This window comes from Bacillus sp. FJAT-47783, assembly GCF_022808615.1.
GTDB lineage: Bacteria > Bacillota > Bacilli > Bacillales > Aeribacillaceae > Bacillus_BZ.
In genome coordinates this window covers 1-115,343 of record NZ_JAKZKS010000001.1, presented here as the reverse complement: position 1 = coordinate 115,343, position 115,343 = coordinate 1, and the positions used below count along the sequence as shown (strand labels likewise).

Genomic DNA, 115,343 nt, shown 5'->3' with positions numbered 1-115,343 from the left:
GCATCAATTAAGAGGTCGCGTCGGTCGCGGTGATGAGCAGTCATATTGTATTTTACTTGCTGACCCTAAATCTGAAACAGGTCAAGAACGAATGAAAATTATGACTGAAACAAATGATGGTTTTGTTTTATCTGAAAAAGATTTAGAATTACGAGGGCCTGGGGATTTTTTTGGAAAGAAGCAAAGCGGAGTGCCTGAATTTAAAGTGGCAGACATGGTACATGACTACAGAGCTCTTGAAGTTGCTAGAAACGATGCGGCGCTACTTGTTCACTCTAAGTCGTTTTGGGAATCAGCGGAATATGCACCGCTCAGGGCGTATTTAATGGATAGCGGAATTATGAATGGGGAAAAATTAGATTAAAGACCGAACAAATGAGTTCGGTCTTTGTTAATCATACGAGAGTTTATTCACCGATTTCGACTATTCTGACCTCTGAATAAAATTGTGTTAGCAATTTTGTACAGTAAAACATTCTTGCAATCTCGCACTTGAAACTATATACTACTATTAGTACCTAGTCATAATAGTAGTCCGGACGGTGTAAAGAATGAGAAGAAATAAGAAGGAACGGCAACAATTATTAAAAGAAACGATAGAAGAAACTCCGTTTATAACCGATGAAGAGTTAGCGGAGAAATTTAATGTGAGCATTCAAACAATACGGTTAGATCGTTTAGAGTTATCGATCCCTGAATTACGTGAACGTATTAAACATGTAGCGGAACAAAATTTACAGGACGAAGTCAAGTCACTTCCAATTGACGAAGTGATTGGGGAAATCATTGATCTCGAGCTTGATTTCTCTGCTATTTCCATTTTCGAAGTAAAAAAAGAACACGTTTTTAGACGAAATCAAATCGCACGAGGACATCATTTATTTGCCCAAGCAAATTCTCTCTGCGTTGCACTCATCGATGACGAGCTCGCCTTAACGCGAAAGTCAACCATTCGTTTTACACGACCAGTTAAGGTGAATGAACGTGTTGTTGCAAAAGCAAAGGTGAAACAAATTGACCATAAAAGTGGTCGCACATATGTTGAAGTCAACAGTTATGTAGGACAAGAGCTCGTCTTTTCAGGTGAATTTGAAATGTATCGCTCGAAAAATCAACCGAAAAAGGAAGGGTATGGAAATGAGACTAGCAATTGATGCGATGGGAGGAGACCATGCTCCTCATGCCATTGTTCAAGGTGCCATAACAGCATTGGAACATTTCCAAGATATTGAAATTGAATTAATCGGAAATGAACAAGAAATCAAACCATTAGTAAAACAAGAAACAAATCGTTTGCAAATCATACATACAGAAGAAAAGATTGAAGCAACAGATGAACCTGTTCGAGCGGTGCGTCGGAAGAAAAATGCATCGATGGTTATAATGGCAAATCGAGTGAAAGAGGGAATCGCAGATGCTTGTATTTCCGCTGGAAATACTGGCGCATTAATGACAGCAGGATTATTTGTTGTCGGTCGCATTGACGGTATTGAACGGCCCGCGTTAGCTCCAACATTTCCTACAATTGATGGGAAAGGTTTTATTATGTTAGATGTTGGTGCAAACGCAGATGCAAAACCCAATCACTTGTATCAATATGCGGTGATGGGATCGATTTATTCTGAAAAAGTAAGAGGTATTCAAAACCCTAGAATAGGGCTACTGAATGTAGGGACAGAAGAGAAAAAAGGAAATGAGCTAACGAAACAAGCTTTCGGCTTATTGAAAAGTTCGGAGTTAAACTTTGTCGGTAATGTTGAAGCTCGTGATTTACTTGAAGGTGTTTGTGATGTCGTCGTGACAGATGGTTTCACTGGAAATGTAGCGTTAAAAGCAATTGAAGGGACGGCATTATCGATATTTTCTATGTTAAAAGCGACGTTAACGAGTTCATTTACGTCAAAACTTGCAGCATTGGTATTAAAGCCGCAATTAAAAAATTTAAAAAAACAAATGGACTACTCAGAATATGGTGGCGCTTGTTTATTCGGCTTAAAAGCTCCTGTTATTAAAGCGCACGGATCATCAGATGAACGTGCTGTTTTTAATGCTATTCGTCAGGCACGTGAAATGGTGATAAACGAGGTATCAAATAAAATACATGATGCCATTTCAAAAGAGGGAAAGGAGTATGGACATGAGTAAAATTGCATTTCTTTTTCCAGGTCAAGGCTCGCAACAAGTTGGGATGGGGAAAGATTTTTATGATGAAGTAGAAGTTGCAAAAGCCGTTATGGATGAAGCGGACAGTACCCTCCAAATGAATTTAACGAACATTATGTTTGAAGGGCCGCAAGAAACGTTAACATTAACGTATAATGCACAGCCAGCTTTATTAACAGCAAGTATCGCGATGTTAGAAAAGTTTAAAGAATCAGGAATTACAGCTAATTTTGTTGCCGGTCATAGTTTAGGGGAATATAGTGCATTAGTCGCAGCGGGTGTTCTTTCTTTTAAAGATGCAGTATATGCCGTCAGAAAACGTGGACAATTAATGGAAAAAGCTGTTCCAGCAGGAAAAGGTGCGATGGCAGCTGTTTTAGGTATGGATACAGAATCTTTACAATCGGTAACGGATGAGGTAACGAAAGAAGGGTTTCTCGTTCAATTAGCGAACTTAAACTGTCCTGGACAAATTGTCATTTCTGGCACGAAGGAAGGGGTAGAAAAAGCTTCTGTTCTTGCAAAAGAAAACGGGGCAAAACGGGTCATTCCTTTAGATGTAAGCGGGCCTTTCCATTCTGATTTAATGAAGCCTGCAGCGAATGAACTAAAACAAGTACTTGATAACTTGGAAATGAAAGATGCGAACATTCCAGTAATCGCAAACGTCACAGCACAACCTATTTCAAAAGGTGCTGAAATAAAAGAAAAATTAGTGGAACAACTGTATTCTCCTGTACGGTTTGAACAATCTGTGCAAACGATGTTGGATGCTGGTGTTACGACATTTATCGAAATTGGTCCTGGAAAAGTGCTATCAGGATTAGTGAAAAAAGTGAACCGCCGTGTTAAGACGTATAATGTTTATGATTTATCATCTTTACATGACGTAGTAGAGAAGTTAAAGGAGGAACAGTAATGCTTACGGGAAAAGTAGCCCTTGTGACAGGTGCCTCTCGCGGGATTGGACGGGCAATCGCATTAGATTTAGCGAAAAATGGTGCACATGTCGTGGTGAACTATGCAGGAAATGAAGCGAAAGCAAACGAAGTGGTAAAGGAAATTCAAGCACTTGGTCGTGAATCATTTGCAATGAAAGCAGATGTTTCAAATCAAGAAGAAGTAACAAAAATGATAAAAGAAGTGTTAAATCGTTTTAATCAATTGGATATACTCGTTAATAACGCAGGTGTAACGAAAGATAATTTAATTATGCGTATGAAAGAATCAGAATGGGATGACGTTATTAATATTAATTTAAAAGGGGTTTTTAACTGTACAAAAGCTGTAACGCGTCAAATGATGAAGCAGCGTCAAGGTCGCATTATAAACGTTGCTTCCATTGTTGGGGTCAGCGGAAATGCTGGTCAAGCAAACTATGTAGCGGCAAAAGCTGGTGTGATCGGGCTAACGAAAACGACAGCGAAAGAGCTTGCGAGCCGCAATATTACTGTAAATGCGATTGCACCAGGTTTCATTACAACAGATATGACAGATAAGCTTGATCAAAATGTGAAAGAGGACATGCTAAAGCAAATTCCTTTAGCTCGCTTCGGTGAAGCGGAGGATGTTGCCAATGTTGTAACTTTTTTAGCTTCTGAAAAGAGCGGATATATGACTGGCCAAACGCTTCATATTGATGGCGGAATGGTGATGTAAATAATCCGTAAAGAGGTAAAGATTTCTCTAGTCATTTAAGAGTAAATCCTCTATAATACTTGAGGGGAGGTGAAGTGAAGATGGCAGAAGTATTAGAGCGCGTAACGAAAATCATCGTTGATCGTCTTGGTGTTGATGAATCTGAAGTGAAGTTAGAGTCTTCTTTTAAAGATGATCTTGGTGCTGATTCCCTAGACGTAGTTGAACTTGTTATGGAACTTGAAGATGAGTTTGACATGGAAATTTCAGATGAAGATGCAGAAAAAATTGCAACAGTTGGTGACGCTGTTAACTACATAAAAAGCCAAGCGTAATACGGTTTTTTTACAACGAGTCCCGTTTTTCAACGGGGCTTTCCCTGTTCTATCGATTTTTTTGAATGGAATGATTTATACTAAGTGTAATTGTACGTATTGATGGAGGTCACGTATGCCAAATAGAATGAACGCTAGAGCAAAAAAAACATTTATGAAAAAAGCACAAGAATTCCGAGACTTTCAAAAGAATATTGGCATCACGTTTACGAATGACAAGCTCCTTTATCAGGCTTTTACACATTCATCTTATGTGAATGAGCATCGTAAAAAACCTTATGAAGACAATGAGCGGTTAGAATTTTTAGGAGATGCCGTTCTTGAACTTACCGTTTCTCAATATTTATATGAAATGTACCCAACAATGAGTGAAGGAGATTTAACAAAGCTTCGAGCTGCGATCGTTTGTGAGCCTTCTCTTGTTTCTTTTGCCAATGAATTATCATTTGGAAAGCTTGTTTTACTCGGTAAAGGGGAAGAGTTAACCGGAGGGCGGCAGCGTCCGGCATTATTAGCAGACGTATTTGAAGCGTTTATCGGAGCACTCTACTTGGATCAAGGTCTTCAAGTCGTTGTGAAGTTTTTGGAAAAGATTGTTTTTCCGAAAATTAATGATGGTGCTTTTTCTCATGTGATGGATTTCAAAAGTAAGTTACAAGAGCTTATTCAACGAGATGTTAAAGGGATGCTCGAATATAAAATATTAGAGGAGAAGGGCCCAGCACATAACCGGGAGTTTGTGGCGACAGTATCATTAAATGGAGAAGTGTTAGGGACTGGAATTGGAAGGTCGAAGAAAGAAGCGGAGCAGCATGCTGCAGAACAAGCGTTACAAAAGCTAAACCCCATTTCAAAATGAGTAAGCCATTTCCGGCAAGACCGGGGATGGCTACATTGCTATTTTCACATGTTCAAAATATTCAACAAACGAAACCTGTTCCAAAGTAATTCGATAAAATTTCGATTATGATAAAATAGGGAAGACTTTTATATAAGGGGGATCACGATGTTCCTCAAACGACTAGACATCGTAGGATTTAAATCATTTGCAGATCGAGTAGCCGTTGATTTTTCCGGCGGAGTGACAGCGGTTGTTGGACCGAACGGAAGCGGAAAAAGTAATATTACGGATGCAATCCGCTGGGTGTTAGGAGAACAATCAGCGAAATCTCTTCGCGGTGCGAAAATGGAGGATATTATTTTCGCAGGAAGTGACACGCGCAAAAGTGTAAACATGGCTGAAGTGACACTAACCCTTGATAATGAAGATCATTTTTTACCAATTGATTATCAAGAAGTGAGTGTGACAAGAAGGGTATTTCGTTCAGGAGAAAGTGAGTTTTTTATTAATAAACAAGCCTGTCGCTTAAAAGACATTGTCGACTTATTTATGGATTCTGGCCTTGGGAAAGAGGCATTTTCTATCATCAGCCAAGGGAAAGTCGAGGAAATATTAAGTAGTAAAGCAGAAGATCGCAGAAGTATTTTTGAAGAAGCTGCTGGTGTTTTAAAATATAAAACAAGGAAAAAGAAAGCCGAAGGGAAGCTACTTGAAACAGAAGAAAATTTAAATCGTGTCGAGGACATTTTACATGAACTCGAAAGCCAAGTAGAACCTTTAAAAATACAAGCTTCCATTGCAAAAGAATATTTGGAGCAAAAGGAAGAACTAGAACAAATTGAAGTAGCCCTTATTGTTCATGAAATTGAAGAGCTTTATGAAAAATGGGAAAAACAATCGAAAATGGTTGAGGAATTAAAAGAGCGTGAACTTACAGTCACAACATCTGTTCAAAAAAAAGAAGCGTCTATTGAACAATTACGGGATCAAATAACAGCGCTTGATGAGTCTATTAATGATTTACAGCAAGTTTTACTATTGGCTAGCGAAGAGCTTGAGAAATTAGAAGGGCGAAAAGAAGTGCTAAAAGAGCGTAAAAAGAATGCTACATACAACCAGTCTCAGCTTGAGTCGATGATCAAACATATTTCCTCGACACTAGAAGAGCTTAGCCATCAATATGAAAAGCATGTGAATCAGCTCGAAAAATACGAGGTGGTTGTAAAGGAAGTGAAGTCTTCATTATTGGAGAAAGAACAAGCCTATTTGAATTTAAATGAAAATATTGAAGAAGAAATCGAAACCTTAAAAAATGAGTATTTCGATTTATTAAATGAACAGGCACAAGCTCGTAATGAAATCCAATATATTGAAGGGCAAATGAAGCAGCATAAGATGAAAATGGAACGCTTAATGACGGCTAACGAAAAGTTTTTGGAAGGCCGTCGTACGATTGAAGAGCAGAAACATAAGCTTGAAGCGAAACTCTCTTTCGCCCAAAAAGAGTTGGATGAACAAGTTGTAGCATATCGAGAAGCGCAAAAACAAGTAGAACTGAACAAAGCAGCTTATGAAAAGAAAGAGTCGAGCCTTTATCAAGCGTATCAATATTTACAACAGACGAGATCGCGTAAAGAAATGCTTGAAGCGATGCAAGAGGATTACACTGGATTCTTTCAAGGTGTCCGAGAAGTGTTAAAAGCCCGTAACGAAATTCCTGGTATTCATGGTGCTGTAGCGGAGCTTATTCATATGGCTAGAAATTATGAAACGGCCATTGAAATTGCCTTAGGATCAGCCTTGCAGCATGTCGTTGTCAATGATGAAGCGAGCGCGCGAAAAGCGATTGCTTTTTTAAAACAAAATAAATTTGGGCGCGCAACATTTTTGCCATTATCTGTTATGAACCGAAGAGCAATCTCCCAAGCAGATCGGATGATTGTACAAAATCATCCAGCCTTTATCGGGATTGCCTCAGAGCTCGTATCATTTGATGAACAATATCGTCCGATTATCGAGAACCTTCTTGGTACCGTGATTGTTACGAAAGATTTAAAGGGAGCAAACGATTTAGCGAAACAACTGCGCCATCGTTTACGACTTGTAACATTAGAAGGGGATGTTGTCAACCCGGGTGGCTCTATGACAGGTGGTGCCACGAAAACGAAAGGAAATTCTTTATTAAGCCGTAAAGGTGAATTAGAGACGATTCAAGAAAAGCTTGGAGAAATGGAAAGAAAAACGGAAGCGCTTGAGACAGATGTAAAACAGTTAAAGGCGACGATACAACAACAAGAGCGTTTCGCAGAGGAGCTACGAGAAAAAGGAGCCGAGTTGCGCTTAAAAGAACAATCTTTTCGAAGCGAGTGGCGTGAAATTGAGTTAAAAGAAAAAAATATAAATGACCAACTCGCATTGTATGATACGGAAAAAGAATCTTTCCTTCAAGAAGAATCACAATACAAAGATCGAATTCGGATATTAAATAATCGGTTAAAGACGATTGACGAGGCGATTAAACAGTTGGACGGAAAAATTGCGGAACTCGTCTCATTGAAAAATACACAACAAGCATCTAAACATGAACTTCAAGAAAAAATAACAGAACTGAAAGTCGAATTAGCAAGTAAAGAAGAAGCTTATAAAAATGAGAAGGATACGGTGGAGAGAATTCGTAAAGAAAAAGAAGCAAATGAACAAAAACTTTACGAAGCGAAAGAAGATTTATCCATTTTATCGAATGAAATGTCGAACAATGTTTCAGGGGAAGAGCAGTTAGAAGAAGCTGCGAAACGAAAGCTCCAAGATAAAAACAAAACGATTGAACTCATTCACGCAAGAAGAGAACAAAGAATGAAGATGCAAGAGAGTCTTGAGACGGAAGAGCTCGAATTAAAAGAATTAAAACGAATGCAAAAGCAATTAATAGACTCGCTAAAAGATGAGGAAGTGAAGGTTAATCGTTTAGATGTGGAGCTGGATAATCGATTACATCGGCTCCGTGAAGAATATAAGCTGACATATGAAGCGGCAAAGATAGAGTACCCTCTACACATATGTGCAGAGGAAGCAACGAAAAAAGTAAAATTGATAAAACGTTCCATCGATGAATTAGGTACAGTAAATATTGGTGCGATTGATGAATACGAACGGATCTCTGAACGATATAAGTTTTTATGCGAACAGCGCAATGATTTAACAGAAGCGAAGGAGACATTATTTAACGTCATTTCTGAAATGGATGAAGTAATGAAAAAAAGATTCCAATCAACGTTTACTCAAATTCGTTCCGAGTTTGAAACAGTCTTTCAAGTGTTGTTTGGAGGCGGACGAGCTGACTTGAAACTAACAGACCCGACCGATTTATTAAACACAGGGGTCGATATTGTTGCACAGCCTCCCGGAAAGAAGTTGCAAAATTTAGGATTGTTATCAGGTGGAGAGCGAGCTTTAACCGCAATCGCTTTACTATTTTCCATTTTAAAAGTTAGACCTGTACCATTTTGTGTGCTAGATGAGGTAGAAGCAGCCCTTGATGAAGCAAACGTTCAACGATTTGCAAAATATTTAAGACGGTTTAGTAAGGAAACGCAATTTATTGTCATTACACATCGGAAAGGTACAATGGAAGAGGCGGATGTCTTATACGGGGTGACGATGCAAGAATCCGGTGTATCGAAGCTTGTATCGGTTAAAATCGAAGACTCCAAACAGTATATGAAATCATCGTGAAAGGAAGGAAACGAATGAGTTTTTTTAAAAAGTTAAAAGAAAAAATTTCGACGCAAACAGATTCCGTTACGCAAAAGTTTAAAGAAGGACTTTCAAAGACAAGAAATTCGTTTTCTGAGCGTGTAAATGATATTGTTGCACGTTACCGTAAAGTTGATGAGGACTTTTTTGAAGAGCTAGAAGAAGTGTTAATTACCGCCGATGTTGGTGTGGAAACGGTCATGGAATTAATTGATGAATTAAAGATGGAAGTGAAACGCCGTAATATTCAAGACCCAAAACAAGTTCGTAGCATTATTTCTGAAAAGCTCGTTGATATTTATCAAGGTGATGATGGTGCCTCAAGCGAGCTAAATATCGAAGAGGGCCGATTAAACGTTGTCTTATTTGTCGGTGTAAACGGTGTTGGAAAAACGACGACAATCGGGAAGCTTTCTCATAAATTTAAAAGCGAAGGAAAGTCTGTTTTACTTGCTGCTGGTGATACGTTCCGTGCGGGTGCTATCGAACAGTTAGAAGTATGGGGAGAACGAGTCGGTGTTGATGTCATTAAACAATCTGCTGGCAGCGACCCTGCTGCCGTTATGTTCGACGCAATTCAAGCGGCTAAGGCGCGTAATTGTGATGTATTATTATGTGATACTGCTGGACGATTGCAAAATAAAGTGAACTTAATGAAAGAGCTAGAAAAAGTAAAACGAGTTATTGAACGGGAAATTCCAGGCGCGCCACATGAGGTTATTCTCGTCTTAGATGCAACAACAGGACAAAATGCAATGAATCAAGCAAAGCAATTTTCAGATGCAACAAACGTAACCGGAATCGCCCTAACGAAATTAGATGGAACCGCAAAAGGTGGCATCGTCTTAGCCATCCGAAACGAATTAAACATTCCAGTAAAACTCGTCGGGCTTGGAGAAAAAATGGATGACCTCCAACCATTCGATGCGGAACAATATGTATATGGTCTATTTGCAGATTTAGTTGAAGAAGAAGCCTAATGCTTCTTCTTTTTTTAATAGTAAGAAAGTATAAAATTCATAGTTTTTAGTGTCTAGCGAAAGCCACCGAGCTCTATACGTCGTAAAAACTTTTTTACCCAAGGGTGTGCAAGGCGCATTCGCTTTTCTTATATGTTAAGAAAAAAACTTGACATCATCTGTTCGTTTCGCTAAACTAATATCTTGTAAAGGCATTTCACTTAACATAGGGAGGGATAGTGATGATGCTCGAAAAAACAACGAGAATGAATTACTTACTTGACTTTTACCAATCGTTGTTAACCCCAAAGCAAAAAAGCTATATGTCTCTTTATTATCTTGATGATTTCTCCCTTGGTGAAATTGCTGAAGAATTTGAAGTAAGTCGTCAAGCTGTTTATGACAACATAAAACGAACAGAAGCGATGCTTGAAGAGTATGAAGAAAAGCTCGGCTTGTTAAAGAAGTTTCAAGAGCGGAAGAAAATTATTGAACAACTAAAACAGCTTTCAAAAACAGTAAGCGATACTGAGGAATTAAGGATTCTTATACAAGCTCTTGAGAAATTGGATTAGGAGGCGGCAATTTTATGGCATTTGAAGGGTTAGCCGACCGACTGCAAAGTACGATATCAAAAATCCGCGGCAAAGGAAAAGTAACAGAAGCTGATGTAAAAGAAATGATGCGTGAAGTACGTCTTGCGTTACTGGAAGCCGATGTGAACTTTAAAGTTGTAAAAGATTTTATTAAAAAAGTAAGTGAACGAGCTGTTGGTCAAGAAGTAATGAAAAGCTTGACTCCTGGTCAGCAAGTCATTAAAGTCGTAAAAGAAGAACTAACGGAACTAATGGGCGGAGAACAAAGTCAAATTGCCGTTAGTCAGCGCCCGCCAACGGTCATCATGATGGTTGGATTGCAAGGTGCGGGAAAAACAACGACAACAGGAAAGCTTGCCAATCTTTTGCGGAAAAAATATAATCGAAAACCATTATTAGTGGCAGCAGATATTTATCGTCCAGCAGCGATTAAACAGCTTGAAACACTCGGAAAGCAGCTGAATATGCCTGTTTTTTCACTTGGCGATCAAGTGAGCCCAGTTGAAATTGCAAAACAAGCGATTGCTCACGCCAAAGAAGAACACCATGACTATGTGTTAATTGATACGGCTGGTCGACTGCATATCGATGAAGCACTAATGGACGAATTGGAGCAAGTAAAAGAATTTACGAAACCGGATGAAATTTTTCTAGTCGTAGATGCGATGACAGGTCAAGATGCTGTGAATGTCGCGAAAAGCTTCCATGAACAGCTTGGAGTAACAGGTGTTGTTTTAACGAAATTAGACGGTGATACGCGCGGTGGTGCTGCGCTTTCCATTCGTGCTGTTACGGGAACACCTATTAAATTTGCTGGTATGGGCGAAAAGCTCGATGCTCTTGAACCATTCCATCCAGAAAGGATGGCTTCTCGAATTTTAGGAATGGGAGATGTGCTTACACTCATTGAAAAAGCACAAGCTTCTGTTGATCAAGAGAAGGCGAAAGAGTTAGAAGAAAAAATGCGGACGATGTCCTTCACATTCGATGATTTCCTTGATCAATTAGGACAAGTTCGCAACATGGGTCCGCTTGACGAGCTCATCACGATGCTCCCTGGTGCGAATAAGATGAAGGGGCTCAAAAATCTTCAAGTCGATGAAAAGCAAATTAGCCATGTTGAAGCTATTATTCGCTCCATGACAAAAGAAGAAAAAACAAATCCAGAAATTATGAATGCGAGTCGTAAAAAACGAGTTGCGAAAGGAAGCGGAACTTCCGTTCAAGAAGTAAACCGTTTACTTAAACAGTTTGATGAAATGAAAAAAATGATGAAGCAAATGACAAATATGTCAAAGGGAAAGCGCAAAGGCGGATTTAAATTCCCTTTTATGTAACATTTTCATTCTGTTAAGAAAAAACACTTTACAAACGATTTTAAGACTGATAATATACTATCTTGTTGAAAATATTTCGGAGGTGCTAGTAAAATGGCAGTAAAAATTCGTTTAAAACGTATGGGAGCAAAAAAATCTCCTTTCTATCGTATCGTAGTAGCTGATTCTCGTTCACCACGTGATGGACGTTTCATTGAAACAGTTGGAACTTACAACCCAGTTAGTGAGCCAGCTGAAGTGAAAATTGACGAGGACTTAGCTCTTAAATGGTTACAAAATGGTGCAAAACCATCTGATACAGTTCGTAACCTTTTCTCGAAACAAGGCATTATGGAAAAATTCCATAACGCGAAAAACAGCAAGTAATGAACGTGGTGCAAATGGAAGAATTAATTTCAACCATTGCAAAAGCGCTTGTGGACTTTCCTGATGACGTGTCTGTCGATCGCAGAGAGAAAGAAAACGAAATCGTTTTTACACTCCACGTTCATAAAGAAGATGTTGGAAAAGTGATTGGAAAGCAAGGAAGAATTGCAAAAGCGATTCGAACGGTCGTGTATGCAGCAGGTAATCACTCGACAAAGCGTGTTTTTTTAGAAATTAATGATTAAAAAGGTGAGGGATATAAACCTCGCCTTTTTTCGTAATGTGAGAAAAAGTGGTTTGGAATTTTTTTGTACGATAAAATAAGAATAAAAAGTTCTCTCCTTAAAAAGTGGAAAGGACTGCCTGACAGGGGGAAGGTTATGAAAATTCTTCACCAAGTAACAGTCAAGCAAATTTTAACGGAAACGAGTAAGGAAAAGCTCATGCAGCAATTTACTAGACAGAAGGATCAACTGCAAAGGGAATGTGATCAACTATATTTTCAATTAAAAAAAGTGAAAGCAAACCACCTATTAACATCTCAATATCGGAAAGAAATCGAGAGACGGAAAGAAAAAATTAAAACGACAGAGTTCCAAATTGAACAATTACATATTCTTCCGCTTGGGAGTGAATTAAAGGAAAAAGAATTAAATGGCATTATTGACATAAATATTGGTGACAATTGGGAAGAATTAATGAAAGAAAAAACAATCGTCATTAAAGATGGAATCGTATTAGAAATTCGCTGAGGTGATGATAGATGAGTGAAAAATGGTTTAATGTCGGAAAAATAGTAAACACTCACGGTATTCGTGGTGAAGTGCGTGTCATTTCGAAAACGGATTTCCCTGAAGAGCGCTATCAGCCGGGGAATTTGCTATTTGTGTTTAAAGAAGGGCAGGATCCGGTTGAGGTTGTCGTTAAGACGAGACGTCCACATAAAAATTTTGATTTATTGACATTTGAAGGGTATGAATCGATAAATGAGGTGGAACCGTTTAAAGGATCGCTATTAAAAATTCCCGAAAGTCAATTAGGAGTGTTGGATGAGGGGGAATTTTACTTTCATGAAATCATTGGCTGTCATGTGTTCGCAGAAGATGGTGTTGAAATCGGAACGGTGAAAGAAATTTTAACACCAGGTGCAAATGACGTTTGGGTTGTTAAACGGAAAGGCAAAAAAGATGCCCTTATCCCATTTATTGACGAAGTTGTCAAACAGATTGATGTATCGAATAAAAAGATTACCATTTCACTAATGGAAGGACTTTTAGACGAATGAAAATAGATGTTTTAACATTATTTCCGAATATGTTTCACGGTGTCTTAAATGAGTCAATTTTAAAAAAAGCCCAAGAAAAAAAGGCCGTCACAATTGACGTCATTAATTTTCGTTCCTATTCGGTAAACAAGCATCAAACAGTTGATGATTATCCATATGGCGGTGGAGCAGGAATGGTATTAACACCGCAACCTATTTATGACGCTGTTGATGATTTAAAAGAAAAACATCATACAAAAAATCCAAGAATTATTCTCGTATGCCCTCAAGGTGAAACATACAATCAAAAAAAAGCAGAAGAATTAGCAAAAGAAGAGCATCTTATCTTTATTTGTGGACATTACGAAGGCTATGACGAGCGCATTCGCCATCTTGTAACAGATGAAATATCTATGGGGGATTTTGTTTTAACAGGTGGAGAATTAGCAGCCATGACGATTATTGATAGTGTCGTTCGCTTATTACCTGGTGTACTAGGAAAAGAAGAATCACACATAGAAGATTCCTTTTCTACGGGTTTACTTGAACATCCTCATTTCACACGTCCTCGCGAATTTCGAGGAATGAAAGTGCCAGACGTATTGTTAAGTGGAAATCATCAAAAAATAGCCGAATGGCGACAGAAAGAGTCTCTCCGCCGGACATGGATGAGAAGGCCTGATTTATTTGAGAAATACCCTCTTACAGATCAACAAAGTAAATGGTTAGAAGAGATAAAAAAAGAGAAATAATATATTGCTTCAATGACTTGAATATGATATGATGTTTTTTGTGACTAAGACGGTTTCGTTTTAGTTTGATAACGATGTTCCGCTGCAAAAACGTGCATGAGCATCTGTTGGAAGGAGTTGAATTCGATGCAAAAATTAATCGAAGAAATCACTAAAGAACAACTACGCACTGATTTACCTGAGTTCCGTCCTGGAGATACTGTACGCGTACACGTTAAAGTTATCGAGGGTACTCGTGAGCGTATTCAGGTGTTTGAAGGTGTTGTTATTAAGCGTCGTGGTGGTGGAATTAGCGAAACATTTACTGTCCGTAAAGTATCTTACGGTGTTGGTGTTGAGCGTACATTCCCATTGCACACACCGAAAATTGCGAAAATCGAAGTTGTTCGCCGTGGTAAGGTACGTCGTGCGAAACTTTACTACTTACGTAACCTACGCGGAAAAGCAGCTCGTATTAAAGAAAGATAATCAAACATTTGAAACAAACAAAAAGGAGCTTGTTTTGGCAAGCTCCTTTTTCTATAATTGATGAAATGAACGTGTGTTTATATTACAATAATAAAAGACAAATGATAAGTATGAAGGTGTGTGAAGAGGATGGCAAAGAAAAAAAATGAACTGGTTGAATGGATAAAAGCTCTCGCCATTGCGATTGTATTAGCAATTGTTATTCGCTCCTTTTTCTTTGCGCCAATTGTCGTTGACGGACAATCGATGATGCCAACACTAAATCATCAAGACCGGATGATCGTTAATAAAATTGGCACAAAAATTGCTGATATTAAACGATTTGATATTGTCGTGTTTCATGCAACAGAAGAGAAGGATTACATAAAACGAGTCATCGGCTTACCGGGCGATCATATTGAATATAAAGATGATACGCTTTTTATCAACGGCAAACCTTATGAAGAGCCGTATTTAGAGCAATATAAAAAAGAAATTATTGATGGACCGTTAACAGAGCCATTTAAATTGGAAAATTTAGATGTGATGAACGGTCAATCAACGGTTCCAGAGGGCGAGATTTTTGTGATGGGTGATAATCGCAGATATAGTAAAGATTCACGTCATATCGGGACAGTGCCGATTGAAGAAGTGATGGGGAAAACGAACTTTGTATATTGGCCGTTAGAAGAAGTAGGAATTGTAGAGTAATATGAAGTAGGTGATGCAGTTGACGATTCAATGGTTTCCAGGCCATATGGCGAAAGCTAGAAGAGAAGTAACAGAGAAATTAAAATTAATTGATATTGTGTTTGAGCTTGTGGATGCAAGAATTCCTCTCTCATCTCGGAATCCGATGATTGATGAAATTATTTCGAATAAGCCGCGTATCGTCTTATTAAATAAAGCTGATATGGCAGATGAAAACGTAACGAAAAATTGGCTCCGTTATTTTGAGCAACATCATGTCCACGCCATCGCGATTGATGCCCAAAAAGGGGAAGGATTAAAACAGATTACGGACTTAAGTAAACAATTACTTCACGATAAATTTCAGAAAATGCGAGAAAAAGGAATCAATCCTCGTGCCATTCGCGCTTTAATTGTTGGTATTCCAAATGTAGGAAAATCAACATTGATTAATCGCTTAGCAAAAAAAAATATTGCGAAAACGGGTGACCGGCCAGGGATTACAAAGGCACAAAGTTGGATTAAAGTTGGGAAAGAACTAGAGCTTTTAGATACACCAGGAATTTTATGGCCGAAATTTGAAGACCAACAAGTTGGCCAGAAACTAGCCGCAACTGGCGCCATTAAAGATGAAATATTGAATTTGCAAGATATAGCTGTTTTCGTCTTAAAGCACTTAATGACATACTATCCAGAACGATTACAGGAACGGTACGGTTTTGAGTCATTCTCAGAGGATATTGTCGACATCTTTGACCATATTGGGAAGAGAAGAGGCTGTTTAATGGGCGGAGGTCTCATTGACTATGATAAAACAGCAGAGCTTATCATTCGCGAATTACGCACGATGAAGCTTGGTCGAATAAGCTTTGAAAATCCTGATGAAAATAAAGATTCGCTGTCATAGCGGGTCTTTATTTTTTCATAAATGAACCGATATAGTAGGAGAGGAATCTTTTATGAATAAACTGACAGCAAAAGAAATTGCTCTAAAATTAGAACATATTATAGATCCAAACGACCCATTTATAAAGCATTGTCAAAACGATGAGCGAAAAAACGTTCAACAGCTCGTAAAAAAGTGGATCAATGCTTATGAGAAGGAAAAAGCATTAAAAGAAGAATTTGAAAGAATGTGTACATATGAAAACGAATTAAGATCAAATGGGTACGAATATATTGCGGGTATTGATGAAGTTGGTAGGGGTCCGTTAGCTGGCCCTGTTGTCGCCGCAGCCGTCATTTTACGCGAAGACTTTTATTTGCTAGGGCTAACAGATTCAAAAAAGTTAACAGAAGAGAAAAGAGAATATTATTATGACAAAATTATAGAAAAAGCTCTAGATGTTGGAATTGGTTTTGTGTCAGCTGAAGAAGTGGATACAATTAATATTTATGAAGCAACGAAATTAGCGATGCAAAAAGCGTTACAAAGCTTAACGAAAGTAGCACCTGAATACTTACTCATTGACGCAATGAAGCTTCCGATCCCATTACCGCAACAATCTATTATAAAAGGGGATGCAAATAGTATTTCCATTGCAGCGAGCTCAGTCGTAGCGAAGGTAACGCGAGATCGTTACATGAAAAAGCTTGGGGAAAAATATCCACAGTATGGATTTGAACAACACATGGGATACGGAACGAAACAGCACTTAGAAGCAATTACTAAATACGGTGTTATATGCGAACATCGTAAATCGTTTGCGCCAATCAAATCGTTACGACTAGAATGTTAAGGTGATCCAAATGAACCCACTTACATCGATAAGCCAACTGTCTTTTGTAAGCCAACAAGGATTAAAAGCAGTAAATGCTCTTAAACTTGCAGATGGAGAGCTTGTAATGGGGCGTATTTTAAAGTTTTTACCGAATCAATACGCACTCGTACAAATTGGCTCAGAAACGCTTACAGCGAAGCTTGAAACGTCTGTTGAAGCGTTAAAGTCCTATTGGTTTCAAGCAGTTGTCACGAGTCAAGGATTGACATTAAAAGTTGTGTCAAAACAAGAAAAAGAAAAGAAAGCATTACATGAACAACTTTTGTCATACAACCGTTTGCCGATTACGAAAATTTCAACATTATTTGTAAAAAAACTGATAAAAGAACAAATTCCTTTTACGAGTGGGCAGCTAAAAGAAAGTGTACAGTGGCTACAAAACAATGTAAACGAAATGAACGTCACATTTATCGAACAATCCATTGATACGATTCTTTTGATTTTAAAGCGGAAATGGCCTGTTTCTGATGGAATCATTCAGACGTTATTAGCTAGCAAACAACCAACATTAACGAACAAATTAGTTGAGTTATCAAATCTTTTAAAAGGTGAAAACCATTTATCGCAAACGAGTCAACAGCTCGATCATCGTCTACAAATTTTTTTAAACAACCGAGAAAAGGAAAATTTCTCACCACTACAATACGTTCAAAAAATGGATCAAGCTACGTCTCAAAAGGAATTGCCTCAATTTTTCAAACAAATGATTTTGCTATTAGGGCTCTCTTATGAGAACTTAGTGAAAAAAGGAAGTTATGAAGCTGTTCAAAAAGCGGCATTGGAATCATTAAAACCGTTACTAATAAAAGGAGGAAATGAAGAGAAACATCCGGTATTAAGAGCGAAAATGAGAGAAGTGCTTTATCAATTAAATGCGCAAACTCTTTTATCAATGGACCAGGGACCTATTCAACATTTATTTCTACAGTTTCCGCTCGCTCTTGAGAAAATCGTCACAGAATGGACGTTACAATTTTATGGGAAGAAACAGAAAAATGGGATGATTGACCCGAATTATTGCCGAATCGTTTTCGATTTGCATTTACAACATTTACAAGAACTATTAATAGATTTATACATACAAAACAAAGTTGTAAAAATAAATATGTATAATAATTATTTATCGAAAAAAGAAGTTCACCCTTTTATCAGCACTCTTCAAGACGCATTAAAAAATTTAGGTTTTCAATTATCTAGCGTATCTGTAGAAAAAATGAATCGTGAAGTCGTTAATGACCGATTCCAACAAATGATGAAGCATGAAGTATACGAAAAGGTGGACGTGAAAATATGAGAGAAAAAGCTATTGCTTTAAAATACGATGAACATGAAGATGATGCTCCGAGAGTGATTGCTAAAGGGGAAGGCGAAATGGCTCATTCGATTTTAGAAAGGGCTAAGCTCTGTAACGTGCCAATCCAAAAGGACGCATCGCTTGTAGAATTGTTAAGCGAGGTCGATGTAAATGAAAAAATTCCAGAAGAATTATATGAGGTTATCGCTGAAGTTTTTGCTTTTATTTATCAATTAGATCAAAATTTGAAACGATAGAACATTATTTTAAAATAATATAAACTTTCACTCCAATTGGATTATTTTACGTTTGTTTCATTTATTTATAGAAATATGAGCTAGTTTTTTTCTAGAATGGTAGACAATAGCCAAACTATTTTATAAAATGAAAGCGCAGTCTGTTTTCTCTGACAAAAAAATTGGTCAGAAAACTTTAATTTTTCGTACATACGATAGGAGGATGGGATATGAATATCCATGAGTACCAAGGTAAAGAAATCCTCAGAAAATATGGGGTAGCGGTTCCGAATGGGAAGGTTGCGTTTACAGTTGATGAGGCTGTAGAAGCAGCAAAAGAACTAGGAACTGATGTAGTCGTAGTCAAAGCCCAAATCCATGCGGGCGGCCGTGGAAAAGCTGGTGGGGTAAAAGTAGCAAAAGGTTTAGATGAAGTTCGCGAGTATGCGAATGAAATTTTAGGAAAAACGCTCGTTACACACCAAACAGGCCCGGAAGGAAAAGAAGTAAAACGTTTACTAATTGAAGAAGGCTGCGATATTAAAAAAGAATATTATATTGGGTTCGTTTTGGACCGTGCGACTTCTCGTGTTGTGTTAATGGCTTCTGAAGAAGGTGGAACAGAAATTGAAGAAGTAGCGGAAAAAACACCTGAAAAAATCTTTAAAGAGTACATCGACCCTGCTGTAGGCTTACAAGGATACCAAGCGCGTAGAATTGCCTTTAATATTAACATCCCTAAAGAGCTTGTTGGACAAGCTGTCAAGTTTATGATGGGACTATATCAAGTTTTTGTAGAAAAAGATTGTTCCATTGCGGAAATTAACCCTCTTGTTGTAACGGGAGACGGAAAAGTAATGGCGCTTGATGCGAAGCTAAACTTCGATGGAAACGCTTTATTCCGTCAAAAAGATGTTTTAGAGTATCGCGATTTAGATGAAGAAGATCCGAAAGAAATCGAAGCATCTAAATACGATTTAAGCTATATTTCGTTAGATGGAAACATCGGTTGTATGGTAAACGGTGCCGGTCTTGCGATGGCAACGATGGACATTATTAAATATTACGGTGGAGAACCTGCTAACTTCTTAGATGTTGGGGGCGGTGCCACTGCAGAAAAAGTAACCGAAGCATTTAAAATCATTTTATCAGATCAAAATGTAAAGGGAATTTTCGTCAACATCTTTGGTGGAATCATGAAATGTGATGTTATTGCTGAAGGTGTTGTAGAAGCGACAAAGCAAGTTGGCTTAACCATTCCGCTTGTAGTACGTTTAGAAGGTACAAATGTAGATTTAGGTAAAAAGATTTTAGATGAGTCTGGTTTAAATATTACTTCTGCAGAATCAATGGCTGATGGTGCTCAAAAAATCGTTTCTTTAGTAAAGTAAGAAAGGCAGGGGACAAAGATGAGTGTATTTATTAATAAAGATACAAAAGTAATCGTACAAGGGATTACAGGTTCAACAGCCCTATTCCATACAAAGCAAATGCTTGAGTACGGAACAAAAATCGTTGGTGGTGTGACACCAGGTAAAGGTGGTACAGAAGTTGAAGGTGTGCCGGTATTCAATACAGTAGAAGATGCTGTAAAGGAAACGGGCGCAAATGCATCTGTTATTTATGTACCAGCTCCGTTTGCTGCGGATGCCATTATGGAAGCAGTAGATGCGGAATTAGATATCGTTATTTGTATTACAGAGCATATTCCAGTTATGGATATGGTAAAAGTGAAGCGTTATATGGAAGGGAAGAAAACGCGCCTCGTTGGACCAAACTGTCCAGGTGTCATTACGCCAGAAGAATGTAAAATTGGTATTATGCCTGGTTACATCCATACAAAAGGTCATGTAGGGGTAGTATCACGTTCTGGGACATTGACGTATGAAGCGGTACATCAATTATCTCAAGCTGGAATTGGTCAATCTACAGCGGTTGGTATTGGTGGAGACCCTGTAAATGGAACGAATTTCATCGACGTTTTAAAAGCATTCAATGAGGATCCTGAAACATATGCTGTGATCATGATTGGTGAAATCGGCGGTACGGCAGAAGAAGAGGCGGCAGAATGGATTAAAGAAAATATGACAAAGCCAGTAGTTGGCTTTATTGGCGGTCAAACTGCACCTCCAGGAAAACGTATGGGCCATGCTGGTGCCATTATTTCTGGTGGTAAAGGTACAGCAGCTGAAAAAATTAAAACAATGAACGAGTGTGGAATTAAAGTAGCAGATACACCTTCGGTTATGGGTGAAACACTTATTTCCGTTCTGAAAGAAAAAGGTCTTTACGAAGCATGTAAAACTCATTAATCATCTCACGTAGGGATAGCCGTTTGGCTATTCCTACCACAATTTTAAGACAAAGTGTGGTCATGATCTTGCCTATTTATAGACAAGGGAGGGAATACCGATCGGTCGTTTCGAAAGTCTGCTTAAGCTTGTCCATTGTCCGAGCATTTCTAATCGAAGAATATTAAAATTTCTGCATTTTGACTCGACTCTACAGTTTTTAAACACGGTTTCCACAGCGGAACTATCTTCAATGACTTCATTCTCTCAATCGAAAGCTGCTTCTTTCCTCCATCATTTTCATTCGATTAACGCAATTCGACTTGTTGAATCCTATCAAAAAGAAAATATCTCTGTTCTCACACTATTTGACGAGAAGTATCCGACATATTTAAAACATATTTCACAACCTCCTGTCGTATTGTTTTGTAAAGGTGATACGAACCTTCTTCAAAACAAGAAGAATCTAAGCGTAGTTGGTACGAGGAAGCCGAGTTCTTACGGGTTGCAAGTCGTTGAAAAAATACTAAAGCCGTTAACACCTGATTGGGTAATTGTAAGTGGATTAGCAAAAGGAATTGATGGAAAAGCTCATAAAGTAGCAGTTGAAAACAAGGGAAGGACAATTGCCGTTATTGCAGGTGGGTTTCACCACATTTATCCTCGGGAACATATTTCATTGGCATCAGAAATCGCAAAAAATCATTTACTACTATCCGTTCATCCACCTAATACGCGGCCGCAAAAATGGATGTTTCCTGAACGTAATCAACTCATTAGCGGACTTAGTTTAGGAACTCTTGTCGTGCAAGCGGCTAAACAAAGCGGTTCACTTATTACGGCTCAATATGCGCTTGACGAAGGGCGAGAAGTGTTTACGGTTCCATGTCAACTTTTTGATGAGCGCTTTATTGGGAATGTAGATTTAATGAAAGATGGGGCTACCGTCATCTTTTCACCTGAAGATATCGAAAGGTTCTTACAACCGATGTTGAAATAATTTGTGAAAAAAGAATGAATTTTTTTTATTGTGGCTATAACATGATGTAATATGTTCACGAATGTTTTCGATAAAATGAAGGACTTTTCGTGAACATATCGAAAAGAAAGTAAGAAAGCATATACAATAAGTTCAACATTAAGTTTGACAAAAGAGATTGGAATATTTAATAATAGTGGGGATTTATTTCATAAAACGCTTGTATCTATTTCAAACTTAATATAAACTTTTGCATGCGCTTATTGCATGCTTTTAAAGAATACAATAGAGAGAGAATACCTCTTAAGGAGGAAAATGCATGTCGGACTATTTAGTCATTGTAGAATCACCTGCAAAAGCAAAAACAATTGAACGCTACTTAGGCAAAAAGTATAGAGTAAAGGCTTCAATGGGGCATGTTCGGGATTTACCGAAAAGCCAGATGGGGGTAAATGTTGACGATAATTTTACACCAAAATATATTACCATCCGTGGAAAAGGACCTGTCTTAAAAGAGCTAAAAAGTGCCGCGAAAAAAGCGAAAAAAATATATCTCGCAGCCGACCCGGACCGAGAAGGAGAAGCAATTGCTTGGCATTTAGCTCATAGTTTAGACATTGATATACAATCAGATTGTCGCGTAGTATTTAATGAAATAACAAAAGATGCGATTAAGGAATCCTTTAAACATCCACGAGCGATTAATATGGACCTAGTTGATGCCCAACAAGCTCGTCGTATTCTCGACCGATTAGTTGGTTACAACATTAGCCCATTATTATGGAAAAAAGTAAAAAAAGGCTTGAGTGCTGGTCGTGTTCAATCCGTTGCCGTTCGTTTAATCATTGAACGAGAAAAGGAGATCAATGATTTTAAACCAGAAGAGTATTGGACAATTGAAGCTGAATTTCTAAAAGGAAAAGAAGTATTCGAAGCGCAGTTTTACGGAATAAACGGACAAAAAATGGAGCTCAAAACAGAAGAGGAAGTTCAAAAGTTGTTAAAGCAAATGGAAGGGAATCAGTTTACAGTCGCAAAAGTAACAAAAAAAGAGCGAAAACGAAACCCTTCACCACCTTTTACGACATCCTCTTTGCAACAGGAAGCAGCCAGAAAGTTGAATTTTCGGGCAAAAAAGACGATGATGATTGCCCAGCAATTATATGAAGGAATTGAGTTAGGAAAAGAAGGAACGGTCGGTTTAATTACGTACATGAGAACGGACTCAACCCGCATTTCGAATACGGCAAAGCAAGAGGCTTCACAATTTATTGAGGAAAAATACGGGAAAGAATATTTGGCAACGAGTAATAAAGAATCGAAAAAAGCCGGAAATGTACAAGATGCCCATGAAGCGATTCGGCCAACGTCAGCGTTTCGCAATCCAAGCGATTTAAAGGAATACTTAAGTCGTGACCAGCTTCGACTATATAAGCTCATATGGGAGCGATTTATCGCTAGTCAAATGGCTCAGGCTGTTATGGATACAATGAGCGTTGATTTAGTGAATAATGGCTTGACATTTCGAGCAAATGGTTCAAAAATAAAATTTCCGGGCTTTATGAAAGTTTATGTAGAAGGTCAAGATGATAAAGTGGAAGAGAAGAATCGACTTTTGCCTAATCTAAAAGAGGAAGACACGGTATTAACAAAAGATATCCAACCTGAACAGCACTTTACACAACCGCCTCCACGTTACACAGAAGCACGGTTAGTAAGGACGCTTGAGGAGCTCGGGATTGGCAGGCCGTCAACATTTGCTCCAACGCTCGATACGATTCAAAAACGTGGGTATGTTGCATTAGAAAATAAACGGTTCGTTCCGACGGAATTAGGTGAAATTGTCGATGAACTGATGAGAGAATTTTTCCCGGAAATTTTAAATGTTGAATTCACCGCAAAAATGGAACATGACTTAGACGAAGTGGAAGAAGGAAAAGTAAACTGGGTAAATATTATTGATGAATTTTATAACGATTTTGTCAAAAGACTTGAAAGAGCCGAAAATGAAATGAAAGAAGTCGAAATAAAAGATGAATTGGCAGGTGTTGATTGCGAAGAATGTGGCAGTCCAATGGTTTACAAAATGGGCCGTTACGGGAAATTTATGGCTTGTTCAAATTTCCCAGATTGCCGAAACACAAAGCCAATCGTGAAAGAAATTGGTGTTCAATGCCCAAAATGTGAAAAAGGGAATATTGTCGAACGCAAATCGAAAAAACGAAGGGTGTTTTATGGATGTGATCAGTATCCTGATTGTGATTTTCTTTCATGGGATAAGCCGATTGCTAGAAAGTGTCCTAAATGTGAAGCACTCCTTATCGAAAAGCGTTTGAAAAAAGGTGTTCAAGTGCAATGTGTTCAATGTGATTATAAAGAAGAACCACAACAGTAATTGATTGGTGAGCAAGAACAGCTCACCTTCTTTTGCGTTATATTCAGCGTGAAACTTTTTCCAACAGGAGAAATGGAGGATCAACAATGTCAGAACAACTAGTAAAAGTAATTGGTGCAGGGCTAGCTGGAAGTGAAGCTGCATGGCAATTAGCAAAGCGAGGAATAAACGTTCATCTTTATGAAATGCGACCGGTAAAGCAAACGCCTGCCCATCACACAGATAAATTTGCAGAACTCGTATGCAGCAACTCTTTACGTGCGAATCATTTAACGAATGCTGTTGGAGTATTGAAGGAAGAAATGAGGAAGCTTGACTCTGTAATTATTTCATCTGCAGACGATTGTTCTGTTCCAGCAGGTGGGGCTTTAGCCGTTGATCGCCATGAATTTGCTGAGAAAGTAACAGAGCGTGTAAAAGGCCACCCGAACGTTACTGTATTTCATGAAGAGATTACAGAAATACCTGAAGGTCCGACGATTATTGCGACAGGACCGCTAACATCTGAAGCTCTTTCAAGACAATTACGCTCATTAACTGGTGAAGAGTATTTATATTTTTACGATGCAGCAGCGCCGATCATTGAAAAGGATAGCATTGATTTGGACAAAGTTTATTTAAAATCTCGTTATGATAAAGGGGAGGCAGCCTATTTAAATTGTCCAATGACAGAAGAAGAGTTCAATCGTTTTTACGATGCCCTCATCAGCGCTGAAACCGTTCCATTAAAAGAATTTGAAAAGGAAATCTTCTTCGAAGGGTGCATGCCTATTGAAGTCATGGCGAAACGCGGGAAGAAAACGATGTTATTTGGTCCGTTAAAACCAGTCGGTTTGGAAGATCCGAAAACGGGAAAACGACCATTTGCTGTTGTCCAGCTTCGTCAAGACGATGCAGCAGGGACATTGTATAATATTGTCGGCTTTCAAACGCATTTAAAGTGGGGTCCACAAAAGGAAATTATTCGCATGATTCCGGGTTTAGAAAACGCAGAAATCGTTCGTTACGGTGTCATGCACCGCAATACGTTCATAAACTCGCCGAATTTGTTAAAGAGAACGTATCAATTTAAAGGACGAGACGACTTGTTTTTTGCCGGTCAAATGACTGGTGTTGAAGGATATGTTGAATCGGCTGCATCCGGTTTAGTTGCTGGTATTAATGCAGCACGCCTTGTATTAGAGAAGGAATTAATTGAATTTCCACAAGAAACAGCGATTGGGAGTATGGCTTATTATATTACTTCGACGAATTCGAAAAATTTCCAGCCAATGAATGCAAATTTTGGCCTATTTAAACCGTTACCAGTTAAAATTAAAAACAAGCAAGAACGAAATGAACAATACGCAAGCCGAGCGTTAGAGACAATTCAAAAAATTTCGAATGAAATATAAATATTCATTGCATGGGCTTTTAAATTGTGGTACCATTTAAAAGCCTTTGCGAGGTGTTGTCAATGAGAAATGTTAAAAAATATTTAAATTTATTCATTGAATATTTACAAATTGAGAAAAATTATTCAAAATATACAATTGTGAATTATGTCCATGATATTGAAGAGTTTATCTTGTTTTTGCAAGAGGAGGGTATTCACGGACTAAATGACGTTTCATACAGTGATATCCGTATCTTTTTAACGAAGTTACACGAAAAGAATTTTTCTAGAAAGTCAATATCACGGAAAATTTCGAGCTTGCGTAGCTTTTACAAATTTCTTTTACGTGAAAAATGGGTAGAAGAAAATCCTTTTACACTCGTATCAATGCCGAAAAAGGAACAGAAAGTTCCCGAAATTCTATATGAAAGGGAGCTTGAAAAGCTATTTTCCATTTCAAATACTCTAAAGCCGCTCGGCCAACGTGATCAAGCATTAATCGAATTATTATATGCAACAGGAATTCGCGTCAGTGAATGCTGTCAAATTACGTTGTCAGAGATAGACTTAGACCTTGACACGGTATTAGTACATGGGAAAGGTAGTAAACAACGATACGTACCGTTTGGCAGCTATGCACATGACGCAATTGAAAAATACATTCAAGCAGGGCGTCAAACGTTAGTAGGAAAGCTTCCGGTAAATGAGCAGCATTCCTATTTATTTGTCAATCACCGTGGGAAACCGTTAACACCACAAGGCGTTCGTTATGTCATAAATGAGCTATTAAAAAGATGTGCTCTAACGATACGTATTAGTCCACATACATTTCGACATACATTTGCCACTCATTTATTAAATGAAGGAGCAGATATGCGCAGTGTACAAGAGCTATTAGGACATCAACACCTTTCATCAACACAAGTATATACGCATGTTACGAAAGAGCATTTGCGAAAAATTTATACGTCCTATCATCCGCGTGCATAGCGGCTGGGGAAATTAAGGGAGGCGCAGTCATGTCACAATTTCATGCGACAACCATTTTTGCTGTTCACCATAAAGGGCAATGTGCGATGGCTGGAGATGGTCAAGTTACATTTGGAAATGCTGTTGTGATGAAACATACAGCTCGGAAAGTTCGTCAATTATTTAACGGACAAGTGCTAGCAGGATTTGCTGGATCTGTTGCAGATGCGTTTACGTTATTTGAAATGTTTGAAGCAAAGCTTGAAGAATATAACGGAAACCTCCAGCGTGCGGCTGTTGAACTTGCGAAACAGTGGCGAAGTGATAAAGTATTACGAAGGCTTGAAGCTATGTTAATCGTCATGAATCGTGAACATTTACTACTCGTATCGGGTACCGGTGAAGTCATTGAACCAGACGATGGAATTTTAGCAATCGGTTCTGGCGGAAACTATGCGTTATCAGCAGGAAGAGCATTAAAGCGATTTGCAGGAGAGCATTTATCTGCGAAGGAAATCGCGCAGTCAGCACTTAAAATTGCCGGTGAAATTTGTGTATATACGAATGAGAATATTATTGTAGAAGAACTTTGATGAAAGGGGCCATTCTTAATGGGTAAAGAGCTAACACCGAGGCAAATTGTTGATCATTTAGACCGATTTATCGTTGGTCAAAAGGACGCGAAAAAGGCGGTTGCTGTCGCACTTAGAAATCGTTACCGCCGCATGTTATTGCAAGAAAGCATCCGTGAAGAAGTAGTTCCGAAAAACATTTTATTGATTGGTCCAACTGGAGTCGGTAAGACGGAGATTGCCCGAAGAATCGCTAAGCTTGTCGGAGCACCTTTTGTAAAAGTCGAAGCGACAAAATTTACAGAAGTAGGTTATGTCGGTCGTGATGTCGAGTCGATGGTACGTGACTTAGTTGAAACGGCTGTTCGAATTGTAAAAGAAGAAAAAATGCAGGAAGTGAAGGTACAAGCAGAAGAAAATGCGAATAAGCGGATTGTCGAATTGCTTGTACCGAGTAAGAAAAAGAATCAATCATACAAAAATCCATTTGAGATGCTATTTGGAGGAAACACCTCTCAAGATGTTCAGTCAACAACATCACAAGATGAAGTCAACATTGAACAAAAGAGAAGAGAAGTAGCTTGGAAGCTTGCTTCAGGGGAGCTGGAAAATGATGTCATTACGGTAGAGGTTGAGGAACAACAACCTTCGATGTTTGATATGCTACAAGGCTCCGGCATCGAGCAAATGGGTATCAACATGCAAGATGCACTCTCAAGTTTTATGCCGAAAAAGAAAAAGCGGAGAAAATTAAAAGTGAAAGACGCCCGTAAAGTGTTGATTAACGAAGAGGCACAAAAGCTTATTGATATGGATGAAGTAACGCAAATATCCATTGAACGTGCGGAACAATCCGGCATCATTTTTATAGATGAAATTGACAAAATTGCTAAATCGAATCAAGGTGGTGCTTCTGCAGACGTTTCGAGAGAAGGTGTGCAACGCGACATTTTACCAATTGTTGAAGGATCAACGGTCGTGACGAAGTATGGGTCCGTTAAAACAGACCATATTTTATTCATCGGAGCAGGGGCTTTTCATATGGCAAAACCTTCTGATTTAATTCCAGAGTTACAAGGACGATTTCCGATCCGAGTTGAGTTAAAAAAACTGACAGTCGAAGACTTCGTACGTATCCTTGTCGAGCCAAGTAATGCAATATTAAAGCAATATATAGCTTTATTGGAAACAGAAGGTATACAATTAGAATTTTCTGACGATGCTATTCGTAAGATAGCAGAAGTAGCCTTCCAAGTGAATCAAGATACTGATAATATTGGGGCAAGACGTCTTCATACCATTTTAGAAAAGCTATTAGAAGATTTATTATTTGAGGCATCTGACATTACACTTGAAAAAATTGAGATTACGCCTCAATATGTAGAAGGAAAGTTGAACAAAATTGCTCAAAATAAAGATTTAAGTCAATTTATCTTATAAAAAATGACAAAACAGCTATGAATAAACCATTACATAATTTAGGAGGACAAAACAATGGCTTTATTAGAAAAAACACGAAAAATTAATGCAATGCTACAAAGTGCAGCTGGTAAACAAGTGAATTTTAAGGAAATGGCAGAAACGTTAAGTGAAGTAATTGAAGCGAATATTTTTGTCGTAAGCCGACGTGGAAAATTATTAGGTTTTGGAATTAATAAACAAATTGAAAATGAACGCATGAAAAAAATGTTAGAAGACCGCCAATTTCCAGAAGAATATACAAAGAATTTATTTAACATTACAGAAACATCTTCAAACCTAGATGTTTACAGCGAATATACAGCATTCCCAGTTGAAAACCGAGAGCTTTTTAAAACTGGTTATACAACAATTGTTCCAATTAATGGTGGCGGTGAGCGTTTAGGCACGCTTATTGTTGCACGTTTAGCAGATAAATTTAACGATGATGATCTCATTTTAGCTGAATACGGTGCAACCGTTGTTGGTATGGAAATTTTACGGGAAAAAGCGGAAGAAATTGAAGAGGAAGCTCGTAGCAAAGCAGTTGTGCAAATGGCTATCAGCTCGTTGTCATACAGTGAGTTAGAAGCAATTGAGCATATTTTCGAAGAATTAGATGGACATGAAGGATTATTAGTTGCAAGTAAAATTGCTGATCGCGTAGGTATCACGCGTTCTGTTATCGTTAACGCACTTCGTAAATTAGAAAGTGCAGGTGTAATCGAATCTCGATCATTAGGAATGAAAGGGACATACATTAAAGTATTGAACGATAAGTTTTTAGTGGAATTAGAAAAATTAAAAAACCATTAATCATTTCTGTACACCATTTTTACAAATATGAAAAAGGGTTGAAATCAACTTTCGATTTCAACCCTTTTTCAAATTTAAAACAGAGTCAATGATCCGTTTTTTGCTTCAATATCAAGGAGTCACAATTAGGATAAATCAACATTTTTCAACGCAGGAAAAAGTAAGATAAAAAAGTTTTAGGAATTAAGTCCTATATGAAAAATGAACTAATTTTACGATGAATTTTAACAAAAGGTTCATAGACTTTATCTCTAATCTTCTTTAAAATAAGGATAGACTTAACAATATTCGACAATTATATTATTCGTTCTACAACATTATCTTTTTGGGGGTAAAGATGAATATTTTTTCTAGTACCATTAGTCATATCGAACAAGGGATTGATTATGCTTCGAATAAGCAAAAAGTCACATCTCACAATATTGCAAATGTCGAAACTCCTGGATATAAAGCGAAAAATGTTAGTTTTAAAGAAACGCTTAAAAGTGAAATGAAAAGATTTGAAGCGTATCGAACGCAAGAAAAACATATTCCGTTTTCTTCCCTAGATCATAGCAACTCATTTAACGTATATACAAGAAATGATGCCTCCTATATGTCGAATGGAAATAGTGTTGATATCGATCAAGAGATGGCGGAAATGGCCCAAAACCAAATCTATTATGATGCATTAGTTGATAGATTAAGTGGGAAATTCAATTCATTAAAAACGGTTATAAAAGGTGGTCGAGCATAATGGGGATTTTTCAATCGCTGAACATTACAAGTTCTGGTTTAACGACCCAGCGACTTCGAATGGATGTCATTTCCTCTAATATCGCGAATATGGATACGACAAGAGCTGAAGATAACGGAGAGTCATGGGAGCCTTATAAACGGAAAATGGTCGTAACAGCACCCGAAAACCAAAAATTTTCCAGTTATTTAAAAAGTGCAATGAAACCTACTACTAACATTGGGAGTGGAGTGAAAGTGACAAAAATCACAGAAGATACATCACCATTTAAGTTAGTATATAACCCAATGCATCCAGATGCAGACGATAATGGGTATGTGAAGTACCCGAACGTAGATCCTTTAAAAGAAATGGTTGATTTAATGAGTAGTACACGAGCCTATGAGGCGAATGTTACAGCGTTCAATGCTTCAAAAGGGATGCTAATGAAAGCTTTAGAACTTGGAAAGTAATGAGAGCGAGGAAAATGAATCATGATGAATGGAGTAGCACAAGTTCAACCAGCAATACATACTTCTTTTACGGCAAACCAGCCAATAGCAAAGCCTAAAACATCCTTTTCAACGATATTAAAACAAACACTTAACACCGTAAATGACGCACAATTAAATGCTGATAATATGACGAACGACTTCGTTTCAGGAAAACCGGTTGAATTACATAATGTGATGATTGCTTCTGAAAAAGCGAACATTTTGTTACATACAACGATTGAAGTTCGGAATAAAGCGGTAGAAGCTTACCAAGAAATGATGAGAATGCAAGTTTAAGACTTTACATCCATTCATCGAATGGATTCGTCTTATCGGAGGATTTAATAATGAATGAAAAAATGAAAGAAATATTGACGAGCATGAAGTCATTTTGGGACAGACGGTCTCGTGTGCAAAAAGGAGCGATAATCGGCTCGATTGTTGCTGCTTTCGCCATTATTATTACGATATCCGTCTTCATGATGTCTTCGAATATGGTTCCACTATATACGAATCTATCGTTACAAGAGGCAGGAAAAATAAAAGAAACACTTGATGCAAGAGCGATCCAATCCGAAATACGAGACAATGGTCAAACAATTTTAGTACCAGAAGAGGTTGCTGACAGTTTAAAAGTTGAACTAGCAGCTGAGGGTATTCCAGATAGTGGGAATATTGATTATTCCTTTTTCGGTCAAAACGCGGGATTTGGTATGACAGATAACGAGTTTAATATGATGAAGCTTGATGCGACGCAAACAGAACTTGCCAATTTAATCAAAGGCATCGATGGTATTCAAGATGCAAAAGTTATGATCAATTTACCGCAAGAGTCCGTCTTTGTTGGTGAAGTGACAAAAGAAGCGTCTGCCTCAATTGTGTTAAATGTACAACCAGGATATGAGCTTGATCAAAATAAAGTAAATGCGTTATATCATCTTGTATCGAAAAGCATCCCGAATCTTCCTACTAACAATATCGTCATTATGGATCAAAACTTTAGTTATTTTGACCTAGAAAATGAAAACAGTCCATTGAATTCGAATGTTGTTTCCCAATTACAGTTACAAAAGGAGATTGAACAAGAAATTAGAAGAGACGTTCAAAAACTTCTCGGAACGATGATTGGTCAAGATAAAGTCGTTGTATCGGTTACGACAGATATCGATTTTACGCAAGAAAATCGTGAAGAAAGCATTGTCGAACCTGTTGATGAGGATAACAATGAAGGCATCGCTATAAGTGTTGAACGAATTACAGAAGCTTATACAGGAGATGGAGCAAACGCTGGTGGAATTAGTGGAACGGGTAATACAGATACCGTGACCATTCAAGAAGCTGGTGGAGACGGTTCTGGGGAATATGAACGAATTGAAGAACGAGTCAATCATGAAGTCAATCGGATTAAAAAAGAGATTGTTGAAAGTCCGTATAAAATCCGTGATATTGGAATTCAAGTGATGGTGGAGCCACCTAAACGAGATGATCCAACGTCACTTGCTCAAGAACAAGTAGATGATATTGAACAAATTTTATCGACAATCGTTCGTACGAGCATGTATAAAGGTACGAATGAAGAGCCGTTAACAAATGAACAAATAGAAGATAAGATTGTTGTTTCCGTACAGCCGTTTAGTGGCAAAGCGACATTTGAACAAGAAGCAGCGACATTTGCAATCCCAATTTGGGTATACGTCGTTTTAGGTGGCGCAGTAATCGTCATCATGCTCCTTATCTTCCTGCTCGTAAGAAATCGCAGAAAACAAGTAGAATTCGTAGAAGGAGAACCTTTGCAAGAGGAAGAGCAAGTGGAAGTCCGAAATATTTTCGAAGAGCGGGAAGAGTCGATTGATAAAACAACAGTAACACGGAAACAAATTGAAGAGATGGCGAAAGAAAAACCTGATGAATTCGCGAAACTTTTACGCACTTGGCTCTATGAAGATTAGGGGGAGATTAGAATGAAAAAATTAACAGGTCGGCAGAAAGCTGCCGTCTTACTCATCTCCTTAGGACCTGATGTCGCGGCAAATGTATATAAGCATCTATCAGAAGAGGAAATTGAAAAACTAACGCTTGAAATATCAAGTGTTAGAAAAGTAGAAGCCGAGAAAAAAGAAGAAATAATGGCAGAATTTCATGAAATTGCGCTAGCGCAAGATTACATATCCCAAGGTGGCATTCAGTATGCAAGACATGTTTTAGAAAAGGCGCTAGGAGAAGATAAAGCAGACAGTATTATTCATCGATTAACGTCATCTTTACAAGTGAGACCGTTTGATTTTGCACGTAAAGCGGAGCCTACACAAATATTGAATTTTATTCAAAATGAACATCCGCAAACGATTGCGCTAATATTATCTTATTTAGATGCCTCACAAGCGGGCCAAATTTTATCTGCTTTGCCACAAGAAATGCAAGCAGATATTGCAAAAAGAATCGCTGTGATGGAAAGAACGTCCCCTGAAGTGATCAGTGAAGTTGAACAAGTTTTAGAAAAGAAATTATCATCAACCGTTACGCAAGATTATAGTGAAACAGGCGGTATTGAAACGGTCGTTGAAGTATTAAACGGTGTTGATCGTTCGACAGAAAAAACGATTATCGAGGCACTTGAAATACAAGATCCAGATTTAGCTGAGGAAATTAAAAAACGGATGTTCGTATTTGAAGATATCGTTACATTGGATAATCGCGCAATTCAACGTGTTATTCGTGATGCGGATAATGAAGATTTAAAACTATCCTTGAAGGTTGCTTCAGATGAAGTGAAAGAAGTGCTGTTTAAAAATATGTCTTCTCGTATGGTTGAAGCATTTAAAGAAGAGATGGAATTTATGGGGCCTGTGCGCTTGCGTGATGTAGAAGAAGCGCAAACGAAAATTGTTTCAGTCATTCGTCGACTAGAGGATGCTGGTGAAATTGTCATTGCAAGAGGCGGGGGAGATGATTTAATTGTCTAGTGTTCTGAAACGCTCATACTCCATGACGAATCAAGAACCTATTAAGCTAGTACTTAAAGCTCTTGAAGTACAAAAACATGATCAACAAGAAAAAGAACAGACGAACGATAAGAACGATTTGAAAAAGGCTAAAGAAGAAGCGGAGACGATCTTAAAAAAAGCATATGAAGAACGAGCATCTTGTCTAGCTGAAATTGACGAACTTAGAAACAATTGGCAAAAAGAACGCGAAGCATTTATTCAAGAAGCTCAAAAAATAGGCTATGATGAGGGGTTTCATGCAGGGGAAAAAGCTGGATTTCAAGCATATGAAGCAGCGATTAAAAAAGTGGAACACATCATGGAAGTAGCCAAGACAGACTATGTGAAGAAAATTGAATCGGCAGAAGAACAAATAGTATTGCTTGCGATGAAGGCTGCCGAAAAAATAGTGAAAACAACGCTAGCAGAGGAACCGAAAAAGTTTCAATCCATTGTCAAAGCTGTGATTGAAGAAGTGAAAGACTATCCGGAAGTGAAAATATTTGTGCATCCAGAACAATACGAGTTCATTCTTTTTCATAAGGAAGAGTTTGAACAACTTTTTACAAAAGTAGTGGATTTATTCATTATTCCAGATGCCAAACTAAAACCTTTTAGTGTCCATGTTGAATCGACCTCTGGAAAGATCGATGCAAGCATAGAGACCCAAATTGAACAATTGAAAAATAAACTGCTTGATTTTATGAAAGAAGGATAATGGCCATGAACTATCAAAGCCTCCTTACTAAAATCGATTCCATTAATGCGTATAAACGTTATGGGAAAATTCATAAAGTGGTAGGATTAACAGTTGAATCAATTGGTCCTGAATGTTCAATAGGAGACCTCTGTTTTATTCATGTTGGAGATAACATGAAAATTCCAGCAGAAGTTGTTGGGTTTAAGGGCGAACATATATTAATGATGCCCTTTACATCGATTCAACGTGTGGCTCCTGGAAGCATTGTTGAAGCAACTGGAGAGCCTTTAAAAATTAAAGCTGGGATGAATTTAATTGGCCATGTTGTTGATGCATTAGGATGTCCATTGAATGGTTCAAAACTTCCGAATGGTTTAACATCTGTTCAAAGTGAAAATGACCCACCAAATCCGTTAACAAAGCCGCCCATTCAGGAAACGATTTCGGTTGGCGTCAAAGCAATTGATGGCTTTTTAACAATCGGAAATGGGCAACGGGTTGGGATATTTGCAGGTAGCGGGGTAGGAAAAAGTACGTTGCTCGGAATGATAGCAAAGAATACAACAGCAGATGTGAATGTGATCGCCTTAATCGGTGAACGTGGAAGAGAAGTTCGTGAGTTTATAGAAAGAGATCTTGGGGAAGAAGGGTTGCAGAAAACGGTTGTCATCGCTGCGACATCCGATCAACCGGCACTTATGCGAATTAAAGCGGCATATACGGCTACGGCTATTGCCGAATATTTTCGGGATAAAGGGCTTAATGTAATGTTTATGATGGATTCGGTTACTCGTGTTGCGATGGCACAACGTGAGGTTGGACTTGCTGTAGGCGAACCACCTACGACAAAAGGTTATCCGCCTTCAGTTTTTGCCATCCTCCCCAAATTATTAGAGCGGACAGGTACAAATGAACACGGTGCTATTACCGCCTTCTATACGGTACTTGTTGATGGAGACGATTTAAATGAACCGATTGCAGATACTGTTCGAGGAATATTAGACGGTCACATCGTATTGGACCGAAACCTTGCGAACAAAGGACAATATCCAGCGATCAATATTTTAAAAAGTGTCAGCCGGATTATGAACCAAATCGTATCAAATCAACATAAACATGCGGCTAATGAACTGCGAAATATTTTATCTACATATATGGAAGCAGAAGATTTAATCAATATCGGCGCCTACAAGCGAGGTTCATCAATTGAAATCGATCGCGCGATTCGTTTATATCCGAGAATTCTTTCTTTTTTAAAGCAAACAGTAGATGATAAACATTCGTTTGACCAAACCGTCACAGAGCTTCTACAACTTATCGAAAAAGGTGATGGATCATGACCTACCAATATCGTCTTCAAAAAGTAATGGACATTAAAGAAAATGAAAAGAAAAAAACAGTTTCTGAATATGAACAATCTGTACAAGAATTCGAACGAGTAGCGGAAAAGCTTTACGAATGTTTGAAGAAAAAAGAAGAATTAGAAAAAACGAAAGCAGAAAAGCTACATCAAGGCCTTGCTGTTCAAGAAATGCGCCATTTTCAACAATTTGTAACAAATTTAGAAAAGACAATCGACCACTACCAAAAGCTTGTCATATTAACAAGAGATCGAATGAATGAGAAGCAAGCTTTATTAATGGAAAAAAACATGGAAGTAAAAAAATATGAAAAAATGCAACAAAAAGATTTTGAACAATATCTTTATACACAAAAAAGTGATGAGAATAAAGAGCTCGATCAACTATCCATTATGACATATTCGTATCGAGGAATTTAGGTGACATAGATGACAAAAGAAGATAAATCTTTTACAAAGTTCCAATGGTTCATTGTCATAATCATTTCCATACTTGTAACGGTAGTATTTATCTATTATATGTTAACGATCGTTGGAATCGACCCATTAAAAAAAGTAAGAGAAACAGCAAGTAGCACACCGCTTCTTTCCAACGTAGTAAAGGAAGAAAAAGAAAACAATGAACAGTTAGAGAATCCTGACAAACTACAACAGTTAGAGAAAGAAAATAAAAACTTAACGAAAACAGTAGATGAACAAAATGAAATGATTCAAGCACTCGAAAAGGACATTGAAATAAAAGAAAAAGAAGTACAAAAGCTTTCCCAAGAGTTAAAGTCATTACATTCACAACGAGATTCTAATAATGAAGAAGAGAACGAGCCTAATGTTGATATGGCATCTATATACAGCAAAATGAATCCATCGAAAGCTAGTGAATCCATTGTTCTATTGTCAAATGAAGAAGCCGTTGAGATTCTTCTTTCTTTAAAGCAAGATACCGTTGCCAAAATATTAGAAAAGATGGAGCCAAAGGATCGTGCGAAGTATACGAAATTATTAAATGAAGTGAACTAGAAGGAGGTGAAGCGATGATGAAAGCATTAAACCTTTTTCCTTTATTGAGTCCGTCACATATAAAAAATATTGAACAAGGAAAACGAAATGAATCGAATTTTCACCACCTTTTGAAATCGTTAAACGAGAACGGTATAAAACAGCATGAAACCGAACAGTTTCAAGATGTATTCGTACATACGTTGACAACCTTTTTAAAGCTGACAGAAGAGGTTAAAAAACTAGCTCTTGCGAGTGAAGAAGACGAAAATTCGATTGATAGGTTATCAATGGAAACAATGGAAATGAGGATGATTTTACAACCTTTAATGAATGAAATTCACGAAGAATGGAAGAATCACGGTTTACCAGTGGGGATAGAGAAGAATCAACTTATCGAAAAATGGCTTCAATCTTTTGAAGCGAATAAATCGTTTGCAAGTGTAGGCGAAACGACGAAACCAATATTATCACTTGACAACCTTATACAAATGAATGAAGGGGTGCAAGATGGGAGAGAAAAAGGTTTTGCCCACACATTGAACGTTAAACAAGCGAGTGCGTTAATTGAACGAGTGTTGGCGTATATTGACCAGGTTAATAAAAGTGATAGGACAATTCATGAACAAAATATGGGGAAGCTTATAGATTTCCGTCATGTGGTAGAACGATTGCTTGAAGAAAAACATATTCCAAAGCTTATAAAAACCATTCAAAACGGAGTCTATCATCCTGTTGAAAAATTAGAAAAAGCGTTACTTGCAAATGCACAAAATATAAATGTCAAGGAACAGAGTCAACGTGACCCGGATAAAATGGATCCTCGTGAAAAAAATGTTGACCATTTAAGTCAATCATTATTTCCAAATCGACGAATGAAAGGTGAGGGAATTTCAATTGGAGAATGGTTATTAACTTTAACGACGCTTAAAGACAATGGAGCGAGTCCAAGTACACCAAGTACACAACAAGAGTTCGTTCAAAAGTTTTTAGATATTATGAAATTAAGCAAACATTTTAAAACAATTGATGGGAAACAAACTATGACGATTCGATTAAACCCAGAACATTTAGGTACATTAACCGTCAAACTTACGGTTGAAAGTAACGAATCCGTTGCCAAAATCATCGCTTCAACACAATCGGCAAAGGAATTGTTAGAGCATAGTATCCATCAATTAAAGCAGGCACTCCCTAATACAGAAATCGAAATCAATCGATTTGAATTGTTGGAAGAGCAGCAGATGTCGTTATTTAGAGAACATCAAGATGAGAATTCCCAACATCAAGAGCGAAAACAGAAAGATGAAAAACAAGAAGAACGAACGGAATCATTTCAAGAGAAATTGAATGAACAATTAAATTTTATCGTTTAGGAGTTTGAATATGAACATGAAGTCGATTGACTCTCATTTACTACTATCAAATAAAGTTCAAGAGCAAAAACAACCATCTTCTTCATTAGGTAAAGACGACTTTTTAAAAATATTAATAACACAACTTCAGCATCAAGATCCATTAAAGCCGATGGAAGACCGTGAATTCATTTCACAAATGGCGAATTTTTCGTCTCTTGAACAGATGACCAATATGAATGAAACATTCATGACCTTTATTCAACAGCAAAACAAGCGATCGATTATTCAATATTCCGAATTAATCGGCAAAGAAGTGTTTTATAAAGATGAGGAAGGAAAAGAGCATTCCGCAACTGTCCAATCAGTCCGCTTTAATGGGGAGGAAGTATTAGTACAGGTAGAAAATGAAAGCGAAATTCCGGTAACGAACATTTATAAAATTAGTCAAATTGCACAATAATCTGTCCATGGTTATGAAAATATTTATTTGAGGAGAGGATTTACATGCTTCGTTCCTTATATTCTGGTATTAGTGGGATGAAAAACTTCCAATTAAAACTTGACGTCATCGGTAATAACATTGCGAATGTAGGTACATATGGATACAAAAAAAGTAGAATTACATTTAAAGAATTAGTCAACCAACAAATCTCTGGAGCAAGTGCTGCATCAGGTGGACTAGGGGGGGTTAACCCTAAACAAGTCGGATTAGGCTCGAACGTCGGTACAATCGATACAATCCATACGTCAGGTGCAACGCAAACGACAGCACGAACGTTGGATTTAGCGATTACAGGTGATGGCTTTTTCCCTGTCGCAACCATACGAGACTTTAGTCGAGTGAATATCGATTCAGGAGGGAAAATTGGCAATAACATAATAAGCGGAAACATTAATAACGCAGCTGATTTAGCTTATACACGAGCAGGGAACTTTTATTTAGACGATCGTGGCTATTTAGTAACAGGTGATGGGATGTATGTTGTAGGTGAAACGGGTGAAAAATCGATTCCAACTGATGATGGAATTAAAAAAGCTAACGATGCGTTAACAGCTATCGCTTCCTTTAATTCTCCGTATGAAAATATATTTGAATCGCTAAAGGAAATATACAAGAAAGCAAATGATGTAAAAGGCGCTTTTGAAGCATACAACGAATCCGTAAAAATTTGGACAGATGGAGGTAGTCCAGCTAAAGGCCCTCTATATGATGCGATGAATAGTGCTCATCAAGCGCTGCAGACGATGTATGCGGAATTTCATAGCAATGTAACGAATGCTCAAACAGGCTTTGATACGATTGCAACGGACTTTGCCAACTCTTTAGCAGTGTTAAACAATTCGATTGATACGTTTAACGGCACACAACCGGTAACGGATATTATGACGAAAATCACAAGTGCGGTATCGACGATTAGTGGTTCGTACCCAGATGCATCTACAATTAAAGCTGGAACACCAGCTAGTTCGACGCAATTAGATGCAATGAACCAATTACTAAATAATCTCGAAAGCTATTCGGTTGATTTAAATAATGTTGCCCAAACCGTCATTCAGTATGAAGAGGCTGCTGAAAGTTTAAAAGAACCATCTTGGTCAAGTTCGTTAAGTGGTGAAGCCGGGCTTATCCAAATTCCTTTATCTGCTAAAAGCTTCAGTATTGGACCAGATGGAACCGTTACATTTGTTAATAAAACTGGTGAGTTGAATGTAGCAGGACAATTACGCCTTGCGAACTTCCCAAATGCAGGTGGATTAGAGAAAATCGGAGGGAATTTATTTAAAGAGTCTTCAAATTCAGGCTCTATCGATCGAAATGGAAATGGCATACAATTAGATGAATTATATGCACCAGGTACGGAAGGAACTGGCTCCATTACATCCGGTGCACTAGAAATGTCAAACGTTGATTTATCTGAAGAATTTACCGAAATGATCGTAGCTCAACGAGGATTTCAATCAAACACGAAAATTATTACAACATCTGATGAAATTTTACAAGAATTAATGAGTTTAAAACGATAACTGGCGGTGACGCTATATGATTACGTTAACGAAATTAAATGGGGAAACCTTTTTATTGAATGTCTTATTAGTTGAACGCATTGAGTTTTTACCGGATACGACCATTACGTTAACAAACGGGAAAAAATATGTAGTCAAGGATTCAAAAAATGAAGTAGTTGAGAAAATTATCCGATTCTATAAGGAGATTGGCTTAACCTCTTCCGTAAACATGATGGAAGGGAATGAAGAGATTGAATAAAAAACTATTGACCGTATTATTCATTATCGTGACCTCCATTTCTATCATAGGGATGACAGCACTCGCCGTTGTGAACAACAATTTAAAAAAAGGAAATGAACAAAATGAAAAAACGATTGACGAAATCGTTGATGCGACAGTGGAAGTCCCTGAAATAACAACGAATGTAGCGAGCGGAAACATTGTCCAACTATCGATGCGTTTGGAAACAAATGATAAAAAGGCAAAAGAGGAATTGGAAAAACGTGAATTTCAAGTGAAAGATATCGTCATTTCGGTTCTTGCGAATATGGAGGCAAAGGAACTGGAAGGTGAGAATGGAATGAACCTCTTAAAAGAAAAAGTGAAAAATAACGTCAATCAGCTCATGCAAGAGGGTGAGGTTAAAGAGATTTACATAACCTCCTTTATCCTTCAATAATGATTCAAACTATGGATGAGGAGGTGAGAGGACATGTCGACAAATGAAGTACTAAGTCAAAGTGAAATCGATGCGTTATTATCAGCATTATCAACTGGTGAAATGGATGCTGACGAACTTAAAAAGGAAGAGGAAGCGAAGAAAATAAAAGTTTACGATTTCAAGCGTGCCTTACGTTTTTCAAAAGATCAAATTCGAAGTTTAACGAGAATTCATGAAAATTTTGCCCGCTTGTTAACAACTTTTTTTTCAGCGCAATTACGAACGTATATACAAATTTCTGTAGCTTCTGCCGATCAAATTCCATACGGAGAGTTCATTCGCTCCATTCCGAAGATGACCATTTTAAATGTCTTTGAAATAGAGCCACTTGGTGGACGTGTATTAATGGAAGTTAATCCGAATATTGCTTATGCGATGATGGATCGAGTGATGGGTGGTATCGGGGTTTCGATGAATAAAATAGAAAGTTTAACCGAAATTGAAACGCGCATCATTTCAACTATTTTTGAAAAATCGCTTGATAACTATCGAGAAGCATGGAATACCATTATCGATATCGATCCGGTTATGCAAGACTTTGAAATTAATCCGCAATTTTTACAATTAGTATCGCCAAATGAAACGGTTGTGGTCATTTCATTAAATGCACAAATAGGCGAGTCGAGTGGGATGATTAACCTCTGTTTACCACATGTTGTGTTAGAGCCAATCATTCCGAAACTGTCTGCTCACTATTGGATGCAATCAGAACGAAAAGAACCGGAAGAGCTTGAAACGAAGGCGATTCAAAAGCAAATTAAACAGGCAAACGTTCCAATAAATGCGGAGTTAGGACACTCCCAATTAACGATTCATGATTTTCTAGAACTACAAGTGGGAGATACTATTCGTTTAGAGCAAACGGTCTCCGATCTATTAACCATTAAAGTTGGTGGTGTTCCGAAGTTTCTTGGGCAGCCAGGGAAGGTTAATAATCGCTTGGCAGTCCAAATACTTGATGTGATTAATCGAGGTGATGACGAAGATGAATTCTAACATGCTGTCGCAGGATGAAATTGATGCACTATTAAACGGCGGGGGACTATCGAATGATCCGGTAGAAACGACTGAAAATAATATTCATGATTTATTTTCGGAAATGGAACAAGATGCAATTGGAGAAATAGGGAATATTTCATTTGGAAGTTCCGCGACGGCGTTATCAACATTATTAAACCAAAAAGTACAAATTACAACTCCAACGGTCTCATTAGTGAATAAAAAGGAGCTAAAGGATGAATTTCCGCACCCATCTGTTTCCATTCAAGTCCACTATACAGAAGGGTTTACAGGCAGTAACATCCTCGTTATTAAACAAAGTGACGCTTCTATTATTGCGGATTTAATGATAGGGGGAGATGGCTCTAATCCAACAGATTTAGGTGAAATCCAATTAAGTGCGGTACAAGAAGCGATGAATCAAATGATGGGTTCAGCCGCTACATCTATGTCGACCGTATTTCAAAAAAAAGTAGATATATCACCACCAGCTATTGAACTGTTAGATGTTCAAAAAGGAGAAGGGACAAATACTATTCCAGATGAAGAACTATTTTTGAAAGTTTCGTTCCGACTCACGGTTGGACATTTAATAGATTCGCAGATTATGCAACTATTACCGATTGATTTTGCTCGCGAATTAATTAAGGAACTTATGAATTCTTCTAATGAGGAAAGCGCTTCTGCACAAGACACTATTCAAGTAGAAGAACCCCCTCAACTTAGCAAGAAAGAAAACCGAGTCGAAATGATAGAACCGTCTACTCAAGCACAACATCAACGAAAAGAGCAAGTTCAAATGAATGCTAAACCTGTCGAGTTCGCAACATTTAATACACCGCCTAAAAGTACGGAAGTCCAAAATTTAGACATGCTCCTTGATATCCCTTTAACCGTAACGGTTGAATTAGGGCGAACGAAACGATCTATTCAAAACATCCTAGAATTATCTACTGGATCCATTATTGAATTGGATAAGCTAGCTGGGGAGCCTGTTGATATTTTAATAAACAATAAAAAAGTGGCAAAAGGTGAAGTCGTCGTTATCGATGAAAATTTCGGTGTTCGTGTAACGGATATATTAAGCCAGACAGAGCGCTTAAACAAAATTCATAAATCGTATTAAGAGGAGTGAGGAGATTATGGCAAATAAAATTTTAATTGTAGACGATGCAGCTTTTATGCGAATGATGATTAAAGATATTTTAACAAAAAATGGTTACGAGGTTGTGGCAGAAGCTCAAGACGGAGCACAAGCGATTGAGAAATATAAAGAGCATCAACCGGATTTAGTGACAATGGATATTACGATGCCGGAAATGGATGGGATTACGGCGTTAAAAGAAATTCGCAAAATCAACCCGAACGCAAAAGTTATTATGTGTTCTGCAATGGGTCAACAAGCGATGGTTATCGATGCGATTCAAGCTGGTGCTAAAGACTTTATCGTCAAACCATTCCAAGCTGATCGCGTGTTAGAAGCGATTAGCAAAACGCTAGGAGCATAAGGGGATTAATCATTGAAAAAAGTGTTAGTTTTATACTTCTTCTTTTTCTCCATTTTTACGATTCATTTTCTGTTCCCTGTTTCCTTTGTAGAAGCAGGAGCAGAAAACGAAACGGTTAAAAGCTTTTATAGTAAAGAAGAAAATGATGAGGAAGTTAGCTTGAATGAACAAAAAAGTCAAACAGAAGCACCAGCTTCCGTGAATGTTTCATTTTTAGAATTTCTAAAAATGATTGTAGCACTCGCGCTTGTATTAGCTCTTATTTATTTTCTATTACGGTTTGTGAAACAAAAAAATCGGCATGCACTCGGTTCAAAATATATACAAAATCTAGGTGGAACGAGCTTAGGTCAAAACCGGTCCATCCAACTTGTAAAAGTAGGTGATCGTTTATTTGTTTTAGGTGTTGGAGATACCATTCAACTCTTGAAAGAAATTGATAATAAAGATGAAATTGAAGCGATTGTAGCGGATAATGTGGAAAAAACAATCTCTCCAATTGAAACGAATCTTAGCAAACTGTGGAAACAGGCAGTACGAAATAAATCAAGTGAGTCTTTTAAGAAAGAGTTGGAGTCTATATTAAATAAAAGGTCTGGGCAATTGAAGTTGTTAAGTAAGAAGGGACAAAAGCATCATGAATGAGTTTATTGAACTGTTCAATCAAAGTGATCCAAATCATGTTTCGACAACCATTCAACTACTGTTATTATTAACCGTTCTATCTTTAGCGCCAAGCATACTTATTTTATTTACTTGCTTTACGCGGATCATCATTGTCCTTTCCTTTGTCCGTACTTCGCTTGCAACGCAATCGATGCCACCAAACCAAGTATTGATTGGTCTGGCATTATTTCTTACATTCTTTATCATGGGACCGACGTTTCAAGAAGTTCATCAAGAAGCGTTACAACCATTATTTAATGAAGAAATCAACATTGAAGAAGCATATGAGCGTGCTGAACAGCCTTTTCGTGAGTTTATGAGTAAGCATACTAGGCAAAAAGACTTATCGCTTTTTTTACAATATGCCGATATACAACCGGAGTCTCTTGAGGAAGTACCGATGTCTGCACTCGTTCCAGCTTTTGCAATTAGCGAAATTAAAACCGCTTTTCAAATCGGCTTTTTACTTTTTATTCCATTCCTAGTGATTGATATGGTGGTTGCGAGTATTCTCATGTCGATGGGGATGATGATGCTCCCGCCTGTTATGATTTCACTTCCTTTTAAAATTTTATTATTCGTATTAGTTGACGGTTGGTATCTTGTCATTAAGTCATTACTACAAAGTTTTTAGAGAAGGGGAACATGATGAGTTCTGAAATGGTTTTATCTATAGCAGAAAAAGCAGTATATACGACGTTAATCGTCTGTGGGCCGATATTGCTATTGGCGTTGATTGTTGGATTAATCGTTAGTATCTTTCAAGCAACGACTCAAATTCAAGAACAAACACTTGCGTTTGTTCCAAAGATCATCGCTGTCCTTGTTGGTTTAATCGTTTTCGGGCCATGGATGTTGTCAGTGATGTTATCGTATACACATGAATTATTAAGCAATCTTCATCAGTTTGTTGGTTAAAGATGGAATCGTTATTCGTACATTACCCTGCTTTTCTGCTCATCGTAACGAGAATTGCTTCTTTTATGGTGACGATTCCTCTATTCTCCTATCGGACGATTCCGAATCAACTGAAGATAGGAATAGCTTTTTATTTAGCTTTCATTATGACGATGACATTAGATCTTCCAACGATTCCATTGAATGAACAGTTTCTTTTATTACTGATGAAAGAAGCGATGATTGGATTATTGATTGGATTAGCGGCCTATATTATTTTTTCTGCAATACAAATTGCTGGAAGTTTTATTGACTTTCAAATGGGTTTTGCCATCGCGAGTGTGATTGATCCACAAACCGGTGTTCAAAGTCCTCTCATCGGACAGCTATTTAACGTGATGGCTATGCTCTTTTTGCTTAGTACAAATGCTCATCATTTATTAATAGAAGGCATGTTAAATAGTTTTCTTTTTGTTCCAATTGACCACCTTACTCAATTGTTTCATACAGGTGAAATGATTCAAGTGATGATAAAAAGCTTTAATTCGATGTTTATCATTGCTTTTCAAATGGCCTTCCCAATTGTCGGTGCATTATTTCTTGTTGATGTTGCACTCGGTATTATTGCCCGAACGGTTCCACAACTAAATGTATTTGTTGTCGGATTACCGATAAAAATTGGGGTCAGCTTTTTGATGATCTTACTCGTATTTAGTGCAATTTTTTTCGTCATGCAAGAATTAATTGAATATATGATTGAATTTACAAATACTTTGTTGCAATTGTTAGGTGAGTCAAATTGAGCCGTTTACGTTTAGATTTACAGTTTTTTTCTGGGGAAAAGACAGAAAAAGCGACGCCAAGAAAAAAACAAGAAGCAAGGAAAAAAGGACAAGTTGCAAAAAGTGCAGACATAAATACAGCTATTACCTTATTTCTCATGTTTTTATCTTTGCTGTTTTTTGGGAAGTTTCTTTTACAAAATATGCTGTCTTTATTCAAAACAACTTTTGAAGACTATTTGTTTATGAATGTATCGGAAGAAAATGTACATATGTTGTTCCAAACATTTATGTTAAAATCTGTTAAAATGATCGCGCCGCTATTTCTTACCGCGATGATAGCAGGGCTCGTAAGCAACTATGTACAAGTAGGATTTGTTTTTTCTACAGAACCTTTAAAAATGAAATTGGATAAAATCAATCCGATTCAAGGGTTTAAACGAATTTATTCCATACGAGCAATTGTTGAATTAGTAAAATCTATTTTGAAAATTACGTTCGTTGGAACCGTAACCTTTCTCGTTTTGTTTTTTCATTTTGAAGAATTGCTTACCCTACCGCAAATGTCTGTACAGGATGCTTTTCTTTTTATTGCAAAGTTGACGGTTCAAATGGGACTATTCGCCTCAGGGGCACTTCTTTTCATTGCCGTGTTGGATTATTTATATCAAAAATATGACTTTGAAAAAAACCTTCGAATGTCAAAACAAGATATTAAAGATGAACATAAAAAAACGGAAGGGGATCCGTTAATTAAATCCCGAATGAAACAAAAACAAAGGGAAATCGCGATGCGGAGAATGATGGAAGAGGTTCCTAAAGCCGATGTTGTCATAACGAACCCAACTCATTTTGCCATCGCCATTAAATATGATGAAGAGCAAATGGATGCGCCATTTGTTGTGGCGAAGGGGTGCGACTTTTTAGCACAAAAAATAAAAGAAGTAGCAAAAGCAAATGATGTTGTAACGGTTGAAAACAAACCGTTAGCACGTGCGTTATATGATCAAACGTCCATTGGTGAAGCGATTCCTGAACAGTTTTTTAAAGCGGTAGCCGAAATCATCGCTTACGTATATCGATTAAAGCATAAAGTGTAATCATTGTTAGGAGAGAAAAAACATATGCAAGCAAGAGATTTATCCGTATTAATAAGTGTCATCTTAATCATCGCCATGTTAATTATCCCTTTTCCATCTTGGATGCTAAGCATTTTCATTATCATCAATATTTCTCTTGCATTGTTAGTCCTCCTTACATCGATGAATATGCAAGAACCGCTACAGTTTTCTATTTTTCCATCACTATTATTATTGCTCACGTTGTTTCGATTAGGACTGAACGTGTCAACAACACGATCCATCCTTTCGAAGGGAGAAGCTGGGAAAGTTGTAGAAACGTTCGGTACATTCGTTGTCGGTGGTAATGTAATTGTCGGGTTTGTCGTATTTTTAATTTTAATTATTATTCAATTTGTCGTCATTACGAAAGGTTCTGAACGTGTTTCGGAAGTGGCCGCTCGCTTCACACTCGATGCGATGCCCGGAAAACAGATGAGTATTGATGCGGATTTAAACGCTGGAATTATTACAGACGAAGAAGCGAAAAAGCGCCGAGAAAAAGTTGCACAAGAAGCAGACTTTTATGGGGCAATGGACGGAGCAAGTAAGTTTGTAAAGGGAGACGCCATTGCCGGCATTGTGATTGTCTTAATCAATATTATTTTCGGTATTGTTATCGGTATGTTACAACAAGATCTTGGGTTACAAGAAGCGGCATCCCGTTATACGTTATTAACCGTTGGGGACGGCATCGTCAGCCAAATTCCAGCGTTATTAATATCAACGGCAACGGGTATTGTTGTCACAAGAGCTGCATCTGATGGGAATTTAGGAAGCGATATTACTAAACAGCTTTTTGCCTATCCGAATATGTTATTTGTCGCAGCTGGTACGATTTTTTTATTAGGGGTTGTAACACCTATTGGCCCGCTATTAACCGCACCGATCGCGATTCTGTTAGGCGTATTAGGATATATGTTTAGAAAAACGCAACAGGCGGAATTAGTTGTTACAGAAGAGGTAGAAGTAGAAGAACCAATACAAGATATAAAGAGCCCAGAGCAAATCATGAATTTAATTGATTTTGATCCAATTGAATTTGAGTTCGGTTACGGGCTTATCCCGCTGGCTGATGCGAATCAAGGTGGGGACTTACTCGACCGAATTGTCATGATTCGGAGGCAGCTCGCCATTGAATTAGGAATGGTCATTCCAGTTGTACGAATTCGAGATAATATTCAACTTGAGCCCAATGAATATCGATTAAAAATTAAAGGGAATGAAGTGGCTAAGGGTGAGCTTCTTCTCGATCACTATTTAGCTTTAGGCCCGGGGATTGACGATGATACGATTGAAGGGATACATACGAAAGAGCCGTCCTTCGGGTTACCCGCTAAATGGATTAGTGAGGCAGCGAAGGACGAAGCAGAGATCTTTGGTTATACTGTAGTCGATCCCCCGTCTGTTGTATCCACACATATGACGGAAATTTTAAAGAAATATGCACATGAATTATTAGGACGGCATGAGACGAAACAATTAGTCGATCATTTAAAAGAATCAAATCCGATTGTTGTCGAAGAAGTAACACCAAATCCACTATCAATTGGAGATATTCAAAAAGTGCTTGCGAAGTTATTAAAAGAAAAAGTGTCGATTCGCAACTTACCGGTAATTTTTGAAACGTTAGCGGATTATGGAAAGTTATCAACAGATCCTGATTTATTAACGGAATATGTAAGGCAAGCATTAGCTAAACAAATTACAAGTCAGTATACAAAAGAAGGAGAACCTTTAAAAGTGGTTACGCTATCTGGACAGATCGAAAAGCTCATTGCTGAGGGGGTCCATCAAACAGAGCATGGGAATTATTTGTCGTTAGAACCCGGGCAGTCTCAAGCTATCATTGAATCGATCGCAACCAATATTGAGCAGCTATCGATGCAGGACGTGTCGCCGATATTGTTATGCTCACCAGCTGTTCGAATGTATGTAAGGCAACTAATTGAACGATACTTACCGGATATACCAGTACTTTCCTATAATGAACTTGAAGCAAATGTGGAAGTTCAAAGCATCGGGGTGGTGAACACGTAATGAAAATCAAAAAGTATAAAGCCCCTTCCTTACAGGAGGCGATGAAGCATATTCGCCAAGAACTTGGGCATGATGCTGTCATTTTAAATTCAAAAGTCGTTTATTCAGGTGGGTTTTTCGGTTTATTTCAGAAAAAAAACATTGAAGTCATTGCAGGTGTTGATTCGGACGTTCATAAGCGTTCACGAGTAGAACCTTTCGTTGAAAAGAAAAAGCAAATAAAAGAACTAGAACACCGTCAAAAAGATTCTTTTGCCAATTCTGAAAAGCTTTCAATCTATAAAGAGATGGAACAAATTAAACAACTTGTCGAAAGCCTACATAAAAGTGATAAAAAGGTTTATCCAACAGAATTATTACCGTTTGCTGAGCAATTGAAAAGTAAAGGGATTGAATCGAATGCTCGATCTCGTTTGATGATGGCATTGCTTGAAGCATATTTTGTCAACGGGAAGAAGTTGACAAAAGAGGAGCATTTGGACGTTCTCAAAAATGAACTGCATAAAATGCTCGAACCGATTTCTTTTCATGGCATTACGAGAACGAAAAAATATATTAATGTGATTGGGCCTACAGGAGTAGGGAAAACGACAACATTAGCAAAATTAGCAGCCGAAATCAAAATCAAACATAAAAAAAGCATCGCTTTTATCACGACGGATACGTATCGAATTGCAGCAATTGAACAATTAAAGACATATGCCACTATATTAAACGCACCAGTAGAGGTTTGTTACAATGCCAATGACTTTTTAAAAGCAAAAACAAAACTAAATGCCTACGATGTCGTATTTATCGACACGGCTGGTCGTAATTTTATGGAAATGCAGTATGTAAAGGATTTGCAAGAGATCATTGATTTCAAACACGATATGGAAACATTTCTTGTCTTTTCACTTACATCAAAATATGAGGATATGGTTGCGATTTATGAACAATTCAAGGTGATTCCAATTCATCAATTTATCTTTACAAAATACGATGAAACCTCATCACATGGTGCAATGTTCAACCTCGTTTTGAAAACGAACATCGGGTGTGGATATATTACAGATGGACAAGATGTACCAGACGATATTCATGAAATGAATACAAAAAAATTTGGTGAATGGGTATTGAGGTAATGGTTATGGATCAAGCGGAACAATTGCGCTTACAGTTACAACAATCTTATAAAAAACACGCGAAAACGATTGCGGTTATAAGTGGTAAAGGTGGCGTTGGAAAATCGAATGTTGTCCTCAATTTATCTTTAAGTTTAGCGAAACGATCAAAAAAAGTTTTGCTTATTGATTCTGATATCGGCATGGCCAATATCGATTTGTTGCTCGGTAAGTCTTCTTCTTACTCGATTGTCGATATGCTTGATGATCAACTGCCATACGAAGAAATTGTAAAGGTTGGCCCTTATCACCTTTCTTATATGTCAGGGGGAACATCGCTCTCAAAACTAGTTGAGCTTGAAGAAGAGACATTTCGCTTTTTTGTACGCGAATTAGAAAAAATGGTAAGCGAACATGACTATATCCTCTTTGATATGGGGGCGGGAATTAACGAAATAACAATGAAGTTTTTAATGGCGGTTGATGAAATTGTTGTCATAACAACGCCGGAGCCGACAGCTATTATGGATGCTTATGCTGCTATGAAACTTGTTTTTGCGAAAATGCCTGAAAAACGTGTAAACCTTGTCGTAAATCGTTGTCAAAAACGCTCAGATGGGGAAAGGGCATGGAAAAGAATGTATGAGGTCGCTCGCAACTTTTTACAAGAAGAAATTCACTTACTAGGTTATTTGCCAGATGATCACCATGTTCAACTATCTGTTATGGATCAAACACCTTTTTTCATAAAATACCCTTCTTCTCCCATAACAAAAGCGATTGAATCGATATCAGACAACATTTTAGGGGAGGTAGAAGTTGAAAAAGGATTTGTACATAGACTAAAAAAAATATTTTTGAAAGGCTGATGCTTATTGCAAAAAAACCATCATGGACACGTATTAGTAGGCATAGGCACATCAACAGGGGGGCCGCGTGCACTAAAGCATGTGATTCCTCATTTACAAAAACATGCCTCTTATTTTATTGTCCAACATATGCCAAAAGGGTTTACCCAATCCCTGGCAGAGCGTCTAAATGTTATGTCACAACTTGAAGTGAAAGAGGCTGAACATGGAGAAATTGTTCGAAAAGGAGTTGTTTATATTGCTCCTGGAGGATTGCATATGAAAGTCGTCCAAAATGGATTAGATCTTCAAATTGAAATCATTAACGATGACGCTGAAAGTTATCGCCCATCCGTTGATGTATTATTTGAATCGATGAGCAAATTAAAAGATTACGAGAAAATTGCCGTCATTATGACGGGGATGGGATCAGATGGGACAATCGGATTGAAAAAACTTAAGGCATCAAGTGATGTTACGACAATTGCCCAATCTGAACAAAGCTCAATCATTTTTGGGATGCCGAAATCAGCGATTGAAGCTAATACAATAGATTATATCGTCGACTTAAAAGAGATTCCGCACACGATCCAACGCTTCATTTGAATAAGAGAAGGAGTGTATCTCAAATGGAAATGAACCAATATTTAGAGATTTTTTTAGAGGAAAGTAATGAACATTTACAAGCCTGTAATGATAAGCTTCTAGAGTTAGAACAAAATCCTGAAGACCTCCTAATCATCAATGAAATATTTCGCTCTGCTCACACATTAAAAGGGATGAGTGCGACAATGGGATATGAAGATTTAGCCAACTTAACTCATAAAATGGAAAATGTATTAGATGCCTTACGAAATGAAACATTATCGGTTACGCCTGAAATTGTCGATGTCCTGTTTTTAGCGCTGGAAAGTTTAGAGGAAATGGTCGATATCATTGCAGCTGGTGGAGATGGAAAAAAAGATGTGTCGGAAATAGTAAATACATTGGAAATGATCGAAAAGGGTGAACGTGATCAAGAAAATCCTTCTACTATTAACGAACAAACAATCGATCAAGCGTTTGATGAATATGAGCGTACAATTATACAACAATCAATAGAACAAGGATATCGTGTATATGAGGTAATTGTCACTTTAAGGGAAGATTGTCTACTAAAAGCTGCGCGAGCGTTCATGGTATTTGAATTATTAGAAAAGGACGGGGAAATTTTGAAATCAAATCCGTCCGTTGAAATGCTTGAGGAAGAAAACTTTCAACATCAATTCAACATCGTCTACATTACAAAAGAAGAAATAGATGATGTGAGTATGAAAATTTTAAAAGTTTCCGAAATAGATAATGTGAATGTACAACCTATTCATATTGAAGATTCTGAAGTATCTGAAATGGAAACAGCACAGAAATATATTGCTCCTGCAAAAGAAGTTGCTGCTGCAAAAGAAAATGAAAAAGTAACGAATCAGCAAAAACAATGTGTGAATGAGAAAAAAATGGCTAAACCGACAAAATCTACAACGAAAACGATTCGTGTAAACATTGATCGGCTAGATGTCTTAATGAACTTATTTGAAGAGTTAGTCATTGATAAAGGACGATTAGAACAAATATCAAAAGATTTAAATCACCCAGAATTAAAAGAAACAGTTGAAAAAATGTCGAGAGTTTCGAGCGATTTACAAAACATTATATTAAACATGCGAATGATCCCGATCGAAACCGTGTTCAATCGTTTTCCTAAAATGGTAAGACAGTTAGCCCGTGACTTAAATAAAAAGGTTCAACTCCAAATCATTGGAGCAGAAACAGAACTTGACCGAACCGTTATTGATGAAATTGGTGACCCGCTCGTTCATTTGATTCGAAATGCGCTTGACCATGGGATTGAAACACCAGAAATACGGGTGAAAAACGGGAAAAATGAAGAAGGGACATTAACATTACGTGCGTATCATAGCGGGAATCATGTGTTCATTGAAATACAGGATGATGGTGCGGGAATTAATCAAAAGAAAGTGTTACAAAAAGCGATTGAGCGGGAAGTCATTTCAACGGAAATGGCTGAATCGTTATCGAAAGAAGAAGCATACCAATTAATCCTTTCATCTGGATTTTCCACCGCTGACCAAATATCGGACATTTCGGGTCGTGGAGTAGGCCTTGATGTCGTGAAAAATACAATTGAATCATTAGGCGGTAGAATAAGCATTGAATCTTCCGAAGGGATGGGGACGTTATTTTTAATCCAATTACCGCTGACATTATCAATTATTTCTGTCATGCTCGTTGAAGTTGGAGCCGAAAAGTATGGAATTCCGATTTCTTCAATTATTGAATCGCTCGTCATTAATGAAAAAGCAATTTTACATACACACAATTATAAAGTTATAGACTATCGTGGAAACATCGTTCCACTTGTTTTTTTACGTGAGTTATTTGATGTGCGAGAAGAACATGATGCTGATCATTTTTCCGTTGTCATCGTGAAAAAAGGTGAAAAAATGGCTGGTATTGTCGTAGATTCCTTTATTGGTCAACAAGAAATCGTTTTGAAGTCGTTAGGACAATATTTATCCAATGTATTTGCTATCTCCGGTGCTACGATTTTAGGGGATGGGCAAGTCGCTCTGATCATTGATTGTAATGCATTAATCAAATAGCTGACCTTATTAAAGGAGAGAAGAATGATGCAAACAGCTGTTCAAGAATTAAAAATTATCGTCTTTCAATTACAAGAAAAAGAGTATGGGATATTCGTTCAAGATGTAAAGTCTATCGAGAAAGTCGTTCATATAACACGTGTACCTGGTACCCCGGCGTATATAAAAGGGGTTATCAATTTGCGGGGAGTTGTCACACCTCTCATTGATTTAAGAACTCGATTCGATATTGAAGAAGAAAAAATAGATGATCAAACACGTGTCATTGTTTCTTCCAAAAATAATATAGATGTTGGTTTAGTCGTCGATTCTGCACATGATGTCATCGATATAACGGAAGATCAAATTGAACCGACGCCAGAAGTAGTCGGAGGTGTTGAGTTAAGCTATATAAAAGGTGTAACCAAAATCGGAAAACGATTAATTATGATACTAGATTTAGACAAAGTATTACAGGAGCAAAACACATGAGCTTTTTATTAAATATTTCTTCAGAGAAACTTGATGCGTTAAAGGAAGTAGGAAATATTGGCGCAGGAAATGCCGCCACCGCACTTTCGCATATTTTACAAAAGAAAATTTATATGAATGTGCCGGATGCAAAGGTTGGTTCTTTCGAAGAAATTATCGATCTCATCGGTTCTGAAAAAGAAGTCGTAGCTTTGTATTTACGGCTAGATGGGGATATTTCAGGTTCCATGTTTTTTATTATGTCAGTTCAAAACGCTTCGGAATATTTAAATGTGTTAGTAGGTACGACCAATATATGTTCAGATTATGAAATGACGGAAATAGAATCTTCTGCATTAAAAGAATTAGGAAATATTTTAATTGGCTCGTATGTTTCAGCCTTATCAGATTTAACAAATTTATATATTTATCAATCTGTTCCATACTTATCCGTTGATATGTTTGGAGCCATTATTAGCCATGGTTTATTTGAACTTTCTCCTGTTAGTGATCAAGCTTTAATTATTGATACTGTGATCAAAGATCATGAACAACATGACCACGACTTCTTAAAAGGTCACATTTTCTTTTTACCGAACCATGAGGCATACGAGAAAATCTTTAAGAAGTTAGAGGTTTAAAAAATGAATCAACGATCAACCATAGTCAAAGTAGGAATTGCTGATCTAAACTTCGTTACTGCCCCATCAACGATCCGAACGTCAGGACTTGGGTCTTGTGTCGGGGTCATTATTTATCACGAGAAGAAAAAAATGGCAGGCTTAGCTCATATTATGCTTCCAAACTCGACATTAGCCAAATCAGAAACCGTTAATGAAGCGAAGTATGCGGATACAGCTATAAGTAAACTTATTCATCATTTTTTGGCAATGGGCATTCCAAGTTGCTCATTGAAGGCAAAAATGGCGGGAGGATCACAAATGTTTTCTTTTCGTTCTACATCAGACATTATGCGTATAGGGCCTAGAAATGTAGCGTCCGTTAAGGATGAATTGAAAAAACACGGAATTCCGATCATAAGTGAAGACGTTGGAGGAAATAGTGGTAGAACGATAGAATTTAATCCGGAAACATGCAAATTATACATCCGGACTGTAAATAAAGGAGTAAAAGAAATTTAAAGGATACGGGAAATGAAGTTTCACTTTATTGAGGAGGTTTTAGGATGGCCCAAGTGACATTAAGTGATGAGAAACAATATTGGGATAAATGGACCCAGTGCCGAGATAAAGAAGCTTGTAACATGCTCATCAAAAAATATATGCCGTTAGTACGCTACCACGTTGGGCGCATTTCAGTCAGTTTACCAAAAAATGTGGATAAAGATGATTTGTTAAGTTTAGGAATGGTGGGATTGTACGATGCATTGGAAAAGTATGATCCTAATCGAGACTTAAAATTTGATACATATGCGACATTCCGTATTCGTGGTGCCATATTAGATGGATTGCGAAAAGAAGATTGGTTACCGAGAAGTTCGCGGGAAAAGGCGAAAAAGATTGAGGCGGCAATTGAACGACTTGAACAGCGCTATTTACGCAATGTTACAGCAGAAGAAATTGCAAGCGATGTTGGATTGTCAATAGAAGAAGTCGTTCAAACGGTCAATGAAAATTTCTTTTCCAATGTATTATCAATCGACGAGCAATTACAAGACAAAGAAGACGGTGACAATATCAATATCGTGATTAAAGACGAGAGAACGAAGTCACCAGAAGATATGCTTCTTCAAGAAGAATTGTTTGAACAATTGTCACACCTTATTTCCGAATTAAGTGAAAAAGAACAATTTGTCATTAGTTTATTTTATAAGGAAGAGTTAACATTAACGGAGATTGGACAAATTTTAGGGCTATCCACTTCAAGAATTTCGCAAATTCACTCGCGCGCGTTAGCAAAATTAAAGTCTGTATTAGAAAAAATTGTTTCATAAAAGTAGGGAATAAATAATGAATATTCTATTGTTTGTCGTAAGTTTTATCCTTCATATCGTAACGATTTACGGATTGGTTGTTTTATATGTCAAGTATCAATCTGTTAAACAGCTTGAACAATCACAAAAACAGCTTCTTCAACAAACAGAAGAAGCTCTTTCGCTTTTTTTATTGGAAGTGAAGGATGAAAACGAAAAGTTTTTGCAATCGATGGAAGAAAGGATCGATAATAATATCAAACAAGATGACAAAATAAAAGTGGAAGAAACACCGTTCATATATAGTAAACAAAAAGAAGAATCTCATCACGAACAAGTGAAAAATCATAAAGCAACAGAGATTCCGGAGCATTTACAATCATTATTACAAAAAAAAGATGAAGATGTTCTTGAAATGAATCATAAACAAGATGATGATTCAAACGATCTTGATGGGGATATTCAAAAACAGGTGATGGACCTCAAAAAAATAGGGTATACAATTGAAGAAATTGCCCAACAATTAAAGGTAGGAAAGACGGAAATCGAACTTTTTATTAAATTTCAAGAAAATCAATGATTTCCTGCTTGATTGCCAGAGATCGTTATGATATATTTGTTTCTGGTGTTAATACACACGTCCGAAGATTTAAGCATTGGTGCTACGGATGTAGTCTTGTTTAAAGATGAAACGGGCGGAGGAACAAAAACCATAGGAGGAAAACAAAATGTCAGTCATTTCAATGAAGCAATTACTTGAAGCTGGTGTACATTTCGGTCACCAAACTCGCCGTTGGAATCCAAAAATGAAGAAATATATCTTCACAGAGCGTAACGGCATTTACATCATCGACTTACAAAAGACGGTGAAAAAAGTTGAAGAAGCTTACCAATTTGCTAAAGAATTAGCTGCAAACGGTGGAACTATTCTTTTTGTTGGTACGAAAAAGCAAGCACAAGAGTCTGTTAAAGAAGAGGCAACACGTGCAGGTATGTACTACATCAACCAACGTTGGTTAGGTGGTACATTAACAAACTTCGAAACAATCCAAAAACGTATTCAACGTTTAAAAGACATCCGTAAAATGGAAGAGGATGGAACGTTCGAAGTACTTCCTAAGAAAGAAGTTGTTCAGCTTAACAAAGAATTAGAGCGCCTAGAAAAATTCTTAGGCGGCATTAAAGATATGAAGCAACTTCCAGATGCGCTTTTCGTCATCGACCCTCGTAAAGAGCGTATTGCAGTTGCTGAAGCACGTAAATTAAACATCCCAATCATCGGTATCGTTGATACGAACTGTGATCCAGATGAAATTGATTACGTGATCCCTGCAAACGACGATGCAATTCGCGCAGTAAAACTTTTAACTTCTAAAATTGCTGATGCTATTTTAGAAGCTAAACAAGGTGAAGAAACAACTACAACTGCTTAATTGAGCAAAAAGGTGATAAGAGGGGATATAAGCCTTTTATCACCTTTTTTTAACCAAATGCATCATATACATACACGTATATTAAAGGAGGAACTATTATGGCAATCACTGCACAAATGGTAAAAGAACTTCGTGAAAAAACTGGCGCAGGTATGATGGATTGTAAAAAAGCGTTAACAGAAACAAACGGTGATATGGAAAAAGCGATTGACTTCCTTCGTGAAAAAGGGATCGCAAAAGCTGCGAAAAAAGCGGACCGTATCGCTGCAGAAGGTGCGGCACTCATTAAAACAGAAGGAAACAATGCTGTAATTATCGAAGTAAACTCAGAAACAGACTTCGTTGCGAAAAACGATGCTTTCAAGGAATTATTAAATGATTTAGCTGCACATCTTTTAGCGAAAAAACCAGCTAACGTTGAAGAAGCATTAGCATCTACAATGGAAAACGGCTCTGTTGTTCAAGACTTTATTAATACGGCTATTGCAAAAATTGGTGAAAAAATTACGCTTCGTCGCTTTGAAATTGTTGAAAAAACGGATAATGATGCATTCGGTGCATACTTACACATGGGTGGACGTATCGGCGTTTTAACAATTTTAGAAGGTACAAACGATGAAGAAGTAGCAAAAGATGTAGCGATGCATGTGGCTGCGGTGAACCCGCGTTATATCGATCGCGATGCCGTTCCTCAAGAAGAAGTGGATCATGAGCGTGAAGTTCTAAAACAGCAAGCACTTAACGAAGGCAAGCCAGAAAAGATTGTTGAAAAAATGGTCGAAGGTCGCTTAGGAAAATTCTTTGAAGAGATTTGCTTACTTGACCAAAATTTCGTTAAAAATCCTGATGAAAAAGTACGCAACTATGTTAAAGCAAAAGGCGCTACTGTAAAAACGTTCGTACGTTACGAAGTTGGAGAAGGAATCGAAAAACGTCAAGACAACTTCGCAGAAGAAGTAATGAACCAAGTGAAAAAATAATATCGTTAGATTGATATATCTACAGTAGACAAATAACAGAGTGCATTTTCTGTTCTGTTGATGTTACGATGTAGGACGCTTAAAGGTGTTGTAAACTCCCTTTAAGCAATCATAAAGGGAACACGAAAAGGTGTTCCCTCTTTTTCGAAGTTAATAACGTTCGTTGTCTACCAATACTCTAGTAGGCAGCCATGAAGCTTGGAGGTATTTATGGAAACGCCAAAGTATAAACGTATTGTGTTAAAATTAAGTGGGGAAGCTTTAGCTGGCGAGCAAGGATTTGGCATCAATCCATCCGTTATTCAATCGATTGCCAAACAAGTAAAAGAAATTGCAGAGCTTGGCGTCGAAGTTGCTGTAGTTGTTGGTGGCGGAAACATTTGGCGCGGAAAAATCGGCAGTGAAATGGGGATGGATCGTGCGACAGCCGACTATATGGGAATGCTTGCGACGGTTATGAACTCTTTAGCCCTTCAAGATAGCTTAGAAACATTAGGTATTCAAACACGTGTGCAAACATCTATTGAAATGCGCCAAGTAGCAGAGCCTTACATAAGAAGAAAAGCCATTCGTCATCTTGAGAAAAAACGTGTCGTTATTTTTGCAGCAGGTACTGGAAATCCATATTTCTCAACGGACACGACAGCAGCATTGCGTGCCGCAGAAATTGAAGCAGACGTTATATTAATGGCGAAAAATAATGTAGATGGTGTGTATAATGCAGACCCTAGAAAAGACGAAAATGCAGTGAAATATGAAGAACTTTCCTACTTAGATGTTTTAAAAGAAGGATTAGCAGTCATGGATTCAACAGCTTCGTCTTTATGTATGGACAACAATATCCCATTAATCGTATTTTCGATTATGGAAGAAGGAAATATTAAACGCACCGTTTTAGGTGAAAATATTGGAACAATCGTAAGGGGGAAATAACGATATGTCAAAACAAGTATTAGATCAATCGAAAGAAAAAATGGAAAAAGCAGTAAGTTCACTAAAACGTGAATTAGCAAGCATTCGCGCAGGGCGTGCAAGTGCCGCACTTTTAGATAAAGTACAAGTAGATTACTATGGCGTTCCTACCCCAGTAAATCAATTAGCTTCCATTTCTGTACCTGAAGCGCGCCTACTTGTTATTCAGCCATATGACAAATCGTCATTAGGTGATGTAGAAAAAGCAATCTTAAAAGCAGATCTTGGGTTAACACCGACAAGCGATGGTACGGTTATCCGTATTTCGATCCCAGCATTAACGGAAGAACGTCGTAAAGAATTAGTGAAAACGGTAAGAAAGTATTCTGAAGACGCAAAAGTAGCTGTACGAAACATTCGTCGCGATGCAAATGATGAGTTGAAAAAACTTGAAAAAGACGGGGAAATTACAGAAGATGAACTTCGCAGCTATCAAGACGATGTCCAAAAGCTTACGGATACTTATGTAAGCAAAGTTGATGAGACAACAAAAGAGAAAGAAAAAGAAATCATGGAAGTTTAATCCGTTTCTATGTAAAATAGAAATGTGCCAAAACCCTCTTCACCGTACAGGGGGTTTTTTTGTTAACTTAGTTGCCAAGGTATAATAGATACGAGGCATCACTACTTGGCTACATTTTCTCTTTGGAGGATTCATATGTTTAATTTTATAAAAAAGTGGACAAACTCCGAACAACCTAATCATTTATTAACGGTTGAAAACATTAAGCAACATGAAGTCCCTAAACATGTGGCCATTATCATGGATGGAAATGGACGTTGGGCCAAAAAACGCTCCTTACCACGAATGGTCGGTCATCATGAAGGAATGAAGGTTGTTAGACGTATAACGAAATTAGCAAATGAAATAGGTGTGAATGCTCTTACACTGTATGCATTTTCAACAGAAAATTGGAAACGTCCAAAAACGGAAGTCGATTTTTTAATGAAGTTGCCGGAACAATTTTTAAGTACATTTTTGCCGGAACTAGTAGAAGAAAATGTTCAAGTTCGCGTTATCGGCGATATGTCAAAACTACCTGACCATACGATGAAGGCTGTGACGAAAGCAATTGAAGATACGAAGCATAACACGGGAATGATCTTGAATTTTGCCTTGAATTACGGTAGTCGAGCGGAAATATTACAAACGGTTCACCAAATTGCCAAAAGCTATAAAGAAGGCACGATTTCACTAGAAGATATTAATGAAGAGTATTTTTCGAATCAATTAATGACAAGTTCACTAGACGATCCTGATTTATTAATTCGTACAAGCGGTGAATTAAGACTAAGTAACTTTTTATTATGGCAGCTCGCTTATACTGAATTTTGGTTTACGGAAGTCTTATGGCCGGACTTTGACGAAGAACAATTTCTATTAGCAATACACGATTATCAACAAAGAGGTCGCAGGTTCGGCGGCGTTTAGAAGGTGATGAAGATGAAAACACGTATCATTACGGCAGTCGTAGCGGCAGCATTATTCATCCCGATTGTATTTGTAGGGGGAATTCCGTTTACGATTCTAATTTATTTAATGGCTTCAATCGGTTTATTTGAACTATTACGGATGAAGAAAATTGCTTTGTTTTCTGTTCCAGGGTTCGTAAGTCTATTCATTTTATGGGTTTTGTTGTTTCCAACACGTTATATTGAGCTGTTAAATGAAATAAATATAAGTAAAGTAGGTACAGTTTTTTTAGCTGTCATGTTTTTTTTAACGTATACGGTTATAACAAAAAATAAGTTTACATTTGATGATGTTGGCTTTACGATTGTCGCAACACTTTATGTTGGTGTAGGTTTTTATTTTTTTATTGAAACGAGAGATTTACAGCTTGAATATATCTTTTTTGCCTTATTGCTCGTATGGGCAACGGATTCAGGCGCTTATTTTATCGGAAGATCGTTTGGGAAAAAGAAGCTTTGGCCAGAGATTAGCCCGAATAAAACGATCGAAGGCTTTTTCGGAGGGGTTTTCTCTGCGATTGTGATTGCGCTTATTTTTCAACTCGTGACAAATGTCTTGCCGTCTTATGGTCATGTTATTTTTATTGCTATATTCGTTTCCATGTTCGGCCAAATGGGGGATTTAGTAGAATCTGCTCTTAAACGCCATTACCACGTAAAAGACTCCGGTACGATTCTTCCTGGGCATGGTGGCATTTTAGATCGGTTTGATAGTTTATTATTTGTGTTACCGATTTTATACTTTTTATTAAGCATTACACTTTAATGGTTTGTAGCGATTGGGAGTGACGTAGTGAAATATATTAGTTTACTTGGTGCAACAGGTTCGATTGGACAGCAAACACTAGATGTGATTAGAAAAAATAGAGAAAAGTTTCAACTTGTCTCCATGTCGTTCGGTCGAAATATTGAGTTAGGATTAAAGGCCATTATCGAATTTGAACCTGAATTTGTAGCGGTTGGGTCAAAAGAAGTATATGACAGAATACGAAATGAAGTTCCAAACAAGGTAATGATAAAATATGGAGAAGAAGCATTAATTGAAGCGGCATGTTATGAAAAATCAGATTTACTCGTAAATGCGGTTATTGGGAGCGTAGGACTTCTTCCAACTTTACATGCAATTGAAGCGAAAAAGGATATCGCGATTGCCAATAAAGAAACTTTAGTAACGGCAGGACATCTTGTTACACAACATGCCGAAAAACATCAAGTTAAGCTTCTACCTGTAGATAGTGAGCATTCGGCTATTTTCCAATGTTTACAAGGCGAACAGCATAAAAATATTGAACGACTTCATTTAACCGCTTCAGGTGGAAGTTTCCGAGATAAAACGAGAGAACAACTAAAAGGTGTGACAATAGAACAAGCATTAAACCACCCGAACTGGTCGATGGGGGCAAAAATAACCATCGACTCGGCAACGATGATGAACAAAGGTCTTGAAGTCATTGAAGCACATTGGTTATTTCAAATCGATTATGAAAACATTCATGTTTTATTACATAAGGAAAGTATCATTCATTCGATGGTAGAGTTCCATGATGGGAGCATCATCGCACAACTAGGGACACCGGATATGAGAGTTCCGATTCAATATGCTCTTACATACCCAGATCGCTTCTTGCTTCAAACCGAACGATTAAATTTAGCGCAAATTGGGAAACTTCATTTCCAAGAAGTCAATTTTGACAGGTTCCGTTGCTTACATTTTGCCTATGAATCAGGTAAAATGGGTGGTACAATGCCAACGGTGTTAAATGCAGCAAATGAAGAAGCGGTACAGGCATTTTTAAATGGAGCGATTTCCTTCTTAACCATTGAAGATTTCATTGAACAAGCGTTAACTAAACATCAAATGATACAGAATCCATCATTAGAAGAAATTTTGCATGTTGATAAAGAAACAAGAAAGTTTGTTCAATTATTAATTCCATAAAGGTGGTTTTGCTTGTGAATACAATCATTGCTTTTATCCTCATTTTTGGGGCTCTCGTTTTTTTTCACGAATTAGGGCATTTAATTTTTGCAAAGCGAGCTGGAATTTTATGTCGTGAATTTGCTATTGGCTTTGGTCCAAAAGTATTTTCTAAAAAAATAAATGAAACGGTATATACGATTCGGCTATTACCAATTGGCGGTTTCGTTCGGATGGCCGGAGAAGATCCGGAAATGATTGAAGTCAAGCCTGGTTATCACGTAGGTCTCCTTTTTAATAATGAAGGAGAAGTAGAAAAAATTATTATCAACAATAAAGACCGATATCCAGATGCGAAAATTGTTGAAGTTGAAGAAGCTGACATCGAACATGATATGTATATTTCAGGTTATGAGCAAGGTGGACAGGAGCGACTCGAGCGATTTGATATTAGTTCAACAGCTTATTTTGTCGTTGATAATGAAGAAGTGCAAATTGCTCCATATAACCGACAATTTGCATCGAAATCACTCGGTCAGAGGACGTTGGCGATTATTGCTGGACCTTTAATGAATTTCGTATTAGCGTTTGTCGTTTTATTTGCACTTGGATTTATACAAGGTGCACCCATTAATGAGCCTGTATTAGGAGAATTGACTCCGGATGGTTCAGCTATTGAAGCGGGTTTACAAAAAGGGGATGTTGTAAAGTCCATCGCTGGTCAATCTGTCGATGATTGGGAAAGTGTTGTGAAAATCATTCGTGCAAACCCCGAAAATGAATTGCCGATTGTGATTGAACGGGATGGAGAAACATTACAATTAAATGTAACACCTGAGGAGAAAAAAGTAGGCGAAGAAACAATGGGGCTTATCGGCGTATATAGCCCGGTAGAAAAAACATTTTTCGGCTCATTAAAATTTGGGGCTGTTGAAACGTTTCGGTGGACAAAGGAAATTATCGTTAGCTTAGGAAAGCTTATAACCGGACAATTTTCCATTGAGATGCTTTCCGGACCTGTCGGCATTTACGACATGACAGATAAAATCGCTCAAACGGGTATAACGAATTTATTGAATTGGACGGCATTATTAAGTATTAACTTAGGAATTATGAACTTACTTCCGATTCCGGCTCTCGATGGTGGAAGACTGCTTTTCTTTGCCATTGAGGCTGTGAGAGGAAAGCCGATCGACAGACAAAAGGAAGGAATTGTCCATTTTATCGGTTTTGCCTTGTTAATGTTATTAATGCTTGTTGTTACATGGAACGATATTCAAAGATTCTTCTTTTAAATAGGAAATGTTCTTGTTTCCATAGAATATGAAGTAGGAAAAATGGAATTTTTCTTTACAACCTCACCTCGAGAATGACGATGATTCTTGGAGTGATGAACGCTGTTTGAAACGAACAGCAATGAAACGTTCTATACGAGTCCTATTCAATAAATCTTTCTTAAAACGGTTAAGTAGAAAACGAGGTGCAAAATATGAAACAGAGTATGTCATTTATTCCAACTTTGCGTGAAACTCCTGCTGATGCAGAGGTGAAAAGCCACCAATTATTATTGCGCGCTGGTTTTATTCGCCAAACAGCGAGTGGTGTATATAGCTATTTACCACTTGCAACGAAGGTGTTGAAAAAAATTGAAAACATTGTTCGTGAAGAAATGAATCGTGCGGGTGGTGTTGAGCTTGTTATGCCTGCACTTCAACAAGCAGAGCTTTGGGAAGAATCAGGGCGCTGGCATTCTTACGGTCCAGAATTAATGCGAATACATGACAGACATCATCGCGAATTTGCTTTAGGACCAACACATGAAGAAGTGATTACGAGTTTAGTTCGAGATGATATAAAGTCTTATAAACGCTTACCGGTTACGTTATATCAAATACAAACAAAATTTCGTGATGAAAAACGCCCACGATTTGGATTGCTTCGCGGCCGCGAGTTCATTATGAAAGATGCCTATTCGTTCCATTCTTCAAAAGAGAGTTTAGATGAAGCGTATGAAAAAATTAAAGAAGCTTATAGCAATATTTTTACACGTTGTGAATTAAACTTCCGAGCCGTTATTGCCGATTCCGGTGCAATGGGTGGTAAGGACACACATGAATTCATGGTGTTATCGGAAATTGGGGAAGATACAATTGCTTATTCCGATTCATCAGATTTTGCAGCAAATATTGAAATGGCGCCTGTCGTAATGGAATATGAAAAATTAGACGAACCATTGCGGGAATTAGAACGGGTAGAAACACGAAATGAAAAAACGATTGACCAAGTAGCCAATTTCCTACAAGTAGATCGTGCGAAATGTATTAAATCATTACTATTTAAAGTTGATGATCAGTTCGTCTTAGCACTTGTACGCGGAGATCATGAAGTGAATGACGTTAAGTTGAAAAATGTGTATAATGCGTCAATTGTAGAATTGGCGACTGAAGAAGAAACGATCGAAGTGACAGGTTGCAAGCCAGGATTTGTCGGTCCTATCCATTTACGAACAAATGTTGACATTATCGCTGACCATGCCGTTAAAGCTATTGTAAACGGAGTATGCGGAGCGAATGAAGAGCATCACCATTACATTCATGTCAATGTTGACCGTGATTTTACGGTAAAAGAATTTGCTGACCTTCGTTTTATTCAAGAAGGAGATCCATCTCCAGATGGAAAGGGAACGATTCAATTTGCTAAAGGCATTGAAGTTGGACATGTTTTTAAACTAGGAACGCGTTATAGTGAAGCGATGAAAGCAAACTATTTGGACGAAAATGGGAAAGCACAACCGATGATTATGGGGTGCTACGGGGTTGGTGTTTCTCGAACACTAGCTGCAGTTGTTGAACAGCATCATGATGAGAAAGGAATCGTATGGCCAGCTTCCATTGCACCATTCGACGTCCACCTCTTGCTCATGAACACGAAAAACGATGAGCAACGCGAGCTAGCTGATCGTTTATATGAAGAGCTAAAAAACGATGGCTTTGACACCCTTTACGATGATCGAGCTGAGCGTGCCGGCGTAAAATTTGCTGATGCTGACTTATTAGGGATGCCAGTTCGTGTTGTGGTTGGGAAAAAAGCTTCAGAAGGAATGGTTGAAGTAAAAGTAAGAAAAACGGGTGAGAGCTTTGAAGTAGCGGTTTCAGAGTTGAAAGAAACGATCGGAAAATTAATACAATAATAGGAAACGAATGTATATGTATTGGGACATAGAACGGATTCGTCTTTCATGTTATCATAAAAAAGGTACCTCAAACTTGAGGTACCTTCAATTTGTATAAAAAGAATGTATGATCTTAAAAGAAGTTCATTTGTTCAAAAAGAGCAAGTTTAGGCGCAACAATCTCTAAAATGTTCACATTTGGAGAGAGGGGAATTTATGTTATGGAACAATTACAGACAGAACAAAAGGAACGATTTCGACTCCTGCTCCAGCAAATTGGTTTAACAACGGATGAAATCGCACCTTATTTTCAAGACGGTGCGATCAAAAAATTAACGGTTCATAAACAGAGAAAATCATGGCATTTTCAATTTGTTCTTCAACAAATTTTACCATATGATGTGTTTCAGTTATTTAAGGGACGATTAATAAAGGCTTTTTCTCACATTGCTAATGTTCATTTTTCTTTTCAAGTCGCAAATTCCGAGGCAGATGAATCACTCATTCAAGCATATTGGCCTCTTTGTATACAAGAAATAGACGGGATTTCGCCACCGATATTGTCCTTATTATCAAACCAAACACCTTCTGTAGCCGGATTGAAATTAATTGTAAGTACGAGAAATGATACGGAATCACAAGCTATTAAGAAAAAATATGGCTCACTCATTCGCGATATATATGAATCGTATGGCTTCCCTTCTTTTCAAATCGATACGGAAATTAACGTTTCAGATGAGGAAATTCGAAAGTTCAGGGAGCAAAAACGGAAAGAAGATGAAGAAAGGGTCGTTCAGGCGATTACGGAAATGGAAAAATGTGAAAAAGCGAAAGATGAAGAGATTGAACAACCATCTGGTCCGCTAACGATCGGCTATCCAATTAAACCGGAAGAAGAAATTCGAACGTTAAATAGCATAATTGAAGAAGAAAGAAGAGTAGTTGTACAAGGCTACGTCTTTGATGTGGAAACGAGAGAATTGAAGAGTGGAAGAACGCTATGCACGTTCAAAATAACCGATTATACGAATTCCATTCTTATTAAAATGTTTGCAAGAGATAAAGAGGATGCCGTCTTACTTGGATCTATTAAAAAAGGTATGTGGTTAAAAGTTCGAGGGAGCATTCAAAATGATACGTTCGTACGTGATCTAGTTATGATTGCGAACGATATCAATGAAATCAAAGCGAATGTACGAGAAGATACAGCGCAAGAAGGGGAAAAGAGGGTCGAATTACATGCCCACTCTCCAATGAGTCAGATGGATGCAGTGACGTCTATTTCTAGATTAATTGAACAAGCAAAGAAATGGGGTCATGAGGCGATAGCCTTGACTGACCATGCTGTCGTTCAATCGTTCCCAGAGGCGTATTCGGCAAGTAAAAAACATGACATTAAAATGATTTATGGAGTAGAAGCAAATATTGTCGATGATGGTGTTCGTATCGCCTACAACGAGAAAAATCTATCATTAGAAGATGCAACATACGTCGTTTTTGATGTTGAGACAACCGGTTTGTCTGCTGTATACGACACGATTATTGAACTTGCGGCTGTCAAAATTCGAAACGGTGAAATCATTGACCGATTTGAGTCATTTGCCAATCCGCACGAACCATTATCGGCAACGACGATTGAACTGACGGGGATTACAGATGATATGGTAAAAAATGCACCAGATGTTGAGGTCGTCTTACGGAATTTTAAAGAATGGGCGGAAGACAGTATTTTCGTTGCCCATAATGCAAGCTTTGATATGGGGTTTTTAAATGTAGGGTATAAACGTTTATTAGGAGAAAAAAAGGCTAATAATGGCGTCATTGATACGTTAGAACTTGGGCGTTCTTTATACCCGGAATTTAAAAACCACCGATTAAATACATTATGTAAGAAATTTGATATTGAATTAACTCAGCATCACCGTGCGATATATGATGCTGAAGCAACAGGGTATTTATTAATTAAAATGCTTAAAGACGTAAAAGAGCACGGAGTAACGTTTCATGATGAAATGAATTACAAACTTGGTGATGCCAAAGCCTACAAACGTTCGCGTCCGTCCCACGCCATTTTACTTGCTAAAAACGAAGTCGGACTGAAAAATTTATTTAAGCTCGTTTCCTTATCTCATATTGAATATTTTTACCGTGTACCAAGAATTCCTCGCTCAATTTTAAATAAATACCGTGAAGGAATTTTGATCGGTTCAGCGTGCGATAAAGGAGAAGTTTTTGAAGGAATGATGCAAAAGTCCCCGGATGAAGTGGAAGAAATCGCAGCCTTTTATGATTATTTAGAAATTCATCCACCGGAAGTATACAATCATCTCATTGAGCTTGAGCTTGTAAAAAATGAAGCGGCATTAAGAGATATTCTTAAAAATATCGTCAAGCTAGGCGAAAAGTTGCAGATTCCTGTCGTTGCAACAGGAAACGTACATTATTTAAATAAAGAAGATAAAATTTATCGTAAAATTTTAATTTCTTCACAAGGTGGTGCGAATCCATTAAATCGCCATTCATTACCAGATGTTCATTTTCGAACAACGGATGAAATGCTTCATTGTTTTCAATTTTTAGGTGAAGAGAAAGCGAAGGAAGTCGTTGTTCAAAACTCTCAATACATTGCTTCTTTAATCGGTGATGTAAAACCGATTAAAGATGACTTATATACACCGAAAATCGAAGGGGCCGAAGAGGAAATTCGGCAAATGAGTTACAATCGTGCAAAAAGTATTTATGGTGATCCATTGCCAGAAATTGTGGAAGCCCGTCTTGAGAAAGAATTAAAAAGTATTATTGGTCATGGGTTTGCCGTTATTTATTTAATTTCTCATAAGCTTGTTAAAAAGTCTCTAGATGATGGCTACTTAGTTGGTTCTCGTGGTTCCGTCGGTTCTTCCTTCGTTGCGACAATGACAGAAATTACGGAAGTAAACCCGCTGCCGCCACATTACGTTTGTCCAGATTGTAAACATTCTAAGTTTTTCAATGATGGCTCCGTCGGCTCAGGATATGATTTACCTGATGAACAATGCCCGAATTGTGGAGCAATGTATAATAAAGATGGACATGATATTCCATTTGAGACGTTCTTAGGGTTTAAAGGAGATAAAGTACCTGATATCGATTTAAACTTCTCAGGAGACTACCAGCCACGAGCCCATAACTATACGAAAGTATTATTCGGTGAAGATAATGTATATCGTGCTGGGACAATCGGTACGGTTGCTGAAAAGACAGCGTTTGGTTACGTACGAGGCTACGCAAATGATCATAACATTCATATGCGCGGTGCGGAAGTCGATCGTCTCGTTCAAGGATGTACGGGGGTAAAGCGAACAAGTGGACAGCACCCTGGAGGAATTATTGTTGTCCCGGATTATATGGATATTTATGATTTCTCACCTATTCAATATCCAGCAGACGATACAAGTGCGGAGTGGAAAACAACCCATTTTGACTTCCATTCAATTCATGACAATTTGTTAAAATTAGATATATTAGGACACGATGACCCGACCGTTATTCGTATGCTTCAAGATTTAAGTGGAATTGATCCGAAAACGATTCCGACAGATGATCCTGAAGTGATGAAAATCTTTAGCGGTACCGATTCATTAGGTGTAACAGAAGAGCAAATCATGTGTAAAACAGGGACGCTTGGAATTCCTGAATTCGGTACCCGATTCGTAAGGCAAATGCTTGAAGATACACGACCGACAACGTTCTCTGAACTCGTGCAAATTTCAGGGCTGTCCCACGGTACAGATGTTTGGCTCGGAAATGCTCAAGAGCTCATTCAAGATGGTACATGTACGTTAAGTGAAGTAATCGGCTGTCGTGACGATATTATGGTCTATTTAATCTATCAAGGACTTGAACCTTCTCTTGCCTTTAAAATTATGGAGTTTGTTCGTAAAGGAAAAGGGCTTACCCCAGAGTGGGAAGAGGAAATGAGGAAAAACGGTGTACCAGATTGGTATATTGATTCTTGTAAAAAAATAAAATACATGTTCCCGAAAGCCCATGCTACAGCTTACGTATTAATGGCTGTGCGAATTGCTTACTTTAAAGTACATTTCCCGCTTTTATATTATGCAACTTATTTTACCGTTCGTGCCGATGATTTTGATATCGAGACAATGATTAAAGGGTCTACGGCAATTCGAGCCAAAATCGAAGAAATTAATGCGAAGGGTTTAGAAGCTTCGCCGAAAGAAAAGAGTTTGTTAACAGTACTTGAAATGTCACTTGAAATGTGTGAGCGCGGCTTTTCATTCCAAAAAGTAGATTTGTATCGCTCAAGTGCAGCGGAATTTATTATTGATGGGGATTCACTTATCCCGCCATTTAACTCCATCCCTGGATTAGGAACGAACGCTGCGTTAAATATCGTGAAAGCTCGTGAAGAAGGCGAATTTTTATCGAAACAAGATTTGCGTGAACGAAGCCGCATTTCTAAAACCATTCTTGAATATTTAGATAATCACGGCTGTTTAACTTCATTACCGGAAGAGAACCAGCTATCTTTGTTCTAATATCAAACTTTATATCATTTTGATATGGTTTTCTGGGATTAATGGAGTCTTCAGTGTCCAGTTTCAGGCGAGATGTAAAGAGGGTCCTCCAGAAGGTGAAAAGCAACCTTCTAGCCGGCTGGTTGTCGCGGAGCTAGGATGGCGACATTGCGACGTTGCTTAACAGAGCGGGCAACAGTTAGTCGCAATTGAGGCTCTTTGTGCTTTTCGTATAATTTGCAATCAAACTATAGTTATGGTATAGTCAATATGGAAATGCTAACGGGTAACGGGAAAAGAGTGGGGAAACCCACTCTTTCCTATTGAGTAAACATTTTTGTAAGGAATTTTGAGTGTATCGCCTTAAATCCTTCGAACTTATACATACTCCCTGCTCCCTGAGGCAGGGATTTTCAACACTATTAAGGTCTCGGAATATGAGGAGGAAAAGGATGAGTAAACGTATTACAGACATTGTTCGAGAGCTTGTAACCCCAATTGTAGAAGAAATGAAACTAGAATTAGTCGATATTGAGTATGTGAAAGAAGGAAAAAATTACTTTTTACGAGTGTTTATTGACTCTGAAACAGGTGTCGACATTGAAGAATGTGGACAGCTTAGTGAACGACTAGGAGAAAAATTAGATGAGCTTGATCCGATTCCATATAATTATTTTCTGGAAGTTTCATCACCAGGTGCGGAGCGACCTTTAAAAAATGCTCGTGACTTTGAAAAATCAATCGGAAAAAATGTAGCGATCAAAACATACGAACCGATTGATGGTGAAAAGCAATTTGAAGGGGAATTAACAAGCTTTGACGGTACGCATGTCACATTGAACATAAAAATTAAAACAAGAATAAAAGAAGTGACAATACCTTATGAAAAAATAGCAAAAGCTAGGTTAGCTGTTTCGTTCAACTTTTAACTATATTTGCACTTTAAGGGGGAAAACCATTCAATGAGCAGTGAATTATTAGATGCCCTAACCATATTGGAAAAAGAAAAGGGCATAGGGAAAGAAGTCATTATTGAAGCGATTGAAGCAGCGTTAATCTCTGCTTATAAGCGCAACTTTAATCAAGCCCAAAATGTCCGTGTTGATTTTAATCGCGAAACAGGTTCAATGCGTGTTTTTGCGAGAAAAGAGGTCGTGGAAGAAGTGTTTGACCCACGTTTAGAAATTTCTTTAGACGAGGCAAAGACCATCAATCCGAACTATGAGCTTGAAGATACGGTCGAAATTGAAGTGACACCACGTGACTTTGGACGCATTGCTGCTCAAACAGCGAAGCAAGTTGTTACACAGCGTGTACGCGAAGCAGAGCGCGGGATCATTTATTCAGAATTCATTGATCGTGAAGAAGATATTATGACCGGGATCGTTCAACGAATCGACTCTAAGTTTATTTATGTGAGCCTTGGAAAAATTGAGGCACTTTTGCCAGTTAGTGAGCAAATGCCACATGAAACGTATCAACCACATGATCGCATTAAAGTGTATATTACAAAGGTTGAAAAAACAACGAAAGGTCCTCAAATCTTTGTCTCTCGTACGCATCCTGGTTTGCTCAAACGTTTGTTTGAAATTGAAGTTCCTGAAATATACGATGGTACAGTTGAAATTAAATCTGTCGCTCGGGAAGCGGGTGACCGCTCGAAAATTTCCGTTTACTCAGACAATCCAGAAGTAGATCCAGTCGGATCATGTGTAGGACCAAAAGGACAACGTGTGCAAACGATTGTGAACGAATTAAAAGGTGAAAAAATTGATATCGTTCGTTGGTCAAAAGACCCAGTCGAATTTGTAGCAAATGCGTTAAGTCCTTCAAAAGTGCTAGATGTCATTGTCGATGAAGAAGAAAAAGCAACAACGGTTATCGTACCTGATTATCAATTATCTCTTGCTATTGGTAAACGTGGTCAAAATGCCCGGTTAGCAGCGAAATTAACAAATTGGAAAATTGATATTAAAAGTGAATCTGATGCGAGAGAAGCAGGTTTGTTCCCTCGTGAAGAGAACGACATTCCGCTATTCGAAGATCGAACGGAAGAAGACGACGAATAGAGGTGGTTTACATGACAAAGGCAAAAAAAGTCCCTTTGCGAAAATGTGTCGCAACCGGTGAAATGAAACCGAAAAAAGAGCTTGTACGAGTGGTCCGATCTAAAGAAGGCGACGTTTCCATCGATTTGACGGGCAAAAAGAACGGTCGCGGTGCTTATCTAACGTTAGAGAAAGAATGTATCTTAAAAGCTCAAAAGAAAAATATTTTAGCAAACCATTTAAAAGCAGACGTTCCTCAATCCGTTTATGAAGAGCTTATTGAGCTCGCTGATAAAAAGAGGGATTCTTAGATGAAACAATCGAACTGGACGCAATTTTTAGGGTTGGCTAATCGAGCTCAAAAAGTGATTTCAGGGGAAGATCTCGTCATAAAAGAAGTGAGAAATGCACGAGCAAAGTTAGTTCTTCTCTCTCAAGATGCATCCGATAATACGAATAAAAAAGTGACAGATAAATGTCAGTACTACAACGTCCCTGTAGTATTTGTAGACGACCGCTACACGCTTGGAAAAGCGATTGGAAAGGACAGTCGAGTAGTTGTAGCCGTTACAGATGAAGGATTTGCAACGAAATTACGTACAATGCTCGAATAAATTTTGTGGGGGTGAACGCATGGCTAAAATGAGAGTATATGAATATGCCAAACAAAAAAATATTTCTAGTAAAGAAGTGATTCAAACATTAAAGAATATGAACGTTGACGTTTCAAACCATATGTCAATGATTGATGATGCAGTTGTTGAACGCCTAAATAAACAATTGTACTCATCTAATTCAAAGGAAACAAAAATCGAAAAGACCGAAAAAAAACAACGAAATAATGGGGAGAATATGACAAATACATCGACAAAAAACAAAAATAAACAAGATCATAAATCAGTAAATAAAAACAACAAAAAGAATAAACAAAATAAGAAAAACAATAAACAAATGCATGCGCCAAAAACAGCACCGAAGAAAGAGCTTCCTGAAAAAATTACGTTTACAGAATCGTTAACAGTTGGGGAGTTGGCTGAAAAGTTAGGAAAAGAGCCTTCTGAAATTATTAAAAAATTAATGATGCTAGGCGTTATGGCAACAATTAACCAAGAATTAGACAAAGATACGATTGAATTAATTGCTTCTGAATACGGTGTTGAAGTAGAAGAAGAAATCATTTTTGATGTAACGGAGTTTGAAAAATATGAAGTGGAGGACGATGAAGAAAATTTAACAATCCGTCCACCAATTGTCACAATCATGGGGCATGTTGACCACGGTAAAACGACATTGCTTGACTCCATTCGTAAAACGAAAGTTGCTCATGGTGAAGCAGGTGGCATTACGCAGCATATTGGTGCTTACCAAGTAGAAGTAAACGACAAAAAAATCACTTTTTTAGATACACCAGGACACGCAGCGTTCACAACGATGCGTGCACGCGGCGCACAAGTAACCGATATTACGATTTTAGTTGTGGCTTCTGATGATGGAGTGATGCCGCAAACGATTGAAGCGATTAACCACGCTAAGGCTGCGGAAGTTCCAATTATTGTCGCGGTAAACAAAATGGATAAACCAACAGCTAATCCAGACCGCGTTATGCAAGAGTTAACAGAACATGGTCTAATTCCAGAAGATTGGGGCGGAGATACGATTTTCGTTCCGATATCAGCCTTAACAGGTGACGGAATTGATGAGTTATTAGAAATGATTCTTCTCGTCAGTGAAGTAGAGGAATATAAAGCAAATCCAAACCGATTAGCGATTGGTACAGTCGTTGAAGCAGAGTTAGACAAAGGTCGTGGATCTGTTGCAACATTGCTCGTTCAAAATGGAACATTAAAAGTTGGAGACCCAATCGTTGTTGGAAACACGTACGGTCGTGTTCGAGCGATGGTTAATGATATCGGCAGACGGGTAAAAGTAGCGGGACCATCTACACCAGTTGAGATTACAGGATTAAATGATGTTCCACTTGCTGGTGACCGCTTTATGGTATTTGAAGATGAGAAAAAAGCGCGACAAGTTGGGGAAGCACGTGCACAAAAACAACTTGAACAGCAACGAAGTGAAAAAGCAAAACTTAGCCTTGATGATTTGTTTGAACAAATTAAACAAGGTGATGTAAAAGAAATCAACATCATTGTAAAGGCAGATGTTCAAGGTTCTGTTGAGGCATTAGCTGCTGCGCTTCAAAAAATTGATGTTGAAGGTGTCAAAGTCAAAATCATTCATACAGGTGTTGGCGCGATTACGGAGTCAGATATCATTTTAGCATCCGCTTCAAACGCAATCGTCATTGGATTTAATGTTCGCCCTGATGTGAATGCAAAACGTACAGCAGAGGCTGAAGATGTTGATATCCGTTTACACCGTATCATTTACAAAGTCATTGAAGAAATTGAAGCTGCCATGAAAGGGATGCTTGATCCTGAATTTGAAGAAAAAGTGATCGGTCAAGTGGAAGTTCGCCAAACGTTTAAAGTATCAAAAGTTGGTACAATTGCCGGATGTTATGTGACGGATGGTTCTGTAACACGTGATAGCGGAATTCGTCTGATTCGTGACGGTATTGTTATCTTTGAAGGCGCGATTGATGCACTAAAACGATACAAAGATGATGTTAAAGAAGTAAACCAAGGATACGAATGTGGTATTACCATTAAAAACTATAATGATATTAAAGAAGGAGACATCATCGAAGCTTACATTATGGAGGAAATTAAGCGTAAATGATCGGGTTTGTAGAATGTGAGTGCTTGATATATGATGCCCAATCATTGAAAGAAAAGCGCGCAGTTTTACAAAGAATTATGATGAGGATTAAAAATAAGTTTAATATTTCGGTAGCTGAAATGGATCATCAAAATGTTTGGCAACGAACGAAAATTGGACTTGTAATGATATCCTCCAACCGTTCCATTACGGAAAATGAGCTTAACGAAGCGTTAAAATTGATTGACTCATTTCCGGAAATAGAAAGAACAGCGACGACATTCGAGTGGTTATAAAATGGGGTGAATTAGGTGAGTTTACGTTCAAATCGTGTCGGAGAACAAATGAAAAAAGAGTTAAGCGACATTATTGGTAGGAAAATAAAAGACCCAAGAATCGGATTTGTAACCGTGACGGACGTTCGTGTTTCGGGTGATTTACAAATAGCAAAAGTGTATATTTCGGTTCTTGGCAATGAGGAACAAAAAGAAAATACATTAAAGGGATTGGCAAAAGCAAAAGGCTTTATTCGTTCAGAAATTGGTCAGCGTATTCGTTTGCGTAAAACGCCAGAAATTCACTTTGAATTTGATGAATCCATTGACTATGGAAATCGAATTGAGACTTTAATTCATGAATTAAATAAAGAAAAGCAGCATTTTGATGAATAATTCCACCATATAGAGGGAATTGTACTGACAATTTATTTTTAAAAAACATGACCATTTAATCAAATTTTCGGCTGAATAGACCGATTTATGAAGGTGACCTTCCGTCTCATCGTGGAGAAGAAAAAAGGTCACCTTCTTTTTGTATCAAAGTGAAAACAGCGATAAAAGGAGGATAAAAGGGATGAATGGGGTTTTACTTTTACATAAACCTAGCGGAATGACATCTCACGACTGTGTGAACAAAGTACGTAAGCTTTTTCATACGAAAAAAGTGGGACATACAGGTACGTTAGATCCGGATGTGTCTGGTGTATTACCAATCTGTATCGGGAAAGCAACGAAAATTGCTCAATATTTAACGGCCTCAAAAAAAACGTATGTAGCAGAAGTAACACTTGGCATCGCGACGACAACAGAGGACGCTTCAGGTGAAATCATCCAAGAAAAAAAAGTGAATCCTTCGTTATCAACAGACGATGTGTTATCCGTGTTACATGATTTAACAGGAAACATTAAGCAAACACCACCTATGTACTCTGCGGTCAAAGTAAATGGAAAAAAGCTATACGAGTATGCACGAGAATGTATTGACGTTGAACGTCCAACGAGAACGGTTACAATTTATGAAATGAATTTACTATCTGATGTGTGTCATCAGGAAGGAAAAGTCTCATTTAAAATAGACGTGTCATGTTCAAAAGGAACGTACATCCGGACATTAGCGGTTATGATTGGCGAAAAACTAGGATACCCAGCCCATATGTCTCATTTAGTACGGACACAATCGGGGGTGTTTTCTTTACAAGACTGTCTTCATTTTTCTGAAATTGAACAGTTTCTAGAAAAAGGTCGATTTGAAAATGGATTTTTATCCATTTGTCAAGCCTTAAATGATTTGCCGAAATGGACAATTAATGATACATTAGCAGAGAAAGTGAAAAATGGGGCAGTATTACCAATGCCAGATGAAATGAAAGATCTTCATGAAGAACGATTTGTCGTCATTTATCAAGATGAATGTATCGCTCTATATAAAAAACATCCGACAAAGGCAGGATTCATCAAACCGGAGAAAGTGTTGTTAGAAGGGTAAAAAGAATCGAATGATAAAGAAGAGGGGAACGCTCGTGAAAACGATTAGGTTGACGCATCCTCACCAGCTACGCGTAAACGAACTCTCGCCAATTGTTATGGCGCTCGGGTATTTTGATGGGGTGCATAAAGGCCATCAAAAAGTAATACGAACAGCAAAGAAAATAGCAAACGAACTCATGCTAAATAGTGCGGTCATGACGTTTGATCCCCATCCATCCGTTGTATTACGTGAAGATGTTACGAAAATGGAATACATTACACCATTAAAAGTTAAAGAAAAACTGATAGAGCAATTGGGGATTGACTATTTATTTGTCGTAGAATTTACAAAACCATTTGCGGCGCTCTTGCCACAGCAATTTGTTGATGAATACATTATCGGTTTAAACGTACAACATGTTGTCGCTGGTTTTGATTTTACATATGGAAAGTTAGGAAAAGGGACGATGGAGACATTACCTTTTCATTCACGTGAAAAATTTACACAAACGGTTGTTGAAAAACAAACCGACCATGATCGAAAAATTAGTTCAACGCTTATTCGAAACGTTTTACGAAGCGGAGATGTCCAGTATGCTAAACATTTGTTAGGAAGACCTCATGAAACGACTGGCACTGTCATTCATGGCGAGAAGAGAGGCCGGACCATTGGATTTCCAACGGCAAATGTAGAGGTGCCTGAAGATGTTTTCATCCCACCTTCTGGCGTTTACGCTGTAACAGTGGAAATAGATGGTCAAAAAGGGGCGTATTCAGGTGTTTGTAACATTGGGTATAAGCCGACGTTCCATCATAAAAAGCCTGAACGTCCAAGTGTTGAAGTGCATATTTTTCAATTTGAACGTGAAATTTACGGAAAAGAAATAACATTAAAGTGGCATAAGCGCATTCGCAGTGAGCAAAAATTTGCAAATGTCGAACAATTAATTCAGCAAATACAGCAAGATAAGAAGGAAGCAGAACGATTTTTTCTAGAATTCATATGAAAAACCTTGCATTTTATGTATGTATTTTATATAATAAATATCGTGGCTTTTAACCATTGCTTGGCAATTCGAATCACCAACGATTGCTCGGTAATTGGGGATTATCAATGATTAGGAGGTGAAAAGGATGGCATTAACACAAGAGCGTAAAAACGCAATCATTAATGAGTTTAAAACTCATGAGTCTGATACAGGTTCTCCAGAAGTACAGATCGCTATCCTTACGGAACAAATTAACACATTAAACGATCATTTACGTACGCACAAAAAAGACCATCATTCTCGTCGTGGTCTATTAAAAATGGTTGGTAAACGTCGTAATTTACTAACTTACTTACGTAACAAAGATGTTGCGCGTTATCGTGAATTAATTAACAAACTAGGTTTACGTCGATAATGAAAAAAAGCGGGAGATTTTCCCGCTTTTTTAGTGTATTAAAATTCATATTCTTTATTTACATATACGTTTCTAATTGATATGTTGAAATAAATTAGTCCATAATAGAATATAATGAATGTTTACATATGTAAGAGAGGAGTCAAGTTTTTATGGAGCAAGAAAAACAGGTCTTTTCCATCGAGTGGGCTGGTAGAACGCTTTCGGTGGAAATCGGTCAATTAGCAAAACAAGCAAATGGAGCCGTGTTAATCAGGTACGGTGATACGGTCGTATTATCAACAGCTACCGCGTCAAAAGAGCCAAAGGCAGTGGACTTCTTCCCATTGACAGTGAACTACGAAGAACGTTTATATGCTGTCGGAAAAATTCCTGGGGGATTTATTAAACGTGAAGGGCGTCCGAGTGAAAAAGCTATATTAGCGAGCCGTTTAATCGATCGTCCTATTCGTCCATTGTTTGCAGATGGTTTTCGTAATGAGGTTCAAGTTGTCAGTATGGTTATGAGTGTCGACCAAGATTGTTCTTCTGAAATGGCAGCGATGTTTGGGTCTTCCCTCGCATTATCCGTATCCGACATTCCGTTTGAAGGGCCAATCGCTGGTGTGACGGTCGGTCGTGTTGATGGAGACTTTGTTATTAATCCGACTGTTGAGCAAATGGAAAGAAGTGATATTCATCTCGTTGTTGCGGGTACAAAAGATGCTATTAACATGGTAGAAGCTGGAGCGGATGAAGTTCCAGAAGAAACGATGCTTCAAGCGATTATGTTTGGTCATGAAGAAATTAAACGCCTTATTGCGTTTCAAGAGGAAGTTGTTTCAAAAGTTGGGAAAGAAAAAATGGAAGTCCAATTGTATGAATTAGATGCTGAAATCGAACAAAAAGTTCGTACAATGGCTGAAAAAGATTTACTTTCTGCGATCCAAGTTCATGAAAAGCATGCACGAGAAGATGCAATTCAAGCTGTAAAAAATGAAGTGATGGCAAAATTTGAAGAAGAAGAAGCAGACGAAGACACGCTGAAACAAGTAAAAGAAATTTTATCAAAGCTTGTGAAAGAAGAAGTTCGTCGTCTCATCACAGAAGAAAAGGTACGCCCAGATGGACGTAAAGTAGACGAAATCCGTCCATTATCCTCTCAAGTAGGCTTACTTCCACGCACACATGGTTCTGGCGTGTTTACTCGTGGGCAAACACAAGCGCTTAGTATATGTACTTTAGGGGCACTTGGAGATGTGCAAATTTTAGATGGTTTAGGCATTGAAGAATCAAAACGTTTTATGCATCATTACAATTTCCCTTCTTTTAGTGTTGGAGAGACAGGCCCGATGCGTGGACCAGGTCGTCGTGAAATTGGACACGGTGCATTAGGTGAGCGTGCATTAGAACCGATTATTCCTGATGAGAAAGACTTTCCATATACGATTCGCTTAGTATCGGAAGTGCTAGAATCAAACGGTTCCACTTCCCAAGCAAGTATTTGTGCATCAACGCTTGCGATGATGGACGCGGGTGTACCGATTAAAGCGCCAGTAGCAGGTATTGCGATGGGCCTTGTTAAATCTGGTGAGCACTACTCGGTATTAACGGATATTCAAGGTATGGAAGATGCGTTAGGTGATATGGACTTTAAAGTAGCCGGGACTGAAAAAGGTGTAACAGCGCTGCAAATGGACATAAAAATAAAAGGACTCTCACGTGAAATTCTAGAAGAAGCGTTAACACAGGCGAAAAAAGGTCGTCTTGAAATTTTACAATCGATGTTAGCGACCATTTCGGAACCGAGAAAAGAGCTATCACCATATGCACCTAAAATATTAACGATGGCCATTAATCCGGATAAAATACGCGACGTCATTGGGCCGAGTGGAAAACAAATTAATAAAATTATTGAGGAAACTGGCGTTAAAATTGATATTGAGCAAGATGGAACGATTTTCATCTCTTCTGTTGATGAAAAAATGAATCAAAAAGCGAAGAAAATTATTGAAGACCTTGTAAGAGAAGTAGAAGTTGGACAAATGTACTTAGGAAAAGTAAAACGTATTGAGAAATTCGGTGCATTCGTCGAATTATTCAGTGGAAAAGATGGTCTTGTTCATATTTCAGAACTTGCAGAAGAGCGTGTTGGAAAAGTAGAGGATGTCGTATCGATAGGTGATGAAATATTAGTGAAAGTAACGGAAATTGACAAACAAGGACGCGTGAACTTATCCCGTAAAGCGGTACTTAAGGAACAGAAAGAGAAGCAAAACTCTTAAAAAATCGGAGCCTGGGAAACCTGGCTTCTTTTTAAGTTTAAACCGGGTATACAAGTTAGTCTAAACATACCTTCTATCCGTATAAAACGGCGAACGGGAAATCCAACCTGTATACAGTGAATTAGTTCTACCTTGTCCCCTTTTTACATATTTTGAAGTAAAAAGGGGGAAATGTATATGCAAAGGTATATTTTGCAAGTGGTCGGCTTTATTGTTATCTTTGTTATAAGCATCAATACGATTCACAATCCATTTACGGCTAATTATATCAATGATATGAAAGAACTAAGTACGACCGTTGCTGTAAATAAAGATCCATTATACGAACAAATTGTCGCCGAAGCTGAAAAATATAATATCAAACCAAAAAATGCTGAAATACATAACGTTTGGAAGGCGACTCCTGGGTATAATGGTATTAAAGTCGATGTGAAAAAGTCGTATGAGCAAATGAAGAAGATCGGTGCATTCAACCCAAAACTTTTAGTATTCAAACAAGTTCCACCGTCCATTCACTTAAATGATTTAAAGCCAGCTCCCATATATCGTGGTCATCCAGAAAAACCAATGGTATCTTTTATTGTGAATGTGGCATGGGGAAATGAATATATTCCGGAAATGCTCGATACTTTAAAAAAACATCATGTAAAGGCGACATTTTTTCTTGAAGGACGCTGGGTTAAAGAAAATCCCGAATTGGCTAAAATGATTGCTGATGCTGGTCATGAAATCGGAAACCATTCTTATACTCATCCTAATATGGCGAAATTACCTACCGCTTCCGTTCGCGAACAATTAGTAAAAACAAATGAAGTCATAGTTGCGACGACAGATGTAAAACCAGCATTGTTTGCACCTCCAAGCGGCAACTTTCGAGATGAGATCGTCCAAATTGCACATGAAATGGAAATGAAAACGATCATGTGGTCCGTTGATACGATAGACTGGCAGCGCCCTGAACCGCACGTACTTGTGGAACGTGTTATGAGCAAAATTCATCCAGGTGCCATCGTTTTAATGCATCCGACATCATCAACAGCTAAAAGCCTTGAAACGTTAATAATTTCTATAAAACAAAAAAAACTATCGATCGGTTCCGTTTCAATGCTTTTTGACGAAGAAAGAATCATTGATGAGCCACTAACAGATAATCCATCATAAAAAGACTAGAACGATATAGAGAAAGAGGGGATCTCAGTTTGATCAAAAAATATACATGTTCAAATGGAGTTCGAATTGTACTAGAATCTATTCCAACCGTTCGTTCCGTTGCCATCGGTGTATGGATTGGTACAGGATCACGAAATGAAAATGAACAAAATAACGGAATTTCCCATTTTTTAGAACATATGTTTTTTAAAGGGACAAAAACGAGGAGTGCACGAGAAATTGCTGAATCTTTTGATAGTATCGGTGGTCAAGTCAATGCCTTTACATCAAAAGAATATACGTGCTATTACGCAAAAGTATTAGATGAACATGCTAACTTCGCACTAGATGTGCTTGCAGATATGTTTTTTAACTCTACATTTGATGAAGAAGAGTTAAAAAAAGAGAAAAATGTTGTTTTAGAAGAAATTAAAATGTATGAGGATGCGCCTGATGACATTGTCCATGATCTGTTAAGTAAAGCGGTTTATGGAAATCACCCTTTAGGCTACCCTATTTTAGGAACGGAAGAAACATTACAAACGTTTACAGGTGACACATTGCGTGATTATATGAACAACTATTACACACCAGATAATGTTGTCATATCCGTTGCTGGAAACATTGACGAACCGTTTATTCGTGACATTGAAAAATATTTCGGAACGTATCAAACAGGTCATGAAAAGAAAGAATATGTTGCCCCTATCTTTTTGGATCAAAAATTAGCACGAAAAAAAGATACGGAGCAAGCGCATTTATGTATCGGTTTTAACGGGATTCAAATTGGCTCAGAAGACATTTATAGCCTGATTGTTTTAAATAATATTTTAGGTGGAAGTATGTCGAGTCGATTATTTCAAGAAGTGCGAGAGGAGAGAGGTTTAGCTTATTCTGTCTTTTCGTATCACTCATCCTATCAAGATAATGGCATGCTGACGATATATGGTGGTACAGGAAGCAATCAGCTAGATGTTTTATATGAAACAATCCATTATACGCTTAACTCGTTGAAGAACAATGGAATTACAGAGAAAGAGTTGGTGAATAGTAAAGAACAAATTAAAGGGAATTTAATGTTGAGCCTAGAAAGTACGAATTCCCGCATGAGTCGAAACGGTAAAAATGAACTTTTACTTCGCTCCCATCGTTCTTTAGACGAAATCGTTCAACTGATTAATAATGTGAATTTTGACAGTGTGCATCGAATGATTCAGCAAACGTTTACTGATCATTTTGCTATATCACTTATTAGTCCTGATGGAAAGCTGCCGTCTTCTCTTTAAGAAAAATGCCTGCAAAATGCAGGTATTTTTTTTGTCTGCAAAACCATATATTTTTACTGTAAGGAAGGGGGAAGTATCGTGCGCTTATCGGAATTAAGTGGAAAAGAGATCGTAGACGTAAAGCGGGCAGAACGACTAGGTGTTTTAGGGCAAACGGATTTAGAAATAAATGAGGAGACAGGACAAATAACAGCATTAATTATTCCTTCAATGAAGTGGTTCGGATTAAGAAAACAAGGGCATGAAGTAAGGGTCCCATGGAATCACATTCAAAAAATTGGCTCGGATATGATTATTTTAGATGTACCGGATGAACAAATGAAAAAAATAGATGAATCTTAAAGTGACCACAACACGTGGTCATTTTTTTGTGTGAAAAAATCGATTTTCACCACTTTGCTTTAGGTGTATACAATATTCTGTAACGAAATTCAATAATGTCTATTAAAATACTTGCTCAATGTGAATCGACTCATTAGCCTAAATATTTATCACCGAAAAGAATGTCAAAACATAGTATGCTCTAGGCGATTAATTAGTTTTCTTTAAAAAGAAGAAGGTGATAACAACATGTTAACAGGATTAAGCATTGCCGTCATTGGTGGCGATGCCAGGCAGTTAGAAGTCATCAGAAAATTAGTTGAGTTAGATGGAAAACTGTATCTTGTTGGATTTGATCAATTAGATCACGGCTTTACTGGTGCGACAAAAGCAAATCTAGATGAAGTGCCATTTCATGAAATAGATGCCATCATTTTACCTGTTCCAGGTACAACGATAGACGGTCATGTTGATACCGTATTTTCAAATGAAGAAATTGTTTTATCAGAAGACCTCATTGCCCAAACTCCTGAACATTGCTCCATTTTTTCTGGAATAAGTAATGATTATTTAGATGAACTCGTGAAAAAGACGAAGCGATCACTAACACAATTATTCGATCGTGATGATATTGCGATTTATAATTCCATCCCTACGGTTGAAGGCACGATTATGATGGTCATTCAGCATACAGATTTTACGATTCATAATTCGAATGTTGCCGTTTTAGGGCTTGGGCGTGTCGGGATGAGTGTTGCTCGTGCATTTAATAACTTAGGGGCACATGTGAAGGTTGGGGCTAGAAAGTCAAAAGATCTAGCCCGTATAACGGAGATGGGGTTAAAGCCATTTCATCTCAATCAGTTAGCAAACGAAGTAAAAGAGGTTGATGTATGTATCAATACGATTCCTCATCTCATTGTAACAGCTCAAGTAATATCACAAATGCCTCCACATACGTTAATTATCGATTTAGCTTCTAAGCCAGGGGGAACAGATTTTCGATATGCCGAAAAACGAGGAATTAAGGCGATTCTTGCACCAGGATTACCAGGAATCGTAGCACCGAAAACGGCTGGTCAAATTTTGGCAAATGTGTTAGCTCAGTTGCTTTCTGAAGAGTTAGAAAAAAGAAAGGAGTCTTCCTAATGGATGTAAAGGGTAAACGAATTGGGTTCGGTTTAACAGGATCCCATTGTACGTATGATGAAGTATATCCTCAAATTGAACGCCTCGTTCATGCGGGTGCGGATGTACTTCCTGTTGTAACACACACAGTCAAAATGACAACAACTCGTTTTGGTGAAGGTGCTGACTGGGTGGAAAGAATAGAAGAAATTACAGGACACGAAGTGATTGATTCAATTGTAAAGGCAGAACCGTTAGGTCCAAAAGTACCATTAGATTGCATGGTGATTGCTCCATTAACTGGAAATTCGATGAGTAAATTTGCCAATGCCATGACCGATTCCCCTGTATTAATGGCAGCAAAGGCAACGTTAAGAAATCATCGACCTGTTGTATTAGGTATTTCAACGAATGATGCGCTCGGGTTAAATGGCGTCAACTTAATGCGGCTTATGGCAACAAAAAATATTTACTTTATTCCTTTTGGGCAAGATGCACCTGAAAAGAAACCGAATTCGATGGTTGCCTATATGGATTTATTACAAGAAACCGTTGAATGTGCCCTTGAACATAAACAATACCAACCTGTTGTCATTGAAAGATATAAGTTGTAGTAAAAAAACGCTTTCATAAATAAAAAATTTCATCCATTTATTTTCTTCTGTGATACAATAGGACGTAATATGAAATTTTAGTCTATTCATAAAGGGCAAGTAAATGGGGAAGGAGATAGAGAGATGAATGCAAATGGTTTTCATGTAGCAGTTGTCGGTGCAACGGGCGCAGTTGGTAGCCAAATGTTAAAAACGTTAGAAGATCGGAACTTTCCGATTTCAAAATTGACATTACTTTCTTCCAAGCGATCCGCTGGAACGAAATTAACATTTAAAGGGGAAGAGTTTGTCGTTCAAGAAGCGACACCTGAAAGCTTTGAAGGAGTTCAAATTGCTCTCTTTAGTGCAGGGGGAACTGTTTCGAAGCAATTGGCAAAAGAAGCGGTAAATCGTGGAGCGATTGTGATCGACAATACAAGCGCGTTCCGTATGGATAAAGATGTGCCGCTTGTTGTACCAGAAGTAAACGAAGAAGATTTAAAATGGCATAATGGCATTATCGCAAATCCAAACTGTTCAACGATTCAAATGGTTGTCGCATTAGAGCCACTACGAAAAGCGTTTGGGTTATCAAAAGTAATCGTCTCTACTTATCAAGCTGTTTCCGGAGCAGGTGCTCATGCGATTGAGGAATTAAAAAATCAAGCAAGAGATATTTTGGATGGAAAAGAGCCGAAAGCGTCTATTTTGCCAGTGAAAAGCGATGAAAAGCATTATCAAATCGCCTTTAACGCGATTCCGCAAATTGATAAATTCCAAGATAACGGTTTTACGTTTGAGGAAATGAAAATGATAAATGAAACGAAAAAGATTATGAACGATACAAAATTACAAGTGGCGGCTACATGTGTGCGACTACCGGTTGTTACAGGTCATTCAGAATCGGTTTACATTGAAATTGACCGCGAGGATGTATCCGTTAACGCACTTAAAGAAGTGCTGCAACATGCACCAGGTGTTACACTTCAAGACGATCCGAGCAACCAGCTATATCCAATGCCAGCAAATTGTGTTGGGAAATATGACACGTTTGTTGGTCGCATTCGAAAAGATTTAGATAAAGAAAATGGCTTCCACCTTTGGGTCGTTTCTGATAACTTATTAAAGGGTGCCGCATTAAATTCAGTTCAAATTGCGGAAAGTTTAGTGAAATTAAATTTAGTATAAAGAAGTGTTCAGACGGGGGATATACGTATTAAAGCAATTCGAAAAAACGTATCTTAAGTAATTAATGGCTGTTTTCCTAAACTACGTTGCTATAAATCAAAAATCATTATGTCAAAAGTGATGATTATTTCCTGAGGTGGGATGTGACGCAATCGGCGAACCACCGATTGCCTATATTTAAACGTAGTGATCTTAATAACGACAATCATTTAGAAAAGAGCCACATAATAGATGCTAAACATTCGAATAACAATGGATTTCCACTTTCAAGCTTCCAAACGTAATGAACAACTTCTATAGAATCGGACCTTGAAGAGAGTTGAATCCTATCGACTCTCTTCTGTTAGTTTAGAAGAAGAGGTGGGACAGTTGAAAAAAATTGTACAAAAATTCGGAGGAACTTCTGTACGAGATGAGAACGGACGAAAGAAAGCACTAGAGCATATCCAAGATGCAATTCGTGACGGATATAAAGTTGTTGTTGTCGTTTCTGCAATGGGACGTAAAGGAGACCCTTATGCAACAGATACACTATTAAGCTTAATAGAAGGTGGCAGCGAGTCCATCACAAAGCGTGAACAAGATATGCTTTTATCTTGTGGGGAAATCATTTCTTCTGTTGTCTTTACAAGTATGCTAAAGCAAAATGGGATTCAAGCAACCGCATTAAATGGTGCACAAGCAGGTTTTTTAACGACAAATGATCATACGAATGCAAAAATAATTGATATGAATTGTGATCGATTAATCGAGTTATTAGAAACTCATGATGTCGTTGTTGTCGCAGGCTTTCAAGGTGCTGCAGGAAATGGGGATATAACGACGATTGGACGTGGCGGCAGCGATACATCTGCAGCGGCATTAGGAGCAGCGATACAAGCTGATTACGTAGACATTTTTACAGATGTGGAAGGTGTTATGACAGCTGATCCTCGAATCGTTGAATCGGCGAAGCCGTTAACAACCGTCACTTATACAGAAATTTGCAATATGGCCTATCAAGGAGCGAAAGTGATTCATCCACGGGCTGTAGAAATTGCCATGCAGGCGAAAGTACCACTTCGCGTGCGTTCAACGTATTCAAAAACGACAGGAACTCTCGTAACAACAAGTGAAACAGTAAAGCGAGGAGCGGACGTCAAAGAGCGTTTAATAACAGGTATCGCTCATGTTGCTGATGTAACGCAAATCAAAATAGAAGCAAAAGAAGGAGACTACGAGTTTCAATCAAAAGTATTTAAAGCAATGGCCAAAAATGGAATTAGTGTCGATTTCTTCAATATAACGCCAAGCGGTATCGTTTATACTGTTAATGGAAGTGTAACAAATGAAGCCATTGCGATTTTAGAACAATTAGGTTATACTCCAGTTGTTAAACGAGGCTGTGCAAAAGTATCCACGGTTGGTGCAGCCATTCAAGGAGTACCTGGTGTAACAGCGAAAATTGTGTCAGCACTATCCGAACAGGGTATTCAAATTCTTCAATCTGCAGATAGCCATACAACAATATGGGTATTAGTGAAGGAAGAAGACATGATTGATGCTGTCAATGCACTTCATGACGCATTTGAACTCGGAAAAATTTGATAAGGTGTGATATTTCATGAAATTCGGAAAGATTGCTACCGCTATGGTAACACCGTTTGATATAAACGGGAATATGGACTTTGAAAAAACAACTTTGCTTGTTGAATATTTAATGAATCATGGTACGGATTCTTTAGTTGTAGCTGGGACAACAGGAGAATCGCCAACGTTAACATCTGAAGAAAAGATTGCGTTATTTAAGCATGTCGTGGACGTTGTCAATAAACGTGTACCTGTCATTGCGGGAACAGGAAGTAACAATACGAATGCATCTATTGAGTTAACGAAAAAAGCCGAAGAAGCAGGTGTTGACGCGATCATGCTCGTAACCCCTTATTACAATAAACCGAACCAAGAAGGATTATACGAGCATTTTAAAGCAGTTGCAAAAAGCACGACGCTACCTGTCATGTTATACAATGTACCAGGCCGAACAGCGTCTACACTAGCTCCTGAAACGGTCATTCGCTTATCTGAAATTGAAAATATCGTAGCCGTAAAAGAGGCAAGTGGCAATTTAGAGGCGATAACGAAAATTATCTCCGAAACAAATGATGATTTCGACTTATATTCGGGTGATGATGGCTTAACCTTACCGATTATGTCAGTTGGAGGAAAAGGTGTCGTGTCCGTTGCTTCTCACATCATTGGCGATGAGATGAAAGAAATGGTGGAAGCGTTTATAGAAGGAAATGTGAATAAAGCAGCACAACTTCATCAGCGTTTACTGCCAACGATGAAACAGCTTTTTGCTGCACCAAGTCCTGTACCTGTTAAAACAGCTTTACAACTAAAAGGGTTAGACGTTGGATCCGTCCGTCTTCCGCTCGTTCCACTATCTACTGAGGAACGTAACGAATTAATAGATGTTTTACAAAATAAATCATGAAAAAAGGGGTTTCTCAAATAGGGTCACCCTTTTAAAAGTAAACCTCTAAGCCGTGTAATGTAAAAAGGGCATCCAATACACTTATTGGATTGCCCTTTTTGAATTATGAAAGAGTATTTACCGCTTTTTACGTGTTCCTCCACCTTCACAACTTGTGCTTTCTCCACCTTTCAAGTAGCTTTTTGAAGAATATTAATAATTGGGAATGAAAATAATATGTATATCTATACGAGGAGGGGTAATTTTGAAAATAAGAATTATCAGTCTTTTTTGCGTATTTTTTTTAATAATAATTCCTTATTCATTACAATTAAGTGCTGAATCTACTGTTAAAACATTAATTGAGGAAAGAAAAATGACGGTTATATATCTATTGAAAAGGCTGTTTCACAATTTGAAAACCTTAATGATACAAAAATCAAAATACCGAGTCCTCCATTCAAACCCAACTATAAATTAGGTAGAATAAATGAAAATGGTGAACTTTCATTAAAATGGTAGACTGATCCAGAAAAATCAAAAAGTCAAACTTTTATACTTTATGTTAAAAGGTCCATTGGCAAAATAACTTATGCAAACCCAGAATTAGAAGAAAAATTGAAATTGAATGATGGTATAACTGCTTATTTTGGAAAAGATCATTTTTATACACTTACCTTCATCAAAGATGACCTAGAATTTTGTTATGCATTAGATAAAAATACATATAAAAATAAAGAAGTCTTTTTAGAAATAGTTGAAAAAGCTAAATAGTATTCCTGTAAAAGGGTAGTCATTGCTTATTTTTGACAGCCCTTTATGCATTTTTTCTAAAAAAACATAAACAAAAAGTGCCATCCTATAAAGTAAACTGAAGTTATCAAACTTTACGAATGTGAAGATTATACGGGTGCCAGTCATGATCTTTTCCCTTTGCAACCATTATTTTCTTGTCTTCTATTTCAACTATCAGTTATAATAGTGCTAAGTGACTTTGGACGGGGACTTAATCACTTAGGGAGGACTTACATTACTTATGAAGAAGACAGAGAAAATAAAACTAATCGCCTTGGGGGGCGTAGGGGAAATTGGGAAAAATATGTACGTTGTAGAGGTCGACTCTGATCTTTTTGTTGTCGACGCCGGATTAATGTATCCAGAAAATGAAATGCTTGGAATCGATGTCGTCATTCCGGATATTACTTATTTAAAAGAAAATAAAGACAGAGTAAAAGCAGTATTTTTAACTCATGGACATGATGAGCACATCGGCGGTATTTTTCACGTTATTCAACAATTAAATGTCCCGATATATGGGACGAAGCTAACGCTTGCCCTTGCGAAAGAACGATTAAAGCCATATGGTCTTCATGAAAAAGCGAATTTACGTGAAGTCACGGAATCAACGAAGCTATCGTTTCAAAGTGTAACTGTTTCATTTTTTCGTACATATCATAGCATTCCAGACTCTGTAGGCATATGCTTTCATACATCTATGGGAGCTATTGTCCATACTGGAGATTTTAAGTTTGATCAAACGCCAGTGGGACAACAATTCATTGATATCGGCCGGATGGCTAATATCGGAAATGAAGGCGTTCTATGCTTACTATCCGATAGCATGAACGCGGAGATTCCAGGATATACGGGGTCTGAAGCAGTTGTTGGTGAAGAAATTAAAAGTGTTGTTCACAACGCAAAAGGTCGCGTCATCGTCTCATTATTTGCTTCAAACATCCACCGCATCCAGCAAGTAATTGATGCTGCAGAAAATAGCAATCGAAAACTAGCGGTTGTCGGTAAAAATATTGTAAACATCATACAAACGGCAGTTAAATTAGGGTATTTGAGCGTATCTGAAGATTTAATGATTCCTGTCCAAAACGTTTCTAAATATCCGAAAAACAATGTCATCATTATGACAACAAGTCATAAAGGGGAACCGCTTTCTGTATTAACAAAAATGGCGAGAGGGACACATAAACAATATAATATTGAAAAAGGGGACACCGTTCTTGTTGCCTCAACGCCAATACAAGGGCATGAATTAACATTTTCAAAAACGATTGATATGCTTTTTAGAGCAGGAGCAAACGTTGTAACGAAAAATAGTCATATTCACATTTCAGGTCACGGTTATCAAGAAGAACTTAAGTTAATGCTTAACTTAATGAAACCGAAATATTTCATCCCGATTCATGGAGATTTTAAAAGGCAAAAAGCTCACGCGAAACTAGCTGCATCTGTTGGCGTTCCAGAAAAAAATATTTTTCTCGTGAATAAGGGAGAGGTCATTGAATTTCAAAATGGGGCTGTGAAAACAAGTCAAAAAGTTCCGTCTGGAAATGTTTTAATTGATGGTTTAGGTGTTGGTGATGTCGGAAATATTGTATTACGAGATCGTCGCCTTCTTTCCCAAGACGGTATTTTAGTCGTCGTTGTTACGTTAAGCAAAAGTAATAAGCGCATCGTCGCAGGTCCCGAAATTATTACAAGAGGTTTTGTTTATGTGCGCGAATCGGAACAATTGATCGCACAAGCGGTAGAAATCGTTCAAACGATTTTAACGAAATGTATGGAAGAGCAAACGATTGAATGGTCATCTATTAAACAAAACATTCGTGATGTATTAAATCAATTTTTATTTGAGCAAACAAAACGCCGCCCAATGATCTTACCAATCATCATGGAAGTATAAAGTCTTGCACTCGCTGCAAGGCTTTTTTATTTTTGTAGTCGATTTAATCAAATCTCCTCTTTCGCATGAAATAAGAGAATCCAGTTCATACTAATTCCATGATACTGGAGAAAGGGTGATACGTGGTGAGTGAAAATCAACTACAAGGGCATAATCAATCGGAAGCAGAAAAAGAAGAACAGTTAGAAGAATCGAAAGACACGATTGTCGAAAAAATTCAACAGCTAGGTCAGACAAATGTTCCACAAATGGGGAGTGAATCCAACATCCATTGTTTAACGATTGTTGGACAAATTGAAGGCCATGTACAATTACCTCCGCAAAATAAAACGACGAAGTATGAGCATATTATTCCACAAATTGTCGCGATTGAACAAAATCCAAAGATTGAGGGGTTACTCGTCATATTAAATACGGTAGGGGGGGATGTAGAAGCAGGACTTGCGATAGCTGAAATGCTTTCATCACTAACAAAGCCGACGGTCTCCATTGTACTCGGCGGAGGACACTCGATTGGTGTGCCAATTGCCGTTTCATGTGACTACTCATTTATCGCTGAGACAGCAACGATGACGATTCATCCAGTAAGGCTTACAGGGCTTGTTATCGGGGTTCCACAAACGTTTGAGTATTTAGACAAAATGCAAGAGCGTGTCGTAAATTTCGTCACGAAGCACTCTAACATCTCCGAAGAAAAGTTTAAAGAATTAATGTTTTCAAAAGGAAATTTAACGAGAGATATTGGGACGAATGTAGTTGGGATTGATGCGGTTAAAGATGGACTTATTGATGAAGTCGGCGGTGTCGGAAAAGCGATGCAAAAACTTAATGAGTTTATCGGTCAAAAAGCGGAAAAAGGAGACGGGATGCTGCAATGATACTATATACAACGATGCCTCAAGAGTTAGTATTTCAGCCAGAACAAAGTGATTTTCTCAAGCAAAAGGTCGTGCGAGTAAATGGTGTTTCTGTACTTGTGCAAGAAAAAGAACATATGAAATACGAAGTATTACGTGTTTTAAGTAGTAATCCAAATCATTTTTTACTTGAATCTCTTGCTCCTGGTACAGCTTTCGGGCTTGATGAACTGTTAACTTTTCAGTAACAGCGTATGATTTTTTTTTGTGATGTGATATAATACAAAATACAAACAATCGTTCGCAGCCAGCTATATGGCTGCTTTCTTCATTATCAATGAAATCATTCGTTTACATAAGTTAGATTATTGTAAACCAATTACATGAAAAAGATAAAGCTACAGGTGGGATTTTCGTGGCAAAGCAAAAAACAAAACGAAAGCAAAGAAGAAAAAAAACGAATTGGCAGGAGCGCCTAAAATATGAAATAGCAGGAATCTTATTGTTTGCTCTATCTATTATTGCTTTGGCCAATTTAGGAATTGTTGGACAAGCGATTGATTCATTATTCCGTTTTTTTACAGGTGAATGGTTTATCATATGTATAGTAGGATTTACGTTTTTCTCAGGCTATCTTTTTTGGAAAAAATCGATACCGCCATTATTAACCCGAAAACTTTTAGGGTTATATTTTATTTTCGGTTCATTATTACTCCTTAGTCATATTAAACTATTCGATAATTTATCAAAAGGGGGAACGTTCGCTTCACCAAGTGTCATTTTAAATACGTGGGAACTGTTTTTAATGGAAATAGAAGGAGAAATTAGTTCGCCTGACCTTGGGGGGGGCATGATTGGTGCTCTATTGTTTGCAATCTCCTATTATTTATTTGCTGAAGCCGGATCAAGAATTGTCGCCTTCTGTTTTATTATCATTGGCATTATTTTAGTTTCGGATAAATCGCTTGGAACGATGCTTTCCTCTATTTTTACACCTATCGGTTCGTTTATAAAATCACAGTTTCTCGCCTTTATCGAAGACATGAAACAACTTCCTTCTACGATTAAACGTGCACAAAAGCAGACGAATAAAAAGAAGAAAAAGCCAAAAAAAGTCAAAGAAAAAGAATCAGAGGAACAAACGGTTAACGTGTCAGATGAAGAGGAAGTTGTTGCACAACCGATTATTTCAAGTTTTACGGATCATGCTGATGCGATTGATCATCAAGATGGAAATAAAGACAATGCTGATGCATCGGTATCTCAATCAAGGCAAAAGTCTACTAAAGAAAAACAAGATGAACAAGTAGAAGCGATGGAGCCGATCGCTTTTGTTGAGGTTGAAAATAAAGACTACCAATTACCGGCCATCGATCTATTATCACTTCCAAAATACAGTGGTCAGCATACAGATAAAAAGAATATATATGAAAACGCACGAAAGCTTGAAAAAACATTCCAAAGTTTTGGTGTGAAAGCGAAAGTGACACAAGTTCATCTTGGACCTGCTGTAACGAAATACGAAGTGTATCCAGATGTTGGTGTAAAGGTAAGTAAAATTGTGAATTTAAGTGATGATTTAGCTCTTGCATTAGCGGCAAAAGATATTCGAATAGAAGCCCCGATTCCTGGTAAATCCGCTGTTGGGATCGAAGTACCGAATGCTGAAGTTGCGATGGTATCATTACGTGAAGTGTTGGAGTCCAAGGCTAATGATAAGCCAGACTCAAAATTGTTGATTGGTTTTGGACGCGATATTACAGGGGAAGCAGTGCTTGCTGAATTAAATAAGATGCCGCATTTATTAGTGGCTGGTGCGACTGGTAGTGGGAAAAGTGTTTGTATTAATGGAATTATTACTAGTATTTTGATGAGAGCTAAGCCACACGAAGTAAAAATGATGATGATTGACCCGAAAATGGTCGAATTAAATGTGTACAACGGAATTCCGCATTTGCTTGCACCTGTCGTAACAGATCCGAAGAAGGCGTCTCAAGCATTGAAAAAAGTCGTCAATGAAATGGAACGTCGTTATGAATTGTTCTCGCATACCGGGACAAGAAACATCGAAGGGTATAATGAGCATGTGAGAAGGCATAATGCGAATGAACAAGACAAACAGCCAGAGCTCCCGTATATTGTTGTCATTGTTGATGAGCTGGCAGATTTAATGATGGTCGCTTCATCAGATGTTGAAGATTCGATAACGCGTCTTTCCCAGATGGCACGAGCGGCGGGAATCCATTTAATAATTGCGACACAACGGCCATCCGTCGATGTTATTACGGGTGTTATTAAAGCAAATATTCCTTCAAGAATTGCCTTTAGTGTATCATCTCAAACGGACTCTCGTACTATTTTAGACATGGGGGGGGCCGAGAAGCTTTTAGGAAGAGGAGATATGCTCTTTTTGCCAGCTGGTGCATCTAAACCGATTCGCGTACAAGGTGCGTTTTTATCAGATGAAGAAGTTGAAAATATTGTCCATTTTGTGATATCACAACAAAAGGCTCAATATCAAGAAGAAATGATCCCAACGGACGTCAAAGAAGTTCATGAAGACGTAACGGACGATTTGTATGATGATGCGGTACAACTCGTTGTTGACATGCAAAGTGCAAGTGTGTCGATGCTACAACGTAGATTCCGGATTGGCTACACAAGAGCAGCAAGACTGATTGATGCGATGGAGGATCGCGGAGTAGTTGGACCATATGAAGGAAGTAAACCGAGACAAGTATTAATGACAAGAGAGCAACATGATGAACGAACTTCTTAATGGAAAAGGCATGCCTTTTCCATTTCTTTTTTCGATAAAGGGAATTTAATTCTAGAAATGACGTTTCACTTTATTTCTCATATAAAACATGGTATATTATATGTTGATTATTTTTTTCTCTTGATGTCTTTTTTGGAAGTTTTGATTAGATGGGGGCACAATATGACAATTAAGACGGACAATCGACATTTATACTTACAAGTCATTGATAAAATTAAAGAAAACATTGAAAAAGGTATTTATAAAGAGAAGGAAAAGCTGCCTTCTGAATTTGAACTTTCTAAAAAACTTGGGGTCAGTCGTGCTACGCTTCGTGAAGCACTTCGTATATTAGAAGAAGAAAACGTTATCATTCGCCGTCACGGTGTTGGTACATTCGTTAGCTCAAAACCTTTATTTACTTCCGGAATTGAGCAACTGAACAGTGTCACAAATATGATTAAGAACGCGAAAATGAAGCCAGGAACGATCTTCTTATCTTCTTCGATTGTTGGGGCAACGGATGACGATACGAAGAAGCTGCATGTAGAAAAAGAAAGTGAAATTTTTATGTTTGAACGAGTTCGTACAGCGAATGGACAGCCAGTCGTTTATTGCTTAGACAAAATTCCTCTTGCTATTTTACCGAGAACATTTAAACAAGAACAAGAATCGTTATTCGTGCTATTAGAGGAAGAATGTAATGTAGAAATCAATTATGCTGTCACAAATATTGAGCCAATTGGTTTTCATGATAAAATATCACCCATTTTAGAGTGCGACCCTGAAACGTCCCTTTTATTGTTGAAGCAAGTTCATTTTGACCAGCATGATCGGCCAGTTCTTTATTCATACAATTATTTCCGAGCTGATAAATTTAGTTTCCATGTCGTGAGAAAACGTTTTTCATAACGGAATTATAAAGAAACTTTATTAGGCAAAACAATAAGGCTGCTTCGTATCAGTCTTTTTGTTTTACCTAATAATCTACCATTTCCACACAAGTCACATCTTTTTCAAAGCTAGCTACTGCTCCACTTTTTTAGCTCCATGTATAACATTTCCTACATCCAGATTCAATTGATATAATGACTAAAAGAAAATGTTTCTTTTCAGTGTCAAAATGGCAACAATAAAGGTGAAATAGCCATTTTTATTGTCGATAAGAAAAAAGGAGGGCTAGGATGAGTTACATTAATGAAAAAAAATCAAGTGTTAATGGCTTCACAGTACATACTGTTCAAACGAACAAATTTAAAACGAATACATTTATATTAAAAATGAAAGCACCATTAACAGAGGAAGATGTAACACACCGTGCATTATTACCTTATGTATTGCAAAGAGGGACTGAATCCCATCCAACAACGGCAACGTTAAGAAAGTATTTAGATGATTTATACGGAGCATTATTATATGTCGACTTATCCAAAAAAGGTGAACATCATATTATGACATTTCGATTAGAGATTCCGAATGAAAAATTTTTACATGATCAAACGCCGCTATTAGAAAAAGGAATCTCTTTATTATCAGAAGTATTATTAAAACCACGAATGGAAAATGGAAACTTTGTAAAAGAAATTGTTGAGCAAGAAAAGCGAACATTAAAACAGCGAATTCAAGCGGTTTATGATGACAAAATGCGCTATGCAAATTTACGGCTCGTTCAAGAAATGTGTATAAATGAACCGTATCGTCTACATGTTAACGGAGAAATTGATCATTTAGCTTCCATCACGGAAAAAACATTAACGGACTATTATAACAAAGCATTAAAGAAGGACGAAATTGATTTTTATGTAGTTGGCGACATTACCCATGAAGAAGTCGAGAAGTACGTATCTGCGTATTTTACAATACAATCTCGCCAAACAGATGAAAATATTCAAACAGAAGCGATTACCGTCGCAAAAGTAAACGAAGTAACCGAAGAACAAGATGTAAAGCAGGGGAAATTAAATATTGGCTTTCGAACGAATACTCGTTTCCAAGATGATGATTACTATGCTCTTCAAGTATTTAATGGGATTTTCGGCGGATTTTCTCATTCTAAATTATTTATCAATGTTCGAGAAAAAGCGAGCTTAGCTTATTATGCAGCTTCTCGATTAGAAAGTCATAAAGGATTATTAATGGTTATGTCAGGGATTGAAGTGCAAAATTACGAAAAAACGGTTTCGATTATTAAAGAACAAATGGATGCGATGAAAAAAGGTGAATTTACAGATCGCGAGCTAGAACAGACGAAAGCGGTCATTCAAAATCAATTGTTAGAAACGATTGATACCGCCTATGGAATGGTTGAAATCTTATATCACCACGTTATCGCCAAGAAAGAACGGCCGTTGGAAGAGTGGATTAACGGAATAAACAAAGTGACAAAAGATGAAGTCATTAAAGTGGCCCAAAAGTGTGATTTAGATACCATTTACTTTTTAAAAGGAATGGGGGGACAAGAAGCATGAAGAAAATTCATTTCGACCAATTACATGAAACACTCTATTATGAAAAAATGACGAATGGCTTAGATGTTTACGTTTTACCGAAATCCGGATTTAACAAAACATATGCCACGTTTACGACGAAATATGGATCGATTGATCATGAATTTGTGCCGCTTGGAAAAGATGAGATGAAAAGGGTTCCAGACGGTATTGCTCATTTTTTAGAACATAAACTATTTGAAAAAGAAGACGGCGATGTGTTTCAATATTTTAGTAAACAAGGTGCCTCCTCAAATGCCTTTACTTCGTTTACACGGACAGCGTATCTTTTTTCAAGTACATCGAACGTTGAACGTAATTTAGAAACGTTAATCGATTTTGTGCAAACACCGTATTTTACGGAACAATCTGTCAAAAAAGAAAAAGGAATTATCGGTCAAGAAATTAATATGTATGACGATAATCCGGATTGGCGAGTCTACTTTGGGTTAATCCGAAATATGTATGAACATCATCCTGTTCATATTGACATTGCTGGAACCATTGAATCCATTGATAAAATCACGAAAGATATGCTCTATGAATGCTATGAAACATTTTACCATCCGAGCAACATGCTTTTATTTGTTGTTGGTCCTGTCGATCCAGAAAAGACGTTAGCGCAAGTACGAGAAAATCAAGAGAAGAAAACGTTTCAAACTCCAACTGACATCACGCGTGAATCAGTGACAGAAAGCGATGATGTATGGAAAAAAGAAAATAAGATCTATATGAATGTTCAATCATCTAAATGTTTAGTCGGAATCAAAACATATAAGCCATATCGAAAAGGAGAAGAATTATTAAAAAACGAATTGGCGATGAATTTATTATTAGAAATGCTGTTCGGTAAAAGCTCTAAAATGTATGAAACGATGTATGAAAAAGGACTGATTGACGATACGTTTAGCTTTGATTACACAGAAGAGTATAGTTTCGGGTTTGCAATGGTCGGTGGCGATACAGCGTCTCCAGATGAACTCGCGCAAATGATTCAACAAGCCCTTTTACAGGCAAAAATTGATTCCTTTACGGAAGAACAGTTACAAACAGCGAAAAAGAAAAAAATTGGCTCCTTTTTACGAGCATTAAATTCACCAGAATATATTGCGAATCAGTTTACACGGTACGCTTTTAATGAAATGAACTTATTCGATGTCGTACCGACGTTAGAAAAAATGACGAAACAAGAAATTGAGCGCGTCGTTCAAGAACAAATACGCAAGGATGGGCTCACGGTTTTTCAAGTATTACCAAAGGGGAAGTAGTAGGAAAGGTGAAGGAATGAAAACTGCATTAATAACGGGTGGAAGCGGTGGGATTGGCAAAGCCGTTGCAGAAAAATTTATCAATGAAGGATACGCATTATATCTTCATTACAATCAAAATAAACGACCGATCGAAGAGCTTATCAATAAGTATCCGACGGCTCATATTATGCCAATTCAAGCGAACTTGTCAACGAAGGAGGGGGCATTTCGATTAATCGAGCGAATCGGACTACCTCTTGATGTCATTGTCATTGCAAGCGGGACAGCTCTTTACGGTCTCGTGCAGGATGTAACCGAATATGAACTTCATTCGTTAATGATGCTTCATTTAACGTCTCCCTTTTTGATCATTCAAAAACTTATCTCCAAAATGATTCAGCGAAAAAAAGGGAGTATTATCGTCATTTCGTCCATTTGGGGACAAACGGGAGCGGCGATGGAAGTTGCCTATTCAATGGTGAAGGGAGGCCAACTTTCATTTGTTAAATCATTAGCAAAAGAAGTGGCACCATCAGGAATTCGCGTGAATGCCCTTGCCCCTGGAATGATTCAAACAGAGATGACCGCTCCATTTTCTGAAGAGGAAAAAGCTGTATTAGTTGAAGAAATTCCGCTAGGAAGAATTGGGGATCCAAAAGAGGTTGCAGATGCTGCTTATTTTTTAGCAGAAGATACCTCATCGTATATAACCGGACAAATTTTATCTATTAATGGCGGTTGGTATTGTTAGTTCTCCCTCCTGCATAAAAAATCACTGTTTAGGTAAACTATATTCGTACACTTTTAAAAAGGAGGGGCTAACATGTCTGTGTTAGACAATTGGAACAAGTGGACAAACTTTTTAGGAGAACGATTAAATCAAGCTCAAAGTGAAGGGTTGAATCAAGAAGTTATTTCAACGTTAGCCTATGAAATCGGGGATTACTTAGCGAAGCAAGTAAACCCACAAACGGCTGAAGAAAAAGTATTAGCTGATTTATGGAGTGTGGCTGACAATCAAGAGCAACATGCGATTGCCAACGTAATGGTCAAACTCGTTCAAAATCGTACGCACTAAGAGAGGGCTTACCTCTCTTTTTCCGTTTCATTAAAATGTTGCAAGCCAATCCAACGAAAGGTACCTTCTTGCCTTTTGAACGGATTGGTTTGTTGTTAAAGGCGCAATTTATTTTTTTAATTCAAATGGTGCAACATTTGGAATTATTCTTTCGTTCCAGACCGAAATAAGATATGATAGAGGCATGTAGGGGTTTTATGTATTGGGGGTTTAACCATTGGCGAAAATAGAATGGTATCTAGAATACAAAATTCAAAAAAATCGGCCTGGTCTACTTGGAGATGTTTCTTCCTTGCTTGGAATGCTTCGAATTAATATCGTCACCATTAATGGTGTGGATGATCAACGACGAGGATTGTTATTAAAGTGTGATAGTGATGAACAGATAAAGCGCCTTGAGTCCATTTTGAAAACGATGGATCATATTACGATTACAAAGCTTCGGACACCGAAATTGCGTGATCGTTTAGCTGTTCGGCACGGTCGTTACATACAGCGGGATGCAGATGATAAAAAGACATTCCGTTTTGAAAGAGACGAGCTCGGCTTATTAGTCGATTTTATGGCTGAATTATACAAGAAAGATGGGCATAAGTTGATTGGGGTTCGAGGAATGCCGCGTGTGGGGAAAACAGAATCGATTGTTGCAGCAAGTGTTTGTGCGAATAAACGTTGGTTATTTCTCTCGTCTACATTGTTAAAACAAACGATTCGCTCCCAGCTTATCGCAGATGAATATAACGTGAATCACGTGTTTATTTTAGATGGAGTTGTGACAACGAAACGTGGAACAGAACAGCATTTACAGCTTGTACGTGAAATAATGCGTCTACCTGCAACAAAAGTTGTTGAACATCCAGATATTTTTGTGCAAAATACAGAGTATACGATGGAGGATTTTGATTATATTATTGAGCTTCGTCATGAGCCCAATGAAGAAATTACGTATGAAGTGGTAGATGAGCCACAAATGTTTGATCACTCAGGATTTAATGGATTTGAATTTTAGGAAGGTGTTACGATTGAGTGAACTAGGCAATCTATTAAAAGAAGCGCGGCTAGAAAAAAATTATTCGCTTGATGAGCTGCAACAAATAACGAAAATACAAAAAAGATATTTAGTGGGCATTGAAGAGGGAAACTATGCGGTCATGCCCGGGAATTTTTATGTCCGTGCTTTTATTAAACAATATGCTGAAGCAGTTGGATTAGATCCAGAAGAGCTTTTTGAACGATTCGAAAACGAGATTCCAACTACATACAATGATGATTTACCAGAGCAACTATCGCGTGTCAGAACACATAAACAAATGCCAAAATCTGCTTCGAAAGCGTTAGAATTTCTTCCGAGAGTGTTAGCTGTATCAGCAATCGTTATTGTAGCTGTCATTGTTTGGGTATTAGTTCAAAAATATACGGATAATAAGCAATCGGAAAATGTGGCAAATGGAGAGTCGGATGAAGTTCAAGTGGAAAGCTCCGGCATTAATCCGAGTCAACCTGAGGAACAAAAAGAGCCAGGTGAAGCTGCGGAAGAACAAAAGGAGCAGACAGAAAAGGAAGAGAAGTCAAATGATAAGCAGCAATTAACCGTCATTGAGACAAAAAACAATCAAACCTCATATGAATTAACCAACACCGATCGCTTTACGCTTAAAATTGCTTCAAAAGGAAGAACGTGGCTAGAAGTCAAAAATGCAAAAGGGAAAAAATTTTATTACAAAGTGATGCCTGAAAATAATGAACAAACGTTTGATTTAACAGCAGAAAGCGAAATTCATCTTGTGATCGGGGCTACGAATAACGCAACAATCTTTATAAACGATGAAGAAGTTCCATACGAAATTAGTCCAAATGAGAAAGTGGATCAAAGATTTAAAATCGTATACAAAAAGAGCGAATAAAGTGAAACTTCATCCAGTGTGGGACGTCCCACTGAATGCTAGTTGAACGAATCGAACCTTTACGGGCAGTTGTCCCCATCTATTTTCTTATGAGCATTATGAAATTTAAGGTGGCGGGGTTACTGCCCGTTAAGAGTGGGTTAAAAAGTCATCTCTTTTTAGATGACTTTTTATTTCGTATTTTGAAAACAGTAAGCTGGAGGATGAAAAGTTATGAATTTACCTAACAAGATTACCATTGCACGAATTTTACTCATTCCATTTTTTATGATTGTGATGCTTGCACCATTTGATTGGGGAATGCTCCAAATCGGTGCTGAAAGTATAGAAGTTACTCATTTCGTTGGTGCTCTTATTTTTATTATTGCCTCAACAACCGATTGGATTGATGGTCACTTTGCACGAAAATATAATTTAGTGACGAATTTAGGAAAGTTTCTTGATCCATTAGCAGATAAATTATTAGTTTCTGCCGCTCTCATTATTTTAGTGGAAATGGGATTAGCCCCATCATGGATGGTCATTATCATTATAAGCCGTGAGTTTGCTGTAACAGGCTTACGTTTAATATTAGCAGGTGAAGGCGAAGTTGTAGCTGCCAATATGCTCGGAAAGATTAAAACATGGGCACAAATTGTTGCGGTTTCGGCATTATTATTACATAACCTTCCGTTTTCTCTTATCGGCTTCCCATTTGCTATGATTGCATTATGGATTGCGGTTATTTTCACAATTGTATCCGGTTGGGATTATTTTATGAAAAATAAACATGTTCTAAAACAATCAAAGTAACGCTATAAAGATGAATGAACGCAATCTCTTGAAAGTAGGGGTTAACATATGAATGTGAATGCAGAAATTATTGCCGTTGGCTCAGAATTATTACTCGGACAAATTGCGAATACAAACGCTCAATTTATTTCGAAACAGCTAGCTGAATTAGGTGTCAATGTTTATTATCATACGGTAGTTGGCGATAATCCAACTCGACTAAAAGATGCGATTGAAACAGCGAGAAAGCGTTCCAATATCATCCTTTTTACAGGGGGGCTCGGCCCGACGAAGGATGATTTAACGAAAGAAACGATTTGTTCGGCCTTAAATCGAAAACTAGTAATAGACGAAGCCGCGATGCTTCACATTGAAAACTATTTTCTTCGTACAAAAAGACATATGCCTGAAAATAATCGAAAACAGGCGCTCGTTTTATCTGGTTCAACAGTACTAAAAAATGATTACGGGATGGCACCAGGAATGGCATTAAAAGAAGATGACCAATTATTTATGTTATTACCTGGACCTCCGAAAGAAATGGAGCCGATGTTTTTACAGTATGGAATCCCTTATTTAAAAAAGCAGTTGCATATTAGTGAAAAGATTATTTCCCGTGTACTCTGTTTTTTCGGGATAGGTGAGTCTCAGCTTGAAACCGAAATTCAAGATTTAATTGATGCACAATCCAACCCGACGATTGCTCCGTTAGCTAAAGATGGAGAAGTGACCCTTCGTCTTACCGCAAAACACCATGATGAAGAAAAGGCGAAACGGCTAATCGATGAAGTGGAAGCAGAAATTTTCTCGCGAGTGGGTGAATTTTTCTATGGATACGATGACGCAACCCTTTCGAAGCAATTAATGAATACACTAAGTGATTGCGACTTAACGATTTCAAGTGCTGAAAGTTTGACGGGTGGTTTATTTCTTGAGGAGTTGACGAAAATTTCAGGAGCCTCTCGTATCGTCAAGGGAGGTATCGTTTGTTATACGAACGAAATAAAAGAGGAGCTTCTTCATGTTCAAAAACAAACTTTAAAGACGCATGGTGCGGTTAGTGAGCAATGTGCCTATGAGATGGCAGAGCAAATTCGAACGTTAACGAATAGTGATATAGGCGTCAGCTTTACAGGTGTTGCCGGTCCATCCAAGCAAGAAAATAAGCCGGTCGGAACGGTTTTTATTGGGATATCTACAAAAGAAAAAACAGTTGTTTACCCACTCTATTTAGCTGGATCTCGAACAGGAATTCGCAACCGGACGGTTCGATATGGATTTTATTACGTAAACAAAATGATTTCTTCGCTCAATACAGGAAATGAATAACATTCATGTTTAGTATATGAAAAATGCAATTTTCTTCTGAATGTAAGGTTAAAAAATGCTATTTTCATAATGTGAAAAATATGATTTTGCTTTTTTCCGTAGCGAGAAAATTTAAAAATCGAATAAACGTTCGATTTTTCTCTTGGCAAAACGCTGAAAACGATGTATAGTTATTGTAGGTTATCAAAAAGGAGGCAATATGGGTGAGTGATCGTCAAGCGGCGTTAGATATGGCGCTGAAGCAAATTGAGAAACAATTCGGGAAAGGTTCGATTATGAAGCTTGGCGAACAGGCCGAACGCAAAATATCGACTGTTCCAAGCGGTTCATTAGCACTAGATGCCGCTCTCGGTGCCGGCGGGTATCCAAGAGGGCGGATTATTGAAATATATGGTCCTGAAAGTTCAGGTAAAACAACGGTTGCACTTCATGCGATTGCGGAAGTTCAAGCTCAAGGAGGTCAAGCTGCATTTATCGATGCAGAGCATGCCCTTGACCCTGTATATGCTCAAAAATTAGGTGTCAATATCGACGAACTATTACTCTCTCAACCTGATACAGGTGAGCAAGCTTTAGAAATCGCGGAAGCATTAGTTCGAAGTGGTGCGGTTGATATTATCGTTGTTGACTCCGTTGCTGCATTAGTTCCGAAGGCGGAAATCGAAGGTGAAATGGGAGATGCCCACGTTGGTTTACAAGCGCGCCTCATGTCTCAGGCTCTTCGCAAGCTTTCAGGTGCGATTAACAAATCGAAAACAATCGCTATCTTCATTAACCAAATTCGTGAAAAAGTTGGTGTGATGTTTGGGAATCCAGAGACAACTCCTGGGGGGCGTGCCCTTAAATTCTATTCTTCTGTCCGTTTAGAAGTGCGCCGAGCTGAACAGCTTAAACAAGGCAATGATATGGTCGGAAATAAAACGAAAATTAAAGTCGTAAAAAATAAAATTGCGCCGCCGTTTAGAGTGGCTGAAGTAGATATTATGTACGGTGAAGGCATTTCAAAAGAAGGGGAACTAATCGACCTCGGCACTGAACTTGATATTGTTCAAAAAAGCGGTTCTTGGTACTCTTACAACGAAGAGCGATTAGGTCAAGGACGTGAAAATGCAAAGCAGTTTTTACGTGAAAACCCTGAAATTGCTTCAGAAATTCAACTTGCGATTCGCAAATCATATGGCCTTCATTCAGATGAAGAAGGAGATCCAGGACAAGAAGAGCTTTTATTTGATGGAGAGTAAAAAAGGGGCTGTCCAAAAAGTCAGTGTAACTGACTTTTTGGAGCCCCTTTTTTGAAATTTTTTAATTAAAAGGCACAAAAAAATCGCCCTTTTTAGTAAAATGAAGTTACCACACCACATTTTAGAAAGGACGATTTTTATGAGCAATCAAATGATTACTACTGAAGATTATAACACGCAAACAACACTTCCTCTAGATGTAAATGAAGAAAAACTTCCTACGAAACGAAAACTAGCTCCTACATTCAAACCCTACGATAACCGTCAAGTTCAAGTTATTTTTGATTTGGAAGCACTCATTCCCGACCATCATGTCGCACGTGTAGTGGACGAAATGGTTGAAGCTGTCCCAGATGACGTCTTGTTTTCCCATTACAAAGGTGGCGGCAGAAGTTCTTACCATCCGAAAATGATGCTTAAAGTCATTCTGTATGCCTATTCCCAAAAGGTTTATTCGTGCCGTGGAATTGAAAAGCTCATTCAAGAAAACATTCCTGCCATGTGGTTGGCAGCGATGCAACAACCGGACTTTCGCACCATTAATGAGTTCCGAGGAGAACGGATGAAAAGCTTGATGGACGAGTTATTTGAAGCCATGATTATGAAATTGATAAAAGACAATTACATTTCGATGGAGAACTACTTTTTGGATGGTACGAAGATTGAAGCCAATGCCAATAAGTTTACTTTCGTATGGAAAAAATCAACCTCGAAATTTGAAGCGATGTTAAAGAAGAAAATCCAAGAAACACTCCAATACATACAGCAATTAACACAAGAAGAAACAGGAGCCATTCAAAAGGAAATCGTAGAAGATCCAGAAATGACGGAACAAAAATTAGAGGCCATCGCAGCGAAAATCGAAGAAAAGGTAGAAGGGTTAACGAAAGAGATTGAAACAGAACAAGACCCAGAGACGCGAAAGGAAAAGAGACAAAAACGTAGTCAATGGAAAAAGCCTTTAAAGTTGATTCGAGAAAACTTCTTACCTCGGTTAGCGAAATATAAGGAACAGAACGAAACATTCGGAGATCGGAATAGTTATTCTAAAACAGATAAAGATGCCACCTTTATGCGTATGAAAGAAGACCCAATGAAAAACGGCCAACTCAAGCCCGGTTATAACGTACAAATGGGGACAGAAGGCCAGTTTATTGTGTTTTACAGCATTCATCAGCGTCCTACAGACACGCGTTGTATGATTCCGCATTTGCAGAAACTGGCGTCAACCTCTATCCCGATGCCGAAAACCATTATTGCGGATGCAGGGTATGGAAGTGAAGAAAACTATGTGTACGCACTTGGTGACGAGAAGGAGCCTCGATTTGATTTTCTGATTCCTTATGGAACCTATGAACAAGAACAGACACGTAAATACAAAAAAGACATCCGACATGCGAAAAACTGGACCTATCTTGAACAGGATGATTGTTTTATCTGCCCGAATGGAAGAAAGGTTCTGTTTAAAAAATATCAAACGAAAAAGAATTCGTCTGGATATGAGCAAAGCTTTAAAATATACGAATGTGAAGACTGTACAAATTGCCCATTAAAAGCGAAATGTACGAAAGCGAAAGGAAATCGACAAGTTCACTGGAATACCGTCTTCGAAGAAATGAAAGCGAAGGCAAAAACAGCCCTTGAATGTGAAGAAAAAGCCGCGATCTATGCTCGACGCAAAGTCGAAGTAGAAAGTGTGTTCGGTCACATCAAGGGCAATCGGTCGTTCCGCAGATTTTCGTTACGTGGGCTCGACAAAGTACATGTCGAGTTCGGCATAGTGGCATTAGCCCACAACATCCTGAAAGTAGCAGGGATCCGCCAGCTACTTTCAGGTCATAGCCGAAATAATACAAAAGCAAGTGGAGAAAAACGAGTCGTTTTTCTCCACTTGCTTCATTTTAGGGACTTATCAGACAGCCCCTTTTTTTGTAATATCATTTTGATATAGTATTCGAGGATTAAGGGAGTCTTCGGTGTCCAGAGAAAGCCACCTAGCCCCTCGAGTCAAAAACGTGAAGTCGTTAAGGCAAAAAGTACTTTTTCGTTGTAAGAACATTTTTGCTTAAGGCTGATCAAACGTTTGCGCTTTTCTCGTGAGAAAAGATGGAAAATGTTAAGATACTAGACTTGACAAGGGGTTGCGGTGGGATTTACAATTAAAATGTATATTTTACATTTTTCTGTGAATGATTAGCCTAAATGCTAATGAAAAACAGTCTTAACACTTAAAAATGTGTATGCCGACATGAAACATTACAAGTTCATAGCAAGAGGAGGTGAAAGGAATGGGTTCCTTTGAAATCATCTCCATTTTGCTTGGCCTAATCGTCGGTGCAGTTGTTGGCTATTTTGCAAGAAAGTCCATTGCTGAAGCGAAGATTGCGGGTGCAAAAAATGCCGCAGATCAAATTCTTGAAGATGCAAAGCGTGAAGCCGATGCAACGAAAAAAGAAGCGCTTTTAGAAGCAAAGGATGAAATTCATAAGCTTCGTCTTGATGCGGAAAGAGAAATTCGTGAAAGACGAAATGAATTACAAAAACAAGAAAATCGATTGCTACAAAAAGAAGAGAATCTTGACCGTAAAGATGAAACGTTGGAAAAGCGTGAATCGATGCTCGAGAAAAAGGAAGATTCTCTAAATGAGAGACAACAGCATATTGAAGAGATGGAAAGCAAAGTGGACGAGATGGTAAAAGAACAACAAGCAGAGCTAGAACGTATATCTAGTCTCACTCGCGAAGAGGCAAAACAACTCATTCTTGACCGTGTTGAAAATGAGCTTTCACACGAAATTGCCATGATGGTGAAAGAAGCAGAACACCGTGCGAAAGAAGAATCGGATAAGAAGGCGAAGGAAATTCTGTCCCTTGCAATCCAACGTTGTGCTGCTGATCACGTTGCTGAAACGACTGTGTCAGTAGTGAACTTGCCGAATGATGAAATGAAAGGTCGAATTATCGGACGTGAAGGACGTAATATTCGGACATTAGAAACGTTAACAGGCATTGATTTAATCATTGATGATACACCTGAGGCCGTCATTTTATCAGGTTTTGACCCGATTCGCAGGGAAACGGCTAGAATCGCATTAGACAAGCTTGTACAAGACGGACGTATTCATCCAGCACGTATTGAAGAGATGGTTGAAAAATCTCGCCGTGAAGTGGACGAATTTATCCGTGAAGTCGGTGAACAGACAACATTCGAAGTTGGTGTTCACGGAATACATCCAGACTTAATGAAAATTTTAGGTCGCTTAAAATTTAGAACAAGTTACGGTCAAAATGTGCTCAAACACTCTATGGAAGTGGCATTTTTATCAGGCTTGATGGCTGCTGAATTAGGTGAAGACGAAATGTTAGCAAGACGTGCAGGATTATTGCATGATATCGGTAAAGCGATTGACCATGAAGTAGAAGGAAGTCATGTTGAGATTGGAGTTGAATTAGCAACAAAATACAAAGAACATCCAGTCGTCATCAATAGTATTGCTTCCCACCATGGGGATGAAGAACCAACCTCAATCATTGCCGTATTAGTTGCTGCAGCTGATGCTTTATCTGCTGCTCGTCCAGGTGCACGTAGTGAAACGCTGGAAAATTACATTCGACGCCTAGAAAAGCTTGAAGATATTTCTGAGTCGTTTGAAGGTGTTGAAAAGTCATTTGCCATTCAAGCTGGTCGCGAAATACGTATTATGGTGAAACCAGATACGATCGATGACTTAGAAGCACATCGACTAGCTCGAGATATTCGAAAACGAATCGAAGATGAATTGGATTACCCAGGTCATATTAAAGTGACCGTTATACGGGAAACGCGTGCTGTTGAGTACGCAAAATAAAGTGGTGCTAAGTTGCACCACTTTATTTTTTATTTTATTTATGCCAAACTATAAGTGAATGTGGTGCCTAACTCAGGTTCTATGCAAGACTTAACCAATTTGACAAAGGATGTCAATCTAGATTAGAAAGGGCTTCAAGAAATGAAAATTTTATTTATTGGTGATATAGTAGGTTCTCCAGGAAGAGAAATGCTGAAACGCTACATACCACAATTAAAAGTAAAATATAATCCGCATTTGACCATTGTCAATGGAGAAAATGCAGCACACGGCAAAGGATTAACGGAAAAGATTTATCATGAGTTAATCAGTTATGGTGCACAAGTGATCACAATGGGGAACCATACGTGGGATAAACGGGAAATATTCGAATTTATAGAAAAGGCAAAACAACTTATTCGACCTGCCAATTTTCCTGAAGGTACGCCTGGAAAGGGGATTACATATTTTCCGATTCAAGGAAAAGAGGTTGCCGTCATTAACTTACAAGGCCGAACGTTTCTTCCTGCCATTGATTGTCCGTTTCGTTATGCGGATAAGCTAGTCCAAGAAGCGAAAAAACGTACACCCTTTATCTTTGTCGATTTTCATGCTGAAGCTACGAGTGAAAAACAAGCAATGGGTTGGTATTTAGATGGACAAGTGTCCGCTGTTGTCGGGACACATACCCATGTACAAACCGCTGACAATCGTATTTTACCAGGTGGTACGGCCTATATTACGGATGTTGGGATGACAGGGCCTTACGATGGAATATTAGGTGTAAATCGAGAGGCAGTGTTAAAGAAATTTTTAACGAGTCTCCCCGTTCGCTTTGACATTGCAGAAGGACGAACGCAATTAAGTGGTGTGTTGATTGACTTAGATGGACAAACAGGACAGGCAAAAAAAATCGAGCGCATACAAATTAATGATGACCATATGTTCTTTGAATAAAAAGCAATCGACGCGAGTCGATTGCTTTTTATTTTTTATTTGTATTGTAAATAAGTTGGAATTTTTAGAAAAAAATTTAAAGGAAGCAGGAATACGCAATCTTTCTAGTGAATATATAAATTATAAGATTTTTTATACCATGTTCAGGGGGATGGGATCTTTTGAACATTTATTAATCCAATAGGAATTGTTCTAATGAACACTCACAATTTATTGTAAAATTAAGGGGGAACAAGAAATGGAAATATTAAAAGTATCAGCAAAATCAAATCCTAATTCTGTCGCCGGGGCACTTGCGGGTGTTCTTCGCGAGCGAGGTGCAGCAGAAATTCAAGCGATTGGAGCAGGTGCTCTTAATCAGGCAGTAAAGGCTGTAGCAATTGCAAGAGGGTTTGTTGCTCCTAGTGGTGTGGATTTAATTTGTATTCCAGCGTTTACGGACATTCAAATTGATGGTGAAGAACGGACAGCGATTAAACTAATTGTAGAACCGAGATAAAGTGAAATCAAAAACAACCTTGATTCCGGTATTGGGAGAAAGGTTGTTTTTTATTAAATTAAGTTGATAATTCATATCGGTTTTATTAAAATATAAAAAACTGATAGATTAAAAATATTAGAAATACTTTTAATTATGTTTATATTCTGTGTGACTTTAATCAATTTTCTTGTGTTTTAAAAGTTTTCGTTCTACAATTAAATCGTTTCATACCATATTTTATCATTATGAAGTGATAAAACGTATAAAACATGCTACAATTGAAAATAATTATGCATTGTGCCAAAAGGGGTGTACATAAATGGTGAATCAACTGTCATGGAAAGTTGGTGGACAACAAGGTGAAGGGATTGAAAGTACAGGTGAAGTATTTTCCATCGCATTAAATCGCCTTGGCTATTATTTATATGGATATCGTCACTTTTCTTCACGAATTAAAGGTGGTCATACAAACAATAAAATTCGTGTAAGTACGACGGAAGTCCGGGCTATATCTGATGATTTAGATATTTTAGTTGCATTTGACCAAGAAACGATTGACGTAAACTTCAACGAATTACGAAATGGCGGTATTGTTATCGCTGATGCTAAATTCAAACCAACGATTCCAGATGAAGAGAACGTAACTTTATATGCGGTTCCGTTTACAGAAATCGCGACTGAACTTGGAACATCCTTAATGAAAAACATGGTTGCGATAGGTGCGACTAGTGCGGTGTTAGATATCGATCCTTCTCTTTATCGAGAGGTTGTTCAAGATACATACGGCAAAAAAGGCGAACAAGTCGTAAAGAAAAATATGGATGCCATTAAACATGGTGCCGAATACATGAAAAAAGAGCTCGGCTACAACCGTACCGATCTTTATTTAGAAAAAGCCGATGAAAAAAAACGTATGTTCATGATAGGCAATGATGCGATCGCATTAGGAGCGTTAGCAGGAGGCTCTCGTTTTATGGCTGCCTATCCAATTACACCTGCATCTGAGATTATGGAATATTTGATTAAAAAATTGCCGGAATTCGGTGGTGCTGTCATTCAAACAGAGGATGAAATTGCTGCAGTAACGATGGCTATTGGGGCGAACTACGCAGGTGCTCGTACGTTTACAGCGTCTGCTGGACCGGGTCTATCTTTAATGATGGAAGCAATTGGCCTGTCTGGAATAACGGAAACTCCGCTTGTCATTGTGGATACACAGCGTGGTGGGCCAAGTACAGGATTACCAACAAAACAAGAGCAATCCGATTTAATGGCCATGATTTATGGAACTCACGGAGAGATTCCGAAAATCGTTTTAGCTCCAAGTACAGTTCAAGAAGCTTTCTACGATACGATTGAAGCATTTAACTTAGCTGAGGAATATCAATGTCCAGTCATCTTACTTTCAGATTTACAACTTTCTTTAGGAAAACAATCGGTAGAACCGTTAGAATACGATAAAATCGAAATTCGACGTGGTAAATTAGTCTCAGAAGAAATGCCAGAGCTTGAAAATAAAGCCTATTTTAAACGTTATGAAGTGACAGAAGATGGGGTTTCCCCGCGCGTCTTACCTGGAATGAAAAATGGCATTCATCACGTGACAGGTGTTGAACATGATGAAACCGGAAAGCCTTCTGAAGTTGCTGGTAATCGTAAAAATCAAATGGACAAGCGACTGCGTAAATTGCAGCATATTAAGCTTCCGAATGCTGTCCATCAAAATGTTGTGCACGATGAGGCTGATCTATTAATCATTGGATTTAATTCAACACGCGGGGCAATTGAAGAAGCGATGGAACGACTTGAAAGAGATGGGATAAAAGTCAATCACGCACATATTCGTCTCATTCACCCGTTCCCAACATCGGATGTGTTACCGCTTGTCGAAAGAGCGAAAAAAGTTGTCGTTGTGGAAAATAATGCGACAGGACAGTTAGCGAACATTATCAAAATGAATGTTGGGTATGCTCAAAAAATTGAATCTGTTCTTAAATATGACGGAAACCCATTCTTGCCGCACGAAATTCACACTAAATGCAAGGAGTTGTTCTAGATGGCGACATTTAAAGATTTTCGAAATAACGTCAAACCAAATTGGTGCCCAGGATGCGGGGACTTTTCCGTACAAGCAGCAATCCAACGCGCGGCAGCAAATGTAGGGTTAGAGCCGCATGAGCTTGCCGTTATTTCCGGAATCGGTTGTTCCGGACGTATTTCTGGATATATTAATTCTTACGGGTTTCATGGCATTCATGGACGTGCCCTTCCAATCGCTCAAGGTGTAAAGATGGCGAATAAAGATTTAACTGTTATCGCATCAGGTGGCGATGGAGATGGTTTTGCCATTGGAACGGGACATACGATTCATTCGATTCGTCGAAACATTGACATCACATACATTGTCATGGATAACCAAATTTATGGTTTAACAAAAGGGCAGACATCACCGCGCAGTGAAATGGGGTTTAAAACAAAGAGCACGCCAAAAGGTTCTATCGAATCACCACTATCGGTTATTGAGATGGCGTTAACAGCAGGTGCAACATTTGTTGCCCAAAGCTTCTCAACAGATTTAAAAGATTTAACTTCATTAATTGAGCAAGGAATTCAACATAAAGGGTTTTCTTTCATTAATGTATTTAGCCCTTGTGTCACTTATAATAAGATTAATACGTATGATTGGTTTAAAGAAAACTTAACAAAAATTGCGGACGTTGAAGATTATGATTCTTCTAATCGAATAAAAGCAATGCAGACGGTTATGGAGTATAATGGACTTGTAACAGGGTTAATTTACCAAAACAAAGAGCAACCATCTTATCAAGAATTAATTAATGGATACAGCGAAGAACCATTAACGAATGCTGATTTAAGCTTAAGTGAAGATCAGTTTAATAAATTGGTTGCAGAATTTATGTAAAAAGAGGGGGTGACCTCTCTTTTTTGTTTCTTGATACAAAACGATTCGTAAAAAGTTCAAAAAGTACCCACCTTTTTCCTCCATTCCTGAAACTTTCATTCGCAACTTTTGTCAAAAACGTGTAAAATAGAGCGGTGGAAGGAATAATGGTTGTAATCACTTAACTTTCCTTCTATACTATGAAATTGTGAACTCTTACCTGTTTTTGATTGTTACGATTTGAAAGGAGAATGCAAACATGAATGAAAAACAACGTCTTGAAACAACGCAAGTGAATCCTTCGGACAAAAAATCCGAAAAGGATTATAGTAAATATTTTGAAACAGTCTTTATGCCACCATCATTAAAAGATGCGAAAAAACGTGGAAAAGAAGAAGTTAAATACCATAATGATTTTAAGATTTCAGAGCAGTTTAAAGGAATGGGAAATGGTCGGAAATTTTATATCCGCACGTACGGATGTCAAATGAACGAACACGACACAGAGGTCATGGCCGGAATATTCATGGCATTAGGATATGAACCAACAGACCGACCAGACGATGCGAACGTTATTTTGTTAAACACATGTGCGATCCGTGAAAATGCAGAGAATAAAGTGTTTGGAGAACTCGGTCATTTAAAACATTTAAAAATGGAAAAACCGGACCTTCTTCTCGGTGTATGTGGATGCATGTCCCAAGAAGAGTCCGTTGTCAATAAAATATTAAAACATTACCAATTTGTCGATATGATTTTCGGAACACATAATATTCACCGTCTTCCACACATCTTAAACGAAGCGTATATGGCAAAAGAAATGGTCATTGAAGTTTGGTCAAAAGAAGGGGACGTTATTGAAAACCTTCCGAAAGAACGGAGAGGAAATATTAAAGCGTGGGTAAATATTATGTACGGTTGCGATAAGTTCTGTACGTATTGTATCGTTCCATACACACGCGGTAAAGAGCGCAGCCGTCGCCCTGAAGAAATTATTCAAGAAGTTCGTCATCTTGCGGCACAAGGCTATCAAGAAATTACACTTCTCGGTCAAAACGTTAATGCATACGGAAAAGACTTTGAAGATATGGAATACGGTCTTGGCGACTTAATGGATGAGCTTCGTAAAATTGATATTCCGCGCATTCGTTTTACAACAAGCCACCCGCGTGATTTTGATGATCACTTAATCGAAGTGTTAGCAAAAGGCGGTAATTTAGTCGAGCATATTCATTTACCAGTACAATCAGGTTCAAGCGATATATTGAAAATTATGGCTCGTAAATATACGCGTGAACAATTTTTAGAGCTTGTTCGTAAAATTAAAGCGGCCATCCCAGATGTCGCCTTAACGACAGACATTATCGTTGGTTTCCCGAATGAAACGGAAGAACAATTTGAAGAAACGTTATCATTATACCGTGAAGTCGGATTTGAATCTGCTTATACATTCATTTATTCACCACGAGAAGGTACGCCAGCTGCCAAAATGAAGGATAACGTACCGATGGAAGTGAAAAAAGAACGCCTACAGCGTTTAAATAACCTAGTAAATGAACTCTCTGCTGAAGCGATGAAAAAGTATGAAGGACAAATTGTGGAAGTGCTTGTTGAAGGTGAATCTAAAAATAACCCTGAAATTTTAGCAGGTTACACACGTAAAAATAAATTAGTAAACTTTAAAGCACCAAAATCAGCCATCGGTAAGCTTGTAAAAGTAAAGATTACAAATGCAAAAACGTGGACACTTGATGGGGAAATGGTAGAAGAAGCGGTCGAGGTGAAATAAGATGGTATATACAAAAGATGATATTTTAGAAAAAGCAAAAGAGCTTGCTCAAATGATTTCCGAAACGGAGCAAGTCGATTTCTTTAAACAAGCAGAAGCACAAATCAATGAAAATCAAAAAGTTCGTGAAATGATGGCAAGTATTAAAAGCTTACAAAAACAAGCCGTGAACTTCCAACATTACGGAAAGCACGAAGCGTTAAAGCAAGTAGAAGAGAAAATCGATCGATTAATGGAAGAATTGGATTCGATTCCGATCGTCCAGCAATTTAAAGAATCTCAACTAGAAGTAAATGATATTTTACAATTAGTGGCAAATACGATTTCCAACCATGTAACAAATGAAATTATTCGTTCAACAGGTGGAGATTTGTTAATGGGTGAAACAGGATCTAAAGTACAAAACAGTCCAAAAGGATCTTGCGCGAAATAATGAATGCGACGTTGTCTCATATAGGCAACGTCTTTTTTTGTGTGCGATGGGCAGTCGTACTTAGTGTAAGCCAATTACACTGAGTGAGTTGTTAAAGGTTGGAGTACGTTACCTAAGGTAAAAACGGCTCCCGAATCCTGGAAGGCTCATTCTCTCGAAGGTGAGAGT

The 115,343-nt window shown here is 37.9% G+C and carries 114 protein-coding genes (1 of these 114 running past the window's edge); all 114 read left to right on the top strand.

What is annotated here, in order from left to right:
* Nucleotides 1-364, top strand: the end of a protein-coding gene (gene recG / locus MLD65_RS00570) for an ATP-dependent DNA helicase RecG (protein ID WP_243289911.1). It extends 1,688 nt beyond the left edge of the window; 364 of the gene's 2,052 nt are visible here — the last part of the coding sequence; its start codon lies beyond the left edge, outside the window; the stop codon is at nt 362-364.
* 187 nt (nt 365-551) lie between these two features.
* Complete coding sequence (gene fapR / locus MLD65_RS00565) at nt 552-1,154, top strand: transcription factor FapR (RefSeq protein ID WP_243289910.1); 603 nt, start codon at nt 552-554, stop codon at nt 1,152-1,154.
* Complete coding sequence (plsX, locus tag MLD65_RS00560; protein ID WP_243289909.1) at nt 1,138-2,145, top strand: phosphate acyltransferase PlsX; 1,008 nt, start codon at nt 1,138-1,140, stop codon at nt 2,143-2,145. Before fapR ends, plsX begins: the two co-directional genes overlap by 17 nt.
* A complete protein-coding gene (gene fabD / locus MLD65_RS00555; RefSeq protein ID WP_243289908.1) occupies nt 2,138-3,082 on the top strand; it encodes an ACP S-malonyltransferase in 945 nt (314 codons plus the stop codon). The genes plsX and fabD overlap by 8 nt, the downstream gene beginning before the upstream one ends.
* Nucleotides 3,082-3,822 (top strand): 3-oxoacyl-[acyl-carrier-protein] reductase, encoded by a 741-nt coding sequence (gene fabG / locus MLD65_RS00550; protein ID WP_243289907.1) that lies wholly within the window; start codon nt 3,082-3,084, stop codon nt 3,820-3,822. The genes fabD and fabG overlap by 1 nt, the downstream gene beginning before the upstream one ends.
* 80 nt (nt 3,823-3,902) lie before the next feature.
* Entirely contained in the window at nt 3,903-4,136 is a 234-nt protein-coding gene (gene acpP, locus MLD65_RS00545) for an acyl carrier protein (RefSeq protein WP_243289906.1), read from the top strand.
* Nucleotides 4,137-4,251: 115 nt separating this feature from the next.
* The gene (rnc, locus tag MLD65_RS00540; protein ID WP_243289905.1) at nt 4,252-4,995 is read left to right on the top strand and encodes a ribonuclease III; all 744 of its coding nucleotides are present in this window, start codon (nt 4,252-4,254) and stop codon (nt 4,993-4,995) included.
* Nucleotides 4,996-5,142: 147 nt separating this feature from the next.
* The gene (gene smc, locus MLD65_RS00535) at nt 5,143-8,709 is read left to right on the top strand and encodes a chromosome segregation protein SMC (RefSeq protein WP_243289904.1); all 3,567 of its coding nucleotides are present in this window, start codon (nt 5,143-5,145) and stop codon (nt 8,707-8,709) included.
* A 14-nt stretch (nt 8,710-8,723) separates the two neighbouring features.
* A complete protein-coding gene (ftsY, locus tag MLD65_RS00530; RefSeq protein ID WP_243289903.1) occupies nt 8,724-9,710 on the top strand; it encodes a signal recognition particle-docking protein FtsY in 987 nt (328 codons plus the stop codon).
* 221 nt (nt 9,711-9,931) lie between these two features.
* Nucleotides 9,932-10,264: a putative DNA-binding protein gene (locus tag MLD65_RS00525; RefSeq protein ID WP_243289902.1), complete on the top strand. Its 333-nt coding sequence runs from the start codon at nt 9,932-9,934 to the stop codon at nt 10,262-10,264.
* A 14-nt stretch (nt 10,265-10,278) separates the two neighbouring features.
* Nucleotides 10,279-11,622 carry a signal recognition particle protein gene (ffh, locus tag MLD65_RS00520; protein WP_243289901.1) on the top strand — a complete coding sequence of 448 codons (1,344 nt, stop codon included), beginning with the start codon at nt 10,279-10,281 and terminating at the stop codon, nt 11,620-11,622.
* A gap of 93 nt (nt 11,623-11,715) precedes the next feature.
* Nucleotides 11,716-11,988: a 30S ribosomal protein S16 gene (gene rpsP, locus MLD65_RS00515; RefSeq protein ID WP_243289900.1), complete on the top strand. Its 273-nt coding sequence runs from the start codon at nt 11,716-11,718 to the stop codon at nt 11,986-11,988.
* Between the two features lie 14 nt (nt 11,989-12,002).
* On the top strand, nt 12,003-12,233 hold the full coding sequence (locus MLD65_RS00510) for a KH domain-containing protein (protein ID WP_243289899.1): 231 nt from the start codon (nt 12,003-12,005) through the stop codon (nt 12,231-12,233).
* Between the two features lie 135 nt (nt 12,234-12,368).
* Nucleotides 12,369-12,740, top strand: a complete 372-nt coding sequence (locus tag MLD65_RS00505; protein WP_243289898.1) for a YlqD family protein — start codon at nt 12,369-12,371, stop codon at nt 12,738-12,740.
* A gap of 11 nt (nt 12,741-12,751) precedes the next feature.
* Nucleotides 12,752-13,273 carry a ribosome maturation factor RimM gene (rimM, locus tag MLD65_RS00500; protein ID WP_243289897.1) on the top strand — a complete coding sequence of 174 codons (522 nt, stop codon included), beginning with the start codon at nt 12,752-12,754 and terminating at the stop codon, nt 13,271-13,273.
* Nucleotides 13,270-14,004, top strand: coding sequence for a tRNA (guanosine(37)-N1)-methyltransferase TrmD (gene trmD, locus MLD65_RS00495; protein WP_243289896.1), 735 nt, complete (start codon nt 13,270-13,272; stop codon nt 14,002-14,004). The genes rimM and trmD overlap by 4 nt, the downstream gene beginning before the upstream one ends.
* Before the next feature lie 126 nt (nt 14,005-14,130).
* Nucleotides 14,131-14,472: a 50S ribosomal protein L19 gene (gene rplS / locus MLD65_RS00490; RefSeq protein ID WP_243290236.1), complete on the top strand. Its 342-nt coding sequence runs from the start codon at nt 14,131-14,133 to the stop codon at nt 14,470-14,472.
* Nucleotides 14,473-14,601: 129 nt separating this feature from the next.
* On the top strand, nt 14,602-15,162 hold the full coding sequence (gene lepB / locus MLD65_RS00485; protein WP_243289895.1) for a signal peptidase I: 561 nt from the start codon (nt 14,602-14,604) through the stop codon (nt 15,160-15,162).
* Nucleotides 15,163-15,181: 19 nt separating this feature from the next.
* Nucleotides 15,182-16,048, top strand: coding sequence for a ribosome biogenesis GTPase YlqF (gene ylqF / locus MLD65_RS00480; RefSeq protein WP_243289894.1), 867 nt, complete (start codon nt 15,182-15,184; stop codon nt 16,046-16,048).
* 52 nt (nt 16,049-16,100) lie between these two features.
* Nucleotides 16,101-16,880 carry a ribonuclease HII gene (locus MLD65_RS00475; protein ID WP_243289893.1) on the top strand — a complete coding sequence of 260 codons (780 nt, stop codon included), beginning with the start codon at nt 16,101-16,103 and terminating at the stop codon, nt 16,878-16,880.
* A gap of 10 nt (nt 16,881-16,890) precedes the next feature.
* Entirely contained in the window at nt 16,891-18,216 is a 1,326-nt protein-coding gene (locus MLD65_RS00470; protein WP_243289892.1) for a hypothetical protein, read from the top strand.
* Nucleotides 18,213-18,473, top strand: coding sequence for an EscU/YscU/HrcU family type III secretion system export apparatus switch protein (locus MLD65_RS00465; protein WP_243289891.1), 261 nt, complete (start codon nt 18,213-18,215; stop codon nt 18,471-18,473). The genes MLD65_RS00470 and MLD65_RS00465 overlap by 4 nt, the downstream gene beginning before the upstream one ends.
* A gap of 209 nt (nt 18,474-18,682) precedes the next feature.
* Nucleotides 18,683-19,843 (top strand): ADP-forming succinate--CoA ligase subunit beta, encoded by a 1,161-nt coding sequence (gene sucC / locus MLD65_RS00460; RefSeq protein ID WP_243289890.1) that lies wholly within the window; start codon nt 18,683-18,685, stop codon nt 19,841-19,843.
* Between the two features lie 18 nt (nt 19,844-19,861).
* The gene (sucD, locus tag MLD65_RS00455; RefSeq protein ID WP_243289889.1) at nt 19,862-20,764 is read left to right on the top strand and encodes a succinate--CoA ligase subunit alpha; all 903 of its coding nucleotides are present in this window, start codon (nt 19,862-19,864) and stop codon (nt 20,762-20,764) included.
* A gap of 232 nt (nt 20,765-20,996) precedes the next feature.
* On the top strand, nt 20,997-21,743 hold the full coding sequence (gene dprA / locus MLD65_RS00450; protein WP_243289888.1) for a DNA-processing protein DprA: 747 nt from the start codon (nt 20,997-20,999) through the stop codon (nt 21,741-21,743).
* A gap of 298 nt (nt 21,744-22,041) precedes the next feature.
* Nucleotides 22,042-24,117, top strand: coding sequence for a type I DNA topoisomerase (gene topA, locus MLD65_RS00445; RefSeq protein ID WP_243289887.1), 2,076 nt, complete (start codon nt 22,042-22,044; stop codon nt 24,115-24,117).
* 86 nt (nt 24,118-24,203) lie between these two features.
* Complete coding sequence (trmFO, locus tag MLD65_RS00440) at nt 24,204-25,511, top strand: FADH(2)-oxidizing methylenetetrahydrofolate--tRNA-(uracil(54)-C(5))-methyltransferase TrmFO (RefSeq protein ID WP_243289886.1); 1,308 nt, start codon at nt 24,204-24,206, stop codon at nt 25,509-25,511.
* A gap of 62 nt (nt 25,512-25,573) precedes the next feature.
* Nucleotides 25,574-26,482, top strand: a complete 909-nt coding sequence (xerC, locus tag MLD65_RS00435) for a tyrosine recombinase XerC (RefSeq protein ID WP_243289885.1) — start codon at nt 25,574-25,576, stop codon at nt 26,480-26,482.
* A 29-nt stretch (nt 26,483-26,511) separates the two neighbouring features.
* On the top strand, nt 26,512-27,054 hold the full coding sequence (hslV, locus tag MLD65_RS00430; protein ID WP_243289884.1) for an ATP-dependent protease subunit HslV: 543 nt from the start codon (nt 26,512-26,514) through the stop codon (nt 27,052-27,054).
* An 18-nt stretch (nt 27,055-27,072) separates the two neighbouring features.
* Entirely contained in the window at nt 27,073-28,473 is a 1,401-nt protein-coding gene (gene hslU, locus MLD65_RS00425; RefSeq protein WP_243289883.1) for an HslU--HslV peptidase ATPase subunit, read from the top strand.
* Between the two features lie 54 nt (nt 28,474-28,527).
* Complete coding sequence (codY, locus tag MLD65_RS00420; protein WP_243289882.1) at nt 28,528-29,307, top strand: GTP-sensing pleiotropic transcriptional regulator CodY; 780 nt, start codon at nt 28,528-28,530, stop codon at nt 29,305-29,307.
* A gap of 337 nt (nt 29,308-29,644) precedes the next feature.
* Nucleotides 29,645-30,043 (top strand): flagellar basal body rod protein FlgB, encoded by a 399-nt coding sequence (gene flgB / locus MLD65_RS00415; RefSeq protein WP_243289881.1) that lies wholly within the window; start codon nt 29,645-29,647, stop codon nt 30,041-30,043.
* Nucleotides 30,043-30,495, top strand: a complete 453-nt coding sequence (gene flgC / locus MLD65_RS00410) for a flagellar basal body rod protein FlgC (RefSeq protein ID WP_243289880.1) — start codon at nt 30,043-30,045, stop codon at nt 30,493-30,495. Before flgB ends, flgC begins: the two co-directional genes overlap by 1 nt.
* Before the next feature lie 21 nt (nt 30,496-30,516).
* Nucleotides 30,517-30,813, top strand: coding sequence for a flagellar hook-basal body complex protein FliE (gene fliE / locus MLD65_RS00405; RefSeq protein WP_243289879.1), 297 nt, complete (start codon nt 30,517-30,519; stop codon nt 30,811-30,813).
* 50 nt (nt 30,814-30,863) lie between these two features.
* Nucleotides 30,864-32,465: a flagellar basal-body MS-ring/collar protein FliF gene (gene fliF / locus MLD65_RS00400; protein ID WP_243289878.1), complete on the top strand. Its 1,602-nt coding sequence runs from the start codon at nt 30,864-30,866 to the stop codon at nt 32,463-32,465.
* 12 nt (nt 32,466-32,477) lie between these two features.
* The gene (gene fliG, locus MLD65_RS00395) at nt 32,478-33,479 is read left to right on the top strand and encodes a flagellar motor switch protein FliG (RefSeq protein ID WP_243289877.1); all 1,002 of its coding nucleotides are present in this window, start codon (nt 32,478-32,480) and stop codon (nt 33,477-33,479) included.
* The gene (gene fliH, locus MLD65_RS00390) at nt 33,472-34,218 is read left to right on the top strand and encodes a flagellar assembly protein FliH (protein ID WP_243289876.1); all 747 of its coding nucleotides are present in this window, start codon (nt 33,472-33,474) and stop codon (nt 34,216-34,218) included. The genes fliG and fliH overlap by 8 nt, the downstream gene beginning before the upstream one ends.
* Before the next feature lie 5 nt (nt 34,219-34,223).
* On the top strand, nt 34,224-35,540 hold the full coding sequence (gene fliI / locus MLD65_RS00385; protein ID WP_243289875.1) for a flagellar protein export ATPase FliI: 1,317 nt from the start codon (nt 34,224-34,226) through the stop codon (nt 35,538-35,540).
* Nucleotides 35,537-35,980: a flagellar export protein FliJ gene (fliJ, locus tag MLD65_RS00380; protein ID WP_243289874.1), complete on the top strand. Its 444-nt coding sequence runs from the start codon at nt 35,537-35,539 to the stop codon at nt 35,978-35,980. The genes fliI and fliJ overlap by 4 nt, the downstream gene beginning before the upstream one ends.
* A gap of 9 nt (nt 35,981-35,989) precedes the next feature.
* On the top strand, nt 35,990-36,577 hold the full coding sequence (locus MLD65_RS00375; RefSeq protein ID WP_243289873.1) for a magnesium transporter MgtE N-terminal domain-containing protein: 588 nt from the start codon (nt 35,990-35,992) through the stop codon (nt 36,575-36,577).
* 14 nt (nt 36,578-36,591) lie between these two features.
* On the top strand, nt 36,592-37,932 hold the full coding sequence (locus MLD65_RS00370) for a flagellar hook-length control protein FliK (RefSeq protein ID WP_243289872.1): 1,341 nt from the start codon (nt 36,592-36,594) through the stop codon (nt 37,930-37,932).
* Nucleotides 37,933-37,942: 10 nt separating this feature from the next.
* The gene (gene flgD / locus MLD65_RS00365) at nt 37,943-38,374 is read left to right on the top strand and encodes a flagellar hook assembly protein FlgD (protein ID WP_243289871.1); all 432 of its coding nucleotides are present in this window, start codon (nt 37,943-37,945) and stop codon (nt 38,372-38,374) included.
* A 44-nt stretch (nt 38,375-38,418) separates the two neighbouring features.
* Nucleotides 38,419-39,939 (top strand): flagellar hook-basal body complex protein, encoded by a 1,521-nt coding sequence (locus tag MLD65_RS00360; protein WP_243289870.1) that lies wholly within the window; start codon nt 38,419-38,421, stop codon nt 39,937-39,939.
* Nucleotides 39,940-39,955: 16 nt separating this feature from the next.
* On the top strand, nt 39,956-40,180 hold the full coding sequence (locus MLD65_RS00355) for a flagellar FlbD family protein (RefSeq protein WP_243289869.1): 225 nt from the start codon (nt 39,956-39,958) through the stop codon (nt 40,178-40,180).
* Entirely contained in the window at nt 40,173-40,601 is a 429-nt protein-coding gene (gene fliL / locus MLD65_RS00350; RefSeq protein ID WP_243289868.1) for a flagellar basal body-associated protein FliL, read from the top strand. Before MLD65_RS00355 ends, fliL begins: the two co-directional genes overlap by 8 nt.
* A 33-nt stretch (nt 40,602-40,634) precedes the next feature.
* Nucleotides 40,635-41,639 carry a flagellar motor switch protein FliM gene (gene fliM / locus MLD65_RS00345; RefSeq protein ID WP_243289867.1) on the top strand — a complete coding sequence of 335 codons (1,005 nt, stop codon included), beginning with the start codon at nt 40,635-40,637 and terminating at the stop codon, nt 41,637-41,639.
* Nucleotides 41,629-42,768 (top strand): flagellar motor switch phosphatase FliY, encoded by a 1,140-nt coding sequence (fliY, locus tag MLD65_RS00340; RefSeq protein WP_243289866.1) that lies wholly within the window; start codon nt 41,629-41,631, stop codon nt 42,766-42,768. The genes fliM and fliY overlap by 11 nt, the downstream gene beginning before the upstream one ends.
* Nucleotides 42,769-42,784: 16 nt before the next feature.
* Nucleotides 42,785-43,150 carry a response regulator gene (locus MLD65_RS00335; protein WP_243289865.1) on the top strand — a complete coding sequence of 122 codons (366 nt, stop codon included), beginning with the start codon at nt 42,785-42,787 and terminating at the stop codon, nt 43,148-43,150.
* Between the two features lie 21 nt (nt 43,151-43,171).
* Nucleotides 43,172-43,795: a flagellar biosynthetic protein FliO gene (gene fliO / locus MLD65_RS00330; RefSeq protein WP_243290235.1), complete on the top strand. Its 624-nt coding sequence runs from the start codon at nt 43,172-43,174 to the stop codon at nt 43,793-43,795.
* Nucleotides 43,788-44,450, top strand: a complete 663-nt coding sequence (gene fliP, locus MLD65_RS00325; RefSeq protein WP_243289864.1) for a flagellar type III secretion system pore protein FliP — start codon at nt 43,788-43,790, stop codon at nt 44,448-44,450. Before fliO ends, fliP begins: the two co-directional genes overlap by 8 nt.
* 14 nt (nt 44,451-44,464) lie before the next feature.
* On the top strand, nt 44,465-44,734 hold the full coding sequence (gene fliQ / locus MLD65_RS00320) for a flagellar biosynthesis protein FliQ (RefSeq protein WP_243290234.1): 270 nt from the start codon (nt 44,465-44,467) through the stop codon (nt 44,732-44,734).
* Between the two features lie 2 nt (nt 44,735-44,736).
* Nucleotides 44,737-45,516, top strand: a complete 780-nt coding sequence (gene fliR, locus MLD65_RS00315) for a flagellar biosynthetic protein FliR (protein ID WP_243289863.1) — start codon at nt 44,737-44,739, stop codon at nt 45,514-45,516.
* Nucleotides 45,513-46,595 carry a flagellar biosynthesis protein FlhB gene (gene flhB, locus MLD65_RS00310; RefSeq protein WP_243289862.1) on the top strand — a complete coding sequence of 361 codons (1,083 nt, stop codon included), beginning with the start codon at nt 45,513-45,515 and terminating at the stop codon, nt 46,593-46,595. The genes fliR and flhB overlap by 4 nt, the downstream gene beginning before the upstream one ends.
* A gap of 24 nt (nt 46,596-46,619) precedes the next feature.
* Entirely contained in the window at nt 46,620-48,653 is a 2,034-nt protein-coding gene (gene flhA, locus MLD65_RS00305) for a flagellar biosynthesis protein FlhA (protein WP_243289861.1), read from the top strand.
* Nucleotides 48,653-49,777, top strand: a complete 1,125-nt coding sequence (gene flhF, locus MLD65_RS00300) for a flagellar biosynthesis GTPase FlhF (RefSeq protein WP_243289860.1) — start codon at nt 48,653-48,655, stop codon at nt 49,775-49,777. Before flhA ends, flhF begins: the two co-directional genes overlap by 1 nt.
* A gap of 5 nt (nt 49,778-49,782) precedes the next feature.
* Nucleotides 49,783-50,625 (top strand): MinD/ParA family protein, encoded by an 843-nt coding sequence (locus tag MLD65_RS00295; protein WP_243289859.1) that lies wholly within the window; start codon nt 49,783-49,785, stop codon nt 50,623-50,625.
* A 6-nt stretch (nt 50,626-50,631) separates the two neighbouring features.
* Nucleotides 50,632-51,210: a CheB methylesterase domain-containing protein gene (locus MLD65_RS00290; protein WP_243289858.1), complete on the top strand. Its 579-nt coding sequence runs from the start codon at nt 50,632-50,634 to the stop codon at nt 51,208-51,210.
* A gap of 23 nt (nt 51,211-51,233) precedes the next feature.
* The gene (locus MLD65_RS00285) at nt 51,234-53,264 is read left to right on the top strand and encodes a chemotaxis protein CheA (protein WP_243289857.1); all 2,031 of its coding nucleotides are present in this window, start codon (nt 51,234-51,236) and stop codon (nt 53,262-53,264) included.
* A 24-nt stretch (nt 53,265-53,288) separates the two neighbouring features.
* Nucleotides 53,289-53,735, top strand: a complete 447-nt coding sequence (locus tag MLD65_RS00280; protein WP_243289856.1) for a chemotaxis protein CheW — start codon at nt 53,289-53,291, stop codon at nt 53,733-53,735.
* Nucleotides 53,732-54,355: a chemotaxis protein CheC gene (locus MLD65_RS00275; RefSeq protein WP_243289855.1), complete on the top strand. Its 624-nt coding sequence runs from the start codon at nt 53,732-53,734 to the stop codon at nt 54,353-54,355. The genes MLD65_RS00280 and MLD65_RS00275 overlap by 4 nt, the downstream gene beginning before the upstream one ends.
* A 3-nt stretch (nt 54,356-54,358) precedes the next feature.
* Nucleotides 54,359-54,856 (top strand): chemotaxis protein CheD, encoded by a 498-nt coding sequence (locus MLD65_RS00270; protein WP_243289854.1) that lies wholly within the window; start codon nt 54,359-54,361, stop codon nt 54,854-54,856.
* 44 nt (nt 54,857-54,900) lie between these two features.
* A complete protein-coding gene (locus MLD65_RS00265; protein ID WP_243289853.1) occupies nt 54,901-55,668 on the top strand; it encodes a FliA/WhiG family RNA polymerase sigma factor in 768 nt (255 codons plus the stop codon).
* Between the two features lie 16 nt (nt 55,669-55,684).
* Nucleotides 55,685-56,227, top strand: a complete 543-nt coding sequence (locus MLD65_RS00260) for a hypothetical protein (protein WP_243289852.1) — start codon at nt 55,685-55,687, stop codon at nt 56,225-56,227.
* Nucleotides 56,228-56,375: 148 nt separating this feature from the next.
* On the top strand, nt 56,376-57,080 hold the full coding sequence (gene rpsB, locus MLD65_RS00255; RefSeq protein WP_243289851.1) for a 30S ribosomal protein S2: 705 nt from the start codon (nt 56,376-56,378) through the stop codon (nt 57,078-57,080).
* A 98-nt stretch (nt 57,081-57,178) separates the two neighbouring features.
* Nucleotides 57,179-58,060, top strand: a complete 882-nt coding sequence (tsf, locus tag MLD65_RS00250) for a translation elongation factor Ts (RefSeq protein WP_243289850.1) — start codon at nt 57,179-57,181, stop codon at nt 58,058-58,060.
* Nucleotides 58,061-58,270: 210 nt separating this feature from the next.
* The gene (gene pyrH / locus MLD65_RS00245; protein WP_243289849.1) at nt 58,271-58,993 is read left to right on the top strand and encodes a UMP kinase; all 723 of its coding nucleotides are present in this window, start codon (nt 58,271-58,273) and stop codon (nt 58,991-58,993) included.
* Between the two features lie 4 nt (nt 58,994-58,997).
* Nucleotides 58,998-59,555, top strand: a complete 558-nt coding sequence (frr, locus tag MLD65_RS00240; RefSeq protein ID WP_243289848.1) for a ribosome recycling factor — start codon at nt 58,998-59,000, stop codon at nt 59,553-59,555.
* A 135-nt stretch (nt 59,556-59,690) separates the two neighbouring features.
* Nucleotides 59,691-60,464 carry an isoprenyl transferase gene (locus tag MLD65_RS00235; protein ID WP_243289847.1) on the top strand — a complete coding sequence of 258 codons (774 nt, stop codon included), beginning with the start codon at nt 59,691-59,693 and terminating at the stop codon, nt 60,462-60,464.
* Nucleotides 60,465-60,476: 12 nt separating this feature from the next.
* Complete coding sequence (locus MLD65_RS00230) at nt 60,477-61,271, top strand: phosphatidate cytidylyltransferase (RefSeq protein WP_243289846.1); 795 nt, start codon at nt 60,477-60,479, stop codon at nt 61,269-61,271.
* Between the two features lie 27 nt (nt 61,272-61,298).
* Nucleotides 61,299-62,444: a 1-deoxy-D-xylulose-5-phosphate reductoisomerase gene (gene dxr / locus MLD65_RS00225; RefSeq protein ID WP_243289845.1), complete on the top strand. Its 1,146-nt coding sequence runs from the start codon at nt 61,299-61,301 to the stop codon at nt 62,442-62,444.
* A gap of 14 nt (nt 62,445-62,458) precedes the next feature.
* Entirely contained in the window at nt 62,459-63,718 is a 1,260-nt protein-coding gene (rseP, locus tag MLD65_RS00220; protein WP_243289844.1) for an RIP metalloprotease RseP, read from the top strand.
* 194 nt (nt 63,719-63,912) lie between these two features.
* Nucleotides 63,913-65,613 carry a proline--tRNA ligase gene (locus tag MLD65_RS00215; protein ID WP_243289843.1) on the top strand — a complete coding sequence of 567 codons (1,701 nt, stop codon included), beginning with the start codon at nt 63,913-63,915 and terminating at the stop codon, nt 65,611-65,613.
* Between the two features lie 203 nt (nt 65,614-65,816).
* Nucleotides 65,817-70,136 (top strand): PolC-type DNA polymerase III, encoded by a 4,320-nt coding sequence (locus MLD65_RS00210; RefSeq protein ID WP_243289842.1) that lies wholly within the window; start codon nt 65,817-65,819, stop codon nt 70,134-70,136.
* Nucleotides 70,137-70,567: 431 nt separating this feature from the next.
* Nucleotides 70,568-71,044 carry a ribosome maturation factor RimP gene (gene rimP, locus MLD65_RS00205; protein WP_243289841.1) on the top strand — a complete coding sequence of 159 codons (477 nt, stop codon included), beginning with the start codon at nt 70,568-70,570 and terminating at the stop codon, nt 71,042-71,044.
* Nucleotides 71,045-71,077: 33 nt separating this feature from the next.
* A complete protein-coding gene (gene nusA / locus MLD65_RS00200) occupies nt 71,078-72,184 on the top strand; it encodes a transcription termination factor NusA (protein WP_243289840.1) in 1,107 nt (368 codons plus the stop codon).
* 11 nt (nt 72,185-72,195) lie between these two features.
* Complete coding sequence (gene rnpM, locus MLD65_RS00195; protein WP_243289839.1) at nt 72,196-72,474, top strand: RNase P modulator RnpM; 279 nt, start codon at nt 72,196-72,198, stop codon at nt 72,472-72,474.
* Complete coding sequence (locus tag MLD65_RS00190) at nt 72,475-72,777, top strand: YlxQ family RNA-binding protein (protein ID WP_243289838.1); 303 nt, start codon at nt 72,475-72,477, stop codon at nt 72,775-72,777.
* Nucleotides 72,778-72,796: 19 nt separating this feature from the next.
* Complete coding sequence (gene infB, locus MLD65_RS00185) at nt 72,797-74,902, top strand: translation initiation factor IF-2 (protein ID WP_243289837.1); 2,106 nt, start codon at nt 72,797-72,799, stop codon at nt 74,900-74,902.
* Nucleotides 74,899-75,177 (top strand): DUF503 domain-containing protein, encoded by a 279-nt coding sequence (locus MLD65_RS00180; RefSeq protein WP_243289836.1) that lies wholly within the window; start codon nt 74,899-74,901, stop codon nt 75,175-75,177. The genes infB and MLD65_RS00180 overlap by 4 nt, the downstream gene beginning before the upstream one ends.
* 15 nt (nt 75,178-75,192) lie before the next feature.
* Nucleotides 75,193-75,552, top strand: a complete 360-nt coding sequence (gene rbfA / locus MLD65_RS00175; RefSeq protein ID WP_243289835.1) for a 30S ribosome-binding factor RbfA — start codon at nt 75,193-75,195, stop codon at nt 75,550-75,552.
* Between the two features lie 181 nt (nt 75,553-75,733).
* The gene (truB, locus tag MLD65_RS00170) at nt 75,734-76,645 is read left to right on the top strand and encodes a tRNA pseudouridine(55) synthase TruB (RefSeq protein ID WP_243289834.1); all 912 of its coding nucleotides are present in this window, start codon (nt 75,734-75,736) and stop codon (nt 76,643-76,645) included.
* A gap of 34 nt (nt 76,646-76,679) precedes the next feature.
* Nucleotides 76,680-77,633, top strand: coding sequence for a bifunctional riboflavin kinase/FAD synthetase (gene ribF, locus MLD65_RS00165; RefSeq protein ID WP_243289833.1), 954 nt, complete (start codon nt 76,680-76,682; stop codon nt 77,631-77,633).
* Between the two features lie 127 nt (nt 77,634-77,760).
* A complete protein-coding gene (rpsO, locus tag MLD65_RS00160) occupies nt 77,761-78,030 on the top strand; it encodes a 30S ribosomal protein S15 (RefSeq protein ID WP_243289832.1) in 270 nt (89 codons plus the stop codon).
* Between the two features lie 152 nt (nt 78,031-78,182).
* Nucleotides 78,183-80,294 (top strand): polyribonucleotide nucleotidyltransferase, encoded by a 2,112-nt coding sequence (pnp, locus tag MLD65_RS00155; RefSeq protein ID WP_243289831.1) that lies wholly within the window; start codon nt 78,183-78,185, stop codon nt 80,292-80,294.
* A gap of 177 nt (nt 80,295-80,471) precedes the next feature.
* Nucleotides 80,472-81,455, top strand: coding sequence for a polysaccharide deacetylase family protein (locus MLD65_RS00150; protein ID WP_243289830.1), 984 nt, complete (start codon nt 80,472-80,474; stop codon nt 81,453-81,455).
* A 38-nt stretch (nt 81,456-81,493) separates the two neighbouring features.
* Complete coding sequence (locus MLD65_RS00145; protein ID WP_243289829.1) at nt 81,494-82,729, top strand: M16 family metallopeptidase; 1,236 nt, start codon at nt 81,494-81,496, stop codon at nt 82,727-82,729.
* A gap of 78 nt (nt 82,730-82,807) precedes the next feature.
* Nucleotides 82,808-83,071 carry a YlmC/YmxH family sporulation protein gene (locus MLD65_RS00140; protein WP_243289828.1) on the top strand — a complete coding sequence of 88 codons (264 nt, stop codon included), beginning with the start codon at nt 82,808-82,810 and terminating at the stop codon, nt 83,069-83,071.
* Between the two features lie 228 nt (nt 83,072-83,299).
* Nucleotides 83,300-84,199: a dipicolinic acid synthetase subunit A gene (gene dpaA / locus MLD65_RS00135; protein ID WP_243289827.1), complete on the top strand. Its 900-nt coding sequence runs from the start codon at nt 83,300-83,302 to the stop codon at nt 84,197-84,199.
* The gene (dpaB, locus tag MLD65_RS00130) at nt 84,199-84,792 is read left to right on the top strand and encodes a dipicolinate synthase subunit B (RefSeq protein WP_243289826.1); all 594 of its coding nucleotides are present in this window, start codon (nt 84,199-84,201) and stop codon (nt 84,790-84,792) included. Before dpaA ends, dpaB begins: the two co-directional genes overlap by 1 nt.
* Nucleotides 84,793-84,915: 123 nt before the next feature.
* On the top strand, nt 84,916-85,959 hold the full coding sequence (gene asd, locus MLD65_RS00125) for an aspartate-semialdehyde dehydrogenase (protein ID WP_243289825.1): 1,044 nt from the start codon (nt 84,916-84,918) through the stop codon (nt 85,957-85,959).
* A 369-nt stretch (nt 85,960-86,328) separates the two neighbouring features.
* A complete protein-coding gene (gene dapG, locus MLD65_RS00120; protein ID WP_243289824.1) occupies nt 86,329-87,546 on the top strand; it encodes an aspartate kinase in 1,218 nt (405 codons plus the stop codon).
* Nucleotides 87,547-87,562: 16 nt separating this feature from the next.
* Entirely contained in the window at nt 87,563-88,435 is an 873-nt protein-coding gene (dapA, locus tag MLD65_RS00115) for a 4-hydroxy-tetrahydrodipicolinate synthase (RefSeq protein WP_243289823.1), read from the top strand.
* Nucleotides 88,436-89,450: 1,015 nt separating this feature from the next.
* The gene (locus MLD65_RS00110) at nt 89,451-91,112 is read left to right on the top strand and encodes a ribonuclease J (protein ID WP_243289822.1); all 1,662 of its coding nucleotides are present in this window, start codon (nt 89,451-89,453) and stop codon (nt 91,110-91,112) included.
* Nucleotides 91,113-91,315: 203 nt separating this feature from the next.
* Nucleotides 91,316-91,990 carry a ClpP family protease gene (locus MLD65_RS00105; protein ID WP_243290233.1) on the top strand — a complete coding sequence of 225 codons (675 nt, stop codon included), beginning with the start codon at nt 91,316-91,318 and terminating at the stop codon, nt 91,988-91,990.
* On the top strand, nt 91,987-92,217 hold the full coding sequence (locus tag MLD65_RS00100; protein WP_243289821.1) for a YlzJ-like family protein: 231 nt from the start codon (nt 91,987-91,989) through the stop codon (nt 92,215-92,217). Before MLD65_RS00105 ends, MLD65_RS00100 begins: the two co-directional genes overlap by 4 nt.
* A 167-nt stretch (nt 92,218-92,384) precedes the next feature.
* Nucleotides 92,385-94,748, top strand: a complete 2,364-nt coding sequence (locus MLD65_RS00095; protein WP_243289820.1) for an FtsK/SpoIIIE family DNA translocase — start codon at nt 92,385-92,387, stop codon at nt 94,746-94,748.
* 162 nt (nt 94,749-94,910) lie between these two features.
* Nucleotides 94,911-95,639, top strand: a complete 729-nt coding sequence (locus MLD65_RS00090; protein ID WP_243289819.1) for a GntR family transcriptional regulator — start codon at nt 94,911-94,913, stop codon at nt 95,637-95,639.
* Nucleotides 95,640-95,911: 272 nt separating this feature from the next.
* On the top strand, nt 95,912-97,195 hold the full coding sequence (gene yfmF / locus MLD65_RS00085; RefSeq protein ID WP_243289818.1) for an EF-P 5-aminopentanol modification-associated protein YfmF: 1,284 nt from the start codon (nt 95,912-95,914) through the stop codon (nt 97,193-97,195).
* Nucleotides 97,192-98,481: an EF-P 5-aminopentanol modification-associated protein YfmH gene (yfmH, locus tag MLD65_RS00080; RefSeq protein WP_243289817.1), complete on the top strand. Its 1,290-nt coding sequence runs from the start codon at nt 97,192-97,194 to the stop codon at nt 98,479-98,481. The genes yfmF and yfmH overlap by 4 nt, the downstream gene beginning before the upstream one ends.
* A gap of 16 nt (nt 98,482-98,497) precedes the next feature.
* Nucleotides 98,498-99,214, top strand: a complete 717-nt coding sequence (ymfI, locus tag MLD65_RS00075) for an elongation factor P 5-aminopentanone reductase (RefSeq protein ID WP_243289816.1) — start codon at nt 98,498-98,500, stop codon at nt 99,212-99,214.
* A 72-nt stretch (nt 99,215-99,286) separates the two neighbouring features.
* Nucleotides 99,287-99,541 carry a DUF3243 domain-containing protein gene (locus tag MLD65_RS00070; RefSeq protein WP_243289815.1) on the top strand — a complete coding sequence of 85 codons (255 nt, stop codon included), beginning with the start codon at nt 99,287-99,289 and terminating at the stop codon, nt 99,539-99,541.
* A 217-nt stretch (nt 99,542-99,758) separates the two neighbouring features.
* On the top strand, nt 99,759-100,550 hold the full coding sequence (locus MLD65_RS00065; protein WP_243289814.1) for a YmfK family protein: 792 nt from the start codon (nt 99,759-99,761) through the stop codon (nt 100,548-100,550).
* Nucleotides 100,551-100,563: 13 nt separating this feature from the next.
* Complete coding sequence (locus tag MLD65_RS00060) at nt 100,564-101,445, top strand: helix-turn-helix domain-containing protein (RefSeq protein WP_243289813.1); 882 nt, start codon at nt 100,564-100,566, stop codon at nt 101,443-101,445.
* Nucleotides 101,446-101,658: 213 nt separating this feature from the next.
* The gene (gene pgsA, locus MLD65_RS00055; RefSeq protein WP_243289812.1) at nt 101,659-102,237 is read left to right on the top strand and encodes a CDP-diacylglycerol--glycerol-3-phosphate 3-phosphatidyltransferase; all 579 of its coding nucleotides are present in this window, start codon (nt 101,659-101,661) and stop codon (nt 102,235-102,237) included.
* 54 nt (nt 102,238-102,291) lie between these two features.
* Entirely contained in the window at nt 102,292-103,545 is a 1,254-nt protein-coding gene (locus MLD65_RS00050) for a competence/damage-inducible protein A (protein WP_243290232.1), read from the top strand.
* Between the two features lie 203 nt (nt 103,546-103,748).
* Nucleotides 103,749-104,786, top strand: a complete 1,038-nt coding sequence (recA, locus tag MLD65_RS00045) for a recombinase RecA (protein WP_243289811.1) — start codon at nt 103,749-103,751, stop codon at nt 104,784-104,786.
* Between the two features lie 139 nt (nt 104,787-104,925).
* Nucleotides 104,926-106,737, top strand: coding sequence for an IS1182 family transposase (locus MLD65_RS00040; protein WP_243289810.1), 1,812 nt, complete (start codon nt 104,926-104,928; stop codon nt 106,735-106,737).
* Nucleotides 106,738-107,074: 337 nt separating this feature from the next.
* Nucleotides 107,075-108,634 (top strand): ribonuclease Y, encoded by a 1,560-nt coding sequence (gene rny, locus MLD65_RS00035; protein ID WP_243289809.1) that lies wholly within the window; start codon nt 107,075-107,077, stop codon nt 108,632-108,634.
* Nucleotides 108,635-108,775: 141 nt separating this feature from the next.
* A complete protein-coding gene (locus MLD65_RS00030) occupies nt 108,776-109,570 on the top strand; it encodes a TIGR00282 family metallophosphoesterase (protein ID WP_243289808.1) in 795 nt (264 codons plus the stop codon).
* Nucleotides 109,571-109,808: 238 nt separating this feature from the next.
* Nucleotides 109,809-110,069: a stage V sporulation protein SpoVS gene (gene spoVS, locus MLD65_RS00025; RefSeq protein WP_003181955.1), complete on the top strand. Its 261-nt coding sequence runs from the start codon at nt 109,809-109,811 to the stop codon at nt 110,067-110,069.
* A 301-nt stretch (nt 110,070-110,370) separates the two neighbouring features.
* A complete protein-coding gene (locus MLD65_RS00020; protein WP_347709255.1) occupies nt 110,371-112,107 on the top strand; it encodes a 2-oxoacid:acceptor oxidoreductase subunit alpha in 1,737 nt (578 codons plus the stop codon).
* Nucleotides 112,108-112,974 carry a 2-oxoacid:ferredoxin oxidoreductase subunit beta gene (locus MLD65_RS00015; RefSeq protein WP_243289807.1) on the top strand — a complete coding sequence of 289 codons (867 nt, stop codon included), beginning with the start codon at nt 112,108-112,110 and terminating at the stop codon, nt 112,972-112,974. It abuts the gene before it with no gap.
* 238 nt (nt 112,975-113,212) lie between these two features.
* A complete protein-coding gene (gene miaB / locus MLD65_RS00010; protein WP_243289806.1) occupies nt 113,213-114,742 on the top strand; it encodes a tRNA (N6-isopentenyl adenosine(37)-C2)-methylthiotransferase MiaB in 1,530 nt (509 codons plus the stop codon).
* A 1-nt stretch (nt 114,743) separates the two neighbouring features.
* Nucleotides 114,744-115,175: a YlbF/YmcA family competence regulator gene (locus MLD65_RS00005; protein WP_243289805.1), complete on the top strand. Its 432-nt coding sequence runs from the start codon at nt 114,744-114,746 to the stop codon at nt 115,173-115,175.
* Nucleotides 115,176-115,343 lie beyond the last annotated feature (168 nt).

What these genes read in the sequence shown, in the direction of transcription:
- MLD65_RS00370 (WP_243289872.1), top strand. Translation starts at nt 36,592, where the DNA reads ATGATGAAAGCATTAAACCTTTTTCCTTTATTGAGTCCGTCACATATA.
- truB (WP_243289834.1), top strand. Translation starts at nt 75,734, where the DNA reads ATGAATGGGGTTTTACTTTTACATAAACCTAGCGGAATGACATCTCAC.
- topA (WP_243289887.1), top strand. Translation starts at nt 22,042, where the DNA reads ATGTCGGACTATTTAGTCATTGTAGAATCACCTGCAAAAGCAAAAACA.
- fapR (WP_243289910.1), top strand. Translation starts at nt 552, where the DNA reads ATGAGAAGAAATAAGAAGGAACGGCAACAATTATTAAAAGAAACGATA.
- MLD65_RS00270 (WP_243289854.1), top strand. Translation starts at nt 54,359, where the DNA reads ATGAATCAACGATCAACCATAGTCAAAGTAGGAATTGCTGATCTAAAC.
- MLD65_RS00280 (WP_243289856.1), top strand. Translation starts at nt 53,289, where the DNA reads ATGATGCAAACAGCTGTTCAAGAATTAAAAATTATCGTCTTTCAATTA.
- MLD65_RS00020 (WP_347709255.1), top strand. Translation starts at nt 110,371, where the DNA reads ATGGTGAATCAACTGTCATGGAAAGTTGGTGGACAACAAGGTGAAGGG.
- frr (WP_243289848.1), top strand. Translation starts at nt 58,998, where the DNA reads ATGTCAAAACAAGTATTAGATCAATCGAAAGAAAAAATGGAAAAAGCA.
- MLD65_RS00215 (WP_243289843.1), top strand. Translation starts at nt 63,913, where the DNA reads ATGAAACAGAGTATGTCATTTATTCCAACTTTGCGTGAAACTCCTGCT.
- rpsO (WP_243289832.1), top strand. Translation starts at nt 77,761, where the DNA reads ATGGCATTAACACAAGAGCGTAAAAACGCAATCATTAATGAGTTTAAA.
- MLD65_RS00265 (WP_243289853.1), top strand. Translation starts at nt 54,901, where the DNA reads ATGGCCCAAGTGACATTAAGTGATGAGAAACAATATTGGGATAAATGG.
- lepB (WP_243289895.1), top strand. Translation starts at nt 14,602, where the DNA reads ATGGCAAAGAAAAAAAATGAACTGGTTGAATGGATAAAAGCTCTCGCC.
- xerC (WP_243289885.1), top strand. Translation starts at nt 25,574, where the DNA reads ATGAGAAATGTTAAAAAATATTTAAATTTATTCATTGAATATTTACAA.
- nusA (WP_243289840.1), top strand. Translation starts at nt 71,078, where the DNA reads ATGAGCAGTGAATTATTAGATGCCCTAACCATATTGGAAAAAGAAAAG.
- pyrH (WP_243289849.1), top strand. Translation starts at nt 58,271, where the DNA reads ATGGAAACGCCAAAGTATAAACGTATTGTGTTAAAATTAAGTGGGGAA.
- MLD65_RS00470 (WP_243289892.1), top strand. Translation starts at nt 16,891, where the DNA reads ATGAACCCACTTACATCGATAAGCCAACTGTCTTTTGTAAGCCAACAA.
- fabD (WP_243289908.1), top strand. Translation starts at nt 2,138, where the DNA reads ATGAGTAAAATTGCATTTCTTTTTCCAGGTCAAGGCTCGCAACAAGTT.
- MLD65_RS00510 (WP_243289899.1), top strand. Translation starts at nt 12,003, where the DNA reads ATGGAAGAATTAATTTCAACCATTGCAAAAGCGCTTGTGGACTTTCCT.
- MLD65_RS00180 (WP_243289836.1), top strand. Translation starts at nt 74,899, where the DNA reads ATGATCGGGTTTGTAGAATGTGAGTGCTTGATATATGATGCCCAATCA.
- pnp (WP_243289831.1), top strand. Translation starts at nt 78,183, where the DNA reads ATGGAGCAAGAAAAACAGGTCTTTTCCATCGAGTGGGCTGGTAGAACG.
- infB (WP_243289837.1), top strand. Translation starts at nt 72,797, where the DNA reads ATGGCTAAAATGAGAGTATATGAATATGCCAAACAAAAAAATATTTCT.
- fliY (WP_243289866.1), top strand. Translation starts at nt 41,629, where the DNA reads ATGAATTCTAACATGCTGTCGCAGGATGAAATTGATGCACTATTAAAC.
- MLD65_RS00375 (WP_243289873.1), top strand. Translation starts at nt 35,990, where the DNA reads ATGACAAAAGAAGATAAATCTTTTACAAAGTTCCAATGGTTCATTGTC.
- rimP (WP_243289841.1), top strand. Translation starts at nt 70,568, where the DNA reads ATGAGTAAACGTATTACAGACATTGTTCGAGAGCTTGTAACCCCAATT.
- dpaB (WP_243289826.1), top strand. Translation starts at nt 84,199, where the DNA reads ATGGATGTAAAGGGTAAACGAATTGGGTTCGGTTTAACAGGATCCCAT.
- rny (WP_243289809.1), top strand. Translation starts at nt 107,075, where the DNA reads ATGGGTTCCTTTGAAATCATCTCCATTTTGCTTGGCCTAATCGTCGGT.
- fliE (WP_243289879.1), top strand. Translation starts at nt 30,517, where the DNA reads ATGATGAATGGAGTAGCACAAGTTCAACCAGCAATACATACTTCTTTT.
- flgB (WP_243289881.1), top strand. Translation starts at nt 29,645, where the DNA reads ATGAATATTTTTTCTAGTACCATTAGTCATATCGAACAAGGGATTGAT.
- MLD65_RS00190 (WP_243289838.1), top strand. Translation starts at nt 72,475, where the DNA reads ATGAAACAATCGAACTGGACGCAATTTTTAGGGTTGGCTAATCGAGCT.
- fliP (WP_243289864.1), top strand. Translation starts at nt 43,788, where the DNA reads ATGAATGAGTTTATTGAACTGTTCAATCAAAGTGATCCAAATCATGTT.
- tsf (WP_243289850.1), top strand. Translation starts at nt 57,179, where the DNA reads ATGGCAATCACTGCACAAATGGTAAAAGAACTTCGTGAAAAAACTGGC.
- MLD65_RS00285 (WP_243289857.1), top strand. Translation starts at nt 51,234, where the DNA reads ATGGAAATGAACCAATATTTAGAGATTTTTTTAGAGGAAAGTAATGAA.
- MLD65_RS00150 (WP_243289830.1), top strand. Translation starts at nt 80,472, where the DNA reads ATGCAAAGGTATATTTTGCAAGTGGTCGGCTTTATTGTTATCTTTGTT.
- MLD65_RS00275 (WP_243289855.1), top strand. Translation starts at nt 53,732, where the DNA reads ATGAGCTTTTTATTAAATATTTCTTCAGAGAAACTTGATGCGTTAAAG.
- MLD65_RS00100 (WP_243289821.1), top strand. Translation starts at nt 91,987, where the DNA reads ATGATACTATATACAACGATGCCTCAAGAGTTAGTATTTCAGCCAGAA.
- ymfI (WP_243289816.1), top strand. Translation starts at nt 98,498, where the DNA reads ATGAAAACTGCATTAATAACGGGTGGAAGCGGTGGGATTGGCAAAGCC.
- sucD (WP_243289889.1), top strand. Translation starts at nt 19,862, where the DNA reads ATGAGTGTATTTATTAATAAAGATACAAAAGTAATCGTACAAGGGATT.
- flgC (WP_243289880.1), top strand. Translation starts at nt 30,043, where the DNA reads ATGGGGATTTTTCAATCGCTGAACATTACAAGTTCTGGTTTAACGACC.
- smc (WP_243289904.1), top strand. Translation starts at nt 5,143, where the DNA reads ATGTTCCTCAAACGACTAGACATCGTAGGATTTAAATCATTTGCAGAT.
- MLD65_RS00505 (WP_243289898.1), top strand. Translation starts at nt 12,369, where the DNA reads ATGAAAATTCTTCACCAAGTAACAGTCAAGCAAATTTTAACGGAAACG.
- MLD65_RS00030 (WP_243289808.1), top strand. Translation starts at nt 108,776, where the DNA reads ATGAAAATTTTATTTATTGGTGATATAGTAGGTTCTCCAGGAAGAGAA.
- MLD65_RS00230 (WP_243289846.1), top strand. Translation starts at nt 60,477, where the DNA reads ATGAAAACACGTATCATTACGGCAGTCGTAGCGGCAGCATTATTCATC.
- MLD65_RS00015 (WP_243289807.1), top strand. Translation starts at nt 112,108, where the DNA reads ATGGCGACATTTAAAGATTTTCGAAATAACGTCAAACCAAATTGGTGC.
- rpsP (WP_243289900.1), top strand. Translation starts at nt 11,716, where the DNA reads ATGGCAGTAAAAATTCGTTTAAAACGTATGGGAGCAAAAAAATCTCCT.
- rnpM (WP_243289839.1), top strand. Translation starts at nt 72,196, where the DNA reads ATGACAAAGGCAAAAAAAGTCCCTTTGCGAAAATGTGTCGCAACCGGT.
- fliI (WP_243289875.1), top strand. Translation starts at nt 34,224, where the DNA reads ATGAACTATCAAAGCCTCCTTACTAAAATCGATTCCATTAATGCGTAT.
- MLD65_RS00110 (WP_243289822.1), top strand. Translation starts at nt 89,451, where the DNA reads ATGAAGAAGACAGAGAAAATAAAACTAATCGCCTTGGGGGGCGTAGGG.
- MLD65_RS00465 (WP_243289891.1), top strand. Translation starts at nt 18,213, where the DNA reads ATGAGAGAAAAAGCTATTGCTTTAAAATACGATGAACATGAAGATGAT.
- rimM (WP_243289897.1), top strand. Translation starts at nt 12,752, where the DNA reads ATGAGTGAAAAATGGTTTAATGTCGGAAAAATAGTAAACACTCACGGT.
- trmD (WP_243289896.1), top strand. Translation starts at nt 13,270, where the DNA reads ATGAAAATAGATGTTTTAACATTATTTCCGAATATGTTTCACGGTGTC.
- MLD65_RS00090 (WP_243289819.1), top strand. Translation starts at nt 94,911, where the DNA reads ATGACAATTAAGACGGACAATCGACATTTATACTTACAAGTCATTGAT.
- yfmF (WP_243289818.1), top strand. Translation starts at nt 95,912, where the DNA reads ATGAGTTACATTAATGAAAAAAAATCAAGTGTTAATGGCTTCACAGTA.
- fliJ (WP_243289874.1), top strand. Translation starts at nt 35,537, where the DNA reads ATGACCTACCAATATCGTCTTCAAAAAGTAATGGACATTAAAGAAAAT.
- MLD65_RS00005 (WP_243289805.1), top strand. Translation starts at nt 114,744, where the DNA reads ATGGTATATACAAAAGATGATATTTTAGAAAAAGCAAAAGAGCTTGCT.
- fliF (WP_243289878.1), top strand. Translation starts at nt 30,864, where the DNA reads ATGAATGAAAAAATGAAAGAAATATTGACGAGCATGAAGTCATTTTGG.
- rplS (WP_243290236.1), top strand. Translation starts at nt 14,131, where the DNA reads ATGCAAAAATTAATCGAAGAAATCACTAAAGAACAACTACGCACTGAT.
- MLD65_RS00475 (WP_243289893.1), top strand. Translation starts at nt 16,101, where the DNA reads ATGAATAAACTGACAGCAAAAGAAATTGCTCTAAAATTAGAACATATT.
- ffh (WP_243289901.1), top strand. Translation starts at nt 10,279, where the DNA reads ATGGCATTTGAAGGGTTAGCCGACCGACTGCAAAGTACGATATCAAAA.
- MLD65_RS00260 (WP_243289852.1), top strand. Translation starts at nt 55,685, where the DNA reads ATGAATATTCTATTGTTTGTCGTAAGTTTTATCCTTCATATCGTAACG.
- MLD65_RS00355 (WP_243289869.1), top strand. Translation starts at nt 39,956, where the DNA reads ATGATTACGTTAACGAAATTAAATGGGGAAACCTTTTTATTGAATGTC.
- fliQ (WP_243290234.1), top strand. Translation starts at nt 44,465, where the DNA reads ATGAGTTCTGAAATGGTTTTATCTATAGCAGAAAAAGCAGTATATACG.
- spoVS (WP_003181955.1), top strand. Translation starts at nt 109,809, where the DNA reads ATGGAAATATTAAAAGTATCAGCAAAATCAAATCCTAATTCTGTCGCC.
- acpP (WP_243289906.1), top strand. Translation starts at nt 3,903, where the DNA reads ATGGCAGAAGTATTAGAGCGCGTAACGAAAATCATCGTTGATCGTCTT.
- MLD65_RS00040 (WP_243289810.1), top strand. Translation starts at nt 104,926, where the DNA reads ATGAGCAATCAAATGATTACTACTGAAGATTATAACACGCAAACAACA.
- fabG (WP_243289907.1), top strand. Translation starts at nt 3,082, where the DNA reads ATGCTTACGGGAAAAGTAGCCCTTGTGACAGGTGCCTCTCGCGGGATT.
- rnc (WP_243289905.1), top strand. Translation starts at nt 4,252, where the DNA reads ATGCCAAATAGAATGAACGCTAGAGCAAAAAAAACATTTATGAAAAAA.
- sucC (WP_243289890.1), top strand. Translation starts at nt 18,683, where the DNA reads ATGAATATCCATGAGTACCAAGGTAAAGAAATCCTCAGAAAATATGGG.
- yfmH (WP_243289817.1), top strand. Translation starts at nt 97,192, where the DNA reads ATGAAGAAAATTCATTTCGACCAATTACATGAAACACTCTATTATGAA.
- ftsY (WP_243289903.1), top strand. Translation starts at nt 8,724, where the DNA reads ATGAGTTTTTTTAAAAAGTTAAAAGAAAAAATTTCGACGCAAACAGAT.
- trmFO (WP_243289886.1), top strand. Translation starts at nt 24,204, where the DNA reads ATGTCAGAACAACTAGTAAAAGTAATTGGTGCAGGGCTAGCTGGAAGT.
- MLD65_RS00295 (WP_243289859.1), top strand. Translation starts at nt 49,783, where the DNA reads ATGGATCAAGCGGAACAATTGCGCTTACAGTTACAACAATCTTATAAA.
- fliM (WP_243289867.1), top strand. Translation starts at nt 40,635, where the DNA reads ATGTCGACAAATGAAGTACTAAGTCAAAGTGAAATCGATGCGTTATTA.
- MLD65_RS00525 (WP_243289902.1), top strand. Translation starts at nt 9,932, where the DNA reads ATGATGCTCGAAAAAACAACGAGAATGAATTACTTACTTGACTTTTAC.
- flhA (WP_243289861.1), top strand. Translation starts at nt 46,620, where the DNA reads ATGCAAGCAAGAGATTTATCCGTATTAATAAGTGTCATCTTAATCATC.
- hslV (WP_243289884.1), top strand. Translation starts at nt 26,512, where the DNA reads ATGTCACAATTTCATGCGACAACCATTTTTGCTGTTCACCATAAAGGG.
- rpsB (WP_243289851.1), top strand. Translation starts at nt 56,376, where the DNA reads ATGTCAGTCATTTCAATGAAGCAATTACTTGAAGCTGGTGTACATTTC.
- MLD65_RS00235 (WP_243289847.1), top strand. Translation starts at nt 59,691, where the DNA reads ATGTTTAATTTTATAAAAAAGTGGACAAACTCCGAACAACCTAATCAT.
- plsX (WP_243289909.1), top strand. Translation starts at nt 1,138, where the DNA reads ATGAGACTAGCAATTGATGCGATGGGAGGAGACCATGCTCCTCATGCC.
- dpaA (WP_243289827.1), top strand. Translation starts at nt 83,300, where the DNA reads ATGTTAACAGGATTAAGCATTGCCGTCATTGGTGGCGATGCCAGGCAG.
- flgD (WP_243289871.1), top strand. Translation starts at nt 37,943, where the DNA reads ATGAACATGAAGTCGATTGACTCTCATTTACTACTATCAAATAAAGTT.
- dapA (WP_243289823.1), top strand. Translation starts at nt 87,563, where the DNA reads ATGAAATTCGGAAAGATTGCTACCGCTATGGTAACACCGTTTGATATA.
- hslU (WP_243289883.1), top strand. Translation starts at nt 27,073, where the DNA reads ATGGGTAAAGAGCTAACACCGAGGCAAATTGTTGATCATTTAGACCGA.
- asd (WP_243289825.1), top strand. Translation starts at nt 84,916, where the DNA reads ATGAATGCAAATGGTTTTCATGTAGCAGTTGTCGGTGCAACGGGCGCA.
- MLD65_RS00070 (WP_243289815.1), top strand. Translation starts at nt 99,287, where the DNA reads ATGTCTGTGTTAGACAATTGGAACAAGTGGACAAACTTTTTAGGAGAA.
- fliR (WP_243289863.1), top strand. Translation starts at nt 44,737, where the DNA reads ATGGAATCGTTATTCGTACATTACCCTGCTTTTCTGCTCATCGTAACG.
- miaB (WP_243289806.1), top strand. Translation starts at nt 113,213, where the DNA reads ATGAATGAAAAACAACGTCTTGAAACAACGCAAGTGAATCCTTCGGAC.
- MLD65_RS00210 (WP_243289842.1), top strand. Translation starts at nt 65,817, where the DNA reads ATGGAACAATTACAGACAGAACAAAAGGAACGATTTCGACTCCTGCTC.
- dprA (WP_243289888.1), top strand. Translation starts at nt 20,997, where the DNA reads ATGACTTCATTCTCTCAATCGAAAGCTGCTTCTTTCCTCCATCATTTT.
- codY (WP_243289882.1), top strand. Translation starts at nt 28,528, where the DNA reads ATGGCTTTATTAGAAAAAACACGAAAAATTAATGCAATGCTACAAAGT.
- MLD65_RS00335 (WP_243289865.1), top strand. Translation starts at nt 42,785, where the DNA reads ATGGCAAATAAAATTTTAATTGTAGACGATGCAGCTTTTATGCGAATG.
- pgsA (WP_243289812.1), top strand. Translation starts at nt 101,659, where the DNA reads ATGAATTTACCTAACAAGATTACCATTGCACGAATTTTACTCATTCCA.
- fliG (WP_243289877.1), top strand. Translation starts at nt 32,478, where the DNA reads ATGAAAAAATTAACAGGTCGGCAGAAAGCTGCCGTCTTACTCATCTCC.
- flhF (WP_243289860.1), top strand. Translation starts at nt 48,653, where the DNA reads ATGAAAATCAAAAAGTATAAAGCCCCTTCCTTACAGGAGGCGATGAAG.
- MLD65_RS00360 (WP_243289870.1), top strand. Translation starts at nt 38,419, where the DNA reads ATGCTTCGTTCCTTATATTCTGGTATTAGTGGGATGAAAAACTTCCAA.